Here is a 115,343-nt window from a genome sequence, read left to right on the forward strand (position 1 = left end):
TTATTTTAATGGTTATCGAGAATTAAAAATAAACGGTGGGGATCAAGAATACCATATACCTATTATTGATTTCTTTACTTTAAAACAGGTTATGGAATTCAGAAAGATACCTGTTTGGGAGTATAATGAAAAGAGTGAAAGCTATTATAGAAGTGAAATTCCTTTTGAGAATTTTCAAAGTGGAATGGAGTTATCTCTTTATCTGTCGCAACAAATAAAAGGGATGTTAAGTGAGGAGAAGCCAGCATATCAATTGACAGAGGAAGGAATTCTATTTAAAATCGTAAAACCTTTTAAATATAAGGCTAAATGAGAGTAAATTATCATTGTTTTTTTGGGGAGGGATATAAAAATAGAATTAAGGAATTAATGATATTAGTAACAGTTGCAACTTAATTTAGAGAGTAAAATAGAAAAACTGGCCTTTTTGAGAAGAGAAAAGGACAATTTTTCTATTTTTTATTAGTCTGCATATCGAACGCATTTTTATAGCAAGCTCAAATTAAAATATTATTTAAATATCTTTTCACGATGATATTGCATGAATGGTTTATGCATTGGAGAAAGTGACATTGACATATTCATGTTTAAATTATATTTAGAATAATCCTCTACAGGCAGTTTTTCAGAAATGAGTATTTTTCCATGATCATTAAAACTTATAAAACCTTGATCGAAAAGTGCATCGTGCATAACACATAATAACAGGCCATTATATGGATTTGTTTTCTCGGATGAGCTTGATAATTTCCATGGCTTAGCATGGCTAGCTCTTAATAATTCAGGTAGTTTAATTGAGCATATCGCACAATTATGAGCCCAGATATTTAATAATTTTTGCTTGTAAAGTAAATGCCCTATTCTAGCATGAGTTTGCTGAAGCACCTCTGTTCCAGTAAATTCAATTTCTTTGTTTTCTTGGATTTTGTCAAAGAAGTAGTTTGCGAGCTCAAGCGGACAAGGATATAATGAACCATTGTTAGGTGTGCCATCCTGTTGAAAGGCAGCATACATTTCGGGTAAATAATGTACAAATTCTTGTATATATTGTCTGATACGAATAGGTTTTTCGAGATTGTGGAATTCGACTATTAAAGAGAATGAATCATCCCCTTGCACACGGACTTTTTCATGGACGGTACTAATTCCTTTTATATACCCTTTTGCGTAATGAAATAATATTGCATTTTTATTTAATTCAAAAAAACGACGCAAAAAATGGGGAGAATATGATTTTGAATATATTGGAATTTGCAATTTGAACATTGAATTGTTTAAGCATACAAATTGTTCATATTCCTGATGAAGATATAAATATACCATATTCATAATTATGATTTCGCTTTCTTTTTGCGCTTTGCTTTTATCGATTCTTGTACTTTTGGTGGGATACGGCCAAGAAAATAATCTTCTATTAAATCCCAGAATTCCTGTGTTTCAAATTGTTTACGGAATATATATTTTAGCATTTCATTTGAAATGGCGTGCTTATCATAGATGCCTTGTAGGATATGATTTTTATATTTATTCGGATTTTTAGAAATGCTTTCCAACATTAAAGTGGAATTTATACGAATATAGATTTCTGGAGAACTCCCTCCACGAGTTTGATAGTTTAATCCAATAAATGCCTCTAAAATTCCAAATACAACTGTGATTTTTTCTATAATATCTGGCTGGTTTTTACCAACAAATAGTTCATAAGTACCTTCTTCTGTACTAATACAATAATCTGGTTTTATAAACTGTGTAATTAACATTTTTATTTGATTAAAGAAATCCGTATAATTTGGTCCAACTTTATAACCGCGTAGGTCATTTTCACTTATTACATTTTTTACGTTAGAGTTCCCAGTAAAGTTGTTTGTCCGGCTCATCGCTTGTAAAAATACTTGAGCTTTCGAATCAGCCAATTCCTTATCGATTTTAAAACGACGGCTTATAAAATTCCCTAAGTCTTCCTGTTTAAAGAAGGTACCTGTTAAAGCTTGGTTACCAAAGAATTCAGATAATTTTTCTAGTGTATTAAATATGGTGTGTAGTGTTGATTCTAATGACTTATTTAAAGTATAACGTAAAATCATTACTGGACGAATATGTTGTAAAAAGGGCAATTTTAAGCTTTCATCACTATTATTAAATCTCCATTTAAATTCAGGGAATGAAATGTTTTTATACTTATTTTCCCAAATGTATTTCAAATCAAATTCATAAATGGGCATCATATTTGAACTTGATTTGTCAACAATTAATGTGGCAAACTGCTCATATTTTTTCAGGTTTAATTTCTTTTGGCCTTCATTATCTACTCTATAATATTCCCGACCGAATATTCCTCGAGGTCTTGCAACAAAAGGAGAGTATTTTACTATATTTGTGAAATCTTTTTCGATTAATAATAAAGCCGTTTTTAATTTCCCATCAATATCACTATCTTCAATTTTATTTGAACTATTGAAAATATAAGCAAAATCTTCAACGTTTACTAATAAATTACGAGATTTCTTCTCTTTATAAACAGCTAAAATTTTCTCAATTACCATTAATAAGTGTGATTTACGTAATGTTGACATGCTATGCAGGCTATTTATATATGAGAAATCATGCTCTAAGTAATCAAAATAGGCATCGCCTTCAATGTTCGTACTACGAGCAGCGCGTCCAATTTCTTGTATATAATCACATACATTACCTGTAGGTGCAAAATGATATACGTTATTAATATCCTTAATATTTATTCCCATACCAAATGCTTTTGTAGCAAACATTACTTGATTTTCACCGGATTGGAATTTATTAGAGTTTGAATGTTTTTCTTCCTTTTCGAGCTTCCCATGATATTTAGTTGTTTTTTTGTATAACATTGGATGAGAACTCTCTAGATAGCTCATGAATGTATCAATTAAAGGTACAGTTGGAAAATAAACAAGTACTTTTTCGTTTTGCGAAACAAGTTTTTTTATTCTTTTAGTCATTAAATCAAACTTAATCTTACGATACTCATTTAGTGTCATTTTCTTTTCTGCAGCTTGAAGGTGAATATCTATATCATCGCGACGAACTTTTCCTAAATAGATAATGGGATCTACTAAGCCTAAACTATCACGAGTTTCTTTATACATATCTTCTTCACCACCATAAATGGCTGTAGCAGTAAATGTCGCAATTGGGAAAGGCATTTCTTTGCGAAGTTTCTGCAAATATGTACCTAAATACCAATAATCTGAACGGAAAGCTTTTCCCCATGTAGTGACAATATGTGCTTCATCAATAACAAAAAGTCCTACTTTTGTTTTATCACCAATTAAGTATCTTATATCTGAACGATTTATTAATGTTTCCGGAGAAATATATAGTATTGCAATTTCTTGATTTGCGATCCGACGTTGGATATCAATTTTTTCCGCAGGAGTAATATTAGAGTTTATGGTTGCAACATGTTTAATGCCACTTTCTTTTAATCCCTCAACTTGGTCATTCATCAAACCAATAAGAGGAGAAATTACTATGGTTAAATATTTATGTTTTTCGTGTAATATTAAAGCTGGTAATTGAAACATTAAAGATTTACCTGCCCCAGTGGATGATGTAACAAAAATATCACGTAAGCTACCTGTATTTCTTGCATTTCCTACTTGTTCTAAAATATCATCAATAATCTGTGATTGCTGTATGTTAATTGTTTCTTTTGATGTTTCAGGGTCGCAATACATTTCCAGGGAATTAAATGATGAATATCCAAAATACTTATCTAAGTAAGGAATATATTCCCGTTCATTGACACTTTTTTTAGTGAGTGCATGTTTAGTGAAAGAAAATAGTAGATTTTCACGTAATAGTTGAATAATTGCTAATCGTTGTAAATAATTGTTGTTGAATGCATCAAAATTTGTAGAGTGTACTATTTCTACATGCTTAATATTCTGGTTATTTAAAAGATTTAAGGTGAATTGAATAAAGTCGGTATCATCTTCAGATAGACTATATGTGATATCATAATTGTTTAAACCCAGATCATGCATTTCAAGGTTAGTATCAATGTTGTAATATGGTATCCATTCAATAGCATCTAAATCTGTAGTATATGCTGCAAATAGTTTAGAGTGTATTAATTTCAAGCTATTATAAAATTCTGATACATACTCGAAATTTTCGGATTTTATATTTTCATCTTCATCTTCAAAATCTAGCAATAGTTGTTGAGAGTCTTCGAAGCTATAAAAAATAGGGAAAATTCTATCATAAAAATTATTAAAAATAAAATGGGTATTGAAAAATGTTTCTATTTGTCCTTTAAAACAAAATTGATATTCTTCCATAGTTACCCATAAAAAAGGTACCTGCAGTTGGCTTTTTGTTAAGATCAGTTGGAGAATTTCACTTGATTTTTGCAACCGATTTAGATCAGTGGGAAAAGGGTAATCAAGAAATTTGTATGCAAATAGCTTAGAGACTTGTTCCGGCTCAAAACCGATGAAAACTACTAAATCTTTTTTTTCGGAATCTACTGAGGCTAACTTAATTTTAGATGAAATAACTTCTTCTAGTAAAATAGTATTCATACAATACACCTCTCAAAATGATATGATATAATTCATTATAACTATAAAAAGAATATTCTGGAAGTGATAGGATGAGGAATAGGGAAGTTAAAAATGATGATTTAGAATTTAGTTTGTTAAGTTTTATTGAAAAACATCAAAAGGAAAAACACCTTGATACAATCAATATGTTTAATTCTTTTAAAGATAATATATTCTTATTAAGTGAATTAGAGGATTCGAAAAATGAAGAATATTGTATGGGATTGATTAATCAGATAGTTAAAAATAACCAACGTCTTGTACAAAAAATTGCCAATAAATATAGAGGGCAATCAGGTACACTTAATTACGAGGATCTTGTAAATGAAGGGAATCTTGGATTGTTAAAGGCTATTGAAAAATTTGATGTATCAAAAGAAATACAATTTTCTACTTATGCTACTTGGTGGATAAGACAAGCGATTACTCGAGCAATTGCAAATAAATCATTAAATGTGCGAGTACCAGTTCAACGTTTCGAGAAAATCAGGAAAATGCGTAAACTGGAATCTAAAATGGTCACAAATTCTGATTATAATTTTGAAGCCATGTTAAACGAACTTGATATTTCAAAAGAACAGTACAATGAATTAAAACTCTATGAGGTACAATTCTTTAATATGAACTCTGTTAATGCACCTATGAGTGAAAATGATGACAGTGAACTGTTGGCTTTTATAAGTGCTAATTCAAATGATAATTTTTTGTTTACGGAATCAGAAAAAGATTTTGATGTCGAACTTTCAATAAACCAAATTTTTCTCAGGAAAGATTTAGAAAAAGCCCTTTCTTCATTGACAGATCGTGAATATAATGTGCTTTCATTAAGATTTGGGTTAGGAGATGGACATGAACATACGTTAGAAGAAATAGGTTGTATATTTGGGGTAACTCGTGAACGAATTCGTCAAATTGAGGCAAAAGCACTTAACAAGTTGCGTACACCTAATAATATTAAATTAATTTATGATTATTATATTGAATAATAATTTCTGAATTTATACATATTATGAAGTTAAAGCTACAAAGGATAATCTTAGAAAAGTAAATTTTGATTAGAGTGTCATTACTAATTTAATTAATAATATATAGAAGTAATAAAAATTAATTTAACTCATCTCAAAGTGAGGTAGAAAGTATAATCCCCACTATCCGAATTCCAAACCCTCTTCACAACGGAAGAAGAAAACTATATAAAAGAAGCAATGAAGCAGTTTAACACCTAGTTAAACTGCTTTTCCATTATAATAGAAGAAAAACCAAACGGAGGAAAATCCCATGCCAACCTACAACAAACTAATCAGAAACAAAATCCCACAAATAATAAAAGCTAACGGAAAAACCCCCACAACAAGAATCCTACCCGAAGACGAATACATAACCGAAATCTGTAACAAAACACAAGAAGAACTAACCGAATACCTAGAAGCAACAACAAAAGAACATAAACTCGAAGAACTATCCGACCTACTAGAACTAATCAACGCCCTAGCCGAACACGAAGGCACAACACTAGAAGAAATCAACAACATCCGTAAAAAGAAAGCGAAAGAACGAGGCGGCTTTTCAAATCGAGTCTTCTTAATGGAAGTAACCGATAACTAGCACCTCATAATCCCCTTACAAGCACCTACCAAGTAATAAATCACTAAGAAAAAACATAACAAAACAAAAACAACTACAAACACCGTAGTAGTAGTCAAAAAAAATTTTGAAATAACACGCCAAAAACCCACCCCTCCTTCCTATATATAGTACATAGAGGGAATTTTCATTTTTGAATGGAGACGGGAGGGATTGGGATGGCGGTGTATCGTAATGTGCAGGTGAATTTTTGGCAGGATGATTTTGTTTTGGATTTGACGCCGGAGGAGCGGTATTTTTATGTTTACTTATTAACTTGTTCGAAGACGACGCAATGCGGGATTTTTCCTTTTCCGAAGCGGTTAGCTGAGATGGAGACGGGTTATAACAGGGAGACTGTTGATAAGCTTGTGCAGCGCTTTGTTGATTATGGGAAGATTCTTTATGATGCGGATACGCGGGAGTTATTCGTTTTGAATTGGCTTCGTTATAATCCGGTGACGAATACGAATGTGGAGAAGTGTGTGCTTCGTGAGCTTAAGGGTGTGAAGAATAAGGAGTTTGTACATATGTTTCTTCAGAAGTGCGTAGAGGAGGAACTGAATGTTCCGATGCTTTTAGCTCATTTCGGTATGCCGAGTGATTTGGCGGTTCATGATGTTGATCCGGTTTGTGAAGAGGCGGAAGAAGAGGTTATAGAGGAAGAGACGGGAAGTCGCGTGTTTTCTTTTTATGAGCAACATTTTGGTAGTTTGTCTCCGTTTGCGGTGGAGGAACTGAGTGCGTGGCTGGTTGATTTGTCAGAGGAGCTTGTGCTGAAGGCTCTTCAAATTGCATTTGAGAATAATAAGCGAACGGTTGCTTATGTGAAAGGGATTTTGCGTGGCTGGCACGGGAAGGGATTTACGAAAGTGTCGGAGGTTGAGGCGGATACGGCTCAGTTTAGGAAGAAGGAGTCGTCTGTTAGTACTGGGGAGACGGAGGAGTTTTTGACGAGGTGCGAGGAGTGGGAGAAGAATGCACTGTCAGAGGAAGAGTTGCAGCGCTTTTTAGCGGAACGCGGGTGGCGGCCATGAGTATTCAAAATATGGAGGCGGAAAAGACGGTGTTAGGTTCTCTTTTAATTGATGGGGAGCTTATTAAGGAGTGCCGTTTGACGGAGCATTATTTTTCTATGCCGGTGCATAAGTCTATATTTCGGTTAATGCGAAAAATTGAAGATGAAGGGCAACCAATTGATCTTGTGACGCTCGTTTCTCGGATGAATCCTAATTTTTTGGAGAATATCGGGGGAATGGAGTATTTTATAGCATTAATAGAGGGTGTGCCTACGACTAGCAACTTTTCTTATTATGAGGGGCTTGTTCGAGGTGCGTGGAAAATGTATCAGGCTGGCGTTCTCGGGCACAAGATGGGAGAGCGTCTTATTGCGGAGAAGAATGAGAAAATTATTGGTGAGACGATTACGGCGCTTTGTGAGTTAGAGGAAAAGGACTATGTATGTGAGTTTGATTTGAAGGATGCTTTAGTTGGGCTATATGAGGAGCTTCATCAAGATACGAAAGAGAATACTGGTATTGAGACTGGTTATACATCGTTAAATAAGATGACGTGCGGATTGCAGGAAGGTGATTTTGTCGTTCTTGGAGCGCGTCCTTCTATGGGAAAAACGGCGTTTGCGTTAAATATTGCACTGCATGCGGCGAAGTCTGGAGCGGCAGTTGGATTGTTTTCGTTAGAGATGAGTAGTAAGCAATTGCTAAAAAGGCTGGCGTCTTGTGCGGGCGAAGTGTCAGGAGGTAGGCTGAAAAATCCGAAGCATCGTTTTACGATAGAAGACTGGGAAAAGGTGAGTAGGGCGTTTGCGGAGATTGGTGAGTTGCCACTTGAGATTTATGATAAGGCAGGCATTACAATGCAAGATATTTGGATGCAGACTCGTAAGTTAAAGAGGAAGCACGGTGATAAAAAGCTGTTAGTTATTGTAGATTATTTGCAGCTTATTACGGGCGATCCGAAGCATAAGGGTAATCGATTTCAAGAGATTAGTGAGATTTCTCGTAAGCTTAAGTTATTAGCGCGTGATTTACATGTTTGTATAGTAGCATTGTCACAATTGTCTCGTTCCGTAGAATCACGTCAAGATAAGCGTCCGCTTTTATCGGATTTAAGAGAGACGGGACAAATTGAGCAAGATGCGGATGTCATTATGCTTATGTATCGTGAGGATTATTATGATAAGGAAACGATGCAGAAAGAGATGACGGAGATCCATGTGGCGAAGCATCGGAATGGACCTGTGGGTAGTTTTAAGCTGAGGTTTTTGAAGGAGTTTGGGCGGTTTGTGGAAGGGGGGAATTAAGTGCTGAGAAAAAAGTTGCGAATCATTATATTACTTGTTTTGGTTGTCGGAATAGGCGTAATTGGTTATAGATTACTAGGCCCTTTTATAGATGGGCGAAGTATTATTATAGCCATACTGCTTTTACAGATCTTTCAAATGAATCGATTGGAAAGATGAAGCTTCATGATAATATTTCTAAAGATTCTTTTAGAGAACAATATGGTGAGCCTATCGGCAAGAAAGAGAACGTATTATATGATTATTACTCTTGGGAGAACGGAGTAGAAACGGCTTCGATTATGAAAGGAAAAGAGAAGGGGAAGATTGTTCGTTTAATAATTGGAGAAAATACAGACCTTAAGACGGCAAAAGGGATCGGGCTTGGTAGTACGAAGCAGGATGTTATTAATTCGTACGGTTCGAATTATTATGAACGGACGGAACAGGGTACTACTATTATTGGCTATGCTGATCATAAACTTCATATAACAATTGAGTTTTGGTTAGGAGAAGGGAAGGTAGGGCATATTCGTTTGGACGATGCGGATGTTGAATAAGAGCAGTGTTTATATTACGCCTTTTTTATGTCTTGTGACATAATGTGACAAATTTTGAGTCGGAGCTTTGTTAAGATTGGCTTGGGAATATTGCGTTATATGTAATGGGAGGTAATTAAAATATTAAAAAAGTTAGGGATAATTGTTTGAGGTAGTGCTTTGGGATTAAATTTAGTAGCTTGTGATGATTCTATAAAAGAAGCTGCTAATAAGACAGGTGATCCTTTAACTGGTGACGGTGGGGATACATACGAAGATGGGATCGCGAAGTTTGGAGAACCGGATAATAAAGCGGAATCTCAAGCTGGGGATATTAAAATGATTATTGCTAGATGGTCAAAAAATATTAATGGTGACCTTGGAGCGAATGTTAATGTTACATTTACTGAAAAAGATGGACAAAAACTTGCTACGAGCAAAGCACAAATGGGAATGAAATAAAGGAAGGATAGGATATTCAAAATGAAACGTACAACAGAATTTGTATTAGGACTTATTGGTGGTATTTTCGGTATTTTATGCGCATTTATTGCGTTATTTATTGGTGGGCTTGGTTCTGCTTTAGATGCGGATGGAGCCAATACACTTATCGGTTTAGGATGGGGAAGTGTTCTTCTCTCTATATTAGGAATTTGTGGATCTGTTGTAGTGAAGAATAGAGCTAAGCTTGGCGGTGCGATGATGACAATCGCTGCAGTTGGTGGATTAATTTGTATTTCTTTCTTTTATATTTTACCAGCCATTCTCCTATTTATTGGTGGGCTAATGGGGATTTTGCGTAAAGAGAAAGTGCTAGTTTCTGCATAATGAAGGGGAACTGTTATATGCAGTTCATCTAGTCTATGTAAAACAATAGGTTGAAAATCTAAATGCCCGACTATTATATGGAATAATAGTCGGGCATTTGTTTTTTCTAATGAACCGCAGATGTATGTAGTTACCTATTCTATATTCTTTTTATAACTCACCCGCAACAACCCCTTAAAATCCACCTCAGCAATCAACACACTTAACAGTATAAGCGTTGCCCCTAAGTATCCTTTCCCTGTGAGCGTTTCACCTGTGAAGAAGAAGGCAAACCCTGCGGAAAAGACAGGTTCTAATGAAAAGATAAGTCCTGTATGTGTAGGCGTAGTGTATTGCTGGGCGATAACTTGCACAATGAATGCGACTGCGGTGCAAAATATGCTTAAGGCTAAGATGATCAGCCATGAGTCGATAGTGCCAGGAAGTTTTGGGGTTTCCATCACTAATGAAAAAATAAGACTAAATAGGCCGACAAAACCAAGTTGTACTACCCCAAGTGCAATTGAATTCACATGTTTCGTTACGCTTCCAGTAATGATGACGTGAATCGCATAAAATAAGGCAGACAGTATGCAAAAGATATCGCCGTTACCGATCTTGAATTCACTAGTTAATGTTAGTAAGCCGATTCCTATTATCGTTAACACAATTCCTAATATAACTTTCTTTTCAGGAATGTGTTTTAAAAATATAGCTGATAATATTGGAATGAAAATGACTGTGAGACATAGTAAGAAACCTGCATTAGATACACTTGTATACTTTGTACCGAATGTCGCAAAAATATAGACGATAAATAAAACGGAAGCCAATATAAATGCATATTTTACAGTTTTAAAATCAACTTTGAATAAATGTTTGTAAAATATTAAACCTGATAAAAGAAAGGCAATAATAAATCGTAATGCGATTAAATTATATTCTTCTATGTCATCAAGTCCAAGCTTTGTAAGTAGGATGGATGCACCCCAAAAAAATGTAACTAGTAGTAGCATTAAATCAGCTTTTAATTGAATTCTCATTTCTATTCCCTCGTTATGTATAATTTGTAATACCCGTAGCTCCATTGTTTATTTTAATATTAATTCTGAATATTTGGAACAAAAATTTATCGACGCATTTTTCTCCATCAAATGGTGTGGAATCAAAAACGAAATCATACCAATTGATGGACGATGTGATGAAGCCTTTTAATCCTCTTTTGAAGCGATTTTATGAGTAGCTTGGAAGAGCGATGGTGCGAGTTGGGAAAGATGGATATTCCCATTCGGTTATTGAAAGTTCGGATTTGAAGAAGCTCGGTATGTAATAGTATGTATATAAAAAAACGCCTATTTCATATGGGCGTTTTTTTGATGTTGAAGTTATTCCTTTTCAAACTGAAAAATATCCCGATTAATGAGTTGGTGGAAATGTTGATCCATTTCTGCCGCAGAAACTTTTCTTTCATTTTGAAACCACCATGTGCTTAATGAGGTGATTACTCCTGAATAAAATTCAGTGATTAAATCATTTGGCATCGTATGGTTTTTGCAAAGTTGATTTAACGCTTCTGTTTCTTGTTTTCTTGTTTCGTGACTTAAATAATGTATGCGGCTATTAAATTGTTCATCAGACATTTGCGTCTCTAATATTTTACCGATTTCTTCATGATGTAGGAATTGTTCCATTACTTGAAATGGCTTACTTAAACGATATGAAATCGGTATTTCAGCAATCATCGTTCCATATCGTTTAAATCCAAATGCTAATAAAGCATCTTTATCTTCAAAATGTTTATAAAAGGTTGTTCGGTGTACCATCGCGCGATCACATATTTGGTTAATGGTGATAGAACTATATTTCTGTTTTGATTGCGTCATTAATTCAAATAAGGAATCCCACAGTAATTTATGTGTACGTCTAATACGTAAATCAAGCTGTTTTTCACTATCGTTCATCTACAATTCTCCTTTTTTGTAGATTAAATATACAATGGTTTTAAATTGATTCTCCCTTTTTAATCTACATATGTATATTATATTACATGTGTTCCGGTTTATCCCGCATTAACGGGCAGTAAAACTCCCACCTCAAAATTCGGCTGGAGCAAAGAAGTTAGGTGGGAGATCAACTGCCCGTAAAAGCCCGATTGGTTCAACTAATAATCAGTGGGGGATGAACAACCCCCCCACTGATTAAAGTTTCACTTTATATAAAGCATTTTAAGTAAAAAACAGGAGGAGAATCAATACATGAATATGACAACTAAGAGCCCTGCAAGTGGCAAAGTTGATACTTCTAATATGAAACATACGCCCATTTTAATTGCATTACTTTTAGGGGCAATGGTTGCATTATTAAACGAAACATTACTTGGTAATGCGTTAACGGTATTAATGAAAGAATTTGACGTAACAGCTTCAACAATCCAATGGCTTTCTACAGCATACATGTTAGTAGTGGGTGTGCTGGTACCGATTACAGCGTTACTTCAGCAATGGCTCACAACGAGACAAATGTTCTTGATCGCTATGGTAACATTTTTAGTCGGTACATTAATTGCGGGATTTGCACCGACATTTTCCGTTTTATTAGTCGGCCGTATCGTCCAAGCAGTAGCGACGGGGTTAATTTCACCGTTATTAATGAATACGATTTTAATTATTTGTCCACCTGAAAAACGTGGTGCCACGATGGGGTTAATCGCACTCGTTATGATGTCAGCTCCAGCAATTGGTCCTACATTATCTGGAGTAATCGTTGATTCATTGAATTGGCGCTGGTTATTCTACTTTGTCGTTCCAATCGTAATTATTTCCATTGTAATTGGAATGAAGTACATTCAAAATGTTTCAGAGTTAACAAGGCCAAAAGTAGATTATCCATCTATTCTTTTATCGACGTTAGGATTTGGCGGGATTGTGTATAGCTTTAGTGCATCAGGTGACTTAGGGTGGTCTGATCCGAAAGTGTATGGTGTTTTAATTGTTGGGCTTATATCACTATGTATTTTTGTCGTGCGACAATTAAAAATCGATAATCCAATTTTAGAACTACGTGCTTTTAAAGTTCCGATGTTTACAATATCAGTTGGATTAATCGTCATTGTTATGATGTCGTTATTTTCAACGATGACTTTATTACCGATGTTCTTGCAAACAGTTTTACTCGTTACAGCTTTTAAATCAGGAATTATAATGCTTCCGGGAAGTATTATTAGCGCCATAATGGGACCAATCGCAGGTAAACTATTTGATAAATTTAGCCCGAAAGTTGTTATCGTTCCCGGTATTGTGTTAGTAGGGATTGCAATGTTCTTATTTAAAGGCATTACTCCTGACACATCAATGGTACAAATTATTATTATGCATAGCGTATTAATGGTTGGACTCATGTTTGTAATGACAGCACAAACATACGGTTTAAATCAATTAACACCAGATTTATATCCGCACGGAACAGCACTGTTTAATACGTTACAGCAAGTAGCTGGCGCAATTGGTACGGCTATCTTTATTTCGAAAATGTCTTCAGGAACAACTCAGTATATGGAAAGCTCAGCAAATCCAATGGATCTAGTAGAGAAGTTAAACGGTTTAACATCTGGATTCCAAGGTGCATTTACACTAGGGTTAATCTTTATTGTTGTTGCTTTTATCGTATCGCTATTCTTAAAAGAAGAGAAAAAGGGAGTAGAAGCAGCGGGGGTTTTACAGAACGAAAATTAAGGTTCATATATGAAAGCTATGGTAAAGTTTTCAAAATAAAAAGGAGGTGTCACTGAGTCAAATAAATCGACTTATAGGACAGCTCCTTTTAAGTTTTAGGAACTAAAGATGCTTCAATGATGTATCGATCTGGAGCATCGCCGATGTAGTTGAAAGGGTAACATGTTGTTAATGTTAATGTCGGTGTATCTTTCTCTACAATAACGGTACGATCTTCCGCGTCTGTTATCCAATGTTTGTTAATGTTGTATGTATAGGTATTATTTTCGTATTCTACAATAAGTTGGTCATTTTCTTTTAGCTGATCTAGTTCGGTAAATACAGTATCTCGATGGCCACTTAAAACTGTATGGCCATTTCCAGATGGTGCAGTCGTTAATTCACTTACAAACATGCCCACACCTTTTTTTAGTACTTTATCGTCAGCTCCCCAATATATGGAGTATTTCTTTTGTATTTTAGGAATGATTAAATATGCTACTTTTTGACCTAATTGATGATTTACTTCTGAAGACGGAATTTGCACAATTTCTTCGTGGGTTTGAGGAGTTTCTATTGTATCGTTCTTGTCTTCAGGAGGTGCTGTGATTGGTGTTTGAGTTTCGTATTTCTTTATTTCACTAGATGCTAAAGATTCGGCCGAGCTTCTAGCACTATACCATTCTATAAAACAATAAGAAAAAATCGAAATTCCAACTATAAATAAACATAACCCTATCCATTGATTTATTTTCATTTATATCACTCCATTTTAAAAGGACAGGGGAATCCTGTCCTTTAAAGGAATTATTTTACGCGTTTGTTTTTTTACGACGGAACATTAATACAGATCCAATTGCAGCTAAACCTAAGCTTGCTAACATCATTGTAACACCATTTGATGCTGTGTTTGGCAATTTTTCGCCTTGTTTTTTGTTTTCTGTTTTCACAGCTGTATTTGTGTCTTTCTTTGTTTCTTTTGCAGTTGTTTGAGTTTTAGTTTGTTCTTGCTTTTTGTTTTCTTGTTTAGCAGGTTCCTGTTTAGTATTCTCTTGTTTAGCAGGTTCTTGCTTAGTATTTTCTTGTTTAGTTTGTTCTTGTGGTTTGTTTTCTTCTTGTTTAGTAGTTTGTTTACTAGCTATAAATTGGTCATAATCCCCTTTTTTCACTTCACAAGGTAAGCCATCGTTGTCACGGTCTAGATCGTGAGGATCGTTAGTTGCGCTATATCCATTGCTATGCCAGAACTCCATAACTTCTTGTTTGTTGTTGAAGTGACCGCAGTTCTTATCGTTTGGATTTTTTGCTGCAAATGCAGAAGAACTGTACCCCACAGTTAAAAGTGTGAACGCTGTTGCTGAAACTAATAATTTTTTCATGAATTTCTCCCTTTTCCCAATATTATGTAGTACATTGAAATATTTTACATTCTAATATTTAAAAATACAATAGAAAAAATTAAGAAATGTAAGATTTTTTAAAAAATATATTTTTGTAACGTCATACGGTAACAATTGTCTCTAAACGTAAAATTTCTCGAAAATGTCTTCAGGAACGACTAAGTATATGGAAAGCTCCGCAAATCCAATGGATCCAGTAGAGAAGTTAAACGGTTTAACATCGGGATTCCAAGGTGCATTTACACTTGGGTTAATCTTTATCGTTATTGCTTTTATCGTATCTTTGTTCTTAAAAGAAGAGAAAGAGGGAGTAAAGGCAGCGGGGGTTTTACAGAACGAAAATTAAGGTTCATATAAAAAAGACATCTTTACGAGATGTCTTTTTACATTTCTTTCGTAATATCATACTGCAATAATTGCCGCTGATCATAAAATTTTTCAAAAATAATGCCCATTACGTAGAAGAACAACAGACCGAAGCAAATGTGAATGAGCGTAAAGGTAGCTCCGAATGAAGAAAATTCATACACCATAATTGGTAATTTCGCAGTTGTCCAAACGCCTAAGAAAAATACGATGTATCTAATGCTTGCGCCTTTTTTTAATAGTAGTGCTGCAATCGGAAAGGCAACATAGAGGGGACCAGCTGCAATTCCGCCTAATAATAGAGAAAATAAGATGCCATATATGCCGGACTTTTCTCCCATATATTTCATTAGCGTTTCTTTCTTCACCCACTGATCAAGTAACCCTACAAATACTAGGACAGGGGGGAGTAGAAACAGCATATCTAAAATGCTATTCCCTGTTAATTGTAATGCGCTCCATCCTAAAGATTGGTTTATAAAAGTTAATAAGAGGAGCCCAAACAGTAATATGAAAAAGAAGCGATATCTTTTTAGTTCCTTCATACCATCACCACCCAAATGATATATGAGAATAGGAGTGACATGAGTAATGCAGATGCATTACGAGCGTAAGCAAAGCTTCGTCCGAATATCTTTTGTTCCATTGGCAAGGTTGTCATTCCTACTGACATTAATGTAGACATGAGTGCCGCAACTTGAGGAAGGCCTGCGCCGTGCTGTATTAACGTATTACCAAGTGGGAACACGACAAAGCTTGGAATAAGTGCCACAGATCCGAGTATTGCTGAATAAATAATACCTAAAAATCCGGACTGTTCTCCAATGATAGAAGAGATGAAGGACGGTGTTAAGATAGAAAGTGATAGTCCGACGAAAAGCATAATGGAGAGCATGGCAGGGAGGAGGTTTCGAAATGTTTTCCATGATTTTAATAGGGCAGCTTTCGTTTTATTCCGATCCTTCATAAAAGAAATCCCCGTAAGAACAATGGCCAAAGTGTAAAGGATAGCGCCATTAATCATGATAAGATTCCTTTAAGTCTTTATATTTGTCTAAGAAAAATGATAAGTTTTTCATTTTTTCCTCAATATCCATTTGAAAATCTGCTAATTGTTCTTTTCCGGCTGTAGTAATTTTGTACATCTTTCTCGGCTTATCTGGAACTGATGTACTTACATAAGATTCAATAGCACCTTCGTTTTCTAATTTCTTCAGCGTGCGGTAAAGGATGGCACTATCGATTGGATTGACCGGAAGTTCTTCTTCACATTTCTGAAGTAGTTGCCCGCCATAGTTATCACCTTCTGCTAAAAATAACAAAAGAAATGCACCTGTGTGTCTTCCTGTATGTTTCATGAATATACCTCCTAGAATGAATTGGAATATATACTGTTAATGACAGTATACTGTTGTTAACAGTATATGGTGCATGAAGTGCTATGTCAATTTTAAAATGTGCAATTCAAATGTTACTGATTAGAAATGGTGACCCCTATTCTAATCTTGTTAAATAACAAAATAAAAGCCTACTGTTTTCTTGTGACAGTGGCTTTCATAGTTGGTAAACTACTATATTACGCTTAGGGAATCTCGCACTTTGATAGTAACACATATATGTTAGATGTATATTGAGAAATAAAAAAAAGACACTCTCAAGAGTGCCTCTTATTAGCAGCCGATTCCGCCTCCCCAACAGCTAGCTCCAACGATGATTAATAAGATAAAGAGCACAACAAGTAATGCGAATCCGCCGCCAAAACCACAGCCTCCACCACAACTACCACCATAGCCCATATTAACTCCTCCTTCCATAAAGTCCATATATTAATGGATTTATTTCACTTTATGTTTTTACGGATAAACTTGAGCAGGTCCTTTTGAAAAATAAAAGTACTCGGTATTTTAAGAGAGTTGACGAACCTATTTTTGTCACGAGTATTACGCTTATTACATATGGTATTTTATTCTGTGCATTGTGGGAAAGGAGATCGTTATGGCTAATTCTGAGATGATATTACGTTTACTTACGGATTTAAAGATTGAACAGCAAGCGTTAAGAGAGCAGTTGGAGAAAATGCAAACAGCTTTGACTATTCTTGAAGAAAAACCAACTACTCCTGAAGAAAAACCAGCTGTTACAAAGCAACGCGGACATTCTGGGTTTCCAACATCTTTTCGTGATTGGAGAGCATCTTCTCAAAAGAATTAAGGAATCCTGTTATAGTAAGTTATACAAAGTCACAAATGAAAAAGTACAGTCTACTGTAGTTAATACAGAGGCTGTACTTTTTGTTATGTTAGTATAAGTTGTGATAGGCGGTTTGTATTTTCTTTGACTATTCCACCTTTAACTCGATCCCTTTATCCAACATATCTCCATTAATTTTCAAAGTTAATCCTTGCGTCTTTTTCGGTACATCGAATACAATGTTCCCTTCCAAATTTTCACTAGGATTAAGAACACCAAATTTAAATGTAGCGGTATTTGCAGCTTTAAGTACTAATTGAGATTCATTAGAAATGTGATATTCTCTTCCGGTACCGTCAATTAATTTAAAGTTGTTGCTATTTAGTGTAATGGGTTCCTCGTGACCATTATGTACTCTGACGTCTAATACTTTAAATACACCTTGTGCTTTAACTTCTCCATTACCTATAACATCTAATGAATCGACAGAGCCTATTGATATGTATACACCAGAAGAATCTTCATGGGTGGGAAGCTCTTTTTGAGGATCCTTGTTGCTAAGTTCATCATTTTTTGTTTCTTTAGAAGTCTCCTGTTCGTTTTTCGTGTTACTGCTAGATGTATCATGTGAACTGCAAGCTGATAATCCAAACAAGAATGTGCTACATAATAATGATGTTACTAACTTTTTGTTCATAGTTTGTTCCTCCAAAATAGAAGTACTTTTATGGGTGCCATAATGATTTAATAAATCTATATTTTTCTTTATATGTACTAAATGTTACATCTTATTATATTGTTTTTGGGATAAAAAGGAAAATTAATAAGAATTTCTCCGACTGGATACTCGTTTGCCGTTTTTTTATAAAGAGATATTTAATGATCTATAACACTCCAAACAGTTTCATCACTATCTTGGTCCCAATAAGCATATAACTCGCTTACTTTTCCTTTCGCGTTGCTTGCTTGTTCATCTTCTAACCAATTTCCAACATCTTCTGTTTTAAAATATTTTTCTTGAATGAAAGCTAAATAATGTTTAGTGTCATTTCCCCAACTGTTAATAAAAGAGAGTATTTTGTTAACATCTTCGTAGAATACATCGTCACTTACAGAAGCACCCTTATATTTCATTTCTACGGCTGCTAATACTCTAATTACACAATCTTTTAAATGATAGTCTTCAACTGCTATTGAATCAATTTCAACAATAGCTAAGTCAATTCTTTCGCCATTAATATAGTATTCTGTAAATATTCGTAAATTATTATTTTTTAGGAAGTCTTCTCCTAGTCTGTTTCTTAAATGAAAGTAAAAAGCATTTTTCAATGAATCTTCCTTTAGAAGGAAGTTGTTAGCATAATCAATTTTTAAGTCTTCTAACCAAACTTTTTTTATAGCTGTATCAATGCTTTCGAAAATTCCATTACCCATCATTAAATCCCCCGATTTTTAACATGAAAAATAAATGTAAATAAAAAAGACACTGTAAAGTGTCTTTTTTATTTACGTTATGCGCATTGCTTAATAAGACGTTAGTTACTCATCCTGAACATGAGTAACTATGTAGGATAATTAAATTATAACATTTTAACCAATAATGGGTCTATATGGAATTTGTAAAATGGTTAATGTTTGGGTATTTGGAATTAAATATGTGATGTAGTATTGTTGTTTGTCTAAAGGAATTGTAAATGATAAGGATAGTGAAGGAACAGGCTCGTTAAAAAGATCGAAGAAGAATAGTTTCAATTGGTATAAAGAAGTAATTGAAAAGAATGGTGAAAGCCTGAAATATTAAGTATAAAAAGAAGATATCAATTAAGATGTCTTCTTTTGTACAATGGTAAGTCAAGGAGGGAGACAGATTTCCCTTTACACGAACATAAAGGTATAATATAGTTTAGTTAAGTTAACTAAACTAAACTATATAATGGAACGAAATATCAGCATGATCGGAGGAAGAATGCTATGACTAGATCGTATAAAGAAGTAATTAATGAAATGAATCGAGCCTACAATGACTTCTACATTTTACTATTTCAGGAGTTAAAGGATGAGTTCGGTCTTACAGGACAGCAAGAGAGCATGCTATTTCATATCAATTTAAATGAAAACACGACAGCAAATCACATTGCGAGCACTTTTAATATATCGAAAAGTGCCGTTAGCCAAGTTTTATCTAAATTGGAAAAACAGAAGATGATTTCGAAACAAGTAAACCCTAATAATAAACGGGAGTATTTCCTTACACTTGGTCCAAATGGTAGTAAGTATATAGAGCGGTTGTCTGAGTTAGATGATGTATTAATTGAGAAATACTTTTCTAAAATCGATATAAATGCTTTAGAGCAAATGACTGATACATTAACGAAAATAAATAAAGTTATATTAGAAGAAAAACAGAAGGACATTGATCCGACTGAGTAAGAAACACTATATGAAGTGGATAGTTGAAAGGAGGAAAAGCATGTTATGAGTTACATACCAAATATGATTACGATAGCCAATTTTGTATGTGGACTTCTCGCTATTTACGCTATTCTCGTTCACGATATGTATTTGGGAGCAGTTTTTATTATTACAGGTATGTTATTTGATTTTTTTGATGGCATGGTCGCTCGGAAACTTGATGCTGTTTCGGAAATTGGCGGAGAATTAGATTCATTTGCAGATTTAGTTACTTTTGGTGTCGCACCGTCTATTCTTGCATATAGTGTCGCTTTAAAAGATTTACAGTTTATCGGGATGATATGTGCGCTTGCTTACAGTGTTTGCGGAATGCTTCGACTTGCGAGATTTAACACGCAGCAAAGCAAACTTCCGACGTTTATTGGAATGCCTATTCCATTCGCGGCAATGTGTCTCCTTATTATATGCTTTTTGAATAATCCAGTTTCCGTGGCGTTTGGCACATGCGTACTCGCTTATTTAATGGTGAGTAAAATTAAATTTCCTCATTTTAAAAAAGATATATCCGAAAAATTGGAGTCTGAAAGATGGAATTAGTACAGCAGGTTATAACAGATTATGGTTACCTCGCTATTTTTTTGATGCTTCTTCTTGGAATTGTAGGATTACCAATCCCTGATGAAGTCATAATGACAGTAGTAGGTTACTTTACGAATATTAATGTTTTAAATTATGAGCTTGCCATTTTAGTCAGTTTTGTAGGAGCGTTGTTGGGTATGGTGATCAGTTATATGATCGGCAAAAAGGCAGGGCGTCCTTTCATTGATAAGTATGGAAAATGGGTTGGTTTGAAGGAAAAGAGAATGAGCAAAGTTGCAAAATGGATGGAGAAATATGGACCCTATTCTCTTGTTTTGGGTTATTTCATTCCAGGCGTTAGACATATAACATGTTACCTTTCGGGGGTTAGCAAAATGAATTTGAAAACTTATATTTTGTTCGCTGCTATCGGTGCATTTTTATGGTGTTTCACTTTTATTACTATCGGCAGAGGTATAGGAATTATCCATGAATAAGAAGGTGTTGAATGATCGAAAAGATTCTAACTGGAAAAGTTAACTTTAAAATGATTCAAGACCGTTTTGACAATGGTTTGCGATTAACGCATTCTAGGGAACACGTTATCAAAAGTGAAAAATTGTACGTCTAGACACCATTTAACTGATTACCTGTACGTTGGGGATAAAGTGTTATTTTGTACAGAAAATCCGTGTTATTGAATAGATATATAAAATAAAAATCCGACTTTTATATGGAAGAGAGCATATGGCGTTGGATAGTAGCAGACGTAATTGATGATACGTAAATACAACGAGAAAGATAAAGGGGTACGGCATGATTCGTATGGCACTAAGATCATTTAACGTACAAATGTATTGCTTGCTAGGTGTGATGTTGTTGGGATGGTTTATGACACCTTTCCCATTCCATTTTGTAGGGATAAGCATTGGCCTTTTGGTGAGTATGTACTGCGTCTGGATTTTAGGAAGGCGTATTGAAAAGTTCGGAAATAGCATTGTAAAAAAAGAAAAAGCACCGATGCTTGGAATGATGAATCGATTTGCAGCCGCGATACTCGGTGCGATTATTATGTATGAAATTGAACACCACGATTTCATGTGGACATTTGCTGCTGGAATTATGGGTGGGTATTTCTTGATTATTATTAATTTAGGATATTACAGCATGAGAGATGCGAAGAAATAAAGTGCTGTGTAAATAACTAATTTGGATAACTTGAATGTATAAACCTAAAAACTTTCCTTTATAGAGAGCTTTTTATTACAAAGAAAAGACACCCATATAAGAGTGTCTTTTCCAATAGTTTTTTAGCAGAAGCAAGAAGCTCCAACAATGATCAATAAAATAAACAATACAACTAATAAAGCAAAGCCGCCGCCACAACTACTACAACTACCACCAAATCCCATAATAGCTCCTCCTTTAATAAGAGGGGAAAACAAGGGTACACTCATGTATTTTAACGGATTCAAATTACTTTATGTTTTTTACGCAATAATTGAGCAGGTCCTTTTGAAAATAAAGAAAAGACACCCTAAGGTGCCTTTCTCCGACTTGAACCATCTTAATTTTAATAATATTGGACTCCCGTCCGAATATTATTTTACCATGTTAAGTTGTTTTTGGAAATATGCCATATCGATAATTACAATCATATCATTAATAAGAACCCCATAAATGATAAACCATTCCACTAACAAAAAACACTAATCCTAAAAACAAAACAATTAAAGCAAGTACTCCATTTTGATTATGTTCCATAAAACTAGCTCCTTTTAGATTTATTTTTATATACAAAAAAGCCTTTAGTCGTAATTATGGCTAAAGGCTTTGAGCATTATACTTGTCACTTTATAAAATCTTATGAGAAGAATTTATAATGTTTTTTTATCAAATTTGAAACTGAAAATGTACTAGCTTGATAATGAAGCCTGGCTATTAGAATTGAAAAATTTTAGTTTTACTATAATTAATAGAAATGAGAGTAGTGTGAATATAAATCCACTCCAAATAAGCTGGTGAATACCTAGGTTTGAAATGAACCAGCCGCCAATAGTTGTTCCTAGAGTAATTCCGAGATTTGAGAACGAAACGAATAGACTATTACCAAATTCAGGTGCTTCTTTTGCTTCGCTTATTAACCATGTTTGACCAACAATTAATCCACCAGCATGTACGATTCCCCAAATAAATACGATAAAAATCATTGGAACAAGGTAGGAACCTAAATAATAAACCAATATGTAAACAACAGAATATAGAATAGGGAATGATATTATAGTGTTTATTATGCTTTTTTGTAGGAGACTACCAAATAAATGATTACCTAAAATCATAACTATACCAAATATGAATAGCATGATACTGATGAGAGATCCATTCATGGAAGTTACTTTTGCAAGGTACTCAGCGAAGTAGCTGTATACGGAAAACATGGCTGCAAAAAGGAATGTGACGGTTAAAATATTTAACCATAATCCAGGTTTGCCGAGTATACGAATTTGTTTACCGAAAGACATTTTTTCTTTAACAGGCATAGAAGGAAGTAGGATTAGTATGCCAATGAATGCAAGAGTGTTAACGAACGCTCCGAATAAGAAAGCAATTTCGAGTGAAAATTGGTCTGCAAGGTAAGAGGTTAGTGGTACACCTAAAGCAAAGCCAACAGTAATTCCCATGAAAACTTTTGTAACTGCTTGACCGCTCTTTTCTGGAGGGACAAGTTTAGCAGCTGTTACAAGAGCGATTGAAAAGAAGAGTGGATGAAGCGCTGCTGGTAAAATACGAAAAATAAGCATGATTTCAAATTGTGTTGTATAAGCGTAGATTATATTTGAAATAACAAATATGAAAATTGCTGTTAATAAAATTATTTTGCGATTAATACTAGAGACGAGCAGAATTAAAAACGGACCAGAAATAGCAACAACTAGTGCAAATATACTTACTAAAAATCCAGCTTGTGTAGTTGAAATTCCGAATTTTTGAGTGATTTGTGGTAATACGCCGACAATACCCATCTCGGTAGTAATAATTCCGAACACACCTATTGCGAGTGTCAGAATAAGTAAAGGATTTACTTTTTTCATTTATAAAATTCTCCATTCATATCAGTATTTTGAAAGTAAATTCATTAACAAAGAAGCATTATTACAAGCATGATTGGATGCCAATATTATCAGGACTATGTAATCTGAAATACAATAACAGATATCTAAATAACTAGATATGATATGTTAAAAAATTTTCTCCTTTCCATGTTTCTTGCTTTTATAGGTAGTGCAATTTTATAAAAAAGTAATTGGATACCTGTAAAAAAGCAGAATGTGTGAAAGCTAATAATCAATTGATATGCAGATTGATTATTAGCTTTCATTTTATAATTCGTTTTGGACGTATTCAGAAAACTCTCGTATTGTTTTTTCATTTCGGCGATAGTATGTCCATTTTCCAATTCGGTCAGATTCTAGTAGTCCTGCCTTTTTCATAGTTAATAAATAACTAGAAATAACCGATTGAGCTAAGCCAGTTTTAAGCTGGATATCTCCTACACAGACTCCAACTTGAAAGTTAAGGTCTTGCTCTAGATAAGGTTTTTCATCGAAATGGTTTTCTGGATTTTTCAACCATGATAAAATTTGACATCTTGTTTCATTTGACAATGCTTTATAAATTAATAAAGGTTCCATAAGGATATTATATCTACTTTTATAGATTTGTAAATGGGATTTGGTGATTTTGAGGGAAGAAGGTATATGTGATCCCCTTAAATAGTAAGGAGGTGCTCTGGATCTATACCCTTTGTAAAGGACATTCTAAAAAAGTTAGGTAACCTCAAGAAGATGATTTCTGTATGCAAACAGGAGTCATCTTCTTTAAATTCCATTGATAGCAAGAATGATTATAGTACGTCATATATGGGGTAGAGTCAGGAAAATGCGCATTTACAACGATAAGCATTTTGATACAAGTCTTATGAGACATTATGAAGTCTAATTTAAAGGTGATTTGATTATGTACCAATAGGCTTTACTCTATTGAGATTGTGAAGTTTCCTACTTAAACTAACGGGGCAGGTTAGTTTGATAAGGTGATATTTGGATTAAGATAGATATAATTAGAAAAATTAATAACAAGGGGTGATTTTTTGGAGGGAAATATTGGGGATGTAGATTTTTTTAAACAAGTAGTAAAAAGACTTTGCAACTAATAAAATAATAAGGTTTACTTCAGTAAAATAAGGTATAGTATATTTGTTGAATAGATTCTCTTTAAAGATAAGAAAAGTAGGTGAACAAAGTGGGAAAATATCAATTGGATTACAAAGGTCAGGCAGCTGTGGCAAAGTTTCATGAAAAACAGACGCCTGCCAAATTTGATAAAAAGCAGCAACTTGAAAAATTGCGTGCGGAGTATTTGAAAAAGAAGCAAAAACAAACAGATAAATAATATGTTACGTTTTTCCCGATTTTCTGTATATGGTGCAAACACAAGAAAATAGGTAAGTTATTCATCGTTCAAATATATACAGGCTATTTTTTCAAACCTCTTACTTATGCAACTAACGCATGCGTTAGTTCATTAAGAATAACTAAAGAAGTCGATTCCTTGAGATGGAAATCGGCTTTTTTAATAAGTGACATTTCCTTAGCGTCAGGAAAATGCGGATTTACAACGTTAAGGAGTTTACAATATTAAAAAGTCCAATTTCTCGGTATTAAGAAATTGGACTTTTTTCGTTACTTCGGAAAGGCGCCCTTTTATTGAATAAGAATTTTCTTTAAATCGCAGCGTGAATACTGTGTTATATGACGTACCCGATTTCTTCGAGTTACTTTACACTGCTTTTCTGTTTCAATTTTCACTTCAGTAATGTATATTTCATTAAAGGCTTTTTATAAAACATCACTTACTTATTTGTTACCGAGTTGTTCCGCCAAACCGATTAGAAGTCCTTCGGTTCCACGAATGTAGCAGAGACGATACGAGTCCTCGTACTGAACAACTTCGCCAACGAGCTGAGCACCATACTTAGTAATAAGTCTGGATACCATTTCGTCAATGTCTTCAACGGTGAACATGACGCGTAGATAACCGAGGGCGTTTACAGGAGCAGTCCGGTGATCTGCTATAGTAGGTGGGGTGAGAAATCGCGAAAGTTCAATTCGGCTATGGCCATCTGGGGTAACCATCACAGCAATCTCTACGCACTGAGAACCGAGTCCCGTTACATGGCCAGCCCATTCACCTTCGACAGTGGCTCGTCCTTCGAGGTTCAAGCCAATCTCCTCGAAGAAAGAGATTGTGTCATCAAGGGATTCTACAACGATGCCGACATTGTCCATTCTTAGTAATTTGTTTTTTGCCATAGTTTTATCTCCTTAAGTGTAAAAATTTATTATCTGATCATCTTCATAATTATTCTGTTACAAATTCCTTCCAAACAAAAAACACTTTGTCACAATTCATGATAACAAAGAAAAGTCACAGTATAGGAAAATGTGAAATTGGGTTTTCGGGTATGTCATATAGCATCTTGTTAACGAACAACACTTCGTAAACCCTCTACTATTGGAATATTCGCGAACCTTATTTCGTGAATGCCATCATGTTCAAATAGTTTCAAAATTTGATACCGTAGTTGCTATACGATAAAACAACTTCGACTTCCCCACAAAATATTCCTGCCCTGTACTCCATTAAATGGTCCTTTAAGGAATAAGGAATGATTATTTGTTCCCTTCCGATTTCGTTCAATTGCTGAAATTGCCTTGAAGGATTTTGACTAGTCGAACTGACACGAATATAACCGATTTTCCGCAAAATATCACCTCGTTTTGAGACAAATCTTATGAGACACTCATAACTATGATTTTATATATGCTTCATCGGTTAAAGTACTACGAGGCTGTTTTTTATGTAGTTTGCTCACTTGTAGGTGTGATGTTAATTTATTATCCAGCTGTATTTGGAAGACCTATAATCTTCCAATGAGGTGATTAAGATACTGTCAGATAATATAAATATAGCAAATTAGTTCATAAAACAACTGGAAAAGGTTATAATGGTGCATTTAATGTATGGCATTTCCGTAAAGATACAGGGCATCATTATGTGTTGTGCAAAAGGGTATAAAGTTCAATATGGGGCGTGCTTCTAAAAGCTATTAAGATAGGTAGGTGTAAATGTGTTACGTGTTCAATTATCTCAATACTTACTAAAAGAGTCTCAATCTGCTCTTCATACAGATGGAAAACGAGTGTATATGTTAAATGATGAAGGGTTATCACCTTATCCTATCTATTTAAATTATCCTATTATGATGGGTGTGGGAACGAATTGGAATCAGCATAAAGGATTTGAAGAAATCATTAAAGGATTTATAGGCGTAATTAACAAAGTTCCTATGTATATGTTATTTGAAACTTATTTGTGTAGGGACTTTATTGAAGGGTTTTTAGAAGAGAATAAATTCCCGTTTGAGCTGGTTTTTACTAATAAGAAAAGGGATACGAACTTTTTTAACGTGTTAATTACTAATAGTGATGATATAACTACACTTATGAAGTATTTCTTCCAATCAGCACAAGATTCCCTCTATACGGTATTAAGTTATTCAGCGGACTGTAAGATTATTAGCAATAATACTGGGGAGATTGGATTAAAGGCTGACAGTTTCTATCCAAGCTTTTCATTTATGTATGATGCGCAAGAATTATTTGTTATTGGTGGGGAAGAAAAGTGGTCAGATATCCATTATATAAAAAGATTTTTCCATCTTGAGCAGATTACAGATGAGCTAACCATTGATTTAAGAAAATGAATTTAATGATGATGTGTGTTTTAATTATATAAGTCTTGGATCTAAGGAATTAAAGTTAGTTGAGCAACTTTGTGTAGCGGAAGGATTATGTGTATGTCACACCACACTAAAGACCGAAAGTGATAAAGTGTTGTGTAAATAACTAATTTGGATGACTTGAATGTATAAACCTAAAAACTTTCCTTTATGGAGAGTTTTTTTATTACAAAGAAAAGACACCCATATAAGAGTGTCTTTTCCGATAGTTTTTTAGCAGAAGCAAGAAGCTCCAACAATGATCAATAAAATAAACAATACAACTAATAAAGCAAATCCTCCAGAAAAACCGCAGCTTCCGCCGCAACTACCACCAAATCCCATAATAGTTCCTCCTTTAATAAGAGGGGAAAACAAGGGTACACTCATGTATTTTAACGGATTCAAATTACTTTATGTTTTTTACGCAATAATGGAGCAGGTCCTTTTGAAAATAAAGAAAAGACATCCTAAGGTGCCTTCCTCCGACTGGATAACGACATTTCATGTATTGGATTGTGGGAACTGGTGGATAAATTGCAAATTTGTTACCAACTACTCACTTCAACATCCGCCTTCAACCACTTCACCCAATCCAAATCTTCTACCTTAAGCAAACTGAGCGAAACACCCTTCATATCTAAAGAAGTGAGAAGGGTACCAACCTTTACGAATTTAACTTGTAAGCCTTCCAGCTCACATAAACGGCGAATGTCGTTTGCGAAAATGTATTGTTCCATTAATGGTGTCGCACCTAGTCCATTAATGAGGATGGCGAAGTTGTCGCCTTTTCTCCAGCGATAAATGCTTTTTAGTTTATTCATAAGTTCGATCGCTAATATTTCAGAAGAAGATAGTGCTTCTTTACGGTAACCTTTTTCCCCGTGGATACCAACGCCGTAAAACACTTCATCATCATTTAATGTGAATGAAGCTTTTCCTTGTACTGGATCATTTGCAGGGGAAAGGGCAACTCCTAATGTGTGTAAGTTTTGGATGACAGAACGGCCAAGTGCTGTTAGTTCTTCTAAAGAATGTCCTTCAAGAGCGGCCGCGCCTAATATTTTTTGAACGAAAATGGTGCCCGCTACGCCGCGTCTTCTTTTATTAAAAGAAGCATCATCTTCAATTGAAACGTCGTCATTTACGATGATGTGGTCAATTTGTCTTCCTTCTTCTTTGGCGATTTGTTCTGCAGCTAAAAAGTTTTCTACGTCATTTTTAAAGTTTTTAATGATGAATAAAATACTTTTATCTTTTGGTATGAGGCGAGTTGCCGCTGCAATTTGTTCGACTGTAGGCGGAGTGAAGATACTGCCGTTTACTGCCGCTGTAAGCATTTCTTTTCCTACATAACCTATATCAGCAGGTTCGTGTCCGCTACCACCGCCGCTTATAAGGACAACGTTTTGCTTCATTTTTTCGATATCTTTTACATAAATGATGTTATGTGTTTCGTCATAGTTTACTTTGTCGTTATGTTCAAAATAAAAGCCGTGCAGCATATCTTGAACAATATTTTCTACATCATTCATAATCTTTTTCATTGCTTTTGCCACCCTTTAATTACTTTGCTGATTGCTCAAGTAAAAGTAGTAATTGATTGTTTATCATATTTTTCATGAGAGAAGACATAATGGATGGATCTACTTCACATTTACTTTCAATCCAATCTTTTATCGTTCCAACGAAGCCGTGACTATAAAAGGAGGCAATCGTATTTTTTGTTTCAATAGAAAGAGTTAATCTACAGCTCATAGATAGTTCATCAATAATCTTCATATATAAGTTTTTCGTATGCTCAAATAAATAGTGATTAAACGAGTTTTGCTCAATGACTTTAAATGCATTTCGGTAAAACTTTTGATTTTCATAAAAGTAATCAAATAATAAATCGAAAATATTTTCCCATGTTTCATAGTCGAGAAAGTCGATAATGTTTTCTTTCGTTTCTTCTCTATAAATCCAGCTTAATAGTTCAAATTTATCTTTAAAATGATAATAAAAAGTTTGCCTACGCATTTGACAGTGTAACATAATATCGCTCACTGATATTTTATGAAACGACTCTGTTTCCATTAAATGTTTCAATGAATTCGCGATTATCTTTTTAGAAATTATAGAAGAGGTCATCTTAATCATCCCTAGAATGTTAGTAATATAAGGCTGTTTTCTCAAAGATTGTTGCTGTTAAAACTAAAAGGCAGATTTAATCTACAAAACGTGTAGAATACTTTGCTATAATCAATCCAGGATATATAATTATGGTTAATCGAAAGGAGGGATAATAATGAAACAAGTAGCTCTCCATCATTTGCACAAAGAGCATAATAAACGAATAGCAGAATTTCATAAAAACCACGAAATTGAAATTCAGCGTGGTGAAAATGGGAACGGTTTGTTAGCTAAATGGGAAAGATTTTTTTATAACAAGGTAATTTCCCCTCTAAAGAATGTGAAATAATACCTACCTATTAAATGAATTGTCATCCGTGTACAGTTCATTTTTGTATCGCGTTTTAAGTCAAATACGCATTAATCTTTTGTTCTTATTCAACTAAACTGCTCCGTTAGTTACATAACAATAAACCACTGAATCTACCTAAAAAGCATCTGATTAATGATGCTTTTTATCTTTTCTTAATGCTTCAACTGTGAAATAGTTAGATTTTTGACAAGCTGAAATAAGCATTTGCTCTACTCGATTTTCAAATGCTAAGTTTTTATGTAACTCAAGCCAACGATACCAGTAGAGGTAACTATCCAAATAATACGTATCTCCACATTATTGAACGCCTCCTGAAAATGCATTATATTCAACCATAATCAGTATTTTCAAGAGAGCAACAATCTATACGAAAATAGCCTAATATAAAAATCCTATCCATAAATGAGAGCGGTGTCTTTAGACAGATTGTCCATTTTGTCCGTTTACTATAAAACGCTTTCATTTTAACATGAGTAGTAAGAAGAAGATTTCAAATATATCACAATATATTAAAGGAATTGAGGGAGAATCACAATGAAAAAGATTATAAATAAACCAGAAACATTAGTAATGGAAATGTGCAACGGAATGGTTATGGCTCATCCAGAACTTGAGCTTTTGAAAAAATATAAAGTGATTAAGAAGAAAGAAATGAACGAAAATAAAGTAACGTTAATTAGCGGCGGTGGTAGTGGTCATGAGCCAGCACATGCAGGATTAGTTGGAAAAGGAATGTTAGATGCGGCAGTGTGCGGAGATGTGTTTGCTTCTCCTTCACAAATTCAGGTATATCAAGCGATTAAAGAGACGGCAAGTAAAAAAGGTACGTTATTAATTATTAAAAATTATAGCGGCGATATTATGAATTTCAAAAACGGTGCGCATTTAGCGACTGAAGATGGAATTGAAGTAGACTACGTAAAAGTGGACGATGATATTGCGGTAGAAGATAGTCTGTACACAGTAGGACGCCGCGGCGTTGCGGGAGTTATTTTAGTTCATAAAATTGCCGGCGCAGCAGCGGAAGCAGGTATGGATTTAGGAACGGTGAAAGCTATCACAGAAAAAGCAGCGGTTAACGTGCGCACAATCGGTTTAGCGTTAACTTCTTGTACAGTTCCGGCAAGCGGATCACCTACTTTTACACTTGCGGAAGATGAAATGGAATACGGCGTAGGTATTCACGGCGAACCAGGAATTAAACGTGAAAAAACGCTGTCAGCAGATGAATTAGCTAACCGTATGACAAATGATTTAGTAAAAGATTTAGGAGTAAAAGATGGCGAGGAAATCGCGCTTCTTGTAAATGGTTTTGGCGGAACACCACTGCAAGAACTTTACCTATTTAACAACGCAGTTACGAGAGAATTAGCTGCTAGAAACATTAAAATTAATAGAGTATTCGTCGGTAACTATATGACGAGTATTGATATGGCAGGTATGTCTTTGACAGTAATGAAATTAGATGACGAGCTAAAAACATTACTATCGAAAGAGTGTAATACACCAGCGTTTAAAGTAGATGGACCAGTTGAAAGTGTAGAGTATGTTAATGTGCTTGAAGATGTAGAAGAGAAGGAAGTTTCATTTGAACTAGAAACAGCGGAAGAGCACGCTGTTATGAAAGATAATGTAATTACATTAAACAACATGATCTATCTCGTTGATAAAATGAGTGACATTATTATTAAAAATGAAGTACCATTCTGTGAGTTAGATACACATGCGGGTGACGGCGACTTCGGAATGAGTGTGGCAAAAGGATTTAAGCAATTAAAACGTGAGTGGCATTCTATTTTAGGACAAGAGAATGTAACGATTGGATCGTTCCTTGATAGTTGTTCTATGATTATTATGGAACATTGCGGCGGCGCTTCAGGTCCAATTTGGGGCGGTGCATTCCGTGCAGCTAGTAAAGCAGCAGGCGAAAAACGTGAGCTAGCAGTAGGAGAGTTCGCTGAAATGTTGCAAGCAGCACTGCAAGGTATACAATCTATCGGTGAAAGGTCATTCGGTAGAGGAGCAGTAGTTGGTGATAAAACGCTTGTTGATGCACTTGCTCCATGTGTAGATTCTTGGATCGATAGCGCTTCAAATGGTACAGACGTGAAAACTGCCTTTGAAAAAGGAGCAGAAGCAGCGGTTAAAGGAGCAGAGTATACGAAAGAAATCGTAGCTCGCATGGGCCGCGCCGGTACAGTTGGTGAAAGAAGTTTAGGATATCCTGATGCAGGTGCGCATGCGCTTGGGGTTATCTTTACGGAGATTGCGGGTAGTTTGAAATAGAAATGAGAAGATCCCTTCTACCTTAAGGTAGAAGGGATCTTTTTATATTATTGATTGATATATAATTTTGCTAGATGCTTTCCCCAGAAAGATATGTATGTTTATAAATACTAAGATAATAGTGTTAAAAGAAGCAACGTGAGTTCCTATAAATATGGAATTCAGGTTGTTTAATTGTATTTTTGAAAACTGACTAATCGACAGGAAGCACTTCAAAAGGTGGTGTTTATTGTTTTGGGCTTCAAAATTATGGTTGGCCACCTTCTGAAGTGGTTTGAGTGGGATAAAGAGATTATTCCAGGTTCTGGTGCAAAGATAAAATAAAAGAGAATATAGCGCATATATTTCGAGCAGAATTGTATTTTATGCTGTTAGCCCAAACAATTGATGGATGAATTCTTTCTGATTTTGAACAGACTGATCCCGTAAATCAATCTGTTCTTTTTTAATCATATGCATAGCTTCTACTCCTGCAAGAATGGATGTAGCTGTGCCAAAAGACTTGAACCCTAACATAGAACGCACACGTTTCTTAATAAAACGATGATTTTGTTCCACTATATTATTGAGATATCTAACTTGTCTTAGCTTAATGCCTTCAGGCATATGATTTTCTTCTTTCAACGCTTGAATTGCTACAGGATAGGCAGGGTTCTTATCTACTGTTATCACGCGAGGTTTAGAAACGTACGAAAAAGCCAGGGCTTTCTTGAAAAAGCACTTGGCGGCTTGTTTATCTCTTGATTTACTTAGATGAAAATCAATGGTATTCCCTTTTGAATCAACGGCACGATATAAATACATCCATTGCCCTTTTACTTTAATATAGGTTTCATCGACTCTCCATGAATCATTGGTTGATTTTAGATGATGTCGTACTTTCTCTTCTAATTGAGGTCCATATTGATGAACCCAGCGCATAATCGTTGTGTGAGAAATGGATAATCCTCTTTCCTCCATCATTTCCACCAAGTTACGGAAACTCAAATTGTACCGTAGGTACCACCTTACTGTTAATAAGATTAGTTCAGGCTGATAATGTTTCCACTTGAATAGGTTTTGCTTTTCCATACTGATCAGGTCCTTTTTTAGAGTACTAGTATCAGTATGTCCAAGTTTCAGAGATTAGTTACATAAATCTTATAGTTTTTGCACCAGAACCCTATTTCTTCTGTGTTTAAATCAATGAATTTTAAAAAGGTTTCTGTGGGTATGCTATGAAAATATTAATTTAATTTTGGTTTAAGGTGAGCTTCGCAATTTCAATCCAGCCTTTTGATCTTTAGTGATACTCTTGAAAGAATTTTGTTACAGTTTTGAAAGAAAATTGAAAGATGTTTAAGATAAGATGGGTTTACTGATATTCGTTTTATGTTACAACAAGGGGGAACTACAATATGAAATTACGAAATCAATTATTATTGATGAATATATTAAGCACCAGTATTATGCTAATTGCTATTTGGTATAGCGAAATGAAAATGTTACTTAGACCAGAACAAACGCAATTATTTATAGGAATTGTAATCGTAGCAATGGCGTTTTCAACGATGATTTACTGGATATTAACACGCCCTATTACGGAATCGATTCAAAATTTAATTGCATTAACAAAACAATATAGTGATAGACAATTTGGAACGATGTATAGGATTGGGTATGGACCACAAGAGTTTAAAGAATTAGCGACTGCTTTTCAACAAATGGCTAAAAATTTAGAGGAAGGGTTTATTCAGTTAGAAGAAGGAGAGAAAGCGCGTACAGAGCTTATTGCGAATATTTCACATGATTTACGAACACCTATAGCTAGCATACAGTTGATGATAGAATCATTACAAGATGATGTAATTGAGAATCCCGAAATGAAGGCGCAGTGCTTAACGACAATCCATAAAGAAATACAAAGATTAAGTGGACTTATCAATGATTTATTTGATCTTTCTAAGTTGGAACTTGGACAAGAAGATTTTTATCCAAGTTTTACACATATGGATCGTATTCTATTAGAAGTGCTAGATTCGCATTCTATTTTATTAAAAGAAAAACAGATCCATTTACAATTACGCGTTTCTGATACATTGCCTAAACTCTGGATTATGCCTTGTAAGATAGCACGGGTTATCAGTAATTTGTTACATAATGCGATTCGATATTCTCCAGTATGTGGAGCAATCGAGTTAATTATAGAGGAAAATAAGCAGAAGCAGCATGTTCAATTCATTTTACGTGATGAAGGAAAAGGCATTGCTTATAGTGATCAACTGCGCATATTTGAACGCTTTTTTAGAACAGATCCATCAAGAAGTTCACAATCTGGAGGGTCCGGACTTGGATTAGCCATTGCACAATCGTTAATTGAAATGCACAAAGGTGAAATTGGTGTGCAAGATCGTTCAGATGGTAAACAAGGAAGTGAATTTTGGTTTACTCTTCCTGTTACCTCAGAAAAGAAATAAGGTTATGAAAGACTTTTGTAACATTTATGAAAGGGATTTGAAAGGTATTTAAATTAAACTGAACTTCCGAAAATGAAATTCGGATGAAGTATGTAGATAAAAAACAAATAAAAAGCGAGGAATGACATTATGAATGGAAAAGCAACAAAAAGGGTAAAAAAGATCCTCCCTGTAGGAATTGGAAAGAAGGTAATCCCTGCAACAGCAGCACTAGGTATTCTTTTTTCTATGGCTCCTGTAGCAGAAAATAAGGCTAGCGCAGGGGTAGGTGCGGTAGTGGATATAACTATTACTGTATTAGGTGCTGTAGCAAACACTTATGAAGCACTTGGAATAAACCCAGGGAATCCAGACCCAGGCACTCACATTGATGTATATGCAGAAAACGAAACTTACCAGGCTCCTAGTTTTAAATCTGGGGAATTTAATATTTCCATGTATCATACACAAGGTGATGGGAATTTTCTTAAACCAGTTAAAGTACGCTATCCAAATGGAAGAATTGAAATTCATCAACTAAGATCTGGGCAACAGCTTAAAATTACTGAAGCAGGTGCAATTATAGATTTAAACCCTAATGCAGCAAATGTCTCAGAACACGATCTTCTTTATATTACACAAGCACAATTAGACGAAGGAAAGACCGGAGTTGTGATAAATCAAGGCCAACATGCATTTGTAGAAAAAGCATCTGGTAAAAACCCAAGATTTCTTGGTCCACTTTACAAAAAATATTCCGGCGACTCCTTTGGCGATTGGACGGTGATTGCTAGAAATTCAGATTACCTATTTGATCAGATAGCAAATAAATTATCAGATGAGCAAAAACGATTGATAACATTGACTTCAAAGCCAGTAGATAAAGATGTCCTTAACAACTATGTTAATAATGATCCTAAAGCTCGTGCAGATTTTTATGATCGATTATCTGATATATTGGCGGAGCGTACTAACGTCCTAGAGACATCTATGGCACTGCCATTCATTACACTAAATGATGGTAAACCTTATCAAATTATCCCTTATAAAAAAGGAACGAATAAAGTAATCGTAAAAACAGGTTCAAAATATCTTTCAGGAAAAGAAGGAAACGGACTTCAATATTCCGATTTGCTTGGCGATGATGAAGTGTTTGAACTTGTTCAGATAGGAAATTCTAACGATGGTAAATTTCAGTTCCGTTTGAATAACAAGAATGGAGTAAGTTTAGCTGGTAATCAGTATATTTCTGGATTCGCTACGGATTGGAGTTTCAAATCTGAAATTCGTTTCGATGATAAAAGTAACAATGAAATTAACAATTGGTTAATAGAGTGGTATCCGGGTAAAGAAAATGAGAGACAGAAGTATGATGAAGTACAGGCTGTAGCTGATGAAAAAGATTCTACTAAATGGATTGCAAAAGATTCCTCTGGAAACGTGATAAAGAACAGTTGGATAAACCGAGGTGATGGGTATTCCTTTACAGATGCTGAAGGAGTCATTTTGACAGGCTGGCAAGAAATTAAGGGGAAGACTTATTATTTCTCAGCGCCTTATGGCTACATGGTTGCTGGAAATGGAAGTGATTCACAGATTGAGAATAAATACTACTACTTTAATGATGATGGTGTTTTACAACGATCAACCTGGGAGGGAGATTCCTATGCCGATGCTTCTGGAGCATTCGTTAAAGAAGGTCTAAAAGAAGTAGATGGTAAAATTTATTACTTCCAAAATTACAATGTAAATAAAAAGGAAGTACGTATAGAAAATCGAGGGGTTATCCTTCACTTTTCCGACAAAGGTGTGCTTGAGAGAGTTTCTGATCTAAATGGAAAAGTTATAGACAGCGTTGTTAATGTTGAGTTGGACAACAAAATATTATCATTTAAGCATGACGGTTCGCTTTATAAAACAGGGCTCAACAAAAGTGAACAACTACTGGAATATTATAGTTTAGAAGATGGAATTTTCTATACCGGTTGGAAAATGATAGACGGTAAAAGATACTATTTCACAAATGGTCGCAATTACACGTTCAATGCTTATGAAAACATTGACGGAAAAAAATATTATTTTCATGAAGATGGATCAGTTAATCGCGCAGGATTTGAAAAAATCGATGGTAAGCTATACCATTTTGACAATAACGGCGTAGCACAAACGGGCTGGCAAACGATCGATAATAAATATTATTACTTCGATGAAAATGGGGCAGCTAAAACAGGATGGTTCCAAGTTGGTGGTGGATATAGACCTTTCCCTCTTGCATACGGATACCTTTGGTATTGTGCTAGAGAAGATGGTTCCCTTTATTCAGACGGTTGGTTTAAAATTGATGGTAAAGATTATCACTTTGACCAGTGGGGACATAAAATGTAATAACATAATGATAGTTTGAAAAGTTAGCCTATACGTATAAAAATGGGTCATGACATGGACTGAGTTTATTTTCCATGTTATGATCCGTTTTAGTTTTTTTAGGTATACTCCCTATTATTGCTTGCCAATTCGATTCTTTGAGACTGAATAAAACATAGATATTTTTACTCAATTGAAATCATGCTATGAAGCCTTGAGAATTCTTTGCTGTACAAAAATGACCACCATTAAAAAATAAGACATAATTAAATTTGTATGATATCGGAGGTGTAACAAAATGAAACAACTACATATAAGATTATCTTTCATACAATTATTTCTTCTAGTTTTGAATCTATTTATATTTTCTTCAGCTCTGCCATTTTTACCTTGGTTTGTTGAAAATGCTTTTGGTTGGATAGGTATCTTGGCGGTTCTGGTGCAAAAACTATTTTATGAAACTAGATACCGTGATAAAATTCTAGTTGCTGTGTATCTAATCATAAAAAGTAAGTTTCTTTGTTAAAGAGTTTTGTAATCTTTATATTTTGGAAATAGTTCATACTTTTTAGAGAGAATGAAATTAATAGGTTTTTATAGTAAAAGTATTTGCGTAATTTTCAGATGAATATAGGGGGTGACTGTGAATGCCCGAACCATTAAAGAAAAATAGTCGCTATATGGTTGGATTGGACAGTCTAAGGGGCCTAGCCATACTAGGTGTCATTTTGTATCATATCAATTTTAATTGGATGCCCGGTGGATTTTTAGGTGTCACTGTATTCTTTGTACTTTCCGGTTATTTAATTACAGATATTCTGGCTATAGAATGGAAGAATAATAAGAGAATTGACCTGAAGAAATTCTGGCTCAGTAGGGCAAGGAGATTACTTCCTGGAATGCTTATCATGCTCATCGTCACCTTAGCATGGATTACAATTTTTCATAGTTCTTTACTTGTAAAAATGCGAGGAGACTCACTAGCTGCTTTATTATATTTTAGTAATTGGTGGTATATTTATCATAAATTATCTTATTTTGATAGCTTTAGTCAGCTTTCCCCGCTAAATCACTTTTGGTCGTTAGCTGTTGAGGAACAATTTTATGTGGTCTGGCCATTCGTTATTAGTTTGGGGTTTTATTACATAAAAAAACAATCACGCATGATCTTATTTATTTGTCTAGGAGCGATTGCTTCCGCTTTAGCAATGGCAATCCTATATGAGCCAGGCTCTGACCCGAGTAGAATTTATTACGGTACTGATACACGGGCTTTTTCTTTACTAATTGGAGCGGCACTTGCCTTAATTTGGCCAAGCAGTAGGCTTGCGAATAAAATTATTCCGCAAGCACGTCTAATTCTTGATGTCATTGGGGGACTTGCTCTTATCATCATTCTCATTATGTTTTGGAAGACGAATCAATATGAGCCGTTTCTATACCGTGGGGGAATGGTTCTTTTATCACTGGCTACTGCCTTGTTAGTCGCTAACCTCGCTCATCCGGCTAGCAGAATCGCACAATTTTTGAGATTTAGACCACTGCGTTGGATGGGGGTACGATCATATGGGATATATCTTTGGCATTATCCGATTATTACATTGACGACTCCGAAGGTAAATGCTGGGGAGTTTTCGTCTACAAGAGCAATTCTTCAATTTCTTCTTATTATAATTGTTGCACAAATTTCGTGGAAGTTTATTGAAAATCCAATACGAAAAGGCGCATTGAAGAATATTCGGATTAAGAACTTGAAAATAAGAAACTTAACTTTAAGTGGTAAGTTAGCTTTAATATGTGCAGTATGCATTTCTTCGATAGCTACTTTTGGATTAACAACAGCTAGTAAAGAAAAGGAGAATCCTCAAAAAGAAAAGGTGGAAGCAGTGCAAGAAGAACAGGCTAAACATCCAGTTGCAGTTTGGGAAAAACCAGCCGATGAACCACCTCAAAATAAAGAAGAACAAAAAGAAGAGAATCCCGCACAGCCTAAAGATCCTCTAACAGTTACAGCTGTAGGAGACTCAATCATGATTGATATTGCTCCGTATTTAAAAAGTGCTTTTCCTAATATTAGGATTGATGCGAAAATAGGAAGGCAAATGTCACAGGCAATCTCTGCTGTGGAACAGCTAAAGAATGAGGGGAACTTAGGAAGTCATGTCATTATTGGATTAGGTACAAATGGAGCCTTTACCAAGGAGCAATTAGCATCATTAATTGAAGTAATCGGGAATGAACGTAAAATTATATTAATCAATACGAGGGTACCACGTCCGTGGGAATCGCTGGTGAATGAGAAGTTAAAAGAAGCAGCATCATCTTACAAAAATGTGGTGTTAGTTGATTGGTATTCAGCAAGTGCTGGAAATAAGGCGTACTTTGAACCAGATGGCGTACATTTAACGAAAACAGGTGCAGAAGCATATGCTGCTCTTGTAGCAAAAGAAGTGAATCAATAGGGGTACGGAAACGACTCTGGCGCAAAGATTTACAAACATAAACGTGGCTCAAGGGCATATGGCTTGAATTTAAATTAGTAATGCATTTATAGGAAAAGGTGAAGGAACATATTGGTCCTTCACCTTTTTTATTTTTTATAAAAAGATTTCAAAACTTTTAGTTTTTGGGGTTCTGGTGCAAAGATTGTATTTATTTGAAAGAGGTATATAGATGCCTAATGGAATCTATTCTTATGCAGCCATTCCGAATAGTTGATGAATAAACTTCACTTCATTTTGGACAGACTTGTCCCGTAAAATAAGTTGGCCTTTTTTAATGATATGCATCGCTTCTATTCCTGAAAGAATAGATTTAGCTGTACGAAAAGATTTCAATCCTAGCATTGAACGAACTCTTTTTTTAATAAAACGATGATCTTGCTCTACAATGTTATTAAGGTATTTTACCTGCCTTATTTGGATGCCTACAGGCATCTTTTTCTCTGTCTTCAACTCTTCAATCGCTATAGGATAGGCCGGATTTTTGTCCACTGTAATCACACGGGGCTTTGAAACATGAAAAGACTGCAAAGCTTTCTTGAAAAAACGCTTTGCAGCCCTATGATCTCTTGTTTTGCTTAAATGAAAATCAATTGTATTTCCTTTCGAATCAACAGCACGATATAGGTACATCCATTGACCTTTGACTTTCACATACGTCTCATCGACTCGCCAAGAATCATTGGTTGACTTAAGATGACGTCGTACTCGCTTATCTAATTCGGGACCATATTGATGAACCCATCGCATGATAGTTGTATGAGCAAGGGATAGCCCGCGTTCTTCCATCATTTCGACTAAATCACGAAAACTGAGGTTATACCGTAGGTACCATCTCACGGTTAATAAAATAATATCCGGTTGATAATGTTTCCACTTGAATAGATTTTTCTTTTCCATACCAATCACATCCTTTTTTAGAGTACTAGTATCAGTATGTCCAAGTTTAGGAGGTTACTTACAAGCGTTTTGGAGTGTTTGCACCAGAACCAAATTAAGTGTGATAGAGTGATAGATTGAAAGAAAAAACTTTTTCAATAATTTTCTGATAATTTAAAAGGTAATTAGAATATAAATAGAAATTCAACTAGGATTCCTTAGGTGGTGATCATTTATTTATTGTCAAAAAATAAGTGAATCGAGCAAGTATGACTATTGCACTTAAAATAAATAACAGCCTTTTTGTAAAGTGAATCTACATAAACTGATTCAGAATCTTATAAGAATCCATATGGAAAGTATTCATTCAAATAACAAACAGCCCAAGTTCCAATGAGGAACTTGGGCTGTTTGTATGTTTTATTTTCTTAGTATTGTAAATAAGCATTTTACTCTATCGCCATCAAGATAAAAGAAAGAGTGATCCCACTTTATGGTTATGTAAAAAACTTGAAAAAAGCATAAACCAGCAGAACCCTTGTATTTTGCTATCGTACGTATTTCACCCTGCACAAAAAAATATTTCTCAACATCTCATCCGTTGAAAAATATTGAATATTCTTATTATAACGAATATTATGTTGTTATCGACAAAAAAATGATAATTCGCAGACACTGGGGAGGAAATACATTGAAAAAGAATAAGAAGTTAAAACCTTTATCAGTTTTAGCAACAGCGGCAGTACTAAGTAGTAGTTTTGCTTTTGGAAGTCATGCAGCTTATGCTGAGACACCACCATCTCTACCAATAGATGAGCATTTAATACCGGATGAGCGTTTGGCAGAAGCGCTAAAACAAAGGGGAGTAATTGATCAATCTGCATCACAAGCTGAGACGTCAAAGGCTGTTGAGAAATATGTTGAGAACAAGAAAGGGGAAAACCCTGGGAAAGAAATTATTAAAGAAGATAGTCTTACGCAAGAGGCTTCTGATTTTATGAAAAAAGTAAAAGATGCAAAAATGAAGGAAAATGAACAGGCTCAGCAGCCTACAGTAGGGCCAGCAGCTGGACAAGGTGCTGGATTGAATTCTAGTAAATTAAATGGAAAAGTACCTACTGCACCAGCGAAGCAAGAAGAGTACAACGGTGCTGTTCGAAAAGATAAAGTACTTGTTTTACTTGTAGAATTTAGCGATTTTAAGCATAACAATATTGATCAAGAGCCAGGATACATGTATTCTAAGGACTTTAATCGTGAACATTATCAAAAAATGTTATTTGGTAATGAACCATTTACGTTATTTGATGGATCGAAGATTAACACATTTAAACAATATTATGAAGAACAATCTGGCGGGAGTTACACAGTTGATGGAACTGTAACGGAATGGCTTACTGTTCCAGGAAAAGCTTCAGATTATGGTGCGGATGCGGGCACTGGACATGATAACAAAGGTCCTTTAGGGCCACGTGATCTTGTGAAAGAAGCATTAAAAGCAGCGGTAGCAAAAGGAATTAACTTAGCTGATTATGACCAATTTGATCAATACGATCAAAATGGTGATGGAAATAAAAACGAGCCAGATGGCATTATTGATCATTTAATGGTTGTACATGCGGGCGTGGGTCAAGAAGCTGGCGGCGGTAAATTGAAAGATGATGCAATTTGGTCTCATCGTTCAAAACTTGGATCAAAACCATATGCGATTGATGGCACAAAATCTTCTGTTTCAAATTGGGGCGGAAAGATGGCTGCATACGATTATACAATCGAGCCTGAGGACGGAGCAGTTGGTGTGTTTGCGCATGAGTATGGTCATGATTTAGGATTACCAGATGAGTACGATACGAAGTACTCAGGACAAGGTGAACCTGTTGAGTCATGGTCTATTATGAGCGGCGGCAGCTGGGCTGGAAAAATTGCAGGAACAGAGCCAACAAGTTTTTCACCACAAAATAAAGAGTTTTTCCAAAAGAATATGAAGGGCAACTGGGCGAATATCGTTGAGGTAGATTATGATAAACTTCGCACAGGAGTCGGTGTTGCAACATATTTAGATCAAAGTGTTACAAAATCAAAACGACCAGGAATCGTTCGTGTTAACTTGCCAGACAAAGATATCAAAAATATCGAATCGGCATTTGGTAAGAAGTTTTATTACAGTACAAAAGGAAATGACATTCATACAACACTTGAGACACCAGTATTTGATTTAACAAATGCAACGAATGCTAAGTTCGATTATAAGGCATTCTATGAACTTGAAGCGAAGTATGATTTCCTTGATGTATATGCGATTGCAGAAGATGGAACGAAGACACGTATTGATAGAATGGGCGAAAAAGATGTAAAAGGCGGCGCGGATACAACTGATGGTAAGTGGGTTGATAAAACTTACGATTTAAGCCAATTCAAAGGGAAAAAAGTAAAACTGCAATTTGAGTATTTAACAGATATTGCAGTAGCTTATAAAGGATTTGCGTTAGATAATGCAGCATTAACTGTAGATGGCAAAGTTGTTTTCTCTGATGATGCAGAAGGCCAGCCAGCAATGACGTTAAAAGGATTTACTGTATCTAACGGATTGGAACAGAAAAAAAATAACTACTATGTAGAGTGGAGAAATTACGCTGGTTCTGACACGGCGTTACAACATGCGCGTGGCCCGGTGTTTAATACAGGAATGGTTGTATGGTATGCGGATCAAAGCTTTACAGATAACTGGGTAGGCGTTCATCCAGGTGAAGGATTCTTAGGAGTAGTAGATTCTCATCCAGAGGCAATTGTAGGGACATTAAACGGACAACCGACTGTGAAGAGCAGTACGCGTTATCAAATTGCCGATGCGGCATTCTCATTTGATCAAGCGCCAGCATGGAAAGTGAATTCGCCGACTCGCGGTATCTTTGACTATAAAGGATTACCAGGAGTTGCAAAATTTGATGATTCTAAGCAGTACATCAACAGCGCTATTCCAGATGCAGGACGTAAGTTACCGAAACTAGGATTGAAGTTTGAAGTAGTAGGTCAAGCTGAAGACAAGTCTGCAGGTGCAGTTTGGATTCATCGATAGAATAAGGTGAAATTAAGAGGGAGCTGCCTCATAAGTCGGTGAAACTGACCTATGGGCAGCTCTCTTCTTATTGTGGAAACAGGGCAGTTTAGGAACCAGTTCATTGGAAAGCAATTCGTTGAAAGTGAAAGAGACTATAGTAAAAAATATATAGACTATCAAATATGGAAATGGAATTAAAACTCTATACTTTCGGAATTTTTCACACAAGCAAACCATTGACCTATTATCTCGTTATGATGCTTAATAATTTGAGACGCCGATAATACTGTAGAATTATATGTACTATGTCCATTTTTTACAAGAGTAACGTCATATCCTAAGCTGTATGCACGCCGGCATGTTGCATCTATGCAAATTTCAGATTGAATTCCTGCTATAACAACTCGGTTTATATTTCTCATTTCCAGCTCTTGTTGAAGACTCGTTTTATGAAAAGAATCCGGATGATTCTTTTCAAGAACGACATCTCCTGTTGCTGGAGCAATTGATTTATGAATTTCCCATCCAGGTGTCCCTTGTCTAAGCGAGGAACCAGACTTCCCGTTAAACTTCATATAAAAAATAGGGGCTGAAGCAGAACGTGCTTTAGAAATCAATAATTGAATAACTCTTAATAATTCCGTTCTATTATATAGGACTTTTCTCTCCTCAAATGAACCTACCTGTACATCAATAATAAGGAATGCTGTACAGCTTTTCATCATAAATACCCTCCTAATACTTGGTTCAAAAATACAAAAGTGAAATATATGTAAACTACAATGCTATGCATATTTAATGTATCCAAAAGTTCCAAAGAATATTGCATGGAGGTATGAAGTGGATTCCAATAATTACAATTTGTAAAAACTGTTTTAAATAAAGGATATGAAATTGGCGATCATACAATGAATCATGTTAAAAGGTATGTTCTCAGGATTATATTGCGATTTTAATGGAGATAGTATTGTTTTTTAGGCTACATTTTGGCGAAATAAAAGCTCAAAAAGCGATATGTATATTAACAATGTTACATTCGTGTTTTTCTTTTTCTTTTTATTTATATATTCGTAAGTAAAATAGCATAATATTAGTACGAACCACTATAGTAATATGAATTTTTGCATATTTTGAAATTCAGTATATCCTCCGAAAACTTTTAATTGTATAATGTGTTTTGTTATATTTTTTTAGATTTTCCGACAAAAAATAACAAAAAATAGAAGACGTATTGGGAGAAGGCATTATGTACACAAAACTATTAAAATCAATTACATCATTATCACTAATAGGTGGCGCTTTATTATATACAAATGGCAGTGATGTGAAAGCTGCTGAAGCGGGCGTTTTTTCTGATGTGCCTACATCGCATTGGTCGTATCCGGCGATTAAAGATTTAGCGAGCAAAAATATTATTTCAGGTTATGGAAATGGGATATTTGGCTTTGGGGATGTTGCGACGAGGGAGCAAGTTGCAGCTTTAATTTATCGAGTGCTAGTGCCGAATAAGCAAGGCGGTTCGTTTAGTAATGATGGAACTCGTTATGTATTAAAAGATGGCTCTACGTTTAAAAATCCTTACGGTGATATTAATCGAGATTCTACAATGTTTCCAGAAGAGGTATTAACTTTAACGAATTTAGGGGTTTTTAAAGGTGATGAAAATGGCCGATTTAGACCTAAAGCTTCTGTGAGTCGTGCGGAAATGGCACAAATTCTTACAAATGCTTTTCATCTTGCTGCTAAACAAAAACATACATTTAATGATGTTCCAAGTCCATTTTGGGCAGAAAATGCGATTAGTGCGGTGCAATCAAACGGAATCGCAGATGGTACAGGCAACGGGGAATTTGAACCATATGGCACAGTAACACGTGAACAGTATGCACAGTTTTTATATAAAACTTTGAAATATAAAAATACTGATGTAAAGGATACAGGAGATGCGGCATTATTAACAGCGTTTAAAGACGAAGTACAAAAGCGTATTAATACATACGAAACGAATATTACACTTCCATATAAAACGAAAAATAGTAATAAAGAAGAAGTTATGAATACACTTTTTAACGCATATAAAGAAGTCGCAAATAAAAATGAGTATACAAATTATAATAGATCGAATGTTTCATACTCACTATCTGGATCGCCCGGGAATTATACGTTTACGCTACATATTACATATCGCGAAACGAAAGAACAAACCGAGTATGTGATGAAAGAAGCGAAAGCGATCGTTTCTTCTATTATTCAAGTCGGTATGGATGATCATGAAAAAGTGAAGGCGGTTCATGATTACGTAGTAAAACATGTTTCTTACGATACGTCTTATAAAGCGTATACAGCATATGAGGCACTCGTGAATCGTTCTGCCGTTTGCCAAGGTTACACACTATTAACCTATCAATTATTAAAAGAAGCTGGAATTGAGAATCACTTTGTAGTAGGAACTGGAGACGGTCAGCCTCATGCTTGGAATTTAGTTAAAATCGATAACAAATGGTACCATCTTGATACAACATTCGATGATCCTGTGCCAGATGAACAAGGGCGAGTAACATATTCTTATTTCAACTTATCAGATGAACAAATTGCAAGAAATCACGAGTGGAACCGCGGGGACTATCCGCAGGCTACAACAAATTATTATGATACACTTACAAATAAAATTGCAGGGGGTAGCTCGAAATCAGCTGCATACGGACAAATATTAAAAGATACAAAGTTAAATTATTTAGGAAATGAATACGTTGCGAATAACTATAACGAATTAAAAAGTAAAATGCAGCAGCGCTATAGTGCAAAGCCTGAAAAGATTGAAATTCTGTATAAGCAATCAATGGACGGCGCACTGCAAGATGTGAAGAAGGCAATTGGAGAAATTCGTTTCCCGCAAGGCGCGAACCGTGTTTCTTATAAAGCGGAGCCGTATAATGCAAAAGAAGGGTATTCTTTGGTGACGATTACGTTTATGTATTGAGAATGAGAAAAAGCATCTGTTTCAGATGCTTTTTTATTATTTTGATTCGACATAATGTGATAACGGAACATAACTGCATCTGTTATGATAACTTTTGAAATTTTATATTTTGGAGGATTAGTAATGGACAAAAAGAAGATTTTTGCTGCGTTAATAGGAATCGTGGTTTACTTGCTTTTGTTATCCATCCAGGAGTCCCAGACAAACGTGTCCCTCTAAAAAATAAACTGGCAGTAATCTTTCCATTGATTGTTATAGCCGGTTTAATTTCCTTGTATATATAATTAAAACAAGTACTTATCAAGTAACATTAAGATAGGTAGAGAAGTATATATATCTACTTTTCTACCTATGTGTAGTTTAGTAAAAAACCTCACCAGTACTTCCACTGCGGCTTCTCCTTCACGATAATCACTTACTAATTCCTTTGGCTTAATATGTAAGATATACAGTATAAATTTTATTGATATGTTACGCCGGTCAAAAAAATCTGCTTTATAGAGCGTGCCCCATGCCCATCAACTTAAAAGTTTAGAATTACCCCAAAACGAAGAAATGAATTTTTTTATTACAAGTTAGGATACAATCTCGTTCTGGGGTAGTTGTATTTTCTTAGCTTGATAGTGATGGGAGTCCAATACATATTATTAAAATTAAGATGGTTCAAGTCGGAGGAAGGCACCTTAGGGTGTCTTTTCTTTTTTCTAAATGAGAGTTTTGGCTTAAAGAAGATAAATTTTCAATGGATTATTGCCATGAATATATTGATAAAGTTCATCAATATATTTGTAGAAAGGAGGAATTCAAATGAAGAGAGATGATAATAAGATTGGTCACTTTACATCTGAAAAAGGAAAGGAAGACTTTCAAATTGCCTACGATGAATCAATGGCACTTCTTCCAAAACCTAACGATACGAAAGATATAAAAACTAAATACGGCACAATTCGTGCTTATTACTTTACTAAAGAGGAAAACAAACATAAGGAACCAATACTCTTACTCCCTGGACGTGGTGCATCTACTCCAATGTGGGTACCCAATTTAGAAGGGCTAAGGGAGAAAAGACCTGTTTACACGATAGATTTACTCGGTGAACCTGGAATGAGTGTGCAAACTAAGGTGATTGAAAACCAAAAACAACAAGCAGAATGGTTAAATGAAGTAATTGAAGGATTAGGTTTAGAAAAAGTGCATATCGTGGGTGTCTCAATTGGTGGTTGGACAACAATGAATTTGGCCAGATATAATCCAGAGCATATTGCTACGGCTAGTTTATTGGACCCAGTCTTTGTATTTGCGCAAATGTCCATAAAGATGATTCTTGCATCTATTCCAGCTTCGGTCCCTATTGTACCTAAGTTTATAAGACAAAAGATGTTAAGCTATGTATCCGGAGGAGCAGAAACAAATGACGATGAGCCTATCGCTAAGTTAATCGAGTCGGGTATGCGTAACTATAAACTTAAAACGCCAGCACCTGATCTATTTAGTAAAGAAGACTTAAAAAATATCAATATTCCAATACTTGCATTAATGGCTGAAAAAAGTACAATGCACAATTCAGTAAAAGCAGTTGAAACTGGGAAAAAATACGTTAAAGATATCGATATAGTTAACTGGAAAAATGCATCTCACGCAATCAATGGTGAGTTCTCTAACGAAGTTAATGCCAGGATTCTTGATTTTGTAGAAAAACATTCTAATGACAACTAAGTTGAAAGTGGAAAATATGTTGTAATAACAACTTTATCTCTATATAGCTATTTAGGGGGATTTAGCTCATTTTTTTATTTTGGGATATTTTAAAATCTTAGCTTGCTGGAGATAGGGTATCGCCAGCATTTCGGAAAAAATACGCTAAGGGCATGCAGGACTTTATACAGTTTTCCGGCTAATCCAGTACCAAACTAAACTCATGGTCCGGAACACCAACAGGTGATTGGAGTTGGGCTAAGATTAATATGAACGATTACTACTATGCAGATATGCAAAACTACGATACCAACCCTGAACGTGTTGTTTCTCATGAAATAGGGCATGCTTTTGGTCTTGCTCATAACGATATTAGTACAAGTGTAATGCGTGATAAATGGCCGCAAGTACTTGCGCCAAGTAAAGCTGATTTAGATGAAATTACAAGGATGTACCCATAATAATTAATAGGAGGACCTTAAAATGAAAAAATATATTCCATTTTCTATAATAACAACAGTTGTATTATTGGCTTCTGGATGTTCTCAGTTTAATAGTAAAACCGATGCAACGGTAAATAAAACTCAGATAAAAACTGCTGAGGTAGCAAATAACTCCCAGTCAAATGATTTTCCTATAATTAATATGGGTGGAAAAATGGTGAAATACTATGACGACACATCCACTTTGGTAAATGACAGCTCCTCTGCAATTGAAGGGAATATAGTTAAAAATAAATATATTATATATAACGAAGTATATTTTACCATTTCAACAGTTGTTGTCACAGATGTATTAGAAAGTAATGATAAGCTTAAAGTAGGCGATAAAATAACGGTTCTTCAAACTGGTGGAGTTTTCGAATATAAGTCCGATCCAAAAAATAAAAAGACATTTGATACGGAGCAATCAATGAAAGATGGCCAACAATTTGAAGTAGTTTTTGAGAATGCTCCTGTTATAAAAGAAAATAAAAAAGTAATTCTTTTTTTGGAAAAATATAAAGGCCCAATTAGTTGTCAATATGTAACTAGTGGTGATTTCCAAGGGAGATTTCCAGTGGATGAAAATACAGATACTGTGAGTCCGCAAAATAAAGATTTTAAAGAAAAATTCATAAAAACAAATGACTTAAAGGAAAAAATTAAAAAGTTAAAAAAGGAAAAACAATAAAACGAAAATAATTAAGCTACTAAATAATAGAAACGAAACCAATTGTGCTATTTAAAATGGTACAGTTGGTTTCGTTTTGGTATTAACGCTTGCGAAGGTAAAGTTTTTTGCGATTTTGGGCATTTTTTCATGAAGAAAAGACACTCACATGAGTGTCTTTTCCGATAGTTCTTTAGCAGAAGCAAGAAGCTCCAACTATGATTAATAAAATAAATAATACAACTAATAAAGCAAAGCCGCCGCCACAACTACTACAACTACCACCAAAGCCCATAACAGTTCCTCCTTTAGATAAGAGGAGAAAACAAGAGGTCACTCATGTATTTTAACGGATTCAATTTACTTTATGTTTTTACGCATGAATTGAGCAGGTCCTTTTGAAAATAAAGAAAAGACACCTTTTAAGGTGTCTTTCTCCGATTTGAACCATCTCAAGTTTAATGATAGGGGGTCTCGCCACATACCTATCAAGCTGAAGGGGATCTTTTTTAGCTTTTAAAGAAATCCTTCATCATTTTAGCGCCTTCAATGTTCAATGTCACACCTTCTACTTTATCTTTCTTTTCATCTTTAGCGATCGTAATTTGCTCCGTATTATCAACCCACACAAGAAATTCTTCTTTTGAGTCATCTTTATATGTAACGGTTATAGTAGAATGCGCAGATGCCCTCTTTTTTTGATCTAGTGTGATTGTTTTAGGTGTTCCATTTTGAACTGCCGAAACGATAGATTGTATCATTTTTTCGTTATCTGTTTGAGATTTGGAACTAGTATTACTTGATGTTCTAAGCATCTCAATGTTTGTAATGTCTGCAGAGTTTAATTGAATGGTATTTTTCGTATTTTCTTGCTTAGTTTTTGGAGTATTATTTGTAGTAGAAGTGCTTGTACAACCTATTAAAGTGAAAGATAGAACACTTAGAGCACATATATAAGTGATTTTTTTCATTTTATCTCCTCCTCTAATTTAATTATAACAATATTCTGTTAATTTAGGTAGTTATTGTAAGGGGAAAGGTAAAATAATATCTCATCCTTACAAAATTGTCACATTCATGTAAGGTAATTCAATAGATTCGTTACTTTTTCCATGTCATAATAAAGACATAAGAAAGCTAATCAAAAAACTATAAGTTATTAGGAGAGTGTCAGTCATGATTGTAACAACAACGTCTGGAATCCAAGGTAAAGAAATTATTGAGTATATTGATATTGTAAATGGTGAAGCTATTATGGGTGCAAATATTGTTCGTGATTTATTTGCTTCAGTTCGTGATGTTGTCGGAGGTCGTGCTGGTGCTTATGAAAGCAAGCTAAAAGAAGCTCGTGATATTGCAATGGGAGAAATGAAAGAAATTGCAAAACAAAAAGGTGCGAACGCTATCGTTGGTATTGACGTAGATTATGAAGTTGTTCGCGATGGAATGTTAATGGTTGCTGTAAGTGGTACAGCTGTACGTATATAATTAAATAAAAAACAGGCTCACCCCTTGAAGCGTATGCTTTGAGGGGCTTTTTTTGTTTTCAAGTAGTAGAAGTAAAAAGAATGAGCTTGATCCTTTAGGAAAAAGCTCATTCTTTTTATTTAAGCTATAAGATCTTTTGCTTCTACTTTCTTTTTGTTCATGACTAAAGTTAAAATGAACAAAATTAAGCTTAAAAGTGCCATTATAATAAAAACTTGCGTATAACCATCAAAATAATCACGAGCGATTCCTGCTAAGACAGGAATAAATCCGCCCATAATGTACCCTCCGGACTGCATCATAGCAGTCCATGCACTCGCATCTTCTGAAGTTTTTGTTTCATATAGCGGTAGCATAAGAGCGAGTGGGAATACGCCGCCGAGCCCGATACCTAGTAAAATAGAAGGGATCCATGGTGTAGTTAGTGGGTAAATCATAAGCGATAAACCTACGAGTACGAAGCATATACTCCCTAATAACCAAAGTGCTCGGTTTTTATAAATATCCGCTAATGTTGGAATTAAAAAGCTACATATCATTTGAATAACTGTAAATACAGTTATGAGAGTACCAGCTTGTTCGCTACTGACGCCCATATTTTGATTTGCGGGCGCAAGCCAAGTTGTAATGGAGTAAAAGATTCCTGATTGTAGTCCGAAAAAGATTGTGAACAACCATGCTTTTTTATTTCTTAAAGGTAAACTATTATTCTTTTTATCTTGTGTACTCGTATTCTTTTTTCGTTTCATAACCGGATACCAAAATATAATAGCGATAATAGTAAGTACACCCCAAAAAGCGAGTGCCATATTCCAATCGTCTTTTAATACATGTTGTAAAGGAATCGTTAATCCTGAACTTAAAGAAGCGCCAGTTCCCATGCCTACTGAATATATTCCAATCATTAAGCCGATTTTCGTAGGGAATTTTTCTTTAATAAAACCTGATAGTAACGGACCTGCAAGTGCAATTCCAATGCCGATAAATAAAGAGCTCGCGAATAATGTGGAAATGGAAGAGGTAAAAGCCCTCATACATGTAGCAAAGCCAATTAAAATAAGACAAGCCATAATTGCTTTTTCTGCCCCATATTTTTTAATTACCTTCCCAGTCAGTAAGGCGAATGTCCCCATACAAAAAACAGGAATGGCTGTTAAAAAACTAACGGAAAAATTGCTTATATTTAAGTCTTGTCGGATTGTTTCTAATAAAGGTGAAACAGATGTAATTCCGATACGTAAATTAATAGAAACAAAAAATAGTGCTAGTATATACAAATAAGTTCGTCCTTGATGTTTCAATTTAATTTTCTCCCCTCTTAAACATCAGATGTTATTCAGTATATCATCTGATGTTTGAGTGTAATATATAAGGAGCTTATTTCAGCTCCAAATTTTGAACGGCGTATGTTCGTGCCTCTTCGGCATTTTGTTTAAAAATAGCTTGGAATAACTTTTCATGAATGTCAGAGTTATCTTCATAGTTCACTGTATTTAATATTAATTGGCTTAAAATGTGGCGAAGGGCAGGTACGAAAGATTGATATAAATCAAGTAGAACTTCGTTTTTGCTCGCCTTTGCAATTGCTAGATGAAACTGAATATCTGCGTCTATGTATGCTACATAATTTCCTTCTTGAAGGGCATTTTTTCTTTTATTCAAATGTCCTTTTAAGTATAAAAGGTCCTCTTCACTTCGGCGCTGTGCCGCTAACATCGCTACTTCTTTATCCAACATATTTCGTGCTTCATATACATGATTAATATTAGCTGTTTGCAATCGTTTTTCAAATGAATCCTGTGTTGTATTTAGTGAGACAATACGAGTACCTTGTCCTTGTCGAACTTCTAAGATGCCGGCATGTACTAATATCTTTATGCTTTCTCGCAGCGTCGAACGCCCTACACCTAACTCTTCCATTAATTGCGGCTCTGTAGGGAGGCGATCACCAACTTCATACTCGCCAGAAAAGATTTTTTCTTGTAAACGTTCCAACACTTCATCGACTAATTTCCGTCGAGAAACTTTTGAAAAAGATTTCTTTTCGTTTATATTCATCTGCTCATCTCCTGTTATATTCGCTTTTATGATAACCAATTTAAGTTCTGTTGACAATGTTATTTTTTAGATAGTTGGAGCGGGAGGGGATAACGTTGATGAATAAATGAAAGGACAGCACATATTTTATATGACTCATATGTACTGTCCGCGCTTATTCCACAATTGTGTTTGTTTTTAGATTATGAAAAATCGTTTCCTGTCTTGCTATAAATTTCATAAGCAAAAAATCCAAATAAATAGCCTATTCCAGCTCCTAAACTAAGTGCAAGCAGTAAAGAATCCGGGAAAAATATGCCGAAAATCAAACCGATAGTACAGCCAAAAAGCATTCCCATTGGTATTAAACTATCTAATAAATTTTGAGCTTCTTTTGATTTTTTCTTACCTAATTTTCCTTGAGTATATTTATGTTTCATTCTAGCAATTACATATAATACAATTCCTCCAACTATTACAACAGGTGCAATTGCTGTAATTAACCACATGTTAGAATCTCCTTTCACTTTTCAATTAAACTATACCATAAATTTACAATTATTTTTCATTAAACGTACTATCCACGGATTAATTTAGTCTATTTAAAAGATTAATCAAAAAGAATTTAATAACTCGTCAAAAATACTTTCCCTTTTGTTTTTTCAGCAGACTGAACGACATCAATCGCAGTTTTCAAATCTGCTAAGTCATACGTAGAATGTACCGTCATAAAACGTAATTGTTTATCTTCTACTAAGCGAATTAAGTGACGAAACGTTTCTTGCCATTTATATGCGGACACTTCTTTATTCCAATGTCGTAAATGAAATATGTTAGCATGCACTTTTGCTTTCGTGACAATCTCTGCCCAGTTTACTTGTATTCCTGATAGAAGGCCTATAGTTAAAAAGTGCCCGTTTGGACGTAAAGAAAAAGCTAATTCATTTCCATCGGATCCTCCAATAGAATCAATTGCAGCATCTGCACCTATCCCGTTTGTTAATTCCATAACTGTCTCATAAAGCGGGGTAGTGGAAGTATCTATTACATGATGGGCACCAAGCTGAAGTAATTCTTCTGTATGTTTACTATTTCTAGTCACTGCAATTAATCGGAAGTTTAAAATTTGTGATAATTGAACAAAAAGGTGTCCAATAGCGGATCCACAAGCATTCACTAATAAAACGCTATCTCGCTTTAAGTTTAGCGTTTCTGTACACGTAACCCACGCTGTAAGGGGATTAATATACATTTGTGCTGCTGTGAAATCATCAATAGAATCAGGAATAGGGACCACGAAGTCAGCCGATGTTGTAACAAATTCTTGCCAAGTACCTTCCCCGCGTAAAGGTAAAACGCGTTTACCGATAAGGTCTCTAGAAACAAAAGCTCCTACATTTTCTACAATACCAACACCTTCGTAACCAGGTATGTTAGGTAACGGAATTCTATGTGCATACGCTCCGGTTACTGGAATTAAGTCAGATGGATTTATAGGTCTTGCTAACATGCGAACTAGCACTTCATTATCTTTCGGTGGTTCTATATTTTTATATTCAACCTGTAACACATCTTTCGGATTGCCAAACTCATGAAATTGAATGCATTTTCCGCGCAAAATAAATGGTCCCCCTTAGTGTGATTGGATTAATTATAGCATTTTTGGTTTAAATGATTATTTCATTAGCACTAAATAAAAGGGAACAGAAAGTCGTCGTTTATACATCTGATAAAATCGTAGAAAAAGGTACTGCTGTATGTACAAAATTTAATGAAAAATAGGCTCGACCCTTGGAGTTTATGCTTTGAGGGGATTTTTATTGTGCAAATTTCAAAAAGATACATGAATTATGTAGCATTGTATGAATTGTAGAATTGATTTTCTGAATAAGTTATTAGGTACATAGTAATATAATAAAAAGACGCCCTTGTGAGCGCCTTTTTCCGACTTGAGATAGATGTATCATTATTGTTCTATTAGGATACATAGCTCTCGTTTAAAGTTTACTCACACAAATGATCTGTGTATCAATTTGTTTTGATATACAGATCATTTGCATGATAATTCTTATAGATAATTGCTGAATGATAACCTTACATGAATGCTTTTAAAAGTTCTTGAACCAATGGAATTACTCCACCTACGAATTTTAAAACTGCCATTGCGATTTCCATATGATTGCCCCCTTTTTTTAATAGTAAGATGTAATGAATCTTTATACCCTCATTATAGTAAGCGTTTACAAATACATCAATGCATTTCGATATGCAATATTTCATATTTGTATTCGGTAATGAGGAATCAGTAACCTATCAAAATATAAGTCGCATCTTGTATAGTATAATGTAATGGTGGAGGTCGGATATGAAAAAAATAAATTCAAATATAGATTTGGATACAAATGTATTGGAAGCGGTATTTATTCCAAGAAGGTTTATTGTTTTATGGATTATACTCGTATATATAGCTTCAATGCTTTTAGAATTTCGGAATAATATTCTCTCTATGGATAGTTTCTTCTTTACAATAGTCATTGTTATTCATACTATTTTTCATTGGTATGCGAGTTCATTAAAGAATAGGCAATTGTTGTATTTCTTTTTTGTACAACTCTTCATTGTGTTTCTCGCTGCATTTATTGTACCAAATGGTTCAATAGCTATTTTTGTTGGATTACCCCCTATTTTAATTGCCCAAAGTCTATATGTTTATAACAATATATTTAAAGTAATGGCAGTTTTTACTCTTATGTATGCCATATTTTGTACTGCAATCAGTATCAATTATGGTGTGAATAAAGTAGCTATTCTTATCTCCATGTTCCTTTTAGTATTAGCAATTATTATTCCTTTTTCCTATATTAATAAGCAGCAATTTGATGCACGTAATCGTATACAGAGCTACATTCAAGAGTTAGAGTCTGCATATATGAGAGTGGAAGAATTGACATTAGCTAATGAAAGGCAGCGAATGGCAAGAGATTTACATGATACGTTAGCGCAAGGTGTAGCGAGCTTAATTATGCAATTGGAAGCAATAGATGCCCATATGCAAAAAGGGAATACAGGACGATCTCAAGAGATTATGAAACAAACTATGGTAAGAGCGAGACAAACTTTACATGATGCAAGGTTGGTTATTGATGATTTGCGTCATACTACCAATTCATTTAATGAAGCAGTAGAGGAAGAGATTCAACGTTTTTCTGAGGCTACGTCTATACATGTGAGATTTACTATTCAAAGCCCCCCGCATATTTCAAGCTTAGTAAAGGAGCACTGTTTATATGTAATTAGTGAATGTTTAACGAATATCGCAAAACATTCGCAGGCAACAGATGTAAATTTAAAAGTTGAATATATCGCTGACATTGAAAAGCTTACTATTGAAGTTGAAGATAATGGAATTGGTTTTGACACTGGATATATCGGTAAGAATCCTGGACACTATGGTTTAATTGGCTTAAATGAGCGTGTTCGATTGATTAAGGGAGAAATACATATATTGAGTGAAAAGATGAAGGGTACGAAAGTGTATATTCAAGTGCCTATAAATAAAGAAGGAGATAGCCATGAAGTATAACGTATTAATTGTGGATGATCATTTCGTTGTAAGAGAAGGTCTGAAATTAATAATAGAAACGAGTGATTCATTTCAAATTATAGGCGAGGCTGCAAATGGAGAAGAAGCCCTTTCTTTCATAGAAAAAAAGAAACCCGATGTTATTTTAATGGATTTAAATATGCCTAAAATGAGTGGTTTAGAAACGATTGAGGCTTTGAATAAAAAACAAAATCATACGCCGATTATTATATTAACTACTTATAACGAAGATGAATTAATGTTAAAGGGAATTGAGCTAGGAGCAAAAGGATATTTGCTAAAAGATACGGATCGTGAGAATTTATTTCGAACGTTGGAAGCGGCTATTCGAGGTGAGATTTTACTACAACCAAATATTATGGAAAAGATTGTGAACTATAAAAGGAAAGAAATACATGCTGATAAGGTTGAAGGGAACAACTTAACAGAAAAAGAATTGTTTGTGTTGAAAGCTATTGCGCGCGGATATAAGAATAAAGAAATTGCATTTGATATGGGGATAGCTGAGCGAACGGTAAAAGCGCATTTAACAAATATATACAATAAATTAGGCGTTAACTCACGGTCAGAAGCAGTAGCTGTGTCTATTGAAAGGAAGTTAATTCATTTTTAAAACATTATATATGCCCAATCGTACATTATAGGCTTGCCCTTTTGTACGATTTTTTTATTTCTTTCTCATGTTATGCTTCAGAAAGTATGAGAGATTTAAGAACAGTACAATTACAGACGTTTTCTTTTATCCCAACATAGAACGTATTGCTGTAAATTCATTCAAAGATTGCAGTTGATAAGAAATGGGGGAGTTAACACAGATGTTTCTACCTATTACTACATTTTATAGGTTTAGTTGGCTGGGGAGTTTTGCTTTCTCTTCAGAAAAGGTTAGCAGGAATCGAGCGCTTTCGAGGGCCGAAGAACTAAATGCTAATTTGTATGAAAAGAAATGTATAGATTCAGTTAGTAATATTCATGAGGAAATAACGATAGATTTTGTGAAATATGGTGATAATTATGTATCGGGTCATGCGGAACCTTATTCAACAATTGTCATAACGAGCGGCGATATGCTTATTGGAAGTGGACGGGTTAATGAGTATGGAGAATTTAAAATATATACGAATAATCATCTGGAAGAGTATTTGATAATAAAAGTTCAGTCGATATTAGGTGGTTTTTATCAAGAGAGTATAATAGTAAAGGTAGATTGTTAATTTATAATGATTCCAGTTTTTATTTTCTAAATAAAAATGAAAGGAAGCAACAAATTGTTGCTTCCTTTTTCTATTAAGCCGAAGCTTTCTTCATTCTCTCAAGTAAACTAGATAAAATATGCGTACGATAAGATTCTAGTTTTTTACCTTCATAAGTACGAATACCTAATTTTTTAAGTTCTTTTACATACCAACCTTTGCTTCCGAAATACATGTGATCGCTCCCCTTCAACTTTTTTTATTTGTCCTGATTGTACTTGGAGGTACAGGTAATATAATGAAGGAAATGAATTTCGCGCGAAAATGGTTAACTTTGTTGCAAAAGACATATATACTAAAGGTAGTATACAACGAGGTGGGCAAGACGTGATTATAGAGAAGCACGAAATTCAAATTGACCAAATTACGAGCGGTAAAGTGAATATCTTTACTTTCTATAGAAATAGAAAGCAAGTTGATGATCATTTTTTACGATTGCAAGAACCATCGCTTACAGCAAACTACTTCTTCCATTTTCATTTTGATGCAGAGAGCTTACATCTTCTGCAGGAAGAGTTTCCGAGCGTATATCCGTACGGCGGTAGTGAAACGATTCACGACTGGACGGAAAAGATGAAAGCGGAATTGCAACATCAGATCCAAACAGGAAAATGGAATAAGCGCGTACGTATCGGTAATCGCATTCTAGATGTGGTGTTTACGTGGTGTGACGAAGATATAGTAGAGTGAAAAAGAAGCGGATGACGCTTCTTTTTTTAACGCTGGAATAAAACGAGCTTGCCTGCAGTAGATGTGCAGCGATGTGTTTTTTCGTACAATCCTTTTTCTTGTAAAATAGATTCACCTTTTGCTTTCGCTTCTTTTTCAGTTGCCGCCTCGAATGATTCATCTAATGCTTTTGAACCATCTTTTTCAAAGACTGTTAGAACGTATACTCCCATGAAAATTCCCTCCAATAATTAAAATCAGAATCTTATAACTATTTTGTCATAAATCAATAGAATATGCAAAGAAATATATGACATTGCGTGGTAAAATAAGGTGTAATAAGCGGGGGAGTCTTTTCATCCCACTAATTATTAGTTTTCAGCTATTTTAATATTGATAAAATGAAACTTTTGAAATATAGAAAGGATCGTTATTTGTGAAACAAGTGAAGTTTATACATGCGGCTGATTTGCATTTGGATAGTCCGTTTAAAGGGATGGAAATGAATGTACCACAGTCTGTTTGGGAGAGAATGAAGCAAAGTACGTTTGAATCATTTGAGCGTATTGTTGATAAAGCGATTCAAGAGCGCGTTGATTTCGTATTACTAGCTGGGGATTTGTATGATGCGGAGACGAGAAGTTTGAGGGCGCAAGTGTTTGTGCGTGAGCAAATGAAGAGACTTTCGCAGTACGATATTCCCGTTTTTATTATCCACGGTAACCACGATCATTTAGGAGGAAGCTGGGCAGCAATTGAGTTTCCGGAAAATATTCATGTGTTTACGGAGCCTTATGTAGAAGAGAAATCATTTTATAAAAATGGTGAACTGTTAGCTTCTATTTATGGTTTTAGTTATTTGCAGCAAGCAGTAACGGATAATATGACAGCGCAGTATATGAAAATGAGTGATGCGCCTTTTCATATTGGGATGCTTCACGGGAGTGTGGAAGGGGATGCAGAGCATAATCGCTATGCACCGTTTCAAATTCGTGAGCTGAAAGAAAAGCAGTTTGATTATTGGGCTCTTGGCCATATACATAAACGTGAAATTCTATCGGAAGAGCCGTATATTATTTATCCAGGTAACATACAAGGGCGTCATCGTAAGGAGACCGGCGAGAAAGGTGCATATCTTATTGAACTCACGAAACAAGGATCGCATTGTTCATTTTTCCATACGGCGGATGTTGTATGGGATGAGATAGAAGTGAGTATCGATGGACTTGAAACTGTTGATGATCTTATGACGAGCGCGTCAAGTGCGATGAATGAATGCCGAAGAGAAGAGGAAGGCACGCTTTTAACTGTTGTATTTATAGGGCAGGGACCACTTTCTCCTTATTTACGTGAAGACAAGCGCGTGGAAGAGATTTTTCATATTTTAGCAGCGGGAGAAGAGCGAAAAGACTTTGTGTATGCGATGAAGTGGAAAAATGAGACGGTTTCTTTTGCGGAAATTGAGCGTTTGAAAGAAGAAAATCATTTCGTCGGTAGTGTGCTAAAAGAGTTAGAAGCTTTCACAAATATGGACGGAGTGTTGCGTACGATTTGGACATCTCCTGTAGCACGTAATAGTATTGAATCTTTTACAGAAGAAGAGAAGAGAGAGATTCAAAAGGAAGCGGAAAATATTATTTTAGAGCAATTATTCCAGCAAGAGAGGGATAAAAAATGAGAATTGAAAAACTCCATATTTATGGGTACGGAAAATTAGAAAATGTGGAAATGGATCTTTCATTGCTGACGGTGTTGTACGGTGAAAATGAAGCGGGGAAATCGACAATTCGCTCGTTTATGAAAAGTATATTATTTGGTTTTCCGACGAGAGGACAGCGCCGTTATGAGCCGAAAGAAGGCGGAAAGTACGGCGGGGCGATGACTGTTCAAACAGAGAAGTACGGCCGTTTGAAAATTGAACGATTGCCAAAGACGGCATCTGGTGAAGTGACCGTTTATTTTGAAGACGGGAAAACTGGCGGCGAAGATATTTTAAACGATATATTAAGCGGTGTGAATGAAAGTTTATTTGATTCTGTTTTTTCATTTGATATGCATGGTCTTCAAAATATTCATCAGCTCGGCGAAGCGGATATCGGTAATTATTTATTTTCGGCCAGTGCAGTCGGAAGCGATGCGTTATTGCAGTTAGATAAGAAATTAGAAAAAGAAATGAATCAGCGTTTTAAGCCGAGTGGTCGTAATCCTGAAATTAACGTGTCACTGCAAGAGATGAAGAAAATTGAGGAAAAGATGAAAGAGTGGCAAGGGAAGATTGGCACGTATGAAAAACAGGTCGAGCAGTTAAAAGAAAGTGAAGAGAAACTTGCTTCTGTTCGTGCGGAAAAAGAGTCAGCCGAAAGACGAAAGCAAGACTATGAAATATTAGCAGCGCTGGAGCCTCTCGTTATTGAAAAGAGTGCGCACGAGAAAGTGTTAGAAAACGAAAACGGGCAGTTTCCTGTAAACGGGATGGCGCGCTATGAGGCGGTAAAGGCAAAGATAGAACCGCTGCAAGTACAAGTAGATTCACTTCAAAAAAAGATAGAAACAGTGCAATCAGAAATTGATTCCACAAAAATAGATGAAGCATTTTTACAAAAAGAAAGTTATGTAGAAGAACTTCGTATGCAGCATATGTCTTATGAAAATGCACGTCAAGAAATGCGTGATATGACAGGAAGTATTGCGAATATAAAAGAAGAAATCGCAGAACTACAGCAACAAATTGGTGCTACTTTTGAACAAGAGACTGTTCTTTCATTTGATATAAGTTTAGCGACGAAAGAATTAATTACGCAAACTGTGCAAAAGGCGCGCGAATTAGAAACGCAAAAAGCACAACTAGATGATCGTTTTAAAACGGCTCAAGAGCAATTAGAAGAGCAAGAAGAAAATATAAGACAGATTAAGAAACAAATGTTAGCTGATGAAGAACGAAATACGTTAGTTGAGAAAGAAAAATCATTTCAGGATGCTGCATTCTTAGGTATGGGCGCAGAAAGAATGAAGCGCAAGTATGAGGAAAAAGCAGGAGCGGCTATGCAAAAGAAAAAACAGTGGCAAAGAATTTGTCTTCTGTTACTTCTTATTAACACGCTTGTTTTATTCACGAGTCTATTTATAGATAACCGCGTGCTGTTATTTATTAGTGTGATTGTTTTTGTAGGGATTGTCCTTGCTCTCGTTTTATATAAAGATTCGTCAAGTGGATTACAAGAAGAGCTCCTTACTCTTCAGCAAAGTGCTGGTGGGCGCCAAAGTGAAGAAGCGATGTCCGTGCGCTATCAGTTAGAAAAAGATGAAGAGCTTAGTAAGCTATTTGAACGCGAGGCGTATAAGTTACAGCAAATGGAACGTGCTTATGATAAAGTCGTTTCATCGTATGAAGAATGGGAGAGGGAAACTTTCCGTATGAGAGAACAAGTAGATGCGTATAAAACGCGCTATATGTTCCCTGAATTTTATACGTATGCGCACATATTGCCGGCGTTTGAGCGTATTGAAAAAATGCAGCAATTATATCGTGATTTAGAGAAGCAAAGTGCGCGGAAATCTTCATTGTATGAAATGATTTCGCACTTTGAGCATAAACTAGAAACTGTTATCGGTAGTAAAGAGTATAGTAATTTGCATGAGGCGAAAAGTCGTATGCAAAATGAGAAAGAAAAGCGCCAAACTTGTAAGCAGCTGAAAGAGAAGCTGGCGGAATGGCAAGAAGAATATGAGTTCATGCAAGAGCAATTAAAACAACTGCTAGTAGAGCGAGATGGGTTATGGCATATTGCAGAATCTACAGATGAAGAGATGTTTTTAGAAGCAGGTAAACTGGCAGAGAAACGTGAAGATGCGGATAAGCAAGTGGGGCGTTTATTACCTCAAATTGATCTGTTAGAACAGCGCTTAACGAGTTTGTCATTAGCTGAGCATTATGAGGCTGACGGTTATGATGAAAAATTAAAGCAAGAAATTACAGCCGCGCAAAACTGTCTTGCAGGGGAGAAAGAACTGACAGAGCGTATTGCGAAGCATCGAATAGAAATTGCGAATTTAGAAGAAGGCAGTACGTATGGTGATTTACTACATGAGTGGGAAATGAAAAAATCACAAGTGCGTGAACAAGTGAAGAAGTGGGCTGCATATGCGGCCGCGAAGACAGTATTAACGAAAACGAAGCAATATTATCATGAAGTGCATCTTCCGCGCATTTTACAAAAATCTGAAGAGTATTTCGTGTATTTAACGGGCGGACGATATAGTAAAATATTCTCACCGTCAGAGGCGGAACCGTTCATTGTCGAACGTAACGATGGTATGCGTTTTTACAGCCATGAACTAAGCCAAGCGACAGCGGAGCAGTTATATTTATCGTTAAGATTTGCACTAGCGAAAACGTTTGAGCATGATTATCCATTTATTATTGATGATAGTTTCGTGCATTTTGATGCGGTAAGGACGAATCGAACGATTGAACTAATAAAGGAAATTGCGAAAGATAGACAAGTTATCTTCTTTACGTGCCATGCGCATCTACTCACGTATTTTACAGAAAATGAGATTATAAAATTAACGCGTAAGCGTAAAGAAAATGAGTTGTAGTATGCTATACTAAAAGTAACTGATTTGGTGGAGGAATTCGAATGAAAAAGAAAATTGTAGAATATGAAGTTGGTGAACAAGTCGATGTTTTCTTGTTAATTAAAACAGCGACAAAAGGTCTCGCAAGCAATGGCAAGCCGTTTTTAACAGTAATCTTACAAGACCCAAGTGGAGATATTGAAGCGAAGCTATGGGATGTATCACCAGAAGTTGAGAAACAATATGTAGCGGAAACGATCGTTAAAGTAGCTGGCGATATTCTAAACTACAAAGGACGTATTCAATTACGTGTGAAACAAATCCGTGTTGCGAATGAGAATGAAGTAACGGACATTTCAGACTTTGTAGAAAAAGCTCCAATAAAAAAAGAAGATATGGTCGAGAAAATTACGCAATACATATTTGAAATGAGAAACCCGAACATTCAGCGTCTAACAAGACATTTGTTAAATAAGCACCAAAACGAATTTTTAGAATATCCAGCAGCGACGAAAAATCATCACGAGTTCGTATCTGGACTAGCTTATCATGTCGTATCGATGTTAGATTTAGCGAAAGCTATTTCTACACTGTATCCATCTTTAGATAAAGATTTACTTTATGCAGGCGTTATTTTACATGATCTTGGTAAAGTATTTGAGCTATCTGGCCCGATTTCTACGACGTATACGTTAGAAGGAAATTTACTTGGCCACATCTCTATCATGGTGAACGAAATTGGTAAAGCAGCAGAGGAACTACAAATCGATGCAGAAGAAGTATTAATTCTTCAGCACATCGTCCTTTCTCACCACGGAAAAGCAGAATGGGGTAGCCCAAAACCACCATTAGTAAAAGAAGCAGAAATTCTGCACTACATCGATAACTTAGATGCAAAAATGAACATGATGGACCGCGCATTAGGACGTACAAAACCAGGCGAATACACAGAACGTGTCTTTGCTCTTGATAACCGTTCGTTCTATAAACCGACGTTCCATAATTAAGATTGTAAATAGAAGGGCCTCATTAAGTGTTAAAAAACTTAATGAGGCTTTTTTGTATGAATAATATATTAAATTTATCTCGAATTCGAGATAAAACACTTGCTTTTTAATCACTTGAGTTGTAAAGTGATAGTAACGAAAGGAAATGCTTCATATGAGAAAGGTACACTTCGTTCTCTAAATTGCTTTCGTACGAATTATTTTTTAGCTATCACTTGACTAGTAAAATGAATTGATTACTTATTATAAACACGTGCTTCGTTGACCAGCGAGCCGAAATAAAACCATTAAATATAAATTAAAATTATTGGAGGAATATATAATGAACCAATTAAAAGGAATACACCACGTTACAGCGATTACAAGTAGTGCAGAAAAGAACTATGAATTTTTCACTCATGTTTTAGGAATGCGTCTCGTTAAAAAAACAGTAAACCAAGATGATATTCAAACGTATCATTTATTCTTTGCAGATGATAAAGGTAGTGCAGGAACAGATATGACATTCTTTGACTTCCCGGGCGTTCCGAAAGGTGTACACGGGACAAATGAAATTTCAAAAACTTCATTCCGAGTTCCAAGTGATGCGGCATTAGCATATTGGGTGAAACGTTTTGATCGTCTTGAAGTGGAACATACAGGAATTAAAGAGCAATTCGGTAAGAAAACTCTTTCTTTCGTTGACTTTGATGATCAACACTATCAATTAATCTCTGACGAATTGGATAAAGGGATAGAATCAGGTACACCGTGGCAAAACGGTCCAGTTCCATTAGAATATGCAATTACTGGATTAGGACCTGTATTTATTCGTATCGCGAACTTTAGTTATTTCAAAGAAGTACTAGAAAAAGTTCTATTATTTAAAGAGATTGCTCAAGAAGGAGAATTCTATTTGTTTGAAGTAAACGAAGGTGGAAATGGTGCCTCTGTCATTGTAGAACATAATACGGTTCTTCCTGAAGCACAACAAGGTTTTGGTACAGTGCACCATGCTGCATTCCGCGTAGAGGATCGAGCTGTATTAGAAGAGTGGATTGAGCGACTAAGTCGAGTTGGACTCCCTTCATCTGGTTATGTAAATCGTCACTTCTTTGAGTCATTATATGCAAGAGTTGCGCCGCAAATTTTATTCGAGTTTGCAACAGATGGCCCAGGGTTTATGGGAGATGAGCCATATGAAACGCTTGGAGAGAAATTATCTTTACCTCCGTTCTTAGAGCCAAAGCGTGAAGAAATCGAAAAATTAGTTCGTCCGATTGATACAGTGAGAAGTACTAAGGAATTTATTAAAGAGTAAAAATAGAGATAATAAGTAGAAGAGCAAGTAGTTTTAGCGAATCGCTAGAATTGCTTGTTTTTTTATCATTAAAATAATTGACTTACTTTTAATGTGTAACTATAATGGTTACATAACAACCATCGGTAATAGCGGTGAGTAATATTTTTTTAGTATAATTGTAACTATTTCAGTTACAATTAAAATTAATCATAAAACAACCAAAAAATGTAAAAACTTTAAATAGCAACTTAAGAAAGGAGACGGAAATTTGAAACGGTTTAAGTTTTATATGATTAGCGGTATTGTGCTCGTTTTTTTAGTAGTATGTAACTTCGTCGATAAGCCGATTGCGAAGGTTGAAGAAGTGAAGGATACTGTTATGATGAAGATAAATACGAAAGAGAAGATGGCGCAGATTGATGGACAGACGATTTATTTTAAGCAAATTGGTGAGGGAAAACCGCCCTTACTTATGCTTCACGGATTCGGTGGTTCTTCAGATGGATTTAGTGATATTTATCCGGAACTGGCGGGAGACCATACGATTATCGCTGTTGATATTTTAGGATTTGGGCGTTCTTCTAAGCCGATTGATTTTCAGTATTCGTTTCCTGCGCAAGTGAATTTATATTATAAGTTAATGAAGAAACTTGGATATGATCAATTTGCGGTACTTGGTCATTCGATGGGGGGAGAGATGTCCCTTAATTTAGCGTACTTATATCCGGACGCGGTTACGCATCTTATTTTAGCGGATTCTACAGGGATTGAATCTTTCCAGCAAAAAGAAAGTTATGAAGTGACGCCACTATCGACGGACTTACAAACTGTAACAGAGATTACGGATTATAATAAAAATGAAGTGAAAAATAGTCGTAATGATAAAAAGCATTATGATGAGCTTACGAAAATGAGAGAGCGCCGCGTTGCGATGGAAGCGGATAAAATTAAGGTGCCGACTTTGATTATTTGGGGTAGGCACGATAAGAGCGTTCCTTGGAATAATGGTGAACTGTATCATCAGTTATTTACAAATAGTACGTTTCATATCATTGAAAAAGGATACCACGCACCGTTCCGTCAAGAGCCAATCGAGTTTATGGAATATGTACAAGCGTTCTTCGCGAAGAATCCACAATGAAAAATTTAAGCATAAATCCACTTCTTTCCTCATAGAGTGAAACTAATAAGGCTTGTCTAAGGAAAGGGATGAACGAAAGTGGAAATTTTACCATGGTGGATTTATCTTGTAATCATTGGGATTGTATTAAGTGGCTACATGGTTTTATATACTTCGAAAAAAGAGCAAGAGATGGATAACGATTTTATCGAAAAAGAAGGCGAAGTATATATGAAGCGCTTAGAAGAAGAACGAGAGAAACGTAATCAGGATAGCGATAAAGATTCGGTATTGCTTTAATAGAAATTTTGAAAGGCTACGAACTAGGAGAACTTTATATCTAGGTGGTAGCCTTTTTCTTCTGGGGGAGCAGGTTATATAAGTTTAACTTTACATGTATACGAGATTCATCATGAACTTTTATTAATGGTATTTATATATATGTTTCCTCATAAGAATGGAACTAGCGCAGTATCTACAGGGGGGATTAACAATGCATAGGGATGAAACATCATTACATCCTGATACAGGTGTTACATCTGTAATGTTTGTTGAGCGTTCATTAAATGAAATTCGTTTTTGGTCTAGAATCATGAAGGAGCATTCTTTTTTTCTTCGCTTGGGGTTTAGATGCGAGGATACTCAACTAATCGAAGAGGCTAATCAATTTTATCGATTGTTTGAACATATCGAACAAATAGCGCATTCCTATACAAATGAAACAGATCCTGAGCAAATAAAAAGATTTAATTCAGAAGTACAACAAGCCGCAACTAATATTTGGGGATTTAAAAGAAAAATTTTAGGATTAATTCTCACATGTAAATTGCCAGGACAAAATAACTTTCCACTGTTAGTTGACCATACAAGTAGGGAAGCTGACTATTTTAGAAAACGTTTAATACAATTAAATGAAGGGAAATTAGATGCCCTTCCTGATGCTATTATTAAAGAAAATGTTTTCTTTTTAAGGATTATGGCAGACCATGCTAAATTTATTGGTCATCTTCTTGATCCATCGGAAAGAAAGCTTGTAGATACAGCACGGAATTTTAGTAATGATTTTGATGAATTGATGTATCAAGCAATTGACTTAGAATCTATGAAGCCACAATCCCAAACAGTCCCTCTTTTAGATCAATTTTTAGATCAAAATCGTGTGTCCGTTACATCTCTTCGGGATTTTAAGAAAACAGCACGTGATTTAATTGAGCAATGTAAAATAAAGAGTATCATTCATCCGTTATTAGCAGACCATGTTTTCCGTGAAGCTGATAGATTTCTTGAAATCATTGATATGTTTGATGTTCATCTTACAAATATTCAATCACAACCTAGATATTAGAAGATAAGGAAAGATAATATTTTACTTTCAGCTGAGAAGTTAACAATTTATTGTTAGCTTCTTTTCTTTTTGATGAAAATGTTTAAAAATGAAACTTTACGTTATTCTTTCTGGAGAATGATAAGAAGGGATGGAGTATTTTTTTATGCTTAATCTAGTCATCCGTTCATTGTATTATTGTTCGGGAAATTATTATAGAAGAAAAGTATATGGAATCTAAATACTGCATAGCGCTATTTTAAAGTGTAACGCACAAGTTGCACAGGCTATGCAACAATAACTAGCTTTACTCTTCATCATTTATTTGACCATACTAGGCGTAGAGAGGTGATAAGAACAGTATGATTTTTAGCGAACGCTTAAAAGAAGAACGAGAAAAACGAAATTGGTCGCAAAATGATTTGGCTGAAAAAATTCATGTAAGTAGGCAGTCTGTTTCGAAATGGGAGACGGGAAAGAACTATCCGAGCATTGAAATTATTATTCATTTAAGTGATCTGTTCGGTATTACGATTGATGAGTTGTTGAGGAGCGATGAAGAGTTGACGCAGAAGGTAATCGAAGATAGTAAACAATTAGCGTATCCAAAATGGAAGGTGTTTTTTGATAGTCTATTCATGCTGGGCGTATTTTTGTTTATTACAAAAATTGTTGTATGGATGGTAAATAAGTTTGTAGGAGCAAGCATTACAATTGTCGCAGATGCACCATATGTAATGAATTTTTTACCCCTCATATTAATGGTTATAGGTGGTACGGTTTCTGATAAGTTGAAGAAAATATATAGATAAGAGAAAGATTTGTAAGAAATCCCCTACACTAGCTTTTCTTTTCACTTAAATTGTGTACTATAAAGGATAGGATGATATAAAGAAGGGGACATTTAGAATGGAATTTCATGAACAGAAGATATTGCCGGCAGTGAGGCAAATTAAAGATTTGGAAAAGCTATTACATAGTTCGTATGAGTATATTGTTATTTTAGATATTCATGTTGGTCAATTGAAGAGTGTTGTGTCACTCGCGAAGCAGCATAATAAAAAAGTATTTTTACATGTTGATTTGATCCATGGATTACAAAGTGATGGGCATGCGACGGAGTTTTTATGCCAAGAATATAAACCGTACGGGTTATTATCGACAAAGGCGAGCGTAATTATGAAGGCGAAGCAAAAAGGTGTCGTCTCCATTCAACGCATCTTTTTAATTGATTCTAGCGCAATGGAAAAGAGCTGTAATTTACTAGAAAAGACGAAGCCGGATTATATAGAGGTGCTTCCTGGTGCGTTAACGGGTGTCATTGCTGAGGTGAAAGAGCGTACAGGTGTACCGATTTTAGCAGGTGGTTTTATTCGAACTGTAGAAGACGTTGAAAGAGCGTTAAATGCTGGTGCGACAGCAATTACGACATCGAAAAAAGAATTATGGAAACATTACCAAAAAAAGTGACGGAAATGTGAAAAAATTCTGTTGACACCGCTTTCATTAGAGGTTAACATTATAGACAAGTTAATAAACGTGACGGAGAAAAGAAGAGATCCACATTTTATTGTTTCTATATATTATATAGAAGCATGTAAGCTGTGGATCTTTTTCTTTTGAAAAAAAAACGAATGGCCATTCATTTTACCTCTATCGCATTTGAAAACGTTAAAATTGATAGTGGAGGGATACTATGTCAGCATTTTTAGGAGAGTTAATAGGGACTGCGTTGTTAATCTTACTTGGTGGCGGTGTTTGCGCTGGTGTAAGTTTAAAGAAGTCGTTTGCGAAAGATTCTGGTTGGATTGTAATTACAATGGGCTGGGGCTTAGCGGTTGCTATGGCAGCGTATGCAGTTGGATCAATTAGTGGGGCACATTTGAATCCGGCTTTAACGATAGGACTTGCTTTTAAGGGAGCGTTCCCATGGAGTGACGTACCTATGTATATCGCAGCACAAATGATTGGGGCAATTATCGGGGCAGTTCTCGTATATTTACATTACTTACCACACTGGAAAGAAACAGAAGATCCAGGAACAAAGTTAGGCGTATTCGCAACAGGTCCAGCAATTCCGAACACATTTACAAACCTTTTAAGTGAAATGATTGGAACATTCGTTTTAGTATTTGGTATATTAGCAATTGGAGCAAATAAATTTGCAGATGGTTTAAATCCATTTATCGTAGGTTTCTTAATTGTAAGTATTGGTTTATCATTAGGTGGAACAACAGGATACGCAATCAACCCGGCTCGTGATTTAGGTCCGCGTATTGCACACTTCTTCCTTCCGATTGCAGGAAAGGGCGGTTCAAACTGGAAGTATGCATGGATTCCAGTAGTTGGTCCGATTCTAGGTGGATCACTTGCAGGATTATTCCATCAAGTTGTATTTGAAGGAAAACAAAATTCAGCACTTATTTATGTGATTATTGCAACTGTGATTGTACTAGCAATCTCTTATATGACAAGTAAAAAAAGTGAAACTACTACAAAGAGTAGAAAAGTAGCATAGGGGGAAACTGATATGAAAAAATATATTCTTTCATTAGACCAAGGAACAACAAGCTCACGCGCAATTCTTTTCAATAAAGAAGGAAAAATCGTTCATTCAGCTCAAAAAGAGTTTACGCAACATTTTCCAAAGCCAGGCTGGGTTGAGCATAATGCACAAGAAATTTGGGGATCTATTTTAGCAGTTATCGCAACTTGCTTAAGCGAAGCAGATGTGAAGCCAGAACAAATCGCTGGTATCGGTATTACGAACCAACGTGAAACAGCGGTTGTATGGGATAAAACGACTGGGAAACCAATTTATAACGCAATCGTATGGCAATCTCGTCAAACAGTTGAAATTTGTGATGAGTTAAAAGAAAAAGGTTATAGCGAGATGGTTCGCGAAAAAACAGGTCTTTTAATTGATGCATACTTCTCTGGTACGAAAGTAAAATGGATTTTAGACAACGTTGAAGGTGCAAGAGAAAAAGCGGAAAACGGAGAGTTATTATTCGGAACAATTGATACATGGCTTGTATGGAAATTGTCTGGTGGTAAAGCGCACGTAACAGATTACTCAAATGCATCACGTACATTAATGTTTAACATTCACGACTTACAGTGGGATGATGAGCTTCTAGACATGTTAACAGTACCAAAGAGCATGCTTCCAGAAGTACGTCAATCATCTGAAATATATGGAGAAACAATTGATTACCACTTCTTCGGTCAAAATGTACCGATTGCAGGTGTAGCTGGTGACCAGCAAGCAGCATTATTTGGACAAGCTTGTTTCGGTGAAGGTATGGCGAAGAACACTTACGGAACTGGTTGCTTTATGTTAATGAACACAGGCGAAAAAGCAGTAGCTTCTGAGCATGGCCTATTAACAACAATTGCATGGGGTTTAGATGGTAAAGTGAATTACGCATTAGAAGGAAGTATTTTCGTAGCAGGTTCTGCAATTCAGTGGTTACGTGACGGAATGCGCATGTTTAAAGATGCGAGTGAGAGTGAAGTGTATGCTAGCCGTGTTGAATCAACTGAAGGTGTATACATAGTACCAGCATTCGTAGGATTAGGTACACCGTACTGGGATAGTGAAGTACGCGGCGCTATGTTTGGTGTAACGCGCGGTACGACGAAAGAGCATTTCATTCGTGCAACGCTAGAATCTTTAGCATACCAAACGAAAGATGTACTATGCGCGATGGAAGCAGATTCAGGTATTGAACTGAACACATTACGCGTTGACGGGGGAGCAGTTAAGAATAACTTCTTAATGCAGTTCCAAAGCGATATGTTAGACGTTCCTGTAGAGCGTCCAGTGATCAATGAAACGACAGCTTTAGGTGCAGCATATTTAGCTGGTCTTGCGGTTGGATATTGGAAAAACCAAGACGAAATTAAAGCACAGTGGCATATGGATAAACGCTTTACACCGGCAATGGAAGCGGAAACAAGCGAAGAGCTATATGCTGGATGGAAAAAGGCAATTGAAGCAACAAAAGCTTTCAAATAATCATAAACAGTGTTATAATGATGACAAGTTAATAATTCGGTAGGAGATTTGGAGAGACCACAACACGCTATAGAGGCGAAATCTATAGCGGAGTTCGTGGTCTCTTTTTTCGTTATCAAAGGGAGGAATTACCATGAAATTTTCAAGTAAACAACGTAAAGACGTATTAAACGGAGTAAATAAACAAGAGTTAGATGTGATCGTAATTGGTGGAGGTATTACTGGTTCTGGTATTGCATTAGATGGGGCAACACGTGGTTTATCAACGATTGTGTTTGAAATGCAGGACTTTGCAGCAGGTACATCAAGTCGTTCAACGAAACTTGTACACGGCGGTTTACGTTATTTAAAACAACTTGAAGTGAAAATGGTAGCAGAGGTGGGGAAAGAGCGTGCGATCGTATATGAGAACGGTCCCCATGTAACAACACCAGAGTGGATGTTACTTCCGTTCCATACAGGCGGCACGTTCGGGTCATTTAGTACATCAATTGGTCTTCGTGTATACGACTTCTTAGCAGGTGTAAAACGAAGCGAGCGCAGAAAAATGTTTAACCGTGAAGAGACGCTAAATAAAGAGCCTCTTGTAAAACAAGAAGGATTAAAGGGCGGCGGTTACTACGTAGAATATCGTACAGACGATGCGCGTCTTACAATTGAAGTAATGAAAGAAGCAATTGATCACGGTGCGAAAGCTGTTAACTACGCGAAAGTAGATAGTTTCTTATATAAAGATGGAAAAGTATGCGGTGTACGTGTAATCGATTTACTAGACGGAGAAGTGTACGAAGTTTACGGTAAGAAAATTGTAAACGCAGCTGGTCCTTGGGTAGATACACTTCGTGAAAAAGATAACTCTAAAAAAGGGAAAGTACTTCAGTTATCAAAAGGTGTGCATTTAGTAATTGACCAAAAACGTTTCCCGTTAGGTCAAGCGATTTACTTTGATACACCAGATAAACGTATGGTGTTCGCGATTCCTCGCGAAGGAAAAACGTACGTAGGTACAACAGATACGTTCTATGATAAAGACGCAGCTATACCGCACATGACAACGGAAGATCGCACATATATCATTAATGCGATTAACTACATGTTCCCAAGCGTGAAAATTACAGAAAAAGATGTGGAATCAAGCTGGGCTGGTGTACGTCCGTTAATTTATGAAGAAGGTAAGAATGCATCTGAAATTTCTCGTAAAGATGAAATTTGGACTTCTGAATCTGGTTTAATTACAATCGCGGGCGGAAAATTAACAGGATACCGCAAAATGGCTGAAATGGTAGTAGACTACGTAACGAATCTATTACAAAAAGAAGGACATAGCGCATATCCGAAGAGCGATACGAAACACATGCCAATCTCTGGTGGTCATGTAAGTGGTTCACACGGATTCTCAGCATTTATCGCGAAAAAAGTAGGAGAAGGTACGAAATATGGTTTAACGACAGCTCAAGCTGAAGAATTCGCGAAATTCTACGGCTCTAACGTTGACGTACTGTTCGGCCTAGCGAAAAAACATAAAGACGAAGCGAAAGAATACAACATGCCGCTAGACGTTCTAATCCCACTTGTATACGCAATGGATTACGAAATGACAGCAAAACCAGTTGACTTCTTCGTACGCCGCAGAGGCGCTGTATTCTTCAACATCCACTGGGTATACGAGTGGAAAGAAGCAGTAATCAACTACATGGCTGCAAAACTAGGCTGGAGCAAAGAAGAGCAAATGAAATACACAGCTGAACTAGAAAAAGCATTAAGAGACGCTGTAATTCCTGTAGATCAACAAGAGCAGGCAGCTGCGTTAGCGTAAAATAGAGAACCACCTGAAGGGGCTCCCCATTAGGTGGTTTTTTTGTTATTTAAATATTTATAAATTATATAACGTTTCTTAAAAGTGCACCTGTCTAACGATGGAGCCCTTCATTAAACGAGTTCTCTTTTTAATTTAGTGGTCTTGACTATAGAAAACTAGGACAAAATCTTTATTTCAAAATTAAAGAGTGCCTTGGGAGAAAGACGCCCTTTAGGTGAATGTATTGTAACGACTATTCGGTTTATTATATGTAATTTGCTGAGGAAGTGTTTTATAAAAAATGTTATTTAAAAAAGAAAGGAGCCATTGATGGAATCAAAAGTTCCTAAGGTACTATTCATTAGGTATTTTTTCAATGGCACCATCATTTGCAATTGGTGGTGTAGATTTAGTTGTTACGCCGAAAGATATAAAGAGTTTATCCCCCAATTGATAATTCCTATTTTTTTCGATAGGAATTTTTAATAGTTTGTTTGGAATAAATTTTATTGCTTCCATCTCGGAGTAGGAAAGTGCTTCCTTTTTTGTAGGGGTATCTGCAACGAGTATGTATACAGTGTCAATTGAAATAACATATCCTGTGAAAGTCTCCGTTTTCAGAGAAGCAGTATTAGTTTGGTTTGGCGCATCTAATGCTACTGTGCATCCGCAAGCTAATGTTAGGGTGGTTACTAAAGTTATTATTGTTTTCTTTGTCATTCTTATTTTTTGCCTCCATATAGTATACGTTTCGTAATAAAATATTTGAATGTCTAGAGAAATGAAATTATACCATGAGAAAGTGAATTGAATATAAATTAAAACTTCATTTTGTAAAAAGAAGATTATCCTCTACAAGTAAACGAAGTGTAATTTTAAGTTACATATATAGTATAAGCGCGATTAAAAATATTATGTGGAAGTGAAAATGAGCTTGAATTTTAGAGTGAAGGGGAGTTAGCTAATGAAGTTAAAGCGATAGTTCATTTATAAAGGTGTAACAAAACGGCAGTGATTATTACAGTTGTACCCATTTGCTTATTTATTATTAGGATGTCCTTTTCCCTGGATTCAGTGAAAAGATACTACTGGCCTACCTTTTTAGTATATATAAATCCAGAGCGTGATGCACATGGTGCAGGGTTTATGTATATACGTTTAAAAGAGGTAATGTCATCGGCTGGTTGGTTTGGAACATATGGAGATACAAAGTTCATTCCTGCTGGGGATACTGATTTTGTGTTTGCAAGTTTGACTTACTATTATGGGTATGTGCTTGCGCTAATTCTTGTCTTCGTTCTTTCTCTTTTTGTAGCAAGGTTAGTGGTCATATCTTATAAAATAAATGATTCGTACGGTAAATTGCTTCTCGTTGGAGGAATGACTCTTTTCGTAGTTCAGTTTATTTATAACGTGGGCATGATTCTAGGCTTATTGCCGATTGCTTCTATATCATTGCCTTTTATTAGTTATGGAGTAACACCAACTGTATTTCATGCACTTTTAATGGGGATTGTGCTAAGTGTATATCGACGTAAAGATATTTCGTTTAGAATGAGAAAAACATCTTAATACGTATATAAATTGTATATAAAAGAATTCATTATTATAATCAAGTACAAACGCAAATAGATAGTAGAAGAGGGGTATGATAAATCCCCTCTTTTCGTGTTTAAATAAGGGGGCTGTTTTTAAATATTGACCACTCGGTACAAAAAGAGTATTCTATTAATGTTATCTTTAAAATGAGAGGAGGATACGATTGAATAAACGCGGCAGACCCCGAGAGTTTGATTATTCCTCAATTGTAGATGTTGCAATGAAAACATTTTGGATAAGAGGATATGAGGGGTGTTCTACACAAGATTTATGCAGTGATACAGGAATTGGTAAAGGAAGTTTATACAATACTTTCGGTAGTAAACATGAACTGTATAAACAAGTATTAGAACGTTACCATGAAATTGGGATTAGGGAACAAAAGAAATTGTTAGATACTCCAATTCCAGTTAAAGAACGATTAAGTAATTTTTTTGAGTGGGCATTGAAGGAAGACTTTGAGAATGTTGATCAAAAAGGATGTTTATTGATTAATGCCAGTGTAGAACGTGCTAAAAACGATTTAATGGTACAAGAAATTTTCTCAAAGCATGTTGAGCTTCTTAAACAAGCTATTGAAACAGTGATGGAGGAAGGATTGCAAACGGGTGAAATTTCAAGGAAGCAATCAGCTGAGGAATTAGCTAGTCTGCTTTTAAGCAGTTATTACGGATTCCGTGTTCTTAATGTATCGATGCAAAATCGGATGTTATCTGAACAGGTTATCAATGGAACAATGGAGTCTATTTTTGGCGCTTAGTGCGCTTTTTTTTCGCACTATTTTTGTACTAATCGTTACAATAATGGATAAGGAGTGTTTTTATGCCATCAATTATTTATTTATTAGCTTTAGCAATCTTTTGTATGACTACATCAGAATTTATGGTTGCAGGTATGATGAATGAACTTGCTCTTGCATTTCAGGTTTCTGTATCGTCTATTGGGTATTTAATTACAGCTTATGCAGGAGCAATGGTGATAGGAGGCCCTATTTTAACTGCAATTCTCTTACGAATACGCAGTAAACAAGCATTATTATTTTTAATGTTTGTATTTCTAATTGGTCAATCAATCGGAGCTATTGCTTGGAACTATGATATTATGATGATTTCACGCATTATAACTGGTATCGCTTCAGCTTCAGCTTTTGGAGTTGCGATTTCCTTTTCTGCAACATTGGTTCACTCTGATTCAAGGGGGAGAGCAGCATCGATTGTACTTGCAGGTTTAATGATTGCAACTGTTTTAGGGTTACCTATAACAACCTTTATTTCGCAATATTATGGCTGGCGTATTAGCTTTGGGGCTGTTTCTGTTCTTGTTCTAGTATCAGGAATTATGATCCAATGGCTGTTACCATCATCTTCAAATAAAGAGCAATTAAATTGGAAAGATGAACTTCTGCAATTTAAGAATATTCATCTTTGGGCAGCATACGTAACAAGTATGTTCATTATTGGTGGTACGTTTGCAGCATTTAGTTATTTCACTCCTATCTTTACAAATGTTACAGGGTTTTCAAGCACAAGCATGCCATATTTACTTGCCCTCTATGGTAGTGCGACGGTAATTGGAAATATAATAGTTGGCAAGTTCGCTGATAAATTTACAATGAAAATACTTATGGGTGGATTAATTATATTAATCGTAGCGTTGTCTTTATTTGCTTTAAGTGCAGAGAATAAATACATTGCGGTTATTTCTACGATTTTTATTGGTTTAACTGGTGTAGCGTTGAATCCGGCTATGGTTGCGAGGGTAATGAAAACAGCTAGTAATGCAACAATGATAAATACCGTTCATAGTTCTTTTATTACACTGGGTATTGTTATTGGTTCGTCACTAGGTGGTCTTGGAATCAGTAAAGGATATGGTTTTGTATCTCCGCTATGGATTGGAGCTTGTTTAGCTATCCTTGGGGTGATTTCATTACTCCCATATTTACATAAGGGAAAGGCAGATTAAGAAATTGGTAGTCCCCAAAACGAAGAAAATTTTCGTTCTGGCGGTATTATGATAACTTAACTTGATGGGCATGGTGTAAGTCCTGCATAAAAAAGAAACACCTTGAATCATCAAGGTGTTTTCGTTATAAGTTCAAAACTCTCCGAATCAGCCCCAAGTACAAAAGGACTAACCTCACCAACGCTATAAAGCTGTAATTCATGCATCGCGCGCGTACAAGCAGTGTAGAACAATCTACGAAGGCTTGCATCACTGTACACATCTTTAGAGGCATTGTAAATAATAACAGCATCAAATTCGATACCCTTCGCTAAATAAGCAGGAATAACGACAATGCCTTGCTCATACTCAGCAGAGTTACTTTTCACAAGTTTAATATTCTCAATATGGCTGAGTGCTTCGTAGGCAGCGGCACTTTCGGCTGCGGATTTACATATAATTGCGATCGTATTGTGCTGTTGTTCTTGTAGTTCAACAACTTTGGAAGTAATACAATTATGCAGTTCGTTGTAATCAGAAACTTTCGTTACTGTAGGTTTCTCGCCGTCACGTTCAAAGGCGTTAATGTTCTTTCCTTCCGGTACGAGATAGCGTGTAAATTCAATAATCGGTCTTGTTGAGCGATAGCTACGAGTTAAGTTGATGCCGTTTGTTTCGTCTGGCCCGTATAAGCTAGTAAGTGTATTGAAATTAACCGTTTCCCTCGCATGAGCGAATATCGCTTGGTTAAAGTCTCCGAGTACCGTCATTTTTGCGGCAGGGAAGAGACGTTTTAAAAACTCGAATTGAAACGGAGAATAATCTTGTGCTTCGTCTACGAGTACGTGTTTAATGGATCTGTTTGTTTGGAAGCCTTCAATTAATTCTTTTAAAAGTAAAAATGGAGTCGCATCCTCGTAATATAGCTTTCCTTCATCAAGCATGTTTACTGTTAATGAGCAAATGTCGTCCCATTCTTTAGGTTTTTCTCCAGTAACCCATGATGAATTTGTGAAGAGTTGTTTATATATTCCTGTGAAATTGATGAAGCGCAATGTTTGAACGCCTTTACGAAGTGGCTTCAATTTTTTGCGGACAATCATACGTCCGAGTACTTTCGTTTCTTTCTCATAATCATTAAAGGAATTGTCGTCAAACTCTCCTTTTTTCTGTAAGTATTTATAAGCCTTTTGATATTCATCTTTACTAAGTAATTCAATTTCCTCTTCTACCCAAGGTTTTTTCAGTTCTGCTTTTTCGATTGCATCTATTTGTTTATTTAGCCAATCCGTTAACTTCTCGATTCTATTATGGAAGCGGAGGGAGGAATCAGTATTATAAAATTGCTCTGTAATTTCTTTAGCAGAGGCAATCAGTTTTCCTCTAAATTTCATTCCTCTAAATAACATGCCTGAAGATTCAAGAGATTGTCTGTACGTTCTAATCATATCGAAAAATTGAGTAGATGCTTTAAATCGAATGCTCGCATTTCTAGTTTTATAGGCAGGGCTATTCGTTTCAGTTAGCATATATTCTAGTTGTTCATAAGGATCTTCAACATCAAATGACTTGCTTAGTCTATGGTTTAAATATTCCTGGAATGTAACTTGCTGCATATTTTCTTCACCGAGTTCAGGTAGTACGTTAGAAACGTAGCTGTTGAACATAGAGTTAGGGGAGAAGAGAATAATTTGATCTGCTTTTAACCATTCGCGATATTTATATAGTAAGTAGGCGATTCGCTGCAGGGCAGCTGACGTTTTACCGCTACCAGCAGCTCCTTGAACGATAAGTAGTCGCCCTTCATCGTGACGGATAATTTCATTTTGCTCGCGCTGAATAGTAGCAACGATACTTTGCATATGTTTGTTTGTTCCTTTTCCGAGCGCTTGTTGCAGAATTTCATCTCCAATTGTGAGGCTCGTATCGAACATGGAATCAATCTCGCCATTCTGAATAATATATTGTAATTTCTTCTCCACATTGCCGCAGATTACGCCTCCTGGTGTGCTGTATTCAGCCGGTCCTGGTGGATAATCGTAGTAAACACTTGAAATTGGTGCGCGCCAATCGTATATAAGAAAGTTTTCTCCACTTGCATCGGTAAGTGTAGCCACCCCGATATAAATTTGTTCTGCGCCAGATTCGCCTTCTTCTTTGAAATCAATTCGTCCGAAGTAAGGTGCTTTATGCATACGGCGTAGTGCGGCAAGTCGATTAAAGGTGTGCTTATGGGTAATTTGTGTTACGGCTAGTGACTGAGCTTGTTGTCTTAAGTTGATAACTGTTTCAAGATAATCGTCAAAAGTATCAGTGTTAACTTTAACATCATCCCAGAAGTGTTTGCGAATGTTGATTACTTCTGCCCGGCGTCTGCCAGTTTCGCTTTCCAGTTTATCAATTTGCTCCGTAATCGTTTCTATTACGTTATCCAATCGTTTTTGCTCTTGATCAAGTTTTTTGTTCATACGGTAAGCACTCCTTTAAAAGTGAAAAATAGAGGTTGACTGAAGATGTGTTTTGTTATACAATTAAGATACGGATAAATACATTCTCTTGTTTTTTAAGAATGCGTTTCTGTACTAATTTAACATAGTTTTTTAATTTAATCAATGATAACGAGGTAAAACTCTAATTTCCTGTTTAGTTTAAGGGAATTAGAGTTTTTGTGTTTTAGAGGCGTTTTTGAATTGTATTTTATAATATTTGGAAGCGCTATATTTTGTGTGAATAATATTTTTTATTCGTTATATAATGAATAAAGGGTTTGATGTTAAAAATATGAAAAAATAGCTTATTAAAATTAAAAACCTATTATATACTATAAAATATATGTGCAAATGTAATATTTATTTTATGCAAGGATTTCCTTGGGAGGAGAGAGAGAATTGAAAGAATGTCCAATATGTTTAGATGGGGTGGAATATCCCAAAAATGTTGGGGAATGTCCTAAGTGTAAAAACTTTTTAAGGATGAAAAAATCATCAGCGAAGGTTAAGGTGGATGATGATTTTGCAGACGTATTTGACAATACTCTGTATGAAGAGGAAAAACACACACCTCCTAATAAAACAACCGATCCTTTTGAATCTACATATACGGAGCAACAAACAAGTGCTGCGAGAGAAACGGTAAAGGTGCATAAAGCGAAAGCTAATGGATCTATAAAAGGGCAGGTAAGCAATTTTCATGAAGAAGTGATAGCAGGTAAAACGCTTGGAAGATGGCTCGATTCATGTATCAAAGGAATTCCGTTTATGAAAGATGGGTATATGAATACATTCCAAGTATACGATCAAGATGGTGAAGGCCATGAAGTAGTTTTATATGGAAAGATTTTGCGAGGGAAGATTGGAGATCATAATTTAGTTCAAGTATTTGGAAAACGTGATCGACATGGGACAGTGGTAGCTAAACGTATCGAAAATTTAAATAGCAATACAACAGTTTCAGTCAATAGTGGTATGTCGGCAAATAGTGTGAGATTTTTGACAGCAATTATTATATTCTTATTATTCTCTATTATAAATTTTGTCACTTCTTTTGATTGGATTGGATTTGTTAATTATGCTGTGGCTGTCGTCTTGAATTTTTTAACAAACATATTCATCGCTGTATTACCGTTAATCATTGTTCTTTTTGGAATTTGGATAATGATAAAAAAATTTTTTCGTTAAATAGTTTACTAAGAATGAGCACTCAAAAATATGAGTGCTTTTTTATTCAGTGTTTAGTTCATTTATGGGGGGATTTTTTTGCGTTTACATAACATTGATACATTAGAAATAAGAGAAAAAGATCATTTATTGAGAAAATCATATTTAGATAAATCGAATTTGAGTCCGAATTTTGATATGGAATCATTAGGGCAGCTTAGCTTTGTTAGAATAAAAGGTCTTTCGAATTTTTGGGAGGATAAGGACGGGAAGGAATTTGATTTTGATGCCATTATGAGCGATGTACTCAGTGGTTTTTCATCTTTACAATCAACATTTACATTTCTTCTCATCGGTAGTCAAAAGGAGATAGGTGTTTATGTTGGAACGGATCAATCCAATCAATCTATTTTATCTTCTTCATTACAGGCATCATATCCATATGTCAAATTGCAGGATGTTGAGATGGATGAGATGTCACGGAAGCTACGCTCTGTTGGAAATAACGGAGGGATTATTACAGGTATCCCGACTAATAAAACTTTTGGAGAAAGTAAGAGTCAACAAATTGAACGTTTATGTACAGGGATGTATGGGAGTTCTTGGGCGTATATTGCTATTGCAAAATCTATGAGTCCCTTTCAAGTGACATTGGCACATGAGAGGATATTGAATGAAATTGATAGTGTAAGTAAGTTTATAAAAATATCGGAATCAGGTGGGAATTTAGGTAAGGAGTCTTGGGAAGTAACGAATTTAACCCTTCAAAGGTATGTAGATAATCTAAACTCATTGGAAGCTAGTATAGACGGTGGAAGAACGATGGGAATGTGGAGAGTTGTCGGCTATTACTTGGCGGACCAACTTGTTAATGCAACCAAACTGCGAAACTTAATTACTTCTGTCTATAATGGTGAGCAATCTAAACCAGAGAAAATAAGGACTTTACCTATAAATAATATTTTGCATTATGCGTCTAATTTTCAGCTTCCGGCTAATGAATTACCACCCTTAAAGGTTACGAAGCATCCGATAGGAGCATGGGACTTGCACGGTGAAGGGATAACAAAGACCGTTCATTGCTATAAGTATTTGTATCAAACGATTTTGCCAACTGAAGAGCTTTCAACTTTATGTCAAATCCCGCGGAAAGAAATGCCGGGTTTTTATATTGACCAATATGTTGAGTTTGATGTTGCAAATCGCCGTTCGGTGTACGAGGAGAATGAAGGTTTTACAGTAGGGAAGATTATTAATGGTAATGAAGAGATAAAACCATATGAAAAATTAGAATCAAGTGATCTCATTTATGATATGGATTTAATGGATTTAAGCCGACATGGACTAATTGTAGGGATTACTGGTGGAGGTAAATCAAATACCTCTAAGAGCTTGCTTCGGAACTTATGGAATAAGCATCGTATTCCTTTTATGGTAATTGAATCAGCTAAACGGGAATATTGGGAATTGTACAATATGGAAGGGTTTGAAGACATTTTAGTGTTTACATTAGGAGCGGAAGATGAAAATTCAGTTCCGTACCGAATTAATCCATTTGAAAAAGTGGAGGGAGTACCGTTACAAACGCATATCGATTATGTACTTTCAACTTTTAAAGCAAGCTTTGAGCTTTATGCACCAATGCCGCATGTTTTAGAAACTAGCATTTATCAAATATATGAAGATCGAGGCTGGGATATTTTAAGCAATAAAAATAAATACGGTGCAAATGTTTATCCAACCTTAGATGACTTATACTACAAAATTGATGTTGTCGTTGATAATTTAGGATATGATCAGCGCTTGAAATCAGATATTACGGCAGCACTTAAAGCAAGAATTCACTCGTTACGTGTTGGTGGTAAAGGTGCCATGTTAAATACGGATAAGTCAATTCCGATTGCAGATTTATTGTCTAGACCTGTTATTTTGGAACTAGAGGATATCGGAGATGATGATGTTAAAGCATTTATGATGGGAATTATTCTAGTTCAACTTTATGAATATAGAAGGACGAAGCTTACTAGAAATAAAGGATTTGAACATCTTATTTTAATTGAAGAAGCACATAGATTGTTAGCTAATGTATCGGGTGGTGGAGAAGGAAATGTTCGTGCGAAATCCGTAGAATTCTTTACAAATTTATTAGCTGAAATCCGTAGTTATGGACAAGGCTTTTTAATTGCGGATCAAGTTCCGACGAAATTAGCACCAGATACATTGAAAAATACAAATTTAAAAATTGTTCATAGAATTGTTATGAAAGAAGACCGGGAATTAATTGGACAATCTATGAATATGACGCAAGAACAAATTGAATATATTAGTTCTTTAAGAAGAGGATTTGCTGCTGTTTATGCAGAAGGAGATACACGGCCAAAACTCGTACAAATGCCTTATGTGAAAGAAGACTTTGATTATCCAAGGCAAACCGTTATTCAAGATGTGAAAGGCAAGGTGAAAAATGAATTTCATCATTATGATAGAAAGTATGATTTTGGACCTGCCTGTGCCTTTTGTATGGATAAATGTAATCGCCGAGAAGATATGAGTAATGTAAAGGAGTTTATTGTAAAGCAAAATTGGTTACGTGAAATGTTGGATGATGCTAAAAATGCAGAGTTTAAACCAGATTGGTTTGAGGGCTTGTTTGAAATGTTAGAAAAGAATGGAATGAGCTCGCTCCGAAATTATCATACGAAATTATGTACTTTAAATGTTTTTCTAAGTGACAGGGATTTAGAAGAAAGTTATAAACGAGAAGCTGTTATAAATTATATGAAACATAATCTATTAAAGGATGAATGAATATGAAAGATTTCGATCGAAAAGACCATGTTGATAAAGTAGAGGAAGAAGAAAAACTTGAAGCCAAGAAAGAAAAAAGTATAGAGAAAGAAAGTAAAAATGAGCAGGCTTATAATTTTGATAAATATAATGAACAATTTGAGGGGCGTAAGCAAGAAACAATTGAAGATGGATCTGCTGAGAATACTAAAAATATTAGTTTTGATAAATATCAAAAGCAATTAAATAAGGAAGTAAAGGAACAACAAAATGAACGAGATGCAATTAACCCTGAGTTAGATTCTCCGGAAGTCATGGAAGAAAAAAAGATTGTACAGGAAAATACTGAGGGGGAAACTCCGTTTGAGAACCTAGAAGAAACTGAGAATGTAGAAGGAAAAGAGAAAGACTCTGCGCTTGAGAATCCAGAAGGAACTGAGAAACTGGAAGGGAAAGAGAAAGATGCTGAGCTTGAGAATCCAGAAGGAAAAGAGAAAGATTCTACGCTTGAGAACCTAGAAGAAACTGAGAATGTAGAAGGAAAAGAGAAAGACTCTGCGCTTGAGAATCCAGAAGGAACTGAGAATGTAGAAGGAAAAGAGAAAGACTCTGCACTTGAGAATCCAGAAGGAACTGAGAAACTGGAAGGAAAAGAGAAAGATGCTGAGCTTGAGAATCCAGAAGGAACTGAGAATGTAGAAGGAAAAGAGAAAGATTCTACGCTTGAGAACCTAGAAGAAACTGAGAATGTAGAAGGAAAAGAGAAAGACTCTGCGCTTGAGAATCCAGAAGGAACTGAGAATGTAGAAGGAAAAGAGAAAGACTCTGCACTTGAGAATCCAGAAGGAACTGAGAAACTGGAAGGAAAAGAGAAAGATTCTACGCTTGAGAACCTAGAAGAAACTGAGAATGTAGAAGGAAAAGAGAAAGACTCTGCGCTTGAGAATCCAGAAGGAACTGAGAATGTAGAAGGAAAAGAGAAAGACTCTGCGCTTGAGAATCCGGAAGGAACTGAGAAACTGGAAGGAAAAGAGAAAGATGCTGAGCTTGAGAATCCAGAAGAAAATGAGAATGTAGAGGGAAAAGAGAAAGATTCTACGCTTGAGAATCCAGAAGGAACTGGGAATGTAGAAGGAAAAGAGAAAGATTCTACGCTTGAGAACCTAGAAGAAACTGAGAATGTAGAAGGAAAAGAGAAAGAGAAAGAGAAAGACTCTGCGCTTGAGAATCCAGAAGGAACTGAGAATGTAGAAGGAAAAGAGAAATCCTCTGAGCTTGAGAACCTAGAAGGAACTGAGAAACTGGAAGTGAAAGAGAAAGATGCTGAGCTTGAGGATCCAGAAGGAACTGAGAATCTGGAAGGAAAAGAGAAATCCTCTGGGCTTGAGAATCCAGAAGAAACTGAGAATGTAGAAGGAAAAGAGAAAGACTCTGCACTTGAGAATCCAGAAGAAACTGGGAATGTAGAAGAAAAAGAGAAAGATTCTGCGCTTGAGAATCCAGAAGGAACTGAGAATGTAGAAGGAAAAGAAAAATCCTCTGAGCTTGAGAACCTAGAAGGAACTGAGAATCTGGAAGTGAAAGAGAAAGATGCTGAGCTTGAGAATCCAGAAGGAACTGAGAATCTGGAAGGAAAAGAGAAAGATGCTGAGCTTGAGAATCCAGAAGGAACTGAGAATGTAGAAGGAAAAGAGAAAGATGCTGAGCTTGAGAATCCAGAAGGAACTGAGAATGTAGAAGGAAAAGAGAAAGATGCTGAGCTTGAGAATCCAGAAGGAACTGAGAATCTGGAAGTGAAAGAGGAAGATTCTGCACTTGAGAATCCAGAAGAAAATGAGAATGTGGAAGAAACTCCGGAACAAGAAGTAAAAGAAGAGTTGAATCCATTCGAGCAAGTGGAAGAAGAGACGGCTAAAACTGAGTTAGAGCAGAGAAGTGAGACCGAAGAAGAATCGGGATTCGATCTAGATGCATTGTTAGATCAGAAAAAGAAAGAGATAGATCAAAGAACGATTGGGCAAATTTTAAAAGAAAGAAAAGATGCCTGGAGAGAAGCTGGTTATGGTGATAGTTTTAAAGAAATGTGGAAGAATGCCATACAAGCACAAATAGATGCAAAAAAAGAAGGCAGATGGCTGAAATATAATGCAGAAGAGTTTAGTAAAGAGATAAAAAATGTGTATGAAGATGGAATGAAGTTAGCGAATAAAGTAATCGAAAATAATAAAATATTGGGACCTATAAAAGAAGTATTGGAAGAGCGTAATAAAAAATGGAATGAAGCTGGCGAAGGGAAATACACACTAAAGAGTAGTATTGAGGCGCAAATAGAAGCGGCAAAACAAGGGCCGAAAGCATGGTGGGAGTACAATAAGAAAGAATTTAGTAAAGAGATAAAAACGGCATATGAAGATTGTGCGAAAATGGCGGATAAAATTACTGACAATTATAAAACGTTAGCAAATATAAAAGTGTCACTGGAAGAGCGTCATGAAAAACGGATAGAAGCTGGTGAAGGCGCAACGCTATTAGAAATGTGTAAAAATAGTGTGAGGGCACAAATAGATGCGGCAAAAGAAGGTCCGAAAGGGTGGCTGAAATATAATGCAGAAGAGTTTAGTAAAGAAATAAAAAATGTGTATGAAGACGGAGTGAAAATAGCGGATAAAATCACCGATACTTATAAGGTAATAGCAAATGCAAAAATATCATTGAGAGAGCGACATGAAAAGCGAATAGAAGATGGCGAAGGCGCAACGCTAATGGAAATGTGTAAAAATAGTGTGAGGGCACAAATAGATGCAGCAAAAGAAGGTAGATGGCTGAAATATAACGCAGAAGAGTTTAGTAAAGAAATAAAAAATGTGTATGAAGATAGTATGAAAGTAGCAAATAAAATGATAGAAAGTAATAAAATACTATTTTCTATAAAAGAAGTTGCTATAGAACGTGAAAAAATATGGAGCGAAGCTGAAGACGGTAAATACACATTGAAATATAGCATTAAAGCACAAATAGAAGCGATAAAGCAAGGTCCGGCAGAATGGTTCAAATATAATAAAGAAGAGTTTAGTAAAGAGATAAAAACTGTGTATGAAGATAGTATGAAAGTAGCGAATAAAATAATTGATAAGTATAAGCCGTTAGCAGATGCAAGAGATGTTTTGGAAGCGCGTGATAAAAAATGGAGAGAAGCTGGTGAAGCAAATACGATAACAAGTAGCTGGAAAGCACAACTAGAGGCAGCAAAACAAGGTCCAAAAGCATGGTGGGAATATACTAAAAAAGGTTTTGGGGGAGAAACGAGACATCTATTTGAAGATGGGAAATCGTATCTTATCAAATATATGGACACACCAGGGTTATTTGATGAAGTTGATGATAAGGCTTCTGAGAAAAAAGATGATAAAAAAAAGGTTAGAGAAATAGAAAGAGAGGGGATAGAGAATCAAGTAGAGACGGATGATTCAATTAAGTATAAAGAGCAGCTTCCACCATCTTTCTTCGACCAAATGATGGCTGAAATTGAAAGTGTTGAGGAGACCGATTATAAAAAATTGGTAGCAGAACTACGTGAAGAAATTAGTTTGGAGACGGCTAGAAGAAAAGAAGAAGAAGATTTAAAGAAGGACAGTAAACAAGAAGTTAGGGATACATTTATTGATTCGGCGGCGGAAGCTTATGTTAAAGAAGATATTGTAGAAGAAGTGTTACGAGTGGAGACAGATACAACACTTGGAGAAACATTTATTGATAATCTTGGAGAGAAAATATCTAGTAAATTATACTTAGATGGCTGGGAAGATGTTAAAAAGCAATTTACAGAGGCGACGCCGGGGTTACTGTCAACGGAGACAGAGAATACGATAAATGAGTTTGCCGAAGAAATACAAGAAGTAAAAGTTGATGTAGACGTAAGTGACCTTATGGACTCGTTGCAAGGAAACAATAGTATACTTGCTGAATCGGTAGACCATTATGTGAAAGGTAAACTCGGTGTAGATGAAATTCCCGAAGAAATAAGTGAAACATTACAAGAGGGAATAGAAGAAATTATAGATGAACTTGCAAGTGAAGTAACGGAATGGTTGTTAGGAGAAATTGTTCCATTTCTTCGTCACGTTCGTACACGTGTTGAGGAAGGGAAAAAAAATGGTGAAGGAGATACATTTGTAGAGCAATGGAAAAATGCCATTGCGCATTATAAGGAATTAATTAGAAGAAAAGAATTTACGAGGGAATTTGCGAAAGGGCTGGGAGAAGAAGCTAAAAATGTGGGCCGTCACGTTACGTATGCTACGATCGCTATCCCTCTCCTGACTATTAGATTAGGAAAACTGTTGTGTAAGCGAAAAAAATAGTAGTTTAATAAAATATTTATGAGGTGGATAAAATGTCAACATTAAAAACAATAAAAGAGAATTTAATACAATCTGTAATTGCATCGGTATTAGCGGTGATTTCGGAAAAAGGATTAAAGCCAGTAGAAGAGTTGAAGATAGATGGATCTCCTATTGAATATGCTGGTGATGTAGGGATGTTCATTTCGGCTCTTATTGAATTACATGATATTTTTGAGTTGAACTTTGAAATGAATTTGAATGAAGTAGGAACGAAATTTCCAACAATTGAATCGCTTGTTGAGTACTTTATGATTCGAATTGTAGATGAAAAAATTTAATAAGTTTGTAGTTCGGGTGGTTTGTAGTGTATGTGCTAAAGCCACCTGATTTTTATACCGGAAAATATTTTGTAACTTTTCTGAAAAAATATAACAAAAATGGTCGTAGAAGTTATAAAATAAACATAAAATGATGTAGTTAAATTGCGGGAAATTTTCATTGACGGAACTTTTTTAACTATTTATTATAATAAATGAGTCTTGTTTATGGCAAATTTGTGAAAAAAATGTTAGATTTATCTTATTTGTTATACCGATATGTATTGTAAAAAGAATATTGAGGAGCTGATTAGGTGATTATTGGTATCGATTTAGGAACAACTAACTCGGCGGTGGCATACATAGATGATAGTGGAAACCCAACAATTCTGCCAAACCGTGAGGGAGAAAGAGTTACTCCATCAGTTATATTTTTTGAAGATGGATCACCTGTTATAGGTTCAACTGCAAAAAGTATTTCTGTATCAGACCCAACAAATACTGTTCAATTTGTGAAGAGACAAATGGGAAATGCAAGTTATAAATTCCCGATAGCTGGAGATGTATTTACACCTGAGGATCTTTCGGCTCTTATCTTGAAACGTTTAAAAGAAGATGCAGAAGAAGCAATAGGCGCTAAAGTGACAAAAGCTGTTATCACAGTACCAGCTTATTTCGATGATGCGCAAAGAAAAGCAACGCAAGATGCTGGGAGAATTGCTGGTTTAAATGTACTTAAGGTAATTAACGAACCAACGGCTGCTGCATTAGCATATGGTTTAGCGAATCGTGAGCAACAGCAAAACGTAATGGTGTATGACTTAGGCGGCGGTACATTTGACGTGACGCTGATGCAACTAAATCAAGATGAAGTAATTGTTAAGGCTACTGGAGGAGATCGTAACTTAGGTGGTTTCGATTTTGATAACAAAATTTTTGAATTAGTAGAACAGAAATTTGAAGAAGAGCATGGATTAGATTTATATGATGATTTAAATGCAGTACAAGATTTACGTGAGAAGGCTGAAGCTTGTAAAAAAATGCTATCATCTCGTAAAAAATCGGTTATTACACTTTCATCTCAAGGGCGCACAGTAAAAGTTGAAGTGACAAAAGAAAAATTCGATGAAATTCTTTCGCCTCTTTTAAATCGTACCGCTTTAATTATGAAAAATGTTTTGATGGATGCTGAATTATCTTGGGAAGATATTGATAAGATTGTACTTGTTGGCGGCTCGACGAGAGTTCCAGCTGTTTCAGATTTAATTGAACGTACAACAGGAATTAAGCCTTCAAAAGATGTAAATCCTGATGAAGTAGTTGCGCTAGGAGCTGCTATTCAAGGAAGCTTATTACAAGTAGATAATGAAGCGTCTGACAATGCAGAAGAGTTTAAACCGAAAACGAGAGTAGTAGATGTAAACTCGCATAGTTTAGGGATGTTACTTGTTGATCATAACACTGGTGGAGACATTAACCAAAAAATTATTGTTCGAAATACACCAATTCCAGCTAGTAAAGAAGCTGTGTTTTATACAGTTGATGATGGGCAAACATCTCTTCGCGTTCAAGTAACAGAAGGGGAAGACAGTGACCCTGATTTTGTAAAAATTATCGGTCAATCGAATCTAGATTTAAGAGGACCAAAACCACAAGGATACCCAGTTCGCTTCATTTTTACATATGATGAAAATGGCGTTGTACACGTTTATGGAAAAGATGAAAATACTGGTCAACATTTAGGTGAAATGCAAATTGAAAGAAAATCAAATTTAACAGAAGCAGCAATTGAACAAAAAGCTGAAAAATTAGCAGGAATTTCAGTGGAATAACGATTTTTTTTGATGTATTTTATACGGATAGGGGTGTTTAACCTTTGGAGAATTATTATGAATTGCTGCAGGTTGATCCGAATATTGGAGCAGCCGAGCTGAAAGAGAAGTTAATTGAGGCGCAGCGAAAATGGTTAGGGAGAACGAATGCACCTGATTTAAAGCGTAGACAGGAAGCTGAACGAATAGTTGAGATTCTTGCTGAAGCCGAGGCAATTCTTTTGGATGAAGCGAAGAGAAGCGAGTATAACCGTACGTTAGAGGGTTCTACTCCTGAAGTGGATACAAATTACCAAGAACCGTTTGATAATACAACAGGATCTACTGCACAAGAATTAATAGATGAAGCATGGAATCTATTAGAGCAAGGAAGAGTTGCAGATGCAATTGTTGTAGGAAAAAGAGTGACTGAAAATTATGGAGCTAACGCACATGGATGGGCGATATTAGCGAGAGCACATTATATGTGGAATGAGTTTGATGATGCGATTTATGAGTATAGAAAAGCGATGGACATCGAAACAAATAACGATGTATTCTATTATGATTTATCTGATGTTTATTTGGATCATCCGAAATTAAGCTTCGAAGAGCGATTAGATCACGCTGAAAGATTAACTCAACAAGCATTAAGTATTAAACCGAATGAGCGAGCATATCGTTTTAGAATGGCAGTAATTGCAAGATATAGAGATAACTATGATCAAGCGATTGATATTTTACGTCAATTAATTGAAACATATGGAAAAGACCCAAGTTTAGGCAATGAATTGGCTTATAATTACTACTATAAGTGTTTATCGATGCTATATGCTCAAGAGAGTAATGGTGAGACTTATTATAGCTATATTTCTCAAGAGAGCGCTGAACAAGGACTAATCTTATTAAGAGAAGCAAAGATTTATGCAACAGATAGAGATTTACTTGGATACATTCAAACATTTATTGATTTAGGCGAAAAAGCATTACAAACAAAGTTTCTAGTAGGGCGTTTTGCTGGTTTAGGTTTTATACCTGCAATATGGTTCTTAAATGCACTATTTTCTTTTTCATTTATTAGTTTATTAATTAGTGGAGCGTTACTTTACTTTGTTTGGAAAATTAGTAGAATTCCAGTTTGGCTTGATAATAAAGAAGTTAATACTGGTCAAAGAGAACAACGAAATCGAAGTATTTTAACCGCCATAGCGGTTGTGTTCGGTAGAAAATAATGAAACATTTTGAAAACTCCTGAATAGGAGTTTTCTTTATTCATAAGTCTTGAATTGCTTTATAGGAGGGATACAATGTCAACGGCAAATTTGTATAACAAAGAAGAGTTTTTGGCTTTTAAATCATTATTTGAAGCGAATGTCCATTCAGGAGAATTGTCAAAAGCATTGACACAAATTGATGGATTACTTGCTCGATATCCTGATCATCCGGGGTTATTTTATTTAGCTGGATTGTTATTTTCACATAATCAAAATTACGATAAGGCAAAAACTTATTTTGAGCAAGCGCTATCACTAGATGAGAGTAATAGCGAATACATGGTGTATTTAGGGATAACATATGTAGAATTGAATCAGCTTAATCAAGCAGAGACGTTGCTTCTAAGTGCATATAATTTAGGAGAAGCAGATATAACTACGGTAATGGGGTTAGGAAAATTATATTTAAAACAGGAAAACTATGAGAAAGCTAGATTTTATTTTAATAAAGTTTTAAGTCAAGATTCATTGCACCATGAAGCGAATGTCAGAATGGGACAAGCTTATCTGTTTGAAAAAAAGCATGTGCAACAAGCAATTACACATTTCGAACAAGCGTTGAAAAACGGAAAGAGTGAAGAATTAGAGTATTACTATGCGAAAGCTCTTTTACAATCAGAAATGGAAGCGCAATGCATAAAGTGTTGTAAGAAATTTTTGATGAGAAATCCGAATTCCTCGTGGGCTGATCGATTCCGTGAGTTAATGCTAAATGCTCAAGGAGTAAATACGAAGCAAACGCCTAAAGAGGACTACAAGCAGCAAAGAAGAAGAGACCCCAATTTCAATTCGAATACAGGGGAGCAAAATCATAACAATGAAATCGATAAGTATCAAAGAGTGTTTGAAGATGCGAAGAAGCGTTTAAATAGCTATATATTTGGTCAGGAAGAGTTTATCGATCAGTTATGTATGGGTTACATGAGAAGCTTTATTTACGAACGTCCAGATGCGAACTTAAAAAATGTTATTTTTGTCTCTGGTCGAAAAGGTACAGGAATATATAAATCAGTAAAATATTTAACAGCGATTATGAATGAGTATAGTTTATATGAAAAACCAGATGTACACTACATTGATATTAGTAGTTCGCTTGGAGCATCAGATATTGAAAGTACTTTTTTATCAGATGTGTATAGAGGGATCACGTCTAAATCAGATGTACTGTACTTTGATAATGTCGATAAATGTCCGCCTAATTTACTTTCTAATTTATCAGAGTTAATTATGAATGGGAAAGTTAAGTTGAAGGATCGCTATGTTTATAATGCGAATTTGCAAGCGCTCCAAAAAACATATAGCAGTTTAGCGGAGAAAGGTATTGATTCGATTCAAATAGAAAATAAGTTAATTATTTTATCTACTGAAAAGGATTTGAAAGAAATTCGTACAATGTTTCCGGTCACAGTATTAGAGAAAATAAAAGATTATCCGCAAACATCTGTATTACCGCTCCATACTTTGACAAAAATATCAGAGCGCTATTTGAAAAAATATCAAAAACGTATTCATACGAAATTACAAGTGAATATGAACTGTACTCATGATGTATCTGATTTTATTGTTGAGAAAGCGAATTTAGCAATGGGTGTACACGGAATTAAGAGTTATATAGAAGATGATATTTATCAGTCTATTACAAATCTGCGTATATCAGGGAAAATAGAACCAGGCATCATTTATCAACTTACAGCATCGGATGAATTATATTTAGATGATGGTGTGGAGAAAATACAAGTTACTCGTAAAAAAGCAGGAGCAGAAAATTTAGAAAATATTAAAGGTAAATTTGAAAAAGTCATTGGTTTGAATGCAGTTAAAGAGAGAGTCTTTCAATTGGAAGAGTTCTTGACACTGCAAAAAATTAGACAATCACGCGGATCGAAACAAACACGTTTAACGATGAATTTTATCTTTACAGGAAACCCTGGTACAGGTAAGACTACTATCGCACGATTAGTCGCGGAATATTTAAAGGCTGTAGGTTATTTATCCAGCGGTCATTTAGTCGAAGTAGATCGATCTCTTTTAGTCGGTCAATATATAGGAGATACAGCGCCAAAAACACAAGCTGTGATTGATTCTGCAAAAGGCGGGGTTTTATTCATTGATGAAGCATATTCTTTAGCTAGAGGTGGAGAAAATGATTTTGGGAAAGAAGCTATTGACACTATAGTTAAAGGAATGGAAGACCTTAGAGAAGATTTAGTTGTAATTCTTGCTGGATATAAGGATGAAATGGACGGTTTTTTAAAGACAAATCCAGGCTTGCAATCTAGATTTAATAATCATATAGATTTTCCTGATTATACATCTGAAGAGCTCTTCATGATTTCTGAAAAAATTGTAGAAAGTGAAGGGTTTACTATTGCAGATGATTTGAAAGATGATTTGATTGAAGAATTCTCGAGAAAACAAATACCAGGAAAAAATGATTCTGGAAATGGACGATTGGCAAGAAATATCGTTGAGAAGGCTATGGCGGAGCAAGCAGCTAGACTTAAAAATTCTGGTGATACGTTAAAACTTTTAAGCGATGAAGAATTAAATATGTTAACGAAAGATGATTTTGGATTAGGCGCAGAAAATACATTTGACTTAAATGCTGAATTAGATAAAATCATTGGCCTTGATCAAGTGAAAGAATTTATGAGGGGGATGGAACTTCAGCTTGTAGCGCAGAAGAAAAGAAAGAATGCTGGATTACAATCTCCGGTTGGGCAAAGTCTGAATATGATTTTCACCGGTAATCCAGGAACAGGTAAAACAACTGTTGCTAGATTATTAGGGACAATGATGAAAGAAATGGGGATTTTAAAATCTGGACATTTCGTTGAAGTTGATCGAGGGGGACTTGTTGGCCAGTATTTAGGACATACAGCACCGAAAACAACTGATAAATTTATGTCTGCTTTAGGTGGGATTTTATTTATTGATGAAGCGTATTCATTGGCTACTGATAAATTTGGAAAAGAAGCAATCGATACGATTGTAAAACTTATGGAAGATCATCGAGAGAATATTATCGTCATACTAGCTGGATATGAGAAAGAAATGAAAGAATTCCTAAAAACAAATTCAGGTCTGAAATCTCGATTCCCTCTAAATGTCGACTTCAAAGATTACTCTGTACATGAGCTTGTTGCCATTGGAGAAAGCATGATTAAAGGAAGAGAGTTCATTTTACCAGAAGAGGCAAGAGACGCTTTAGTGGAAAGAGTAGAATCTGAAATGCAGCTATCTTCCGCAGAATCAGGAAACGGAAGAATGATTAGAAATATTGTGGAGGAAGGGATTCGTAGACAGTCAGCACGAATTAGTGAGGATGAATATGCAGACTCTACAGAACTTATAACTTTCAGAGCGCCAGATTTTCTCGCAGATACAAGAGATAAAGAATTTGATTTAGAAAAAGAACTGGAAAAAATCGTAGGATTAACAGACATAAAAGATTTCGTCCGTTCATTAGAAAAACAACTAATTGCCCAGCAGCTTCGCCAAAGTGTTGGGATTAAGAATAAATTTTCTCAAAATCTAAATATGATTTTCACCGGTAATCCAGGAACAGGAAAAACGACTGTAGCTCGTGTAGTTGGTGATTTATTAAAGCGAATGGGGCTCTTAAAAAGCGGTAAATTGGTTGAGGTGGACAAAGGTAACCTTATTGCACCTTATGCTGGTCAAACGCCTGAGAAGGTAAAAGAAGTATTTATGTCTGCGCTTGGCGGAGTGTTGTTTATTGATGAAGCATATGCGCTGAGTAACGATAATGTTGGTAAAGAAGCGATTGATACATTAGTTAAACTAGTGGAAGAGTATAGGGATAGCGTTATTGTTATACTAGCTGGATATGAGAAAGAAATGCGAGACTTCTTACAAGTTAACTCAGGTCTTAAGTCGCGCTTCCCAATTGACGTTCATTTCCCGGATTATTCGGTCGCTGAATTAGTGGAGATTGCAAAGTTAACGACAACAAATGATGGGTTTGTACTAACAGAGCAATCAATTGCTCCGTTATCGAAAGTACTTGGGAGAGAGATAAAACGTTTGAAAGCTGATGCAGGGAACGGAAGATTAGTACGTAATGTTATTGAAGAGGCTAAGAGAGAACAGGCTAATCGAATTGTAAATGAAGGAATTCTAGATGAGAATGAAATTATGAACTTGCTTCCTGAAGATTTTGAGAAGGAACAAAATAATGCAGTAGCAGAATTCCAATTAGAAGAACATTTGCAAGCAATTATTGGATTAAACGAAGTGAAAGATTTTATGAGAAGTTTACAAGATCAAATTCGAATTGCGCAAACAAGGAAAAGTTTAGGCTTGCCAGTAGAAGAAGGGTCTTCATTACACATGATCTTTACCGGTAATCCGGGAACAGGAAAAACGACTGTGGCAAGAATTGTTGCTAATTTACTTTATCATTTAGGGATCTTATCTTCTAATAAGACGATTGAGGTGGATCGTTCAGGCCTTGTTGCTGGATATGTAGGGCAAACAGCTATAAAAACAAAAGAAGTGATTCAATCAGCTCTTGGCGGTGTATTGTTTATTGACGAAGCCTACGCCTTAGCTAAAGATGTGAATACCAGTCATGGTTTCGGAAAGGAAGCAATTGATACGTTATTAAAAGCGATGGAAGATTATCGTGATGATTTAATCGTTATTCTTGCTGGTTATACGAATGAAATGGAAGGATTTTTAAATACAAATCCAGGGTTGAGATCGCGTATACCAAATGTAATTGAATTTAAAGATTATAGTGTTGATGAGTTGTTACAAATGGGAGAGAAAATGTTTAAGGGAAATGGATATCAGTTAACAGAGACTGCTGATCAGAAACTTCGAGATAAAATTGAAATAGCGTGTAAGGAAGAACAATTTGGAAACGGAAGATATATACGTAACGTATATGAAGAAACGAAACGGAATCAAGCAGTACGTCTACGAGGTGTAGAATTAACTCGTGAGAATTTAATGCTAATTGAAGATACTGATATTAAGTAATAAAAAAAGCTTGGGGCTACCCAAGCTTTTTTTACTTCATTATTTCTTTGCGTCTTTTTTAGCGTCAGCTTTTGGTTCTTCGAAAAGATCTTTCAAATCTTTATCGTCAACTTTTACGTCAGCTTTTTTGATTTCTTTCATCATAAGGTCGTTCATGAATTGAGCATCTTGTGCTTTCTTTTGAACAAGGTCTTTTTTGATGTCGCCTTTTACTTCATCAAATGGTTTTTGTTCTTTAATATCTGTTACTTTAATGATGTGGTAACCGAATTGTGATTTTACAGGTTCGCTTACTTCATCTTTTTTCATTTTATAAGCTGCGTCTTCGAATTCTTTAACCATTTTACCAGCTGTAAAGTAGCCAAGGTCTCCGCCTTTTTCTTTTGAACCAGTATCTTCAGAGTATTGTTTCGCTAACTCTTCGAAAGATTTACCTTGTCCAAGCTCTTCTTTAACCTTTTTCGCAGTAGCTTCATCTTTTACAAGAATGTGGCTTGCTTTAATTTCAGGCTTGTAGTTTTCTTTTAGTTCTTTATCAGTGATTGTTTTTTCAATCGCTTGTTCTTGAGCTAATGAAGCGCGAACGCCATTTTTAACTGTTTCTTCTTTAAGACCTTGTTGTTTCATTAGTGTATCGAATTGGTCACCGACTTGCTTTTTCATTTCATCGTACTTTTTGTCCACTTCTTTGTCATCGACTTTGTAGTTGTGAATAAGTACTTTTTCCATAACCATGATATTTAGTACTTGTTTACCAGATTGTGTCTTCATTTGATTGTAGAACTCTTCTTTAGTGATGTTACCAGCTTTAGATGTAACAATTTTGTCTGATGATGATGATGTTCCACATGCTGATAATGCGATTACACTTGTTGCGGCTAAGGCAAGCATAGCTTTCTTCATTCAATAAACACTCCTACTATTATGTATTTTTAATTTATCCCGTACAAATGAAGAAACGCCTTATGATAGGTTATTTTCGTTCATAAGAACCTGATTAAGTCTCACTGATGTCTTTGCTTTTGTTATATGTAAAAGCACGCTTAACAGGGCTTACCTAGGCTTTAGGATAAAGTTTAGATGCGTGTCATTTATTTCATAGTATAAGCAATATGTACAAAATTTAATATATCATATTTCGACGAGTTTTCCTATTGATAAAGAAATTTTAACCAGTTTGTGTCAGATTTTGAAAGGGTACCATATTGGGCGAATGCCGCATATATAGAAAAGAGGAGGGGATGGGGGATGAATTCTCAACTTATTTTATTACTTGTACTGTTTATTTTATTAGTTATAGTAGGTATAATTTGCTTATAGAGGAAAAAAATGAGGAAGGGGCTTCCTTCCTCACTTTCCATGAAATATAATTTCTACATAACTAGAAATTAATAGAATGGTAATACATACGTTAATAACTCGAAAGACACCGGGCTGGCGGCTCGCAGATATTTGTTTTCGCTCACACAGTGTATGTGTCATGAAATTCGTGTAAAATATAACAAGAAGTGCGAATGCGACAAAGACAACGGTTATAAGAGTCATGAGGCGAGACCTCCTTTTGGCTAAAATACATATACTTTATATATTGTATCATACGATATTTTGTTCGTGTTACAAAATTCAGAAATAGAAGACTTTGTGTTAGGAAGCGAGGGAGAAAATGGACGTTGTAAGAAGACTAGAACAAGCTGAATATTACGTAGACCTACTATTTAAAATGATTGATGAAGAAAAGTGTCCATTTTATTCTTTAATCATAAAGAAAAAAGCTCGTAAAAAAGACATTGAACGTATACTAAAACTTTGTGAAAAACTGAACGAACAATATGTAGTGGAGAAAGCAGAAGGCCTTCTATTGTTTGATGCGTTATTAGATCAATTTGAAAAAGCGCTTCCACATCAGCTCGAAGTACACGAAACTGCGGAAGCGCTAGCAAAACAAGGTTTATTTAAGCCACTTATGAATGAATTCTTACGCATGATTGCGAAAAAATAAATAGATTATTTCTTAACTAACTTTTGATCGGATTCCGTAAAGTTCTCCTCGATATCTTCTAATGATTTCTCAAAAATATCGATGAAGTCTTGTCCGTAAATATTACGCAGGATTGCAATCAGTTCGATATTTTCTGGGAACTTACCGTAAAAATTACGAAGTTCAAGTGCCCCATTAAAAACAGAATTATTTTCAGGATCATACTCCTCCATTAAGCAAAGTAGTAATTCTTCCCCTTTGTCTGTAATTTCAATGTACGTATTTCGTTTATCATCTTCTTTTTTTGAGAATACAAGATAGCCGCGTTCTTCAAGCTTTTTAGAGAAGTTAAACGCCGTTGAGACGTGCATAACTCCAAATTTAGCAATCTCAGAAATAGAAGCCCCTTTTAAATGATAAGCGATGGTTAAAATGTGATGCTCATTAATGTTTAAATCGTAAGGTTTAATCCACTGTTGCCAATCTTTCTCTACGCATTTCCATAACGCTTTCGATAATTGAGCAATACGTTGGCTGAAAATCATCGCTTCTTTTACCGAGTAATTTTTTTCTCCACTTTTCATTTACTCACCCACTTTAACATTCTTTTTTCATTATTATCTATTATGCCAGTAAAATAAAAATTAATAAAGTCTTTTTGTGAGAATTGTGAAAATTTTTCGGAAAAACAACATTCTATACAAATCATGCATAACTATGGAAGCGTTTTATGAGTCAAGAATACATGTGTTTTCTTTACATGTTAAGGGATAACATATATTGTAAATGCATAAAAACACGGCATATCTATGTGATATGCCGTGTTAAGGTCAATTCGTATGAAAAATATTTGTTATATGCAAAAAACTAAGCAGGAATATGTTTACGCTTTTTCTGGAACGGCTTCTTGTAGTTTCTCGATTGACTTTTGAATGTCTAAAATTTCTTTTTCAATATGTCGTTTGTTTTGAGAAATATCTTGTTTCCAGTTAGAAAGCGTGTCTTGCATATCGTCTTTTAGTTCTTGGAATACTTCTTTACCTTCTGAAGCAGTTTCAACGATTTGACGCTTTAATAACTTTGTATCAGCTGTAATATCAGCTAAAGTCTTTTTAATATCAGTTCCTTTTTCTTTCAGCTTACCGCGCATAGCTTTACCAGAAGAAGGAGTTGAGAAAAGAACGGCTAGTCCAGCAACTGCTCCGCCGCAAAGTACACCTGTAATAAAGGATTTAGCTTTTGACATAAAAGGAAACCTCCTTATTTTTCGTTCGTATTCATGATGTATAAAAGTGTGCATATCTTTAAGACAAGGGGAAGAAAAGTGAGCTTTTCTCTCTCTTGTACATGCTATGCACAAAAAATCATATCCCCGGCATTTTTGGTGAAGAAATAAGCCATTCAATAAATGCCAGAGGAATCGGCTTGATATGTATTACTTCTTATTATAGTGGCACTATTTCACACTATTTGCAATTGTACTTGCGATGTTTTGTAAATTTTCCATTGTATATTCATTTTGGTGTGATTTCCAAACAGCACCGAAACCATCGTTTTCACCGTAGCGTGGAATTAAATGAAGGTGGAAGTGGAATACAGTTTGTCCAGCTTTCTCGCCGTTATTGTTAAGTAGGTTGAAGCCAACTGGATTAAATTCTGCTTTCATTGCATTTGCGATTTTTGGAACGACAGCAAAAATATGTGATGCGATTTCTGGCGTTAACGCAAAAATGTCTTGTTTGTGAACTTTCGGAATAACAAGAGTATGTCCTTTTGTTACTTGACTAATATCTAAAAATGCAAGTACATGTTCATCTTCGTATACTTTTGAGCAAGGGATTTGCCCGTCAATGATTTTACAAAAAATACAATTGTCCGCTGTATGATTCATCGATCTCATCCTTTCAAATAGTCTTAGCCGTATTTTACCATAATTACATAGGAGAACAAACACGAAAAACAGGAAGCTGACTCAGCTTCCTGTTTTCTGAAGAGGGATTGAAAAAGCATTTTTTTATAATTTACGGTTCGCAGACACCTCATTTATATAAGAAATGCACGGTAAATCGGCTAAAGTTTCTGCCGTAGACACCCCATTTTCAAGTGAAATGAATTGCAATCTTTTTAAAAATGAAATTGTTTATTTTTTAAAACAGTATATGCTCTTTCGGAGACACCCCGTTTCGAAAATGAAACAAATTATCTGGTTATGTGTAAATTTCATTGTCCAATTTGGACACCCCATTTCATGATGACTTCACTATGTTGTTGTACTCATCAATTGGTGGTTGCTTTTTCAAGTGTGTTCCTTCTTCACTAATTATGATGTCCGCTTTCGTAAAAATATATGCGAAGAAATTTAAATTTTTTTTTTGGAGACATCGATACTATGTAGTGCACCATGATTTTTGGTAAGATGAATATATACATTTCTTACAAAAGAGAATGAATATAAATGAAGAAAGTGGTGTCGTATGAGCGAGTTATTGCGTGTAGAAAATGTTACAGGAGGATATACGAAACGACCTGTACTGCAAAATGTTTCGTTCTCTGTTAATAAAGGCGAACTTGTCGGCTTAATCGGTTTAAATGGAGCCGGGAAGAGTACGACAATTAAACATATCATCGGTTTAATGGAACCGAAAAAAGGAACTGTCACAATTAACGGGAAAACAATTCGTGATGATATGACAGCGTACCGTTCTAGTTTTTCTTTCATTCCAGAAACGCCAGTATTATATGATGAGTTAACGTTAGAAGAGCATTTGAAATTAACAGCGATGGCGTACGGTGTAGATGAAAAACAGTACGAAGAACGTGTAGGACAACTATTACAAGAATTTCGCATGAAAAATCGTTTGAAATGGTTTCCGTCTCATTTCTCAAAAGGGATGAAACAAAAAGTGATGATTATGAGTGCATTTTTAGTTGAACCATCACTATACATTGTGGACGAACCTTTCGTCGGGCTTGATCCGTTAGCGATTCAATCACTTCTTCAAATGATGGATCAAATGAAAAAGAGTGGTGCGGGCATCTTAATGAGTACACATATTTTAGCGACAGCAGAGCGCTATTGTGATTCATTCATTATTTTGCATCAAGGTGAAGTGAGAGCGAAAGGAACGTTGGCTGAATTGCAATCACAATTTAACATGCCTGGTGCAACGTTAGATGATATTTACATTGCATTAACAAAGGAAGAAGATTATGAATAGCACAGCGTTATGGAAAGAACGATTTCGGCACTTTCTAAAAGAAGTTCGTACATATAGTAAATACGTATTTAATGATCATTTGAAATTTATTTTCGTATTTATCATCGGCGCAGGAGCGTATTATTACCAGCAATGGTTACAAACGTTAACACCTTCGTTTCCGACAGCGGTCGTTATGGCAGTTTTACTTGGCCTCGTATTAACAGCCGGATCCATACAAACGCTATTAAAAGAAGCGGACCTTGTGTACTTGCTGCCAGTTGAAGAAAAGTTAAAGCCTTACTTTACAAAGGCATTTCTCTTTACGTTTATGATTCAGTTATACATAATCGCAACGGTAGCCGCTGCGCTTGCCCCGTTATACTTCCAGCAAATGAAGCAAACAGGAGCGGCTTACATATGGATTGTAATCGCGTTCGTCATTGTAAAGGCATGGAATTTATTCGTAGCGTGGGAAAAATCATTTTTAACAGATCAAAGCGTTCAAAAAGCAGATTGGTTCATTCGCTTTATCTTAAACGGCTTATTTGTGTACGTCCTTGTAGAACGTACTTCAGTCATTTTTACCGGTGTAATTGTCTTTTTAATGGCGCTATACCTTGCTGTTATGCATCAAAAGGTGAAGGGAAAGCCGCTAAACTGGGAGTATTTAATTTCTGAAGAAGGTAAAAAAATGATGCTGCTGTACCGCATTGCGAATATGTTCGTTGATGTACCAGCGTTAAAAGAGAGAGTATCACGTAGGAAATGGCTTGATTTCATTCTTTCGATGATCGGTGAGAAACGTACATATTTATATTTATATACGAGAACGTTTTTAAGATCAGGTAACTATTTCGGCTTATATATGCGTTTACTCGTTCTTGGAGGAGTCATTCTTTACTTCATCCCATTTTTATATGGACGTTTTATCGTAAGTCTTATTTTCTTATACTTAATCGGCTATCAGCTATTAACCCTTTGGAAACATCACCGCATGAAAATTTGGCTTGATTTATATCCAGTAGGGGTAGACGAGAAGAAGAACGATTTTCTTACTTTATTAAATGCGATTCTCATCATCGGTAGCGTTGTATTTACAGTTATATTTGCACTTGCGACGAAAGATTTCATAATGACCGGCATTTTATTTGTCGTAAGCATATTATTTAGTATTGGTTTCGTTTATCAATACGGTGCGAAACGCATTGAGCGTTTAAACTGAAGGGAATGAACCTATGATTACATATGAAGAGAAGGTTATAAAAGAATTGGAGCAGTGGAAAGCTACATTCATGAAAGATTCTTCTATGATGACACGGTTCTCTAAAAAAGTGCAGGTGAAAGTGCAACAACTAGTGCCGGCGAAAGTGCAAAAGGTACTAACAGAAACGATTCGGATGATGGTACAAACAATTAGTGCTGGATCAAACTTCATAAAACCGAAGCTAAAAGAAACGAACTGGTCACTGCAAAGACGAGACGATGAAGTACGTAAAAAAATGGATGAGTACAAAAAAGTCGCAGCGGCAGAAGGAGCAGGAACGGGAGCAGGTGGTATTCTCCTCGGTCTTGCTGATTTTCCGCTTCTACTTACCATTAAAATAAAATTTTTATTTGATGCAGCAACATTGTACGGATTTGATACGAGTAAAAAAGAAGAGCGCCTTTTTATTCTTCACGTTTTCCAACTTGCTTTTTCGAGTGATGACCATAGAAAAGAAGTATGGAAAGCAATTGAAACGTGGGATACAGAAGAAGAAAATCATATGGACTGGGAAAAGTTCCAAACAGAGTACCGAGACTATATCGATTTAGCGAAAATGCTTCAGCTTGTCCCAATCATCGGTGCCCCGGTCGGCGCGTATGCGAACTATCAATTATTGCAAAGGCTTGGGGAAGTGACGATGAATTGTTATCGTATGCGCTTGCTTAATAGAAATTAATTTGCTTTATAAAAAAGAAGGCATCCTAACTTACACATTTAGGATGCCTTCTTTTTTATTTATATTTATTATTCCCTGACGAATGAAGGAATGGAGCGCAGTCCCTATAATATATTTACGGAAATCTTATTAAACCATAACAATATCTTTACCACCCCTAATCAATTACTTATAAGTGGGGTCTCGCCACATCGCCATCAAGCTAAAATTTTATAGTACCCCCAGAACGAAATTTTGTGCTAACTTGTAACAAAAAGCTCATTTTCTTTCTTTAATTTCAAACTTAGCTTCAGTAAAGTTTGATACTTTTCCGTTAGGATCATCGTTTTCAAATTGAACAGCTGTTACTGTGTGAATACCAGGTTTTAATTGATCTTCACTTAAAGCAAGATTTGTTTCCACAAATCCATCTGATGTAACTCCTGACTCTTTTAACTCCTCAATTTGTTCTTCAGAATGGAATTTTTTATCAATATAAATAAATACCTGTTTATCTTCTTGGAATTTAGCTAACTCAATACCTAACTGAGCTAAAAAGATATCTTTAGTCATAAATTCAACTGGGACCTTTCCATCCTTTGAATTCCCCTCTGATGTAGTTATTATCAATTTCCCTTTTCCTACTGAGTTAGTTTCCTTAGGAAATGGATAATCGGTTGTTTTTTCTGAGGTTGTTTCAGCTTTTTGGTTTTGCTGTGTCGTATCTTTTGTATCATCAACATTTTCTACAGAAACACAGCCTGTTAAAAGCCCTACTACTAATCCTATTGTAATAAATTTCTTCAATTCTTATACTCCTTTACCTCTATATTCCTGTTCATTTATGTATTTCTTATGCTTTAATTATCACATTGAAATAATAGTTCAACTATCTAATAACCTTACATAAAGATGACAGTTTTGTAAGATTTCTTTCATAAGTAAAAAATAGATAGACCCGTTTTCATTTAATACGAATCTATCCGTATTTCCCCTTTGTTATATGTGTAAACACACCCAAAACAGAACCATCCGTCTTTGCTCTTAAATTCCTTCGTCCACCTTGATGTGGATGTCGCCCCACAGGGTCCATGCCCGAAGTTTAGTTACTTGACTGACTAATCTGTTCTTCAATAGTTCTTAATACCAATTCTGACTCTATAATCCTACCTAAAACAAGAGTTAAGCGAGTGGTGTCCTAAGTTATTGTTCGTTTTTTCTTCGCAGGATAAAATATAGGACAATAAAGAAGAAAAAGAATCCTATTTCCACGATGACAATAACAGCTGTATCGATTTGTTGCCATATGCCAGTTAGGCATAAGAAGGCTGGAATGGTTGCGGTCACCCATGATTGAATAATGGCAACCCAACCGGTATATGTTTCGATGTCTTTTCTTTTTGCCAGAAGTAGATAAAATAATATCCCCAGAAAAGACCACATAAGCCAGATGATCGTGAAAGAGATGTCATGAAGGTGAAAGTAGTTAACACAAGCAAATCCTATTGCTAGAATAGCAACCCAAAGTGAATAATAGCCGACCCCACTGTTACAGGTATTGGTTAAATTGGTAATACCAACATACAAATACGTGAATCCAAATAAAAAGAGGCCAGATGCTGAAAGAATCGTCGAGGTGTCTCCATTTGCAGTTACGATCAAGTAAATGGGTGTAAATACTTGAAGAGCACCTACAAATAAATTAAAGATACCAGCGCTTTTTTTATCAATTTTTCCTAGTAACATATATCCATTGAGAAATAAGACAGTTCCTACGTACATTAATCCAACGTTACTCATGATATAAATCTCCTTTGCTGTAAAATACAAGTTGATTTGATTTCGTTTGTAAATCTGTAAAACTATTTTCCTACTATTTGAATGAATTTGTTTAGTGATTGGAGTTTCAATCTATGTATGAATCATTCGTGCTCCCTACGATTTGTTTTAGACTTTTTTGAATATAAATTTTTTCATTTATTTATACGAAAACCCTGTTTTATAAATGGAAATATTAGATTTTTGATCAATCTTTTGAACTAAAGCACCCGTTAGCCATCCATGCAGCACAAAATAGTGCTGCACCACAGAGAATGAAAATGGTTAAAGAAGTCAATACTAGTAGTCTACCGAAATCAATAGACATATTAATTTACGCTCTCCTCTTTTTTTAACGATTGAGCAGGGTCTATTTATTTTCATGGTAGTTAAACAAGGTACTTTATATTCGTTCACCACTTATCATTTCTAAGTGCGTTTTTCAATATAAAAATACCATTGAAATGCTATCGCAGAAATTTCAATGGTATTTAAAATTAACTATTTTTTAGTTAGAACAAGCTACGTTTTTTGTAATACAGTGAATTCCTCCACCTAGAATATTTAATGCAATTGTATCAATCATAATAACTTTTCTATCTGGGAATACTTCTTCAAGAACTTTTTGTGCTTGTTCATCTTTTTCTTTAATTTTTTCTGAAAGCCCTTCTTTCCAATATTTTTGTCCAAGTACAATATTATTCAGAATTAAGAAATTACAATAACTTAATGCTGGTTGCATTTTTATTTTCCCTGTCGGAAATGGAGTTCCATCACGCAATGTATCACCAATATTTTCAATTACTTTGTAATATTGCCATATTTCATGAATTTCATCACCTGGAACTGCAGTTAAATAAATTGGTTCAGGAGTAGGTATACGAATTATATCAAAGGGATTTCCTTCTGCATCTGTTTCTTTTGATAAGATATCAAAAGCCAAATCCAAGCGTTCTTTTGTAATCTTAGCTGAATTTAATTCTTCTGCTTCTTCATCAGTTACTTCTGCCAGTATAATTGTATTTTTACCAACGAAACGACACATTTCATCAATATGTCCATTTGCAGATAAAGAACGGAATACGGGTTCTCCATCTACAATATCTAATATTCCATCATAAACTTCTTCATCGTCAAAAGAGGAATGTGGCAACCAAATAACTTTATCTAAATTAAACAATTGTTTATATTCTTCTTCTACTTGCTCTTTCGTGTAAGAAGGATTGCGTTTATAAACTTCGGTTTCCTCAATAGTCATCAGTACGCCATTACCATTAAATTCTTTATTTCCGCCTTCTGTGATTAACTTAGAATTTACAATATCGGTACATCCTAACTCAATAGCATGATGAAGAGCAATTTTTTTGGCATCTAGAGCTGCAACTCCGTTCTCATCTTCCATACCATATGTATTAAAATTGAAATTAATTAAACGCTTGTTTCCATCACTATCTACTATGATATCGGCACCATAATCACGTGCCCAGTTTAATGTATCTTTAAATTGTGTAAATATTATTTTCTCAATATCAACACCATTCTTTGCTAATTGTTCTTTACAAATCTGAAGTGAACCTTCGATACCACAATTTACATAAACCTGAACTTCATCTACTAAATTCTTAATAACCTCAATAAATACTTGCTGAGCATTATACCCTTTTGCAGCTTCAGCCTCACTTACCCAGCATAACATTACAGAATCTTGTGGCTCGAATTCGCCTGGGTATCTAAATTTGTTTGTATTCATATAAACTCCTCCATTTATCTAATATTATTCTAAAAAAACAACTATCTAATACATATAAAAATCACATGTTCTTTGTTTTTCTTATTCTATTTTGTATAATAAAGTATCGAGTAACCCTATAGTCAAGAGGTGATTTATATAACAAATAATAATAGAAACAACTATTTAACAACTGGTGAATTTGCAAAAATAGCAGGTGTAACAAAACATACTTTATTTCATTATGATAATATTGGAATTTTTTCTCCTGAACTAAAACTAGATAACGACTATCGTTACTATTCCGTTACTCAATTAGAAGTTTTTGATGTTATATGTATGTTAAAAGAATTAAATATGCCTTTAAAAGAAATAAAGGAATATATGAATCAAAGAAATCCATTGTACTTAGTAGATTTACTTAAACATGAAGAGAAAATCATTCAACAAAAAATTCAACAATTAACTAAAATGAAAAAATGGGTACAGAAAAAAACTTCCATTATTAAATCTACATTAGCTACTGATCTGAACCAAATTACTGTTCAACAACAACCTGAACAATATTTAATTTTTGCACATCTTAATTCTTTTGATGATAATACCCTTACAAAGGAAATTGGAAAATTATATTCTTTTTGCAAATCTTATGGTATCAGAAGTCCTTATGGACTTGGTGTTACTCAGAAGTATTCATTTATTAAAGAGAATATCTTAAATCATTATCCTATGATTTACATTCTATTAGATGAAAAGCCTAAAAAACTTCCCTATATGACGAAACCAGCTGGTGATTACCTCTGCGTGTATCACCAAGGAAGTTATCGAACAATTGGAGCATCTTACGAACGTCTATTAGACTACGCAAAGACGCATCAGATACAATTTATTGGTGATTTTTATGAAGATGTATTATTAGATGAAATAGCTGTTAAAGGCTATGATAACTATGTATTTCAAATAACAATCAATATTATCTCGTAAATGAAAAGTCCATAAAGGGTTCTTCATGGAGTCCCGCCCCGTGTCCATCAAGCTAAGATAATTTTGTGTCTATATAATTAAAAAAACGCTATTCTTTCTGTAGAATCATAGGAAAGGATGGCGTTTTTTTATGTCTATTTCTGTATCCAATGAATTACAATTATTTGCTCAAGAGATTCAAAGCTTTTTATCTCCAAATATCTTACGCGATCTTGCTAGAGATGTTGGTTTCGTGCAACGAACCAGTAAATACCAAGCAAAAGATTTAGTCGCTTTATGTGTATGGATGAGTCAAAATGTCGCTACAACTTCTTTAACTCAATTATCTAGCTGTTTGGAAGCATCAACAGAAGTACTCATCAGTCCTGAGGGACTGAATCAACGGTTTAATAAGGCGGCCGTCCAATTTTTACAATGCCTACTGGCCGAACTACTAAGCAAAAAATTGGCCGCATCTATGCCGATTTCTTCTCCATACACTTCTGTTTTCAAGCGTATTCGTATTTTAGATTCAACTGCATTTCAAATCCCGGATGTATTTTCATCGGTTTATCCAGGTGCAGGAGGATGCAGCCATACAGCTGGGATAAAAATTCAACTTGAGTATGAGTTGTTAAGTGGACAGTTCCTACATATTCATACAGGTCCAGGTAAACAACATGATGGCACTTACGGCTCTCTGTGTACCCCAACTGTGACGGCGAATGATTTATGTATCCAAGATTTAGGTTATTTTCATTTAAAAGACCTTCAATATATACAAGATAAAGAGGCCTACTATATCTCTCGTATCAAGTCGAATACACGTATTTATCAAAAAAATCCTAACCCTGATTATTTTCAAGATGGAAGAATTAAGAAAGGTACGGAGTATATACAGATAGATATGGAGACGGTAATGAGCTCTCTTCAATCAGGGCAAACATGTGAAATAGCTGATGCTTATGTAGGTATGATTGATAAAGTGCCAGCTCGTGTAATTGTTCATCGATTAACAAAACAACAGCAACAAAAACGATTACAAGATCAAGCTGTAAGAGAAAAAAAGAAAGGAATGAAGTATTCTCCTCGTAGTAAACGACTCAGTGGTATCAATGTATATATGACAAACACCCCTACAGATATTGTCCCGATGGGACAGGTACATGACTGGTATTCTTTGCGTTGGCAAATCGAAATTTTATTTAAAACGTGGAAGTCATTTTTTCAAATTCATCATTGTAAAAAGATAAAACCAGAACGATTGGAGTGCCATTTATATGGTCAATTGATTGCCATTCTACTCTGTTCTTCTATCATGCTTCAAATGCGCCAATTGCTCCTCATGAAGAAAAAACGAGAGCTTAGTGAGTATAAAGCCATATATATGATTAAAGATTATTTTCTTCTTCTATTCCAAACTATACAAAAAACACCCAAGAGCTATCAAAGGTGTTACTTCGCCTGTTCAATCTCCTACAGCAAAACGGGCAGAAATCTCATCGATATGAGAAAAGAACGGTCTTTGATATATTAGGTGTCGTTTACAATTGTAACCTGTCTAATAATCAAGCTGCGTAATTCAAAAAAGTGAAACCCGCTAGGGTTTATTTCGTATGCAAATCTTTCAATCAACTACACTTTCCCTTTAGAAAAAAGAAACAATCTCGTCTAAAATTGACTTTGCGTAAGCTTAGCTTGATAGCGATGGGGTCTCGCCATATCGCCATCAACTTAAGAAATTGGCATTTCCCCATATCGAAAAAAATGAGCTGAATTATTATAAATAACTCTGGAAAGATAAAACTTTCATTTTGGGGATACTTCAAAATATTAGCCTGATGGACATAGGTATCACCACATGTCCATGGATTAAAGGAAGAGCCTATTATTAAACTGTACCCTACTCTTTGGGTCGGAAGAGGTGCTATAGATGAATGTAAAGACATATAGGGCTCAAGTGTTTTCTTGGTCTAAGGAGGCCAAGGTAGAAATAGTAGAACTCATTTCCGCCGGCATAGGTATGGCCGGACCTGTTCTATTCGCCACAGTTCTAGGCTATCCCGCTCTTGGTTTTACTGCATCGGTCGGCAGTTTGGCAGTCAGTAGCGTGAAAGTCGGTTCGAGTTTTATAAATCACGGGAAAAAGTTGGCATCAGCGCTGATATCAGTAGTGCTCGCTGCGATTGCTGCTGTTCTCTCTTTCGGACATGGCTATCTGACATTTGGAGTCTTGATCCTGCTGGTAAGCCTTGCTGCGTTAATTGGCGGATATAGTCGTGCCTTGGCGATGGCAACAACACGCTTTGTCGTATTCTTGATCATCATCCTCAACATGGTCGACCAGACGGAGTACTGGATGGAACTAATTTTTTCAATCTTAGCAGGGGCGATTTGGACCGTCAGTATCAGCTTGGTGCTAGGCATCTGGGTACACCGTTGTTATAAATCATCGCTGGATGGAGATGTGAAAGGGCCAACATCGAAAAAAATCATCCTATGGCGGAATTCTCTTGCACATCTATCCGGTTGGCAATTCCCAATCAGGCTCGCATTATGTCTAGGTATAGCTGAGGGATTGCGAATACTTTGGCCCGAGCACCACTTCTATTGGATTGCAATTACCGTAGCGATCCTTACTCAGCGGAAAATAGAACTCTTTCCAATCAAAACAACACAACGAGTGCTTGGTACAGTAATCGGCGTGATTGTTGCGAGCTTGCTTCTCGCAACTAGTCTACCAATTTGGGGGTTAGTTATAAGTATCGGGCTATTCGCAGGTGTTCGACCTCTTCTAAAGGTTCGAAATTATCTTGTATACTCTGCAACCATGATCCCGCTCATTATTTTGATCATGGAAGCAGGCAAGCCGTTCCAGTTTATCATTCTGTTCGACCGTGTATTTGCAACTCTTATCGGTGCAGTCATCGTGATTGCAGTGAACTTGATATTCAGTAGAGAGATGGCGAAATCAGTGTAAAGGTGGTTATCTAGCCAAAGATGCTTTAATATTTCGGGTATCTTTTCCAGTTGAAAAAAATCCCCCCTAAAATGAAAAAAACGCTATTCTTTCTGTAGAATCATAAGAAAGGATGGCGTTTTTTTATGAATCCCCCACCTATCCCAGTGAAATGGAGGAAGAATGGAAGCTGAACTTGGTTTTTCATGTGGCCAATCGCTCGGCAATGAAGCTTCTGTCTTATGGGAAGTATAAAGTGAAACAATCTGAAAGTGGATGGATGAGATATACAAATCCATAAGGTTTACTTAACATACACTAACTAGCTTGGTGAGCATGAGGCACCGTCACATGCCCATCAACTTGAGATCTTGAAATAGCCCCAAGTATTTTGGTGAAAAAAAGAAACATTTAAGTTCCTAATGACATTTTTCTAATATAAGTTGTAACATTGCCTAAACAACAACTACCTTGTAGATTGTTTACTTCACAACCACATCGGTTTTCTCTTATGTTTTCGCGAATATGCTCTACTGGATTAGGAGTAAGTCCATCTTCCACATATTGTTTGATTTTTTCTTTTGTCCAATCAAAACAATAACAAATTGGTGTAGTTGCTGAGTCATCTTTTTGATTTACAGCTACCTTTATGTCAGATACAAAGTATTTTTTATTATTCGTATCAAAATAGACTACATCACAATCTTCGTTTGAACAAAAATAGTGATTTTCTTTAGCATTTAATGTTTCTAATGCAGATGGTTTAAGCAATGATTTTAGTGTAATCAACTTTACATTCTTTCCCCTCCTAAAACTACATTTTATCATTCCCTCCTGTTTTTGGGTGTGAGTGCTGGCTAGTCGTGTGGCGATACCCCATGCCCATCAAGATAAGGTCTTTAAGTACCTCCTAAACAAAATTTTTAATTTTTCTACAGTTATTTATGTGAATTCAACTCGTTTTTTTCGTTTTAGGAACAATGCATTTTTTAAGTTGATGGCTATGCTCAAATTTGAGAGTCTTTTTTTTTGCTATTTCTATTCATATTTTTTTGTTTTTTACCAATAATATACAGATAAGGTGGATTTGTTTATAAAGCTACTTGAGCTTACTTTACTGTATTTAGGGGGGCAAATATGAAAGTATCAATATTTATTACTTGTGTTGCAGATGTTTTTTATCCAGAAGTAGGAAGAGATGTTGTGGAAATTCTTGAAGATTTAGGGTGTGAAGTGGATTTTCCTAAAACTCAAACTTGCTGCGGACAACCAGCTTATAATAGCGGGTATGTTAAAGAAACAAAAACAGCTGCAAAACATATGATTGAAGCCTTTGCTAGTTCAGAATATGTTGTGGCACCATCGGGCTCTTGCGCTATGATGGTTCACGAGTTTTCTAGCTTATTTTCTGAAAGTGAAGCGGAGTGGAAGAAAAAAGCTACTGAACTTGGAAATAAAACATATGAGTTCACACAATTTCTTGTGGAAGTATTAGGGAAAGAAGACTTAGGTGCGGAGCTTCATAAAAAAGCAACGGTTCATACATCTTGTCATATGAGCCGATTAATGGGGATTAAGGAACCACCGCAAAAATTATTAAAGTGTGTAAAGGGACTGGAAGTTGTTTCACTGCCGCATAATTATGATTGCTGCGGATTTGGGGGTACATTCTCAGTGAAAATGCCAGAAATTTCTGAGCAAATGGTTGAGGAAAAAGTAAAGCATATTATGGAAACCGGTGCGGAAGTGTTAATTGGGATGGATTGTAGCTGCTTAATGAATATAAAAGGACGTTTAACACGCAATGGTTATCCAATTGATGTAAAACATATTGCTCAAGTATTAAATGAAGATCGAAAACAAGGGGGGATATAGAGATGGGAATGAAAATTGGGAACGATCCCTTTCATAAGCGTACTAAAACAGGCATTGGGGATCCATTTATGCGACAGGCTGTCAGGAAAGCGCAAGATGGTCTTAGAATCAAGAAATTAAAAGCTACTGAGAGTCTTGGAAACTGGGAAGAATGGCGAGCTTTAGGAGAAGAAATTCGAAAGCATACATTAGAAAACCTTGATTATTATTTATATGAGCTGAGTGAAAATATTGAGAAAAACGGTGGTTTCGTTTATTTTGCAAAGACTGCAGAAGACGCAAGGGAATATGTAAAAGGGATTGTAAAAAAGAAAAACGCGAAAAAAATTGTGAAATCAAAATCGATGGTAACGGAAGAAATCAGTTTAAATGAAGCGATTGAAGAAGCTGGAGCGGAAGTGTTAGAAACAGATCTTGCTGAATTTATTCTACAAGTGAACGACCACGATCCGCCGTCACATATTGTTGTTCCGTGTCTTCACAAGGATAAAGAACACATTTGTGAAATATTTAAAACAAAGTTAGATTATACGGGAACATCTGATCCGAGGGAAATGGCGAGGTTTGTAAGGTCGTATATACGTGATGATTTTTTTGCAGCGGATATAGGGGTGACTGGATGTAACTTTGCTGTTGCAGAGTCTGGATCAATTTCTATCGTAGCGAACGAAGGAAATGCAAGGCTTACTACGACACTTCCGAAAACGTTGATTACAGTTATGGGGATGGAACGTATTGTTCCGACATGGGAAGAGCTTGATGTTTTAGTAACACTACTCTGCCGAAGTTCTGTAGGACAAAAGTTAACAAGTTATATTACAGGGTTAACTGAGCCTGGCGGGACAGATGGACCTGAGGAATTTCATTTAGTCATTGTTGATAATGGTCGTTCCGATATTGTAGGAACAGAATTCCAAAGTGTCCTTCAGTGCATTCGTTGCGCGGCATGTATTAATGTGTGTCCTGTATACAGGCATATTGGTGGACATGCATATGGCTCTATTTATCCAGGACCAATTGGAGCTGTGTTAACACCGCTTTTAGGGGGATATGATGAATATAAGGATTTGCCTTATGCATCTAGCCTTTGTGGTGCTTGTACAGAAGCGTGTCCAGTGAAAATCCCGTTACATGACTTATTAATTAAACATCGCAGCCGCATTATAGAAGAAAAACAATCCCCCGTAGCTTGGAACGTGGCTATGAAAGGTTTTGAAAAAGTGGTGAAGAGTCCTAGACTATTTTCTTTTGCAGCGAAGAGCGCTCCATATGCATTAAAACCTCTCACAAAAGGAGATAAGATTGAGCGCGGCATTGGACCGTTAAAAGCTTGGACGGACGCGAGAGATTTTCCAGTTCCGAAAAAACAACCGTTTCGAGAGTGGTTTGAAAAACACGTAAAGGAGAACGATGATGGCCATCCAAAATCGTGAGGAATTTTTACTCCAATTATCAGAAAAGCTTGGTAGAAAACGTCCAGAAGCAGTGAAGAAACCGAAATGGTCTTTTTCCCCGCAGTGGAATGTTTTTGACGGACTGGCGCAAGACGAACTTGTATTAAAGTTAATAGAGCACTGCGAAGTAATTCATACAGAAGTAAAGCGAACAACAACGGAAAATCTTGTTGAAACATTGGGGTCTTTTATAAAAGAATGGAATATCAAATCTGTTATATGTTCGAATGATGAGCGCTTTAATGAGTATGGTCTTACGCCATGTTTCAGCAATGAAGGTACAACACATTTTCGTACATGGGGATTAGATCATAGAGAAGAGGACATAGCATTTGCGAAAGCTGCCGACCTTGGCATTACGTTCAGTGATATGACTCTGGCAGAATCAGGAACCGTTGTGCTATTTAATGATGGGTTAAAAGGAAGACATGTTAGTCTGCTTCCAGAGTCATACATTGCAATCGTTCCCAAAAGTACGATTGTACCAAGATTAACCCATGCTACAAAACTGATTCATGATCAAAATAAAGCGGGAGAAAACCTGCCCGCTTGTGTGAATTTCGTTTCGGGTCCGTCAAATAGCGCGGATATTGAAATGAACCTTGTCGTAGGTGTGCATGGGCCGATCCGAACAGCGTATATTATTGTGGATGATCAATAATGAAACACACATGATGTATAAGAATGCTGAAAATAGAAAGCACTGGCCGTTAATATAGCCAGTGCTTTCTATTTTGCGTACCCTTACTGGTGAAAGTTAAAGACCAAGTCCACTATAGCTGACTCCAACTACGATTAATATGATAAAGAGCACAATGAGTAATATATAACCGCTACTAACGCCCTTACCATCTTGTCCAGCTTCACCGCCGCCGCTACCACCACTACCACTACCACCTTTACCGCCAAGTCCCATATGAATATCCTCCGTATTGTTATATGTTGCTTTTACTTTATACTTTTCTGTATTTACCAATAAACCCCTTCTGTAGCGCTGACTAACTTGCAAATCATTTCGTTGCATTTTATAATTTACTTACCGACCGGTAAGTAAAAATAAGTGAGGTACAGTATGACAAAGAATTTACAAACATCGCAAAACATTGTAGAGGCATCGTTTAAATTAATGGCAGAGCATGGTATTGAGAAGATGAGTCTTTCTATGATTGCGAAAGAAGTAGGCATATCAAAGCCAGCTATTTATTATCATTTTCCGTCTAAAGAAGCGTTAGTTGATTTTTTATTTGAAGAGATTTTTTCTGGATATCAATTCGTGGGTTACTTCGATAAAGACCAATATACGAAAGAAAACTTTGAAGAAAAGTTAATTGCAGAT

Annotated in this window: 105 protein-coding genes and 9 pseudogenes (2 of these 114 running past the window's edge); 68 read left to right on the plus strand and 46 right to left on the minus strand. The window is 35.5% G+C overall.

Going from position 1 to position 115,343, the window contains the following annotated elements; translation table 11 throughout:
* Window positions 1–313: the 3' end of a hypothetical protein gene (locus EXW56_RS04775; protein ID WP_215597241.1), read on the plus strand. It extends 1,646 nt beyond the left edge of the window; only the last 313 of its 1,959 coding nucleotides appear in the window; the start codon falls outside the window, past its left edge; its stop codon occupies window positions 311–313.
* 197 nt (window positions 314–510) lie between these two features.
* Here the strand turns inward: EXW56_RS04775 and EXW56_RS04780 are convergent, their stop codons facing one another.
* Together EXW56_RS04780 and EXW56_RS04785 are read right to left on the minus strand one after the other, a co-directional pair.
* Entirely contained in the window at window positions 511–1,329 is an 819-nt protein-coding gene (locus tag EXW56_RS04780; protein ID WP_215597242.1) for an HNH endonuclease, read from the minus strand.
* Between the two features lie 2 nt (window positions 1,330–1,331).
* Window positions 1,332–4,562, minus strand: coding sequence for a DEAD/DEAH box helicase (locus tag EXW56_RS04785; protein WP_215597243.1), 3,231 nt, complete (start codon window positions 4,560–4,562; stop codon window positions 1,332–1,334).
* 239 nt (window positions 4,563–4,801) lie between these two features.
* On the opposite strand from EXW56_RS04785, the gene EXW56_RS04790 reads away from it, so the two are divergent.
* The 8 genes and pseudogenes from EXW56_RS04790 to EXW56_RS04825 all read left to right on the plus strand — a co-directional run bounded on the left by EXW56_RS04790 (window position 4,802) and on the right by EXW56_RS04825 (window position 9,875).
* Window positions 4,802–5,569, plus strand: a complete 768-nt coding sequence (locus tag EXW56_RS04790; protein ID WP_435868469.1) for a sigma-70 family RNA polymerase sigma factor — start codon at window positions 4,802–4,804, stop codon at window positions 5,567–5,569.
* Between the two features lie 159 nt (window positions 5,570–5,728).
* Window positions 5,729–5,809: pseudogene (locus tag EXW56_RS04795) on the plus strand (MerR family transcriptional regulator); the annotation flags it as partial.
* A gap of 52 nt (window positions 5,810–5,861) precedes the next feature.
* Window positions 5,862–6,188 carry a nucleoside triphosphate pyrophosphohydrolase gene (locus EXW56_RS04800; RefSeq protein WP_215597245.1) on the plus strand — a complete coding sequence of 109 codons (327 nt, stop codon included), beginning with the start codon at window positions 5,862–5,864 and terminating at the stop codon, window positions 6,186–6,188.
* Between the two features lie 197 nt (window positions 6,189–6,385).
* Window positions 6,386–7,243 carry a DnaD domain-containing protein gene (locus EXW56_RS04805; protein WP_215597246.1) on the plus strand — a complete coding sequence of 286 codons (858 nt, stop codon included), beginning with the start codon at window positions 6,386–6,388 and terminating at the stop codon, window positions 7,241–7,243.
* A complete protein-coding gene (dnaB, locus tag EXW56_RS04810; RefSeq protein ID WP_215597247.1) occupies window positions 7,240–8,529 on the plus strand; it encodes a replicative DNA helicase in 1,290 nt (429 codons plus the stop codon). Before EXW56_RS04805 ends, dnaB begins: the two co-directional genes overlap by 4 nt.
* Window positions 8,530–9,068 (plus strand): annotated as a pseudogene (locus EXW56_RS04815) (hypothetical protein).
* Window positions 9,069–9,227: 159 nt separating this feature from the next.
* Window positions 9,228–9,509: a hypothetical protein gene (locus EXW56_RS04820; RefSeq protein WP_215597248.1), complete on the plus strand. Its 282-nt coding sequence runs from the start codon at window positions 9,228–9,230 to the stop codon at window positions 9,507–9,509.
* Between the two features lie 21 nt (window positions 9,510–9,530).
* Window positions 9,531–9,875 (plus strand): DUF4064 domain-containing protein, encoded by a 345-nt coding sequence (locus tag EXW56_RS04825; RefSeq protein ID WP_002159069.1) that lies wholly within the window; start codon window positions 9,531–9,533, stop codon window positions 9,873–9,875.
* 134 nt (window positions 9,876–10,009) lie between these two features.
* On the opposite strand, the gene EXW56_RS04830 is transcribed toward EXW56_RS04825, so the two are convergent.
* Complete coding sequence (locus tag EXW56_RS04830) at window positions 10,010–10,897, minus strand: DMT family transporter (RefSeq protein ID WP_002201555.1); 888 nt, start codon at window positions 10,895–10,897, stop codon at window positions 10,010–10,012.
* 342 nt (window positions 10,898–11,239) lie between these two features.
* Complete coding sequence (locus EXW56_RS04835; protein WP_215597249.1) at window positions 11,240–11,815, minus strand: TetR/AcrR family transcriptional regulator; 576 nt, start codon at window positions 11,813–11,815, stop codon at window positions 11,240–11,242.
* 294 nt (window positions 11,816–12,109) lie between these two features.
* On the opposite strand from EXW56_RS04835, the gene EXW56_RS04840 reads away from it, so the two are divergent.
* Window positions 12,110–13,585, plus strand: a complete 1,476-nt coding sequence (locus EXW56_RS04840; RefSeq protein ID WP_215597250.1) for an MDR family MFS transporter — start codon at window positions 12,110–12,112, stop codon at window positions 13,583–13,585.
* An 88-nt stretch (window positions 13,586–13,673) separates the two neighbouring features.
* Here the strand turns inward: EXW56_RS04840 and EXW56_RS04845 are convergent, their stop codons facing one another.
* Complete coding sequence (locus tag EXW56_RS04845) at window positions 13,674–14,321, minus strand: class D sortase (protein WP_215597251.1); 648 nt, start codon at window positions 14,319–14,321, stop codon at window positions 13,674–13,676.
* Window positions 14,322–14,376: 55 nt separating this feature from the next.
* A complete protein-coding gene (locus tag EXW56_RS04850) occupies window positions 14,377–14,943 on the minus strand; it encodes an excalibur calcium-binding domain-containing protein (RefSeq protein ID WP_078179756.1) in 567 nt (188 codons plus the stop codon).
* A 157-nt stretch (window positions 14,944–15,100) separates the two neighbouring features.
* Here EXW56_RS04850 and EXW56_RS04855 point away from each other — a divergent pair.
* A pseudogene (locus tag EXW56_RS04855) lies at window positions 15,101–15,310 on the plus strand (MFS transporter); the annotation flags it as partial.
* Between the two features lie 37 nt (window positions 15,311–15,347).
* Here EXW56_RS04855 and EXW56_RS04860 read toward each other — a convergent pair.
* The 4 genes from EXW56_RS04860 to EXW56_RS04875 all read right to left on the minus strand — a co-directional run bounded on the left by EXW56_RS04860 (window position 15,348) and on the right by EXW56_RS04875 (window position 17,126).
* A complete protein-coding gene (locus EXW56_RS04860) occupies window positions 15,348–15,875 on the minus strand; it encodes a permease (protein WP_002201551.1) in 528 nt (175 codons plus the stop codon).
* On the minus strand, window positions 15,872–16,354 hold the full coding sequence (locus tag EXW56_RS04865) for a hypothetical protein (RefSeq protein ID WP_215597252.1): 483 nt from the start codon (window positions 16,352–16,354) through the stop codon (window positions 15,872–15,874). The genes EXW56_RS04860 and EXW56_RS04865 overlap by 4 nt, the downstream gene beginning before the upstream one ends.
* The gene (locus EXW56_RS04870; protein WP_002202937.1) at window positions 16,347–16,688 is read right to left on the minus strand and encodes a PadR family transcriptional regulator; all 342 of its coding nucleotides are present in this window, start codon (window positions 16,686–16,688) and stop codon (window positions 16,347–16,349) included. The genes EXW56_RS04865 and EXW56_RS04870 overlap by 8 nt, the downstream gene beginning before the upstream one ends.
* Window positions 16,689–17,000: 312 nt before the next feature.
* Window positions 17,001–17,126, minus strand: coding sequence for a YjcZ family sporulation protein (locus EXW56_RS04875; protein WP_000540378.1), 126 nt, complete (start codon window positions 17,124–17,126; stop codon window positions 17,001–17,003).
* A 199-nt stretch (window positions 17,127–17,325) separates the two neighbouring features.
* On the opposite strand from EXW56_RS04875, the gene EXW56_RS04880 reads away from it, so the two are divergent.
* A complete protein-coding gene (locus EXW56_RS04880; protein WP_002201549.1) occupies window positions 17,326–17,541 on the plus strand; it encodes a hypothetical protein in 216 nt (71 codons plus the stop codon).
* A 127-nt stretch (window positions 17,542–17,668) separates the two neighbouring features.
* Here EXW56_RS04880 and EXW56_RS04885 read toward each other — a convergent pair whose 3' ends face one another.
* Together EXW56_RS04885 and EXW56_RS04890 are read right to left on the minus strand one after the other, a co-directional pair.
* Window positions 17,669–18,217, minus strand: coding sequence for a DUF4352 domain-containing protein (locus EXW56_RS04885; protein WP_215597253.1), 549 nt, complete (start codon window positions 18,215–18,217; stop codon window positions 17,669–17,671).
* Between the two features lie 179 nt (window positions 18,218–18,396).
* Entirely contained in the window at window positions 18,397–18,954 is a 558-nt protein-coding gene (locus EXW56_RS04890; protein ID WP_252197279.1) for a hypothetical protein, read from the minus strand.
* Window positions 18,955–19,491: 537 nt separating this feature from the next.
* Here EXW56_RS04890 and EXW56_RS04895 point away from each other — a divergent pair.
* The 4 genes from EXW56_RS04895 to EXW56_RS04910 all read left to right on the plus strand — a co-directional run bounded on the left by EXW56_RS04895 (window position 19,492) and on the right by EXW56_RS04910 (window position 21,699).
* A complete protein-coding gene (locus EXW56_RS04895) occupies window positions 19,492–19,950 on the plus strand; it encodes a MarR family winged helix-turn-helix transcriptional regulator (RefSeq protein WP_070139655.1) in 459 nt (152 codons plus the stop codon).
* A 45-nt stretch (window positions 19,951–19,995) separates the two neighbouring features.
* Window positions 19,996–20,529 carry a CDP-diacylglycerol--serine O-phosphatidyltransferase gene (gene pssA / locus EXW56_RS04900; protein ID WP_088098752.1) on the plus strand — a complete coding sequence of 178 codons (534 nt, stop codon included), beginning with the start codon at window positions 19,996–19,998 and terminating at the stop codon, window positions 20,527–20,529.
* Window positions 20,520–21,008, plus strand: a complete 489-nt coding sequence (locus tag EXW56_RS04905) for a DedA family protein (protein ID WP_070139653.1) — start codon at window positions 20,520–20,522, stop codon at window positions 21,006–21,008. The genes pssA and EXW56_RS04905 overlap by 10 nt, the downstream gene beginning before the upstream one ends.
* Window positions 21,009–21,327: 319 nt before the next feature.
* Window positions 21,328–21,699: an ATP synthase subunit I gene (locus EXW56_RS04910; protein WP_098988506.1), complete on the plus strand. Its 372-nt coding sequence runs from the start codon at window positions 21,328–21,330 to the stop codon at window positions 21,697–21,699.
* 122 nt (window positions 21,700–21,821) lie between these two features.
* Here the strand turns inward: EXW56_RS04910 and EXW56_RS04915 are convergent, their stop codons facing one another.
* The 4 genes and pseudogenes from EXW56_RS04915 to EXW56_RS27915 all read right to left on the minus strand — a co-directional run.
* The gene (locus tag EXW56_RS04915) at window positions 21,822–21,923 is read right to left on the minus strand and encodes a YjcZ family sporulation protein (RefSeq protein ID WP_000505688.1); all 102 of its coding nucleotides are present in this window, start codon (window positions 21,921–21,923) and stop codon (window positions 21,822–21,824) included.
* A 504-nt stretch (window positions 21,924–22,427) separates the two neighbouring features.
* On the minus strand, window positions 22,428–23,603 hold the full coding sequence (locus EXW56_RS04920; protein WP_215597255.1) for an MFS transporter: 1,176 nt from the start codon (window positions 23,601–23,603) through the stop codon (window positions 22,428–22,430).
* 288 nt (window positions 23,604–23,891) lie between these two features.
* Window positions 23,892–24,203, minus strand: a complete 312-nt coding sequence (locus EXW56_RS04925) for an ArsR/SmtB family transcription factor (protein WP_000433539.1) — start codon at window positions 24,201–24,203, stop codon at window positions 23,892–23,894.
* A gap of 135 nt (window positions 24,204–24,338) precedes the next feature.
* Window positions 24,339–24,432: pseudogene (locus EXW56_RS27915) on the minus strand (IS3 family transposase); the annotation flags it as partial.
* Between the two features lie 381 nt (window positions 24,433–24,813).
* On the opposite strand from EXW56_RS27915, the gene EXW56_RS04930 reads away from it, so the two are divergent.
* Complete coding sequence (locus tag EXW56_RS04930) at window positions 24,814–24,963, plus strand: hypothetical protein (protein WP_002069316.1); 150 nt, start codon at window positions 24,814–24,816, stop codon at window positions 24,961–24,963.
* A gap of 464 nt (window positions 24,964–25,427) precedes the next feature.
* On the opposite strand, the gene EXW56_RS04935 is transcribed toward EXW56_RS04930, so the two are convergent.
* The gene (locus EXW56_RS04935) at window positions 25,428–25,883 is read right to left on the minus strand and encodes a VOC family protein (protein ID WP_098988504.1); all 456 of its coding nucleotides are present in this window, start codon (window positions 25,881–25,883) and stop codon (window positions 25,428–25,430) included.
* A gap of 361 nt (window positions 25,884–26,244) precedes the next feature.
* Window positions 26,245–26,337 (minus strand): annotated as a pseudogene (locus tag EXW56_RS27505) (resolvase); the annotation flags it as partial.
* 78 nt (window positions 26,338–26,415) lie between these two features.
* Between EXW56_RS27505 and EXW56_RS27510 the strand changes: the two are divergent.
* Both EXW56_RS27510 and EXW56_RS04945 read left to right on the plus strand, forming a co-directional pair.
* Window positions 26,416–26,508: pseudogene (locus EXW56_RS27510) on the plus strand (VanZ family protein); the annotation flags it as partial.
* A gap of 193 nt (window positions 26,509–26,701) precedes the next feature.
* Entirely contained in the window at window positions 26,702–27,337 is a 636-nt protein-coding gene (locus EXW56_RS04945; protein ID WP_215597256.1) for a hypothetical protein, read from the plus strand.
* A gap of 249 nt (window positions 27,338–27,586) precedes the next feature.
* Here EXW56_RS04945 and EXW56_RS04950 read toward each other — a convergent pair whose 3' ends face one another.
* The 3 genes from EXW56_RS04950 to dhaS all read right to left on the minus strand — a co-directional run bounded on the left by EXW56_RS04950 (window position 27,587) and on the right by dhaS (window position 29,485).
* Window positions 27,587–27,697: a YjcZ family sporulation protein gene (locus tag EXW56_RS04950; RefSeq protein WP_000505686.1), complete on the minus strand. Its 111-nt coding sequence runs from the start codon at window positions 27,695–27,697 to the stop codon at window positions 27,587–27,589.
* A 203-nt stretch (window positions 27,698–27,900) separates the two neighbouring features.
* Window positions 27,901–28,899, minus strand: a complete 999-nt coding sequence (gene dhaQ, locus EXW56_RS04955) for a DhaKLM operon coactivator DhaQ (protein WP_199661041.1) — start codon at window positions 28,897–28,899, stop codon at window positions 27,901–27,903.
* Between the two features lie 19 nt (window positions 28,900–28,918).
* Window positions 28,919–29,485 carry a dihydroxyacetone kinase transcriptional activator DhaS gene (gene dhaS, locus EXW56_RS04960; RefSeq protein ID WP_002202924.1) on the minus strand — a complete coding sequence of 189 codons (567 nt, stop codon included), beginning with the start codon at window positions 29,483–29,485 and terminating at the stop codon, window positions 28,919–28,921.
* 157 nt (window positions 29,486–29,642) lie between these two features.
* Between dhaS and EXW56_RS04965 the strand changes: the two genes are divergently transcribed.
* Window positions 29,643–29,816, plus strand: coding sequence for a hypothetical protein (locus EXW56_RS04965; protein WP_016103924.1), 174 nt, complete (start codon window positions 29,643–29,645; stop codon window positions 29,814–29,816).
* A 153-nt stretch (window positions 29,817–29,969) separates the two neighbouring features.
* Here EXW56_RS04965 and EXW56_RS04970 read toward each other — a convergent pair.
* A pseudogene (locus EXW56_RS04970) lies at window positions 29,970–30,128 on the minus strand (IS1595 family transposase); the annotation flags it as partial.
* 246 nt (window positions 30,129–30,374) lie between these two features.
* Between EXW56_RS04970 and dhaK the strand changes: the two are divergent.
* Window positions 30,375–32,126 carry a dihydroxyacetone kinase subunit DhaK gene (gene dhaK / locus EXW56_RS04975; RefSeq protein WP_215597257.1) on the plus strand — a complete coding sequence of 584 codons (1,752 nt, stop codon included), beginning with the start codon at window positions 30,375–30,377 and terminating at the stop codon, window positions 32,124–32,126.
* Between the two features lie 363 nt (window positions 32,127–32,489).
* Here the strand turns inward: dhaK and EXW56_RS04980 are convergent, their stop codons facing one another.
* The gene (locus EXW56_RS04980) at window positions 32,490–33,197 is read right to left on the minus strand and encodes an IS6-like element ISBwe3 family transposase (protein ID WP_002166227.1); all 708 of its coding nucleotides are present in this window, start codon (window positions 33,195–33,197) and stop codon (window positions 32,490–32,492) included.
* Window positions 33,198–33,523: 326 nt separating this feature from the next.
* Between EXW56_RS04980 and EXW56_RS04985 the strand changes: the two genes are divergently transcribed.
* From EXW56_RS04985 to EXW56_RS05000, 4 genes are all read left to right on the plus strand, one after another.
* A complete protein-coding gene (locus tag EXW56_RS04985) occupies window positions 33,524–34,582 on the plus strand; it encodes a sensor histidine kinase (protein WP_002201526.1) in 1,059 nt (352 codons plus the stop codon).
* A gap of 129 nt (window positions 34,583–34,711) precedes the next feature.
* The gene (locus EXW56_RS04990; protein WP_215597258.1) at window positions 34,712–36,946 is read left to right on the plus strand and encodes an N-acetylmuramoyl-L-alanine amidase family protein; all 2,235 of its coding nucleotides are present in this window, start codon (window positions 34,712–34,714) and stop codon (window positions 36,944–36,946) included.
* 277 nt (window positions 36,947–37,223) lie between these two features.
* Window positions 37,224–37,451, plus strand: a complete 228-nt coding sequence (locus EXW56_RS04995) for a hypothetical protein (RefSeq protein ID WP_002201524.1) — start codon at window positions 37,224–37,226, stop codon at window positions 37,449–37,451.
* Window positions 37,452–37,572: 121 nt separating this feature from the next.
* Window positions 37,573–39,387 (plus strand): acyltransferase family protein, encoded by a 1,815-nt coding sequence (locus EXW56_RS05000; RefSeq protein WP_033715676.1) that lies wholly within the window; start codon window positions 37,573–37,575, stop codon window positions 39,385–39,387.
* Between the two features lie 231 nt (window positions 39,388–39,618).
* On the opposite strand, the gene EXW56_RS05005 is transcribed toward EXW56_RS05000, so the two are convergent.
* The gene (locus EXW56_RS05005; protein WP_002201522.1) at window positions 39,619–40,326 is read right to left on the minus strand and encodes an IS6 family transposase; all 708 of its coding nucleotides are present in this window, start codon (window positions 40,324–40,326) and stop codon (window positions 39,619–39,621) included.
* 670 nt (window positions 40,327–40,996) lie between these two features.
* Here EXW56_RS05005 and EXW56_RS05010 point away from each other — a divergent pair.
* Window positions 40,997–43,381, plus strand: a complete 2,385-nt coding sequence (locus EXW56_RS05010) for an immune inhibitor A domain-containing protein (protein WP_215597259.1) — start codon at window positions 40,997–40,999, stop codon at window positions 43,379–43,381.
* Window positions 43,382–43,557: 176 nt separating this feature from the next.
* Here EXW56_RS05010 and EXW56_RS05015 read toward each other — a convergent pair whose 3' ends face one another.
* Complete coding sequence (locus EXW56_RS05015) at window positions 43,558–44,088, minus strand: cysteine hydrolase family protein (RefSeq protein WP_215558082.1); 531 nt, start codon at window positions 44,086–44,088, stop codon at window positions 43,558–43,560.
* Between the two features lie 521 nt (window positions 44,089–44,609).
* Between EXW56_RS05015 and EXW56_RS05020 the strand changes: the two genes are divergently transcribed.
* From EXW56_RS05020 to EXW56_RS05035, 4 genes are all read left to right on the plus strand, one after another.
* Complete coding sequence (locus EXW56_RS05020; RefSeq protein ID WP_215597260.1) at window positions 44,610–46,343, plus strand: S-layer homology domain-containing protein; 1,734 nt, start codon at window positions 44,610–44,612, stop codon at window positions 46,341–46,343.
* Between the two features lie 807 nt (window positions 46,344–47,150).
* Complete coding sequence (locus EXW56_RS05025) at window positions 47,151–48,059, plus strand: alpha/beta fold hydrolase (protein WP_215597261.1); 909 nt, start codon at window positions 47,151–47,153, stop codon at window positions 48,057–48,059.
* A gap of 248 nt (window positions 48,060–48,307) precedes the next feature.
* A complete protein-coding gene (locus EXW56_RS05030) occupies window positions 48,308–48,499 on the plus strand; it encodes a matrixin family metalloprotease (RefSeq protein WP_002201517.1) in 192 nt (63 codons plus the stop codon).
* A 22-nt stretch (window positions 48,500–48,521) separates the two neighbouring features.
* Entirely contained in the window at window positions 48,522–49,211 is a 690-nt protein-coding gene (locus EXW56_RS05035; protein WP_215558085.1) for a hypothetical protein, read from the plus strand.
* A 172-nt stretch (window positions 49,212–49,383) separates the two neighbouring features.
* Here EXW56_RS05035 and EXW56_RS05040 read toward each other — a convergent pair whose 3' ends face one another.
* Complete coding sequence (locus EXW56_RS05040) at window positions 49,384–49,485, minus strand: YjcZ family sporulation protein (protein ID WP_000505688.1); 102 nt, start codon at window positions 49,483–49,485, stop codon at window positions 49,384–49,386.
* A gap of 214 nt (window positions 49,486–49,699) precedes the next feature.
* Window positions 49,700–50,161, minus strand: coding sequence for a hypothetical protein (locus EXW56_RS05045; RefSeq protein ID WP_002201515.1), 462 nt, complete (start codon window positions 50,159–50,161; stop codon window positions 49,700–49,702).
* Between the two features lie 205 nt (window positions 50,162–50,366).
* Here EXW56_RS05045 and EXW56_RS05050 point away from each other — a divergent pair, with 205 nt between their 5' ends.
* Window positions 50,367–50,678: a heavy metal-binding domain-containing protein gene (locus EXW56_RS05050; protein ID WP_215558086.1), complete on the plus strand. Its 312-nt coding sequence runs from the start codon at window positions 50,367–50,369 to the stop codon at window positions 50,676–50,678.
* 119 nt (window positions 50,679–50,797) lie between these two features.
* On the opposite strand, the gene EXW56_RS05055 is transcribed toward EXW56_RS05050, so the two are convergent.
* The 5 genes from EXW56_RS05055 to EXW56_RS27920 all read right to left on the minus strand — a co-directional run bounded on the left by EXW56_RS05055 (window position 50,798) and on the right by EXW56_RS27920 (window position 54,995).
* Window positions 50,798–51,985 carry an MFS transporter gene (locus EXW56_RS05055; protein WP_215558598.1) on the minus strand — a complete coding sequence of 396 codons (1,188 nt, stop codon included), beginning with the start codon at window positions 51,983–51,985 and terminating at the stop codon, window positions 50,798–50,800.
* Between the two features lie 70 nt (window positions 51,986–52,055).
* Window positions 52,056–52,736 (minus strand): FadR/GntR family transcriptional regulator, encoded by a 681-nt coding sequence (locus EXW56_RS05060; protein ID WP_002201513.1) that lies wholly within the window; start codon window positions 52,734–52,736, stop codon window positions 52,056–52,058.
* A gap of 182 nt (window positions 52,737–52,918) precedes the next feature.
* Window positions 52,919–53,224 carry a hypothetical protein gene (locus tag EXW56_RS05065; RefSeq protein ID WP_002201512.1) on the minus strand — a complete coding sequence of 102 codons (306 nt, stop codon included), beginning with the start codon at window positions 53,222–53,224 and terminating at the stop codon, window positions 52,919–52,921.
* Window positions 53,225–53,340: 116 nt separating this feature from the next.
* Window positions 53,341–54,333, minus strand: a complete 993-nt coding sequence (locus EXW56_RS05070; RefSeq protein WP_215558087.1) for a zinc-dependent alcohol dehydrogenase family protein — start codon at window positions 54,331–54,333, stop codon at window positions 53,341–53,343.
* A gap of 476 nt (window positions 54,334–54,809) precedes the next feature.
* Window positions 54,810–54,995 (minus strand): hypothetical protein, encoded by a 186-nt coding sequence (locus EXW56_RS27920; protein WP_002030171.1) that lies wholly within the window; start codon window positions 54,993–54,995, stop codon window positions 54,810–54,812.
* An 85-nt stretch (window positions 54,996–55,080) separates the two neighbouring features.
* Here EXW56_RS27920 and EXW56_RS05075 point away from each other — a divergent pair, with 85 nt between their 5' ends.
* The 3 genes from EXW56_RS05075 (at window position 55,081) to EXW56_RS05085 (ending at window position 57,533) form a co-directional block, all read left to right on the plus strand.
* Window positions 55,081–56,298 (plus strand): sensor histidine kinase, encoded by a 1,218-nt coding sequence (locus tag EXW56_RS05075; RefSeq protein WP_002201510.1) that lies wholly within the window; start codon window positions 55,081–55,083, stop codon window positions 56,296–56,298.
* On the plus strand, window positions 56,288–56,932 hold the full coding sequence (locus EXW56_RS05080) for a response regulator (RefSeq protein ID WP_002201509.1): 645 nt from the start codon (window positions 56,288–56,290) through the stop codon (window positions 56,930–56,932). Before EXW56_RS05075 ends, EXW56_RS05080 begins: the two co-directional genes overlap by 11 nt.
* A gap of 202 nt (window positions 56,933–57,134) precedes the next feature.
* Window positions 57,135–57,533, plus strand: coding sequence for an Ig-like domain-containing protein (locus tag EXW56_RS05085; protein WP_215558088.1), 399 nt, complete (start codon window positions 57,135–57,137; stop codon window positions 57,531–57,533).
* Window positions 57,534–57,606: 73 nt separating this feature from the next.
* Here EXW56_RS05085 and EXW56_RS05090 read toward each other — a convergent pair whose 3' ends face one another.
* Window positions 57,607–57,747, minus strand: a complete 141-nt coding sequence (locus tag EXW56_RS05090; RefSeq protein ID WP_000273535.1) for a YflJ family protein — start codon at window positions 57,745–57,747, stop codon at window positions 57,607–57,609.
* 152 nt (window positions 57,748–57,899) lie between these two features.
* On the opposite strand from EXW56_RS05090, the gene EXW56_RS05095 reads away from it, so the two are divergent.
* Window positions 57,900–58,262, plus strand: a complete 363-nt coding sequence (locus EXW56_RS05095; protein WP_033716771.1) for a hypothetical protein — start codon at window positions 57,900–57,902, stop codon at window positions 58,260–58,262.
* A gap of 26 nt (window positions 58,263–58,288) precedes the next feature.
* Here the strand turns inward: EXW56_RS05095 and EXW56_RS05100 are convergent, their stop codons facing one another.
* Entirely contained in the window at window positions 58,289–58,474 is a 186-nt protein-coding gene (locus EXW56_RS05100; protein ID WP_000539552.1) for a YhzD family protein, read from the minus strand.
* Window positions 58,475–58,677: 203 nt separating this feature from the next.
* Here EXW56_RS05100 and EXW56_RS05105 point away from each other — a divergent pair, with 203 nt between their 5' ends.
* The 12 genes from EXW56_RS05105 (at window position 58,678) to glpD (ending at window position 73,389) form a co-directional block, all read left to right on the plus strand.
* Window positions 58,678–59,919, plus strand: coding sequence for a metallophosphoesterase family protein (locus tag EXW56_RS05105; protein WP_215558089.1), 1,242 nt, complete (start codon window positions 58,678–58,680; stop codon window positions 59,917–59,919).
* The gene (locus EXW56_RS05110) at window positions 59,916–62,840 is read left to right on the plus strand and encodes an ATP-binding protein (RefSeq protein WP_204208919.1); all 2,925 of its coding nucleotides are present in this window, start codon (window positions 59,916–59,918) and stop codon (window positions 62,838–62,840) included. Before EXW56_RS05105 ends, EXW56_RS05110 begins: the two co-directional genes overlap by 4 nt.
* A 41-nt stretch (window positions 62,841–62,881) precedes the next feature.
* A complete protein-coding gene (gene yhaM, locus EXW56_RS05115) occupies window positions 62,882–63,826 on the plus strand; it encodes a 3'-5' exoribonuclease YhaM (RefSeq protein ID WP_002201504.1) in 945 nt (314 codons plus the stop codon).
* 322 nt (window positions 63,827–64,148) lie between these two features.
* Window positions 64,149–65,126: a ring-cleaving dioxygenase gene (locus tag EXW56_RS05120; RefSeq protein ID WP_070138888.1), complete on the plus strand. Its 978-nt coding sequence runs from the start codon at window positions 64,149–64,151 to the stop codon at window positions 65,124–65,126.
* A gap of 250 nt (window positions 65,127–65,376) precedes the next feature.
* Window positions 65,377–66,249: an alpha/beta fold hydrolase gene (locus tag EXW56_RS05125; RefSeq protein ID WP_002201502.1), complete on the plus strand. Its 873-nt coding sequence runs from the start codon at window positions 65,377–65,379 to the stop codon at window positions 66,247–66,249.
* Between the two features lie 78 nt (window positions 66,250–66,327).
* Window positions 66,328–66,528: a sporulation YhaL family protein gene (locus EXW56_RS05130; protein WP_002064098.1), complete on the plus strand. Its 201-nt coding sequence runs from the start codon at window positions 66,328–66,330 to the stop codon at window positions 66,526–66,528.
* Window positions 66,529–66,721: 193 nt separating this feature from the next.
* On the plus strand, window positions 66,722–67,573 hold the full coding sequence (locus EXW56_RS05135) for a DUF2935 domain-containing protein (RefSeq protein WP_000554485.1): 852 nt from the start codon (window positions 66,722–66,724) through the stop codon (window positions 67,571–67,573).
* Between the two features lie 341 nt (window positions 67,574–67,914).
* A complete protein-coding gene (locus EXW56_RS05140) occupies window positions 67,915–68,364 on the plus strand; it encodes a helix-turn-helix domain-containing protein (protein ID WP_215597262.1) in 450 nt (149 codons plus the stop codon).
* 97 nt (window positions 68,365–68,461) lie between these two features.
* Window positions 68,462–69,022, plus strand: a complete 561-nt coding sequence (glpP, locus tag EXW56_RS05145) for a glycerol uptake operon antiterminator GlpP (protein WP_000394293.1) — start codon at window positions 68,462–68,464, stop codon at window positions 69,020–69,022.
* A 226-nt stretch (window positions 69,023–69,248) separates the two neighbouring features.
* Window positions 69,249–70,070, plus strand: coding sequence for a glycerol uptake facilitator protein GlpF (gene glpF / locus EXW56_RS05150; RefSeq protein ID WP_215597263.1), 822 nt, complete (start codon window positions 69,249–69,251; stop codon window positions 70,068–70,070).
* Between the two features lie 12 nt (window positions 70,071–70,082).
* Entirely contained in the window at window positions 70,083–71,573 is a 1,491-nt protein-coding gene (glpK, locus tag EXW56_RS05155; protein ID WP_215597264.1) for a glycerol kinase GlpK, read from the plus strand.
* Window positions 71,574–71,706: 133 nt separating this feature from the next.
* Window positions 71,707–73,389: an aerobic glycerol-3-phosphate dehydrogenase gene (glpD, locus tag EXW56_RS05160; protein ID WP_002201497.1), complete on the plus strand. Its 1,683-nt coding sequence runs from the start codon at window positions 71,707–71,709 to the stop codon at window positions 73,387–73,389.
* A 336-nt stretch (window positions 73,390–73,725) separates the two neighbouring features.
* On the opposite strand, the gene EXW56_RS05165 is transcribed toward glpD, so the two are convergent.
* Window positions 73,726–74,091 (minus strand): DUF3221 domain-containing protein, encoded by a 366-nt coding sequence (locus tag EXW56_RS05165; RefSeq protein ID WP_002201496.1) that lies wholly within the window; start codon window positions 74,089–74,091, stop codon window positions 73,726–73,728.
* Between the two features lie 282 nt (window positions 74,092–74,373).
* On the opposite strand from EXW56_RS05165, the pseudogene EXW56_RS05170 reads away from it, so the two are divergent.
* The 3 genes and pseudogenes from EXW56_RS05170 to EXW56_RS05180 all read left to right on the plus strand — a co-directional run.
* Window positions 74,374–74,943: pseudogene (locus EXW56_RS05170) on the plus strand (FtsW/RodA/SpoVE family cell cycle protein); the annotation flags it as partial.
* Between the two features lie 190 nt (window positions 74,944–75,133).
* Window positions 75,134–75,730 carry a TetR/AcrR family transcriptional regulator gene (locus EXW56_RS05175; RefSeq protein ID WP_002202883.1) on the plus strand — a complete coding sequence of 199 codons (597 nt, stop codon included), beginning with the start codon at window positions 75,134–75,136 and terminating at the stop codon, window positions 75,728–75,730.
* A 62-nt stretch (window positions 75,731–75,792) separates the two neighbouring features.
* Window positions 75,793–76,935, plus strand: a complete 1,143-nt coding sequence (locus EXW56_RS05180) for an MFS transporter (protein ID WP_215597265.1) — start codon at window positions 75,793–75,795, stop codon at window positions 76,933–76,935.
* A 110-nt stretch (window positions 76,936–77,045) separates the two neighbouring features.
* Here the strand turns inward: EXW56_RS05180 and helD are convergent, their stop codons facing one another.
* Complete coding sequence (gene helD, locus EXW56_RS05185; RefSeq protein WP_215597266.1) at window positions 77,046–79,382, minus strand: RNA polymerase recycling motor HelD; 2,337 nt, start codon at window positions 79,380–79,382, stop codon at window positions 77,046–77,048.
* A 420-nt stretch (window positions 79,383–79,802) separates the two neighbouring features.
* On the opposite strand from helD, the gene EXW56_RS05190 reads away from it, so the two are divergent.
* The 7 genes from EXW56_RS05190 to EXW56_RS05220 all read left to right on the plus strand — a co-directional run bounded on the left by EXW56_RS05190 (window position 79,803) and on the right by EXW56_RS05220 (window position 96,109).
* Window positions 79,803–80,591 (plus strand): hypothetical protein, encoded by a 789-nt coding sequence (locus tag EXW56_RS05190; RefSeq protein WP_215597267.1) that lies wholly within the window; start codon window positions 79,803–79,805, stop codon window positions 80,589–80,591.
* Window positions 80,592–80,669: 78 nt separating this feature from the next.
* On the plus strand, window positions 80,670–83,378 hold the full coding sequence (locus EXW56_RS05195) for an ATP-binding protein (protein ID WP_215597268.1): 2,709 nt from the start codon (window positions 80,670–80,672) through the stop codon (window positions 83,376–83,378).
* Window positions 83,379–83,380: 2 nt separating this feature from the next.
* The gene (locus tag EXW56_RS05200; RefSeq protein ID WP_215597269.1) at window positions 83,381–87,718 is read left to right on the plus strand and encodes a hypothetical protein; all 4,338 of its coding nucleotides are present in this window, start codon (window positions 83,381–83,383) and stop codon (window positions 87,716–87,718) included.
* Window positions 87,719–87,750: 32 nt separating this feature from the next.
* The gene (locus EXW56_RS05205; RefSeq protein WP_215597270.1) at window positions 87,751–88,038 is read left to right on the plus strand and encodes a hypothetical protein; all 288 of its coding nucleotides are present in this window, start codon (window positions 87,751–87,753) and stop codon (window positions 88,036–88,038) included.
* 293 nt (window positions 88,039–88,331) lie between these two features.
* Window positions 88,332–89,849: an Hsp70 family protein gene (locus EXW56_RS05210; RefSeq protein ID WP_215597271.1), complete on the plus strand. Its 1,518-nt coding sequence runs from the start codon at window positions 88,332–88,334 to the stop codon at window positions 89,847–89,849.
* Between the two features lie 44 nt (window positions 89,850–89,893).
* Complete coding sequence (locus EXW56_RS05215; protein ID WP_215597272.1) at window positions 89,894–91,060, plus strand: tetratricopeptide repeat protein; 1,167 nt, start codon at window positions 89,894–89,896, stop codon at window positions 91,058–91,060.
* Window positions 91,061–91,135: 75 nt separating this feature from the next.
* A complete protein-coding gene (locus EXW56_RS05220; protein WP_215597273.1) occupies window positions 91,136–96,109 on the plus strand; it encodes an AAA family ATPase in 4,974 nt (1,657 codons plus the stop codon).
* Window positions 96,110–96,148: 39 nt separating this feature from the next.
* On the opposite strand, the gene prsA is transcribed toward EXW56_RS05220, so the two are convergent.
* Window positions 96,149–97,012, minus strand: coding sequence for a peptidylprolyl isomerase PrsA (gene prsA, locus EXW56_RS05225; protein WP_215597274.1), 864 nt, complete (start codon window positions 97,010–97,012; stop codon window positions 96,149–96,151).
* A 447-nt stretch (window positions 97,013–97,459) separates the two neighbouring features.
* Window positions 97,460–97,654, minus strand: a complete 195-nt coding sequence (locus EXW56_RS05230) for a hypothetical protein (RefSeq protein WP_000172693.1) — start codon at window positions 97,652–97,654, stop codon at window positions 97,460–97,462.
* Between the two features lie 118 nt (window positions 97,655–97,772).
* Between EXW56_RS05230 and EXW56_RS05235 the strand changes: the two genes are divergently transcribed.
* Window positions 97,773–98,108 (plus strand): DUF1878 family protein, encoded by a 336-nt coding sequence (locus EXW56_RS05235; RefSeq protein WP_002150076.1) that lies wholly within the window; start codon window positions 97,773–97,775, stop codon window positions 98,106–98,108.
* Between the two features lie 5 nt (window positions 98,109–98,113).
* On the opposite strand, the gene EXW56_RS05240 is transcribed toward EXW56_RS05235, so the two are convergent.
* The 3 genes from EXW56_RS05240 to EXW56_RS05250 form a co-directional block, all read right to left on the minus strand.
* Complete coding sequence (locus tag EXW56_RS05240; protein WP_002159009.1) at window positions 98,114–98,671, minus strand: HTH-type transcriptional regulator Hpr; 558 nt, start codon at window positions 98,669–98,671, stop codon at window positions 98,114–98,116.
* Between the two features lie 299 nt (window positions 98,672–98,970).
* Window positions 98,971–99,333, minus strand: a complete 363-nt coding sequence (locus EXW56_RS05245) for a YtxH domain-containing protein (protein ID WP_002201482.1) — start codon at window positions 99,331–99,333, stop codon at window positions 98,971–98,973.
* 210 nt (window positions 99,334–99,543) lie between these two features.
* On the minus strand, window positions 99,544–99,978 hold the full coding sequence (locus tag EXW56_RS05250; protein ID WP_001016832.1) for an HIT family protein: 435 nt from the start codon (window positions 99,976–99,978) through the stop codon (window positions 99,544–99,546).
* Between the two features lie 583 nt (window positions 99,979–100,561).
* On the opposite strand from EXW56_RS05250, the gene ecsA reads away from it, so the two are divergent.
* From ecsA to ecsC, 3 genes are read left to right on the plus strand one after another with little or no spacing between them, the layout of a single operon-like run.
* Window positions 100,562–101,305 (plus strand): ABC transporter ATP-binding protein EcsA, encoded by a 744-nt coding sequence (gene ecsA / locus EXW56_RS05255; RefSeq protein ID WP_033710448.1) that lies wholly within the window; start codon window positions 100,562–100,564, stop codon window positions 101,303–101,305.
* On the plus strand, window positions 101,298–102,509 hold the full coding sequence (locus EXW56_RS05260) for an ABC transporter permease (protein WP_215597275.1): 1,212 nt from the start codon (window positions 101,298–101,300) through the stop codon (window positions 102,507–102,509). The genes ecsA and EXW56_RS05260 overlap by 8 nt, the downstream gene beginning before the upstream one ends.
* Before the next feature lie 13 nt (window positions 102,510–102,522).
* Window positions 102,523–103,230, plus strand: coding sequence for an ecs operon protein EcsC (ecsC, locus tag EXW56_RS05265; protein WP_002030211.1), 708 nt, complete (start codon window positions 102,523–102,525; stop codon window positions 103,228–103,230).
* A gap of 258 nt (window positions 103,231–103,488) precedes the next feature.
* On the opposite strand, the gene EXW56_RS05270 is transcribed toward ecsC, so the two are convergent.
* The 3 genes from EXW56_RS05270 to EXW56_RS05280 form a co-directional block, all read right to left on the minus strand.
* Window positions 103,489–104,016 carry a hypothetical protein gene (locus EXW56_RS05270; protein ID WP_215597276.1) on the minus strand — a complete coding sequence of 176 codons (528 nt, stop codon included), beginning with the start codon at window positions 104,014–104,016 and terminating at the stop codon, window positions 103,489–103,491.
* Window positions 104,017–104,412: 396 nt separating this feature from the next.
* Window positions 104,413–105,009, minus strand: coding sequence for an AmiS/UreI family transporter (locus EXW56_RS05275; protein ID WP_215597277.1), 597 nt, complete (start codon window positions 105,007–105,009; stop codon window positions 104,413–104,415).
* 526 nt (window positions 105,010–105,535) lie between these two features.
* A complete protein-coding gene (locus EXW56_RS05280) occupies window positions 105,536–106,777 on the minus strand; it encodes an agmatine deiminase family protein (protein ID WP_215597278.1) in 1,242 nt (413 codons plus the stop codon).
* A 129-nt stretch (window positions 106,778–106,906) separates the two neighbouring features.
* Between EXW56_RS05280 and EXW56_RS05285 the strand changes: the two genes are divergently transcribed.
* From EXW56_RS05285 to EXW56_RS05295, 3 genes and pseudogenes are all read left to right on the plus strand, one after another.
* Window positions 106,907–107,740 carry a MerR family transcriptional regulator gene (locus tag EXW56_RS05285; protein WP_215597279.1) on the plus strand — a complete coding sequence of 278 codons (834 nt, stop codon included), beginning with the start codon at window positions 106,907–106,909 and terminating at the stop codon, window positions 107,738–107,740.
* Window positions 107,741–107,870: 130 nt separating this feature from the next.
* Window positions 107,871–109,300 (plus strand): annotated as a pseudogene (locus EXW56_RS05290) (IS4 family transposase).
* A gap of 352 nt (window positions 109,301–109,652) precedes the next feature.
* On the plus strand, window positions 109,653–110,699 hold the full coding sequence (locus EXW56_RS05295; protein WP_215597280.1) for an FUSC family protein: 1,047 nt from the start codon (window positions 109,653–109,655) through the stop codon (window positions 110,697–110,699).
* 390 nt (window positions 110,700–111,089) lie between these two features.
* Here the strand turns inward: EXW56_RS05295 and EXW56_RS05300 are convergent, their stop codons facing one another.
* Complete coding sequence (locus EXW56_RS05300; protein ID WP_435868468.1) at window positions 111,090–111,506, minus strand: putative iron-sulfur cluster-binding metallochaperone; 417 nt, start codon at window positions 111,504–111,506, stop codon at window positions 111,090–111,092.
* Window positions 111,507–111,815: 309 nt separating this feature from the next.
* On the opposite strand from EXW56_RS05300, the gene EXW56_RS05305 reads away from it, so the two are divergent.
* The 3 genes from EXW56_RS05305 to EXW56_RS05315 are packed head-to-tail and all read left to right on the plus strand — an operon-like array spanning window position 111,816 to window position 114,668.
* The gene (locus EXW56_RS05305; RefSeq protein ID WP_002158996.1) at window positions 111,816–112,553 is read left to right on the plus strand and encodes a (Fe-S)-binding protein; all 738 of its coding nucleotides are present in this window, start codon (window positions 111,816–111,818) and stop codon (window positions 112,551–112,553) included.
* Between the two features lie 2 nt (window positions 112,554–112,555).
* On the plus strand, window positions 112,556–113,986 hold the full coding sequence (locus EXW56_RS05310; protein ID WP_215597281.1) for a LutB/LldF family L-lactate oxidation iron-sulfur protein: 1,431 nt from the start codon (window positions 112,556–112,558) through the stop codon (window positions 113,984–113,986).
* On the plus strand, window positions 113,967–114,668 hold the full coding sequence (locus EXW56_RS05315; RefSeq protein ID WP_002201478.1) for a LutC/YkgG family protein: 702 nt from the start codon (window positions 113,967–113,969) through the stop codon (window positions 114,666–114,668). The genes EXW56_RS05310 and EXW56_RS05315 overlap by 20 nt, the downstream gene beginning before the upstream one ends.
* Window positions 114,669–114,764: 96 nt before the next feature.
* On the opposite strand, the gene EXW56_RS05320 is transcribed toward EXW56_RS05315, so the two are convergent.
* A complete protein-coding gene (locus EXW56_RS05320; RefSeq protein ID WP_215597565.1) occupies window positions 114,765–114,923 on the minus strand; it encodes a sporulation protein YjcZ in 159 nt (52 codons plus the stop codon).
* Between the two features lie 156 nt (window positions 114,924–115,079).
* Between EXW56_RS05320 and EXW56_RS05325 the strand changes: the two genes are divergently transcribed.
* A protein-coding gene (locus EXW56_RS05325) for a TetR/AcrR family transcriptional regulator (RefSeq protein ID WP_002201476.1) crosses the window boundary here: on the plus strand, window positions 115,080–115,343 show its 5' portion. 318 nt of this gene lie beyond the right edge of the window; only the first 264 of its 582 coding nucleotides appear in the window; the start codon lies at window positions 115,080–115,082; its stop codon lies off the right edge, out of view.

It is taken from the genome of Bacillus mycoides, from assembly GCF_018742245.1.
GTDB lineage: Bacteria > Bacillota > Bacilli > Bacillales > Bacillaceae_G > Bacillus_A > Bacillus_A cereus_U.

Coding starts and splice junctions, on each gene's coding strand:
- EXW56_RS04780 (WP_215597242.1), bottom strand. CDS start 1,329: ATGAATATGGTATATTTATATCTTCATCAGGAATATGAACAATTTGTA.
- EXW56_RS04785 (WP_215597243.1), bottom strand. CDS start 4,562: ATGAATACTATTTTACTAGAAGAAGTTATTTCATCTAAAATTAAGTTA.
- EXW56_RS04790 (WP_435868469.1), top strand. CDS start 4,802: ATGGGATTGATTAATCAGATAGTTAAAAATAACCAACGTCTTGTACAA.
- EXW56_RS04800 (WP_215597245.1), top strand. CDS start 5,862: ATGCCAACCTACAACAAACTAATCAGAAACAAAATCCCACAAATAATA.
- EXW56_RS04805 (WP_215597246.1), top strand. CDS start 6,386: ATGGCGGTGTATCGTAATGTGCAGGTGAATTTTTGGCAGGATGATTTT.
- dnaB (WP_215597247.1), top strand. CDS start 7,240: ATGAGTATTCAAAATATGGAGGCGGAAAAGACGGTGTTAGGTTCTCTT.
- EXW56_RS04825 (WP_002159069.1), top strand. CDS start 9,531: ATGAAACGTACAACAGAATTTGTATTAGGACTTATTGGTGGTATTTTC.
- EXW56_RS04830 (WP_002201555.1), bottom strand. CDS start 10,897: ATGAGAATTCAATTAAAAGCTGATTTAATGCTACTACTAGTTACATTT.
- EXW56_RS04835 (WP_215597249.1), bottom strand. CDS start 11,815: ATGAACGATAGTGAAAAACAGCTTGATTTACGTATTAGACGTACACAT.
- EXW56_RS04840 (WP_215597250.1), top strand. CDS start 12,110: ATGAATATGACAACTAAGAGCCCTGCAAGTGGCAAAGTTGATACTTCT.
- EXW56_RS04845 (WP_215597251.1), bottom strand. CDS start 14,321: ATGAAAATAAATCAATGGATAGGGTTATGTTTATTTATAGTTGGAATT.
- EXW56_RS04850 (WP_078179756.1), bottom strand. CDS start 14,943: ATGAAAAAATTATTAGTTTCAGCAACAGCGTTCACACTTTTAACTGTG.
- EXW56_RS04860 (WP_002201551.1), bottom strand. CDS start 15,875: ATGAAGGAACTAAAAAGATATCGCTTCTTTTTCATATTACTGTTTGGG.
- EXW56_RS04865 (WP_215597252.1), bottom strand. CDS start 16,354: ATGATTAATGGCGCTATCCTTTACACTTTGGCCATTGTTCTTACGGGG.
- EXW56_RS04870 (WP_002202937.1), bottom strand. CDS start 16,688: ATGAAACATACAGGAAGACACACAGGTGCATTTCTTTTGTTATTTTTA.
- EXW56_RS04875 (WP_000540378.1), bottom strand. CDS start 17,126: ATGGGCTATGGTGGTAGTTGTGGTGGAGGCTGTGGTTTTGGCGGCGGA.
- EXW56_RS04880 (WP_002201549.1), top strand. CDS start 17,326: ATGGCTAATTCTGAGATGATATTACGTTTACTTACGGATTTAAAGATT.
- EXW56_RS04885 (WP_215597253.1), bottom strand. CDS start 18,217: ATGAACAAAAAGTTAGTAACATCATTATTATGTAGCACATTCTTGTTT.
- EXW56_RS04890 (WP_252197279.1), bottom strand. CDS start 18,954: ATGGGTAATGGAATTTTCGAAAGCATTGATACAGCTATAAAAAAAGTT.
- EXW56_RS04895 (WP_070139655.1), top strand. CDS start 19,492: ATGACTAGATCGTATAAAGAAGTAATTAATGAAATGAATCGAGCCTAC.
- pssA (WP_088098752.1), top strand. CDS start 19,996: ATGAGTTACATACCAAATATGATTACGATAGCCAATTTTGTATGTGGA.
- EXW56_RS04905 (WP_070139653.1), top strand. CDS start 20,520: ATGGAATTAGTACAGCAGGTTATAACAGATTATGGTTACCTCGCTATT.
- EXW56_RS04910 (WP_098988506.1), top strand. CDS start 21,328: ATGATTCGTATGGCACTAAGATCATTTAACGTACAAATGTATTGCTTG.
- EXW56_RS04915 (WP_000505688.1), bottom strand. CDS start 21,923: ATGGGATTTGGTGGTAGTTGTAGTAGTTGTGGCGGCGGCTTTGCTTTA.
- EXW56_RS04920 (WP_215597255.1), bottom strand. CDS start 23,603: ATGAAAAAAGTAAATCCTTTACTTATTCTGACACTCGCAATAGGTGTG.
- EXW56_RS04925 (WP_000433539.1), bottom strand. CDS start 24,203: ATGGAACCTTTATTAATTTATAAAGCATTGTCAAATGAAACAAGATGT.
- EXW56_RS04935 (WP_098988504.1), bottom strand. CDS start 25,883: ATGGCAAAAAACAAATTACTAAGAATGGACAATGTCGGCATCGTTGTA.
- EXW56_RS04950 (WP_000505686.1), bottom strand. CDS start 27,697: ATGGGATTTGGTGGTAGTTGCGGCGGAAGCTGCGGTTTTTCTGGAGGA.
- dhaQ (WP_199661041.1), bottom strand. CDS start 28,899: ATGAAAAAGATTATGAATGATGTAGAAAATATTGTTCAAGATATGCTG.
- dhaS (WP_002202924.1), bottom strand. CDS start 29,485: ATGACCTCTTCTATAATTTCTAAAAAGATAATCGCGAATTCATTGAAA.
- EXW56_RS04965 (WP_016103924.1), top strand. CDS start 29,643: ATGAAACAAGTAGCTCTCCATCATTTGCACAAAGAGCATAATAAACGA.
- dhaK (WP_215597257.1), top strand. CDS start 30,375: ATGAAAAAGATTATAAATAAACCAGAAACATTAGTAATGGAAATGTGC.
- EXW56_RS04980 (WP_002166227.1), bottom strand. CDS start 33,197: ATGGAAAAGCAAAACCTATTCAAGTGGAAACATTATCAGCCTGAACTA.
- EXW56_RS04985 (WP_002201526.1), top strand. CDS start 33,524: ATGAAATTACGAAATCAATTATTATTGATGAATATATTAAGCACCAGT.
- EXW56_RS04990 (WP_215597258.1), top strand. CDS start 34,712: ATGAATGGAAAAGCAACAAAAAGGGTAAAAAAGATCCTCCCTGTAGGA.
- EXW56_RS04995 (WP_002201524.1), top strand. CDS start 37,224: ATGAAACAACTACATATAAGATTATCTTTCATACAATTATTTCTTCTA.
- EXW56_RS05000 (WP_033715676.1), top strand. CDS start 37,573: ATGCCCGAACCATTAAAGAAAAATAGTCGCTATATGGTTGGATTGGAC.
- EXW56_RS05005 (WP_002201522.1), bottom strand. CDS start 40,326: ATGGAAAAGAAAAATCTATTCAAGTGGAAACATTATCAACCGGATATT.
- EXW56_RS05015 (WP_215558082.1), bottom strand. CDS start 44,088: ATGATGAAAAGCTGTACAGCATTCCTTATTATTGATGTACAGGTAGGT.
- EXW56_RS05020 (WP_215597260.1), top strand. CDS start 44,610: ATGTACACAAAACTATTAAAATCAATTACATCATTATCACTAATAGGT.
- EXW56_RS05025 (WP_215597261.1), top strand. CDS start 47,151: ATGAAGAGAGATGATAATAAGATTGGTCACTTTACATCTGAAAAAGGA.
- EXW56_RS05030 (WP_002201517.1), top strand. CDS start 48,308: ATGAACGATTACTACTATGCAGATATGCAAAACTACGATACCAACCCT.
- EXW56_RS05035 (WP_215558085.1), top strand. CDS start 48,522: ATGAAAAAATATATTCCATTTTCTATAATAACAACAGTTGTATTATTG.
- EXW56_RS05040 (WP_000505688.1), bottom strand. CDS start 49,485: ATGGGCTTTGGTGGTAGTTGTAGTAGTTGTGGCGGCGGCTTTGCTTTA.
- EXW56_RS05045 (WP_002201515.1), bottom strand. CDS start 50,161: ATGAAAAAAATCACTTATATATGTGCTCTAAGTGTTCTATCTTTCACT.
- EXW56_RS05050 (WP_215558086.1), top strand. CDS start 50,367: ATGATTGTAACAACAACGTCTGGAATCCAAGGTAAAGAAATTATTGAG.
- EXW56_RS05060 (WP_002201513.1), bottom strand. CDS start 52,736: ATGAATATAAACGAAAAGAAATCTTTTTCAAAAGTTTCTCGACGGAAA.
- EXW56_RS05065 (WP_002201512.1), bottom strand. CDS start 53,224: ATGTGGTTAATTACAGCAATTGCACCTGTTGTAATAGTTGGAGGAATT.
- EXW56_RS27920 (WP_002030171.1), bottom strand. CDS start 54,995: ATGAAATATTGCATATCGAAATGCATTGATGTATTTGTAAACGCTTAC.
- EXW56_RS05075 (WP_002201510.1), top strand. CDS start 55,081: ATGAAAAAAATAAATTCAAATATAGATTTGGATACAAATGTATTGGAA.
- EXW56_RS05080 (WP_002201509.1), top strand. CDS start 56,288: ATGAAGTATAACGTATTAATTGTGGATGATCATTTCGTTGTAAGAGAA.
- EXW56_RS05085 (WP_215558088.1), top strand. CDS start 57,135: ATGTTTCTACCTATTACTACATTTTATAGGTTTAGTTGGCTGGGGAGT.
- EXW56_RS05090 (WP_000273535.1), bottom strand. CDS start 57,747: ATGTATTTCGGAAGCAAAGGTTGGTATGTAAAAGAACTTAAAAAATTA.
- EXW56_RS05100 (WP_000539552.1), bottom strand. CDS start 58,474: ATGGGAGTATACGTTCTAACAGTCTTTGAAAAAGATGGTTCAAAAGCA.
- EXW56_RS05110 (WP_204208919.1), top strand. CDS start 59,916: ATGAGAATTGAAAAACTCCATATTTATGGGTACGGAAAATTAGAAAAT.
- yhaM (WP_002201504.1), top strand. CDS start 62,882: ATGAAAAAGAAAATTGTAGAATATGAAGTTGGTGAACAAGTCGATGTT.
- EXW56_RS05120 (WP_070138888.1), top strand. CDS start 64,149: ATGAACCAATTAAAAGGAATACACCACGTTACAGCGATTACAAGTAGT.
- EXW56_RS05135 (WP_000554485.1), top strand. CDS start 66,722: ATGCATAGGGATGAAACATCATTACATCCTGATACAGGTGTTACATCT.
- EXW56_RS05140 (WP_215597262.1), top strand. CDS start 67,915: ATGATTTTTAGCGAACGCTTAAAAGAAGAACGAGAAAAACGAAATTGG.
- glpP (WP_000394293.1), top strand. CDS start 68,462: ATGGAATTTCATGAACAGAAGATATTGCCGGCAGTGAGGCAAATTAAA.
- glpF (WP_215597263.1), top strand. CDS start 69,249: ATGTCAGCATTTTTAGGAGAGTTAATAGGGACTGCGTTGTTAATCTTA.
- glpK (WP_215597264.1), top strand. CDS start 70,083: ATGAAAAAATATATTCTTTCATTAGACCAAGGAACAACAAGCTCACGC.
- glpD (WP_002201497.1), top strand. CDS start 71,707: ATGAAATTTTCAAGTAAACAACGTAAAGACGTATTAAACGGAGTAAAT.
- EXW56_RS05165 (WP_002201496.1), bottom strand. CDS start 74,091: ATGACAAAGAAAACAATAATAACTTTAGTAACCACCCTAACATTAGCT.
- EXW56_RS05180 (WP_215597265.1), top strand. CDS start 75,793: ATGCCATCAATTATTTATTTATTAGCTTTAGCAATCTTTTGTATGACT.
- helD (WP_215597266.1), bottom strand. CDS start 79,382: ATGAACAAAAAACTTGATCAAGAGCAAAAACGATTGGATAACGTAATA.
- EXW56_RS05200 (WP_215597269.1), top strand. CDS start 83,381: ATGAAAGATTTCGATCGAAAAGACCATGTTGATAAAGTAGAGGAAGAA.
- EXW56_RS05205 (WP_215597270.1), top strand. CDS start 87,751: ATGTCAACATTAAAAACAATAAAAGAGAATTTAATACAATCTGTAATT.
- EXW56_RS05220 (WP_215597273.1), top strand. CDS start 91,136: ATGTCAACGGCAAATTTGTATAACAAAGAAGAGTTTTTGGCTTTTAAA.
- prsA (WP_215597274.1), bottom strand. CDS start 97,012: ATGAAGAAAGCTATGCTTGCCTTAGCCGCAACAAGTGTAATCGCATTA.
- EXW56_RS05230 (WP_000172693.1), bottom strand. CDS start 97,654: ATGACTCTTATAACCGTTGTCTTTGTCGCATTCGCACTTCTTGTTATA.
- EXW56_RS05235 (WP_002150076.1), top strand. CDS start 97,773: ATGGACGTTGTAAGAAGACTAGAACAAGCTGAATATTACGTAGACCTA.
- EXW56_RS05240 (WP_002159009.1), bottom strand. CDS start 98,671: ATGAAAAGTGGAGAAAAAAATTACTCGGTAAAAGAAGCGATGATTTTC.
- EXW56_RS05245 (WP_002201482.1), bottom strand. CDS start 99,333: ATGTCAAAAGCTAAATCCTTTATTACAGGTGTACTTTGCGGCGGAGCA.
- EXW56_RS05250 (WP_001016832.1), bottom strand. CDS start 99,978: ATGAATCATACAGCGGACAATTGTATTTTTTGTAAAATCATTGACGGG.
- ecsA (WP_033710448.1), top strand. CDS start 100,562: ATGAGCGAGTTATTGCGTGTAGAAAATGTTACAGGAGGATATACGAAA.
- EXW56_RS05260 (WP_215597275.1), top strand. CDS start 101,298: ATGAATAGCACAGCGTTATGGAAAGAACGATTTCGGCACTTTCTAAAA.
- ecsC (WP_002030211.1), top strand. CDS start 102,523: ATGATTACATATGAAGAGAAGGTTATAAAAGAATTGGAGCAGTGGAAA.
- EXW56_RS05275 (WP_215597277.1), bottom strand. CDS start 105,009: ATGAGTAACGTTGGATTAATGTACGTAGGAACTGTCTTATTTCTCAAT.
- EXW56_RS05280 (WP_215597278.1), bottom strand. CDS start 106,777: ATGAATACAAACAAATTTAGATACCCAGGCGAATTCGAGCCACAAGAT.
- EXW56_RS05295 (WP_215597280.1), top strand. CDS start 109,653: ATGAATGTAAAGACATATAGGGCTCAAGTGTTTTCTTGGTCTAAGGAG.
- EXW56_RS05300 (WP_435868468.1), bottom strand. CDS start 111,506: ATGATAAAATGTAGTTTTAGGAGGGGAAAGAATGTAAAGTTGATTACA.
- EXW56_RS05305 (WP_002158996.1), top strand. CDS start 111,816: ATGAAAGTATCAATATTTATTACTTGTGTTGCAGATGTTTTTTATCCA.
- EXW56_RS05310 (WP_215597281.1), top strand. CDS start 112,556: ATGGGAATGAAAATTGGGAACGATCCCTTTCATAAGCGTACTAAAACA.
- EXW56_RS05315 (WP_002201478.1), top strand. CDS start 113,967: ATGGCCATCCAAAATCGTGAGGAATTTTTACTCCAATTATCAGAAAAG.
- EXW56_RS05320 (WP_215597565.1), bottom strand. CDS start 114,923: ATGGGACTTGGCGGTAAAGGTGGTAGTGGTAGTGGTGGTAGCGGCGGC.